General features: G+C 32.8%; 91 protein-coding genes, 1 tRNA gene and 1 pseudogene (1 of these 93 running past the window's edge). 46 read left to right on the top strand and 47 right to left on the bottom strand.

Annotated features, from left to right (window positions below; translation table 11 throughout):
• Both GBO31_RS03520 and GBO31_RS03515 read right to left on the bottom strand, forming a co-directional pair.
• Nucleotides 1–262 carry the beginning of a transketolase family protein gene (locus GBO31_RS03520; RefSeq protein ID WP_219006934.1) on the bottom strand. 692 nt of this gene lie to the left of the window's left edge, so 262 of the gene's 954 nt are visible here — the first part of the coding sequence; the start codon lies at nucleotides 260–262; its stop codon lies beyond the left edge, outside the window.
• Nucleotides 263–313: 51 nt separating this feature from the next.
• A complete protein-coding gene (locus GBO31_RS03515; protein WP_219006933.1) occupies nucleotides 314–1159 on the bottom strand; it encodes a transketolase in 846 nt (281 codons plus the stop codon).
• A 177-nt stretch (nucleotides 1160–1336) separates the two neighbouring features.
• Here GBO31_RS03515 and tgt point away from each other — a divergent pair, with 177 nt between their 5' ends.
• The 11 genes from tgt (at nucleotide 1337) to GBO31_RS03460 (ending at nucleotide 12878) form a co-directional block, all read left to right on the top strand.
• Complete coding sequence (gene tgt / locus GBO31_RS03510) at nucleotides 1337–2467, top strand: tRNA guanosine(34) transglycosylase Tgt (protein WP_219006932.1); 1131 nt, start codon at nucleotides 1337–1339, stop codon at nucleotides 2465–2467.
• Nucleotide 2468: 1 nt separating this feature from the next.
• Complete coding sequence (locus GBO31_RS03505; protein WP_219006931.1) at nucleotides 2469–3545, top strand: LptF/LptG family permease; 1077 nt, start codon at nucleotides 2469–2471, stop codon at nucleotides 3543–3545.
• On the top strand, nucleotides 3532–4446 hold the full coding sequence (locus tag GBO31_RS03500; RefSeq protein WP_219006930.1) for a DMT family transporter: 915 nt from the start codon (nucleotides 3532–3534) through the stop codon (nucleotides 4444–4446). Before GBO31_RS03505 ends, GBO31_RS03500 begins: the two co-directional genes overlap by 14 nt.
• Nucleotides 4447–4520: 74 nt before the next feature.
• A complete protein-coding gene (locus GBO31_RS03495; protein ID WP_219006929.1) occupies nucleotides 4521–5474 on the top strand; it encodes an acetyl-CoA carboxylase carboxyltransferase subunit alpha in 954 nt (317 codons plus the stop codon).
• A gap of 168 nt (nucleotides 5475–5642) precedes the next feature.
• The gene (gene dnaB, locus GBO31_RS03490; protein ID WP_219006928.1) at nucleotides 5643–7190 is read left to right on the top strand and encodes a replicative DNA helicase; all 1548 of its coding nucleotides are present in this window, start codon (nucleotides 5643–5645) and stop codon (nucleotides 7188–7190) included.
• A gap of 79 nt (nucleotides 7191–7269) precedes the next feature.
• Nucleotides 7270–8454, top strand: a complete 1185-nt coding sequence (locus GBO31_RS03485) for an asparagine synthetase B (protein ID WP_219006985.1) — start codon at nucleotides 7270–7272, stop codon at nucleotides 8452–8454.
• 103 nt (nucleotides 8455–8557) lie between these two features.
• A complete protein-coding gene (locus GBO31_RS03480; protein ID WP_219006927.1) occupies nucleotides 8558–9550 on the top strand; it encodes a DKNYY domain-containing protein in 993 nt (330 codons plus the stop codon).
• 71 nt (nucleotides 9551–9621) lie between these two features.
• Nucleotides 9622–10419 carry a DUF6503 family protein gene (locus GBO31_RS03475; RefSeq protein WP_219006926.1) on the top strand — a complete coding sequence of 266 codons (798 nt, stop codon included), beginning with the start codon at nucleotides 9622–9624 and terminating at the stop codon, nucleotides 10417–10419.
• Between the two features lie 393 nt (nucleotides 10420–10812).
• A complete protein-coding gene (locus GBO31_RS03470) occupies nucleotides 10813–11934 on the top strand; it encodes a pyridoxal-phosphate-dependent aminotransferase family protein (RefSeq protein WP_219006925.1) in 1122 nt (373 codons plus the stop codon).
• A gap of 122 nt (nucleotides 11935–12056) precedes the next feature.
• Complete coding sequence (locus GBO31_RS03465; RefSeq protein ID WP_219006924.1) at nucleotides 12057–12374, top strand: hypothetical protein; 318 nt, start codon at nucleotides 12057–12059, stop codon at nucleotides 12372–12374.
• 270 nt (nucleotides 12375–12644) lie between these two features.
• Nucleotides 12645–12878 carry a hypothetical protein gene (locus GBO31_RS03460; RefSeq protein ID WP_219006923.1) on the top strand — a complete coding sequence of 78 codons (234 nt, stop codon included), beginning with the start codon at nucleotides 12645–12647 and terminating at the stop codon, nucleotides 12876–12878.
• A 117-nt stretch (nucleotides 12879–12995) separates the two neighbouring features.
• Here the strand turns inward: GBO31_RS03460 and GBO31_RS03455 are convergent, their stop codons facing one another.
• From GBO31_RS03455 to GBO31_RS03445, 3 genes are all read right to left on the bottom strand, one after another.
• Nucleotides 12996–14288 (bottom strand): amidohydrolase family protein, encoded by a 1293-nt coding sequence (locus GBO31_RS03455; RefSeq protein ID WP_219006922.1) that lies wholly within the window; start codon nucleotides 14286–14288, stop codon nucleotides 12996–12998.
• Between the two features lie 14 nt (nucleotides 14289–14302).
• Complete coding sequence (locus GBO31_RS03450) at nucleotides 14303–17290, bottom strand: amidohydrolase family protein (RefSeq protein WP_219006921.1); 2988 nt, start codon at nucleotides 17288–17290, stop codon at nucleotides 14303–14305.
• A gap of 119 nt (nucleotides 17291–17409) precedes the next feature.
• Nucleotides 17410–18474, bottom strand: coding sequence for a DUF3810 domain-containing protein (locus GBO31_RS03445; protein WP_219006920.1), 1065 nt, complete (start codon nucleotides 18472–18474; stop codon nucleotides 17410–17412).
• 97 nt (nucleotides 18475–18571) lie between these two features.
• Here GBO31_RS03445 and GBO31_RS03440 point away from each other — a divergent pair, with 97 nt between their 5' ends.
• Nucleotides 18572–20032: an aminoacyl-histidine dipeptidase gene (locus GBO31_RS03440; protein WP_219006919.1), complete on the top strand. Its 1461-nt coding sequence runs from the start codon at nucleotides 18572–18574 to the stop codon at nucleotides 20030–20032.
• A 72-nt stretch (nucleotides 20033–20104) separates the two neighbouring features.
• On the opposite strand, the gene GBO31_RS03435 is transcribed toward GBO31_RS03440, so the two are convergent.
• From GBO31_RS03435 to GBO31_RS03425, 3 genes are read right to left on the bottom strand one after another with little or no spacing between them, the layout of a single operon-like run.
• The gene (locus GBO31_RS03435) at nucleotides 20105–21283 is read right to left on the bottom strand and encodes a peptidylprolyl isomerase (protein WP_219006918.1); all 1179 of its coding nucleotides are present in this window, start codon (nucleotides 21281–21283) and stop codon (nucleotides 20105–20107) included.
• Nucleotides 21284–21298: 15 nt separating this feature from the next.
• On the bottom strand, nucleotides 21299–21850 hold the full coding sequence (gene gldI, locus GBO31_RS03430; RefSeq protein ID WP_219006917.1) for a gliding motility-associated peptidyl-prolyl isomerase GldI: 552 nt from the start codon (nucleotides 21848–21850) through the stop codon (nucleotides 21299–21301).
• Nucleotides 21847–22863, bottom strand: a complete 1017-nt coding sequence (locus GBO31_RS03425; protein WP_219006916.1) for a DHH family phosphoesterase — start codon at nucleotides 22861–22863, stop codon at nucleotides 21847–21849. The genes gldI and GBO31_RS03425 overlap by 4 nt, the downstream gene beginning before the upstream one ends.
• Before the next feature lie 309 nt (nucleotides 22864–23172).
• On the opposite strand from GBO31_RS03425, the gene GBO31_RS03420 reads away from it, so the two are divergent.
• Entirely contained in the window at nucleotides 23173–23592 is a 420-nt protein-coding gene (locus GBO31_RS03420) for a nucleoside-diphosphate kinase (RefSeq protein ID WP_219006915.1), read from the top strand.
• Nucleotides 23593–23718: 126 nt separating this feature from the next.
• Here GBO31_RS03420 and GBO31_RS03415 read toward each other — a convergent pair whose 3' ends face one another.
• Nucleotides 23719–25695: a tetratricopeptide repeat-containing sensor histidine kinase gene (locus GBO31_RS03415; protein WP_219006914.1), complete on the bottom strand. Its 1977-nt coding sequence runs from the start codon at nucleotides 25693–25695 to the stop codon at nucleotides 23719–23721.
• A 389-nt stretch (nucleotides 25696–26084) separates the two neighbouring features.
• Between GBO31_RS03415 and GBO31_RS03410 the strand changes: the two genes are divergently transcribed.
• Both GBO31_RS03410 and GBO31_RS03405 read left to right on the top strand, forming a co-directional pair.
• Nucleotides 26085–26927: a hypothetical protein gene (locus GBO31_RS03410; RefSeq protein WP_219006913.1), complete on the top strand. Its 843-nt coding sequence runs from the start codon at nucleotides 26085–26087 to the stop codon at nucleotides 26925–26927.
• Between the two features lie 70 nt (nucleotides 26928–26997).
• Nucleotides 26998–27297: a hypothetical protein gene (locus tag GBO31_RS03405; protein WP_219006912.1), complete on the top strand. Its 300-nt coding sequence runs from the start codon at nucleotides 26998–27000 to the stop codon at nucleotides 27295–27297.
• Here GBO31_RS03405 and GBO31_RS03400 read toward each other — a convergent pair.
• The 3 genes from GBO31_RS03400 to GBO31_RS03390 all read right to left on the bottom strand — a co-directional run bounded on the left by GBO31_RS03400 (nucleotide 27274) and on the right by GBO31_RS03390 (nucleotide 31378).
• Entirely contained in the window at nucleotides 27274–29826 is a 2553-nt protein-coding gene (locus tag GBO31_RS03400; RefSeq protein ID WP_219006911.1) for a TonB-dependent receptor domain-containing protein, read from the bottom strand. The genes GBO31_RS03405 and GBO31_RS03400 overlap by 24 nt on opposite strands.
• 4 nt (nucleotides 29827–29830) lie before the next feature.
• Complete coding sequence (locus GBO31_RS03395) at nucleotides 29831–30742, bottom strand: FecR family protein (protein WP_219006910.1); 912 nt, start codon at nucleotides 30740–30742, stop codon at nucleotides 29831–29833.
• Between the two features lie 114 nt (nucleotides 30743–30856).
• Nucleotides 30857–31378 (bottom strand): RNA polymerase sigma factor, encoded by a 522-nt coding sequence (locus GBO31_RS03390; protein WP_219006909.1) that lies wholly within the window; start codon nucleotides 31376–31378, stop codon nucleotides 30857–30859.
• Between the two features lie 172 nt (nucleotides 31379–31550).
• Between GBO31_RS03390 and GBO31_RS03385 the strand changes: the two genes are divergently transcribed.
• From GBO31_RS03385 to GBO31_RS03370, 4 genes are all read left to right on the top strand, one after another.
• Entirely contained in the window at nucleotides 31551–32999 is a 1449-nt protein-coding gene (locus GBO31_RS03385; RefSeq protein WP_219006908.1) for a hypothetical protein, read from the top strand.
• Between the two features lie 273 nt (nucleotides 33000–33272).
• Nucleotides 33273–34697, top strand: coding sequence for a hypothetical protein (locus tag GBO31_RS03380; RefSeq protein ID WP_219006907.1), 1425 nt, complete (start codon nucleotides 33273–33275; stop codon nucleotides 34695–34697).
• A 186-nt stretch (nucleotides 34698–34883) separates the two neighbouring features.
• Nucleotides 34884–36344, top strand: a complete 1461-nt coding sequence (locus GBO31_RS03375; protein WP_219006906.1) for a hypothetical protein — start codon at nucleotides 34884–34886, stop codon at nucleotides 36342–36344.
• Nucleotides 36345–36514: 170 nt separating this feature from the next.
• Nucleotides 36515–36907, top strand: coding sequence for an acyl-CoA thioesterase (locus tag GBO31_RS03370; RefSeq protein WP_219006905.1), 393 nt, complete (start codon nucleotides 36515–36517; stop codon nucleotides 36905–36907).
• 19 nt (nucleotides 36908–36926) lie between these two features.
• On the opposite strand, the gene GBO31_RS03365 is transcribed toward GBO31_RS03370, so the two are convergent.
• From GBO31_RS03365 to recF, 3 genes are read right to left on the bottom strand one after another with little or no spacing between them, the layout of a single operon-like run.
• Nucleotides 36927–37223, bottom strand: a complete 297-nt coding sequence (locus tag GBO31_RS03365) for a DUF721 domain-containing protein (RefSeq protein WP_219006904.1) — start codon at nucleotides 37221–37223, stop codon at nucleotides 36927–36929.
• Nucleotides 37223–37636 (bottom strand): hypothetical protein, encoded by a 414-nt coding sequence (locus GBO31_RS03360; protein WP_219006903.1) that lies wholly within the window; start codon nucleotides 37634–37636, stop codon nucleotides 37223–37225. The genes GBO31_RS03365 and GBO31_RS03360 overlap by 1 nt, the downstream gene beginning before the upstream one ends.
• 19 nt (nucleotides 37637–37655) lie before the next feature.
• On the bottom strand, nucleotides 37656–38741 hold the full coding sequence (gene recF / locus GBO31_RS03355) for a DNA replication/repair protein RecF (protein ID WP_219006902.1): 1086 nt from the start codon (nucleotides 38739–38741) through the stop codon (nucleotides 37656–37658).
• Nucleotides 38742–38877: 136 nt separating this feature from the next.
• On the opposite strand from recF, the gene GBO31_RS03350 reads away from it, so the two are divergent.
• From GBO31_RS03350 to GBO31_RS03320, 7 genes are all read left to right on the top strand, one after another.
• Nucleotides 38878–39651, top strand: a complete 774-nt coding sequence (locus GBO31_RS03350) for a tetratricopeptide repeat protein (RefSeq protein WP_219006901.1) — start codon at nucleotides 38878–38880, stop codon at nucleotides 39649–39651.
• Between the two features lie 87 nt (nucleotides 39652–39738).
• Complete coding sequence (gene ribH, locus GBO31_RS03345; protein ID WP_219006900.1) at nucleotides 39739–40236, top strand: 6,7-dimethyl-8-ribityllumazine synthase; 498 nt, start codon at nucleotides 39739–39741, stop codon at nucleotides 40234–40236.
• Between the two features lie 156 nt (nucleotides 40237–40392).
• On the top strand, nucleotides 40393–40686 hold the full coding sequence (locus GBO31_RS03340) for a hypothetical protein (protein WP_219006899.1): 294 nt from the start codon (nucleotides 40393–40395) through the stop codon (nucleotides 40684–40686).
• Nucleotides 40687–42561, top strand: a complete 1875-nt coding sequence (gene mutL / locus GBO31_RS03335; RefSeq protein WP_219006898.1) for a DNA mismatch repair endonuclease MutL — start codon at nucleotides 40687–40689, stop codon at nucleotides 42559–42561. It abuts the gene before it with no gap.
• A 6-nt stretch (nucleotides 42562–42567) separates the two neighbouring features.
• The gene (locus GBO31_RS03330) at nucleotides 42568–43368 is read left to right on the top strand and encodes a rhomboid family intramembrane serine protease (RefSeq protein ID WP_219006897.1); all 801 of its coding nucleotides are present in this window, start codon (nucleotides 42568–42570) and stop codon (nucleotides 43366–43368) included.
• Nucleotides 43368–44267 carry a rhomboid family protein gene (locus GBO31_RS03325; RefSeq protein WP_219006896.1) on the top strand — a complete coding sequence of 300 codons (900 nt, stop codon included), beginning with the start codon at nucleotides 43368–43370 and terminating at the stop codon, nucleotides 44265–44267. The genes GBO31_RS03330 and GBO31_RS03325 overlap by 1 nt, the downstream gene beginning before the upstream one ends.
• Nucleotides 44268–44269: 2 nt before the next feature.
• Nucleotides 44270–45289 carry an endonuclease/exonuclease/phosphatase family protein gene (locus GBO31_RS03320; RefSeq protein WP_219006895.1) on the top strand — a complete coding sequence of 340 codons (1020 nt, stop codon included), beginning with the start codon at nucleotides 44270–44272 and terminating at the stop codon, nucleotides 45287–45289.
• A gap of 49 nt (nucleotides 45290–45338) precedes the next feature.
• Here GBO31_RS03320 and GBO31_RS03315 read toward each other — a convergent pair whose 3' ends face one another.
• From GBO31_RS03315 to GBO31_RS03215, 21 genes are all read right to left on the bottom strand, one after another.
• The gene (locus GBO31_RS03315) at nucleotides 45339–46112 is read right to left on the bottom strand and encodes a M949_RS01915 family surface polysaccharide biosynthesis protein (RefSeq protein WP_219006894.1); all 774 of its coding nucleotides are present in this window, start codon (nucleotides 46110–46112) and stop codon (nucleotides 45339–45341) included.
• A 76-nt stretch (nucleotides 46113–46188) separates the two neighbouring features.
• Nucleotides 46189–46497, bottom strand: coding sequence for a DUF6122 family protein (locus GBO31_RS03310; RefSeq protein ID WP_219006893.1), 309 nt, complete (start codon nucleotides 46495–46497; stop codon nucleotides 46189–46191).
• The gene (locus GBO31_RS03305) at nucleotides 46497–47126 is read right to left on the bottom strand and encodes a WbqC family protein (protein ID WP_246615756.1); all 630 of its coding nucleotides are present in this window, start codon (nucleotides 47124–47126) and stop codon (nucleotides 46497–46499) included. Before GBO31_RS03305 ends, GBO31_RS03310 begins: the two co-directional genes overlap by 1 nt.
• A 50-nt stretch (nucleotides 47127–47176) precedes the next feature.
• Nucleotides 47177–48748 carry a signal peptidase I gene (lepB, locus tag GBO31_RS03300; protein WP_219006892.1) on the bottom strand — a complete coding sequence of 524 codons (1572 nt, stop codon included), beginning with the start codon at nucleotides 48746–48748 and terminating at the stop codon, nucleotides 47177–47179.
• Nucleotides 48749–48811: 63 nt separating this feature from the next.
• The gene (dapB, locus tag GBO31_RS03295; protein ID WP_219006891.1) at nucleotides 48812–49510 is read right to left on the bottom strand and encodes a 4-hydroxy-tetrahydrodipicolinate reductase; all 699 of its coding nucleotides are present in this window, start codon (nucleotides 49508–49510) and stop codon (nucleotides 48812–48814) included.
• Between the two features lie 30 nt (nucleotides 49511–49540).
• Nucleotides 49541–50149: a DUF5683 domain-containing protein gene (locus tag GBO31_RS26955; RefSeq protein WP_219006890.1), complete on the bottom strand. Its 609-nt coding sequence runs from the start codon at nucleotides 50147–50149 to the stop codon at nucleotides 49541–49543.
• Nucleotides 50139–51044, bottom strand: a complete 906-nt coding sequence (locus GBO31_RS03285; RefSeq protein WP_219006889.1) for a ParB/RepB/Spo0J family partition protein — start codon at nucleotides 51042–51044, stop codon at nucleotides 50139–50141. Before GBO31_RS03285 ends, GBO31_RS26955 begins: the two co-directional genes overlap by 11 nt.
• A 6-nt stretch (nucleotides 51045–51050) precedes the next feature.
• The gene (locus GBO31_RS03280; RefSeq protein ID WP_219006888.1) at nucleotides 51051–51815 is read right to left on the bottom strand and encodes a ParA family protein; all 765 of its coding nucleotides are present in this window, start codon (nucleotides 51813–51815) and stop codon (nucleotides 51051–51053) included.
• A gap of 135 nt (nucleotides 51816–51950) precedes the next feature.
• Entirely contained in the window at nucleotides 51951–54818 is a 2868-nt protein-coding gene (locus GBO31_RS03275; RefSeq protein ID WP_219006887.1) for a M16 family metallopeptidase, read from the bottom strand.
• Nucleotides 54819–55096: 278 nt separating this feature from the next.
• Nucleotides 55097–55978, bottom strand: coding sequence for an SDR family oxidoreductase (locus GBO31_RS03270; protein WP_219006886.1), 882 nt, complete (start codon nucleotides 55976–55978; stop codon nucleotides 55097–55099).
• Between the two features lie 83 nt (nucleotides 55979–56061).
• Entirely contained in the window at nucleotides 56062–58197 is a 2136-nt protein-coding gene (scpA, locus tag GBO31_RS03265) for a methylmalonyl-CoA mutase (protein ID WP_219006885.1), read from the bottom strand.
• A gap of 1 nt (nucleotide 58198) precedes the next feature.
• A complete protein-coding gene (locus GBO31_RS03260) occupies nucleotides 58199–58579 on the bottom strand; it encodes a hypothetical protein (protein ID WP_219006884.1) in 381 nt (126 codons plus the stop codon).
• 105 nt (nucleotides 58580–58684) lie between these two features.
• Nucleotides 58685–59308, bottom strand: coding sequence for a hypothetical protein (locus GBO31_RS03255; RefSeq protein WP_219006883.1), 624 nt, complete (start codon nucleotides 59306–59308; stop codon nucleotides 58685–58687).
• Between the two features lie 93 nt (nucleotides 59309–59401).
• A complete protein-coding gene (locus GBO31_RS03250; protein ID WP_219006882.1) occupies nucleotides 59402–60769 on the bottom strand; it encodes a methylmalonyl-CoA mutase subunit beta in 1368 nt (455 codons plus the stop codon).
• Nucleotides 60762–61121: an FtsB family cell division protein gene (locus GBO31_RS03245; RefSeq protein WP_429725677.1), complete on the bottom strand. Its 360-nt coding sequence runs from the start codon at nucleotides 61119–61121 to the stop codon at nucleotides 60762–60764. Before GBO31_RS03245 ends, GBO31_RS03250 begins: the two co-directional genes overlap by 8 nt.
• Nucleotides 61122–61160: 39 nt before the next feature.
• On the bottom strand, nucleotides 61161–61769 hold the full coding sequence (gene udk / locus GBO31_RS03240) for a uridine kinase (protein WP_219006881.1): 609 nt from the start codon (nucleotides 61767–61769) through the stop codon (nucleotides 61161–61163).
• Between the two features lie 91 nt (nucleotides 61770–61860).
• The gene (locus GBO31_RS03235; protein WP_219006880.1) at nucleotides 61861–62946 is read right to left on the bottom strand and encodes an anhydro-N-acetylmuramic acid kinase; all 1086 of its coding nucleotides are present in this window, start codon (nucleotides 62944–62946) and stop codon (nucleotides 61861–61863) included.
• A gap of 44 nt (nucleotides 62947–62990) precedes the next feature.
• On the bottom strand, nucleotides 62991–63743 hold the full coding sequence (locus tag GBO31_RS03230) for a hypothetical protein (RefSeq protein ID WP_219006879.1): 753 nt from the start codon (nucleotides 63741–63743) through the stop codon (nucleotides 62991–62993).
• A gap of 205 nt (nucleotides 63744–63948) precedes the next feature.
• Nucleotides 63949–64407 carry a c-type cytochrome gene (locus tag GBO31_RS03225; protein ID WP_219006878.1) on the bottom strand — a complete coding sequence of 153 codons (459 nt, stop codon included), beginning with the start codon at nucleotides 64405–64407 and terminating at the stop codon, nucleotides 63949–63951.
• Nucleotides 64408–64436: 29 nt separating this feature from the next.
• Nucleotides 64437–65555, bottom strand: coding sequence for a PQQ-dependent sugar dehydrogenase (locus GBO31_RS03220; protein WP_219006877.1), 1119 nt, complete (start codon nucleotides 65553–65555; stop codon nucleotides 64437–64439).
• Between the two features lie 45 nt (nucleotides 65556–65600).
• Nucleotides 65601–67880 (bottom strand): TonB-dependent receptor domain-containing protein, encoded by a 2280-nt coding sequence (locus GBO31_RS03215; protein ID WP_219006876.1) that lies wholly within the window; start codon nucleotides 67878–67880, stop codon nucleotides 65601–65603.
• A 108-nt stretch (nucleotides 67881–67988) separates the two neighbouring features.
• Here GBO31_RS03215 and GBO31_RS03210 point away from each other — a divergent pair, with 108 nt between their 5' ends.
• The 7 genes from GBO31_RS03210 to pabB all read left to right on the top strand — a co-directional run bounded on the left by GBO31_RS03210 (nucleotide 67989) and on the right by pabB (nucleotide 77401).
• Nucleotides 67989–68606, top strand: a complete 618-nt coding sequence (locus tag GBO31_RS03210; RefSeq protein WP_219006875.1) for a hypothetical protein — start codon at nucleotides 67989–67991, stop codon at nucleotides 68604–68606.
• Between the two features lie 69 nt (nucleotides 68607–68675).
• Nucleotides 68676–68750 (top strand) — tRNA-Pro (locus GBO31_RS03205).
• A 715-nt stretch (nucleotides 68751–69465) separates the two neighbouring features.
• Nucleotides 69466–70284: a dolichyl-phosphate beta-glucosyltransferase gene (locus GBO31_RS03200; protein ID WP_219006874.1), complete on the top strand. Its 819-nt coding sequence runs from the start codon at nucleotides 69466–69468 to the stop codon at nucleotides 70282–70284.
• A 160-nt stretch (nucleotides 70285–70444) separates the two neighbouring features.
• On the top strand, nucleotides 70445–74416 hold the full coding sequence (locus GBO31_RS03195; protein WP_219006873.1) for a DUF6923 family protein: 3972 nt from the start codon (nucleotides 70445–70447) through the stop codon (nucleotides 74414–74416).
• A 205-nt stretch (nucleotides 74417–74621) separates the two neighbouring features.
• Nucleotides 74622–75335 (top strand): hypothetical protein, encoded by a 714-nt coding sequence (locus GBO31_RS03190; RefSeq protein WP_219006872.1) that lies wholly within the window; start codon nucleotides 74622–74624, stop codon nucleotides 75333–75335.
• 216 nt (nucleotides 75336–75551) lie between these two features.
• Nucleotides 75552–76094, top strand: a complete 543-nt coding sequence (locus GBO31_RS03185) for an NADPH-dependent FMN reductase (RefSeq protein ID WP_219006871.1) — start codon at nucleotides 75552–75554, stop codon at nucleotides 76092–76094.
• Nucleotides 76094–77401: an aminodeoxychorismate synthase component I gene (gene pabB / locus GBO31_RS03180; RefSeq protein WP_219006870.1), complete on the top strand. Its 1308-nt coding sequence runs from the start codon at nucleotides 76094–76096 to the stop codon at nucleotides 77399–77401. Before GBO31_RS03185 ends, pabB begins: the two co-directional genes overlap by 1 nt.
• A gap of 18 nt (nucleotides 77402–77419) precedes the next feature.
• Here the strand turns inward: pabB and GBO31_RS03175 are convergent, their stop codons facing one another.
• Complete coding sequence (locus GBO31_RS03175; RefSeq protein WP_219006869.1) at nucleotides 77420–78124, bottom strand: hypothetical protein; 705 nt, start codon at nucleotides 78122–78124, stop codon at nucleotides 77420–77422.
• Nucleotides 78125–78341: 217 nt separating this feature from the next.
• Between GBO31_RS03175 and tilS the strand changes: the two genes are divergently transcribed.
• The 9 genes from tilS (at nucleotide 78342) to GBO31_RS03130 (ending at nucleotide 95377) form a co-directional block, all read left to right on the top strand.
• Nucleotides 78342–79655 (top strand): tRNA lysidine(34) synthetase TilS, encoded by a 1314-nt coding sequence (gene tilS / locus GBO31_RS03170; protein WP_219006868.1) that lies wholly within the window; start codon nucleotides 78342–78344, stop codon nucleotides 79653–79655.
• On the top strand, nucleotides 79655–81640 hold the full coding sequence (locus tag GBO31_RS03165; RefSeq protein WP_219006867.1) for a protein-disulfide reductase DsbD family protein: 1986 nt from the start codon (nucleotides 79655–79657) through the stop codon (nucleotides 81638–81640). The genes tilS and GBO31_RS03165 overlap by 1 nt, the downstream gene beginning before the upstream one ends.
• Before the next feature lie 96 nt (nucleotides 81641–81736).
• Entirely contained in the window at nucleotides 81737–82381 is a 645-nt protein-coding gene (locus tag GBO31_RS03160; RefSeq protein WP_219006866.1) for a Crp/Fnr family transcriptional regulator, read from the top strand.
• A 199-nt stretch (nucleotides 82382–82580) separates the two neighbouring features.
• Complete coding sequence (locus GBO31_RS03155) at nucleotides 82581–84953, top strand: spondin domain-containing protein (protein ID WP_219006865.1); 2373 nt, start codon at nucleotides 82581–82583, stop codon at nucleotides 84951–84953.
• A gap of 172 nt (nucleotides 84954–85125) precedes the next feature.
• The gene (locus GBO31_RS03150) at nucleotides 85126–87024 is read left to right on the top strand and encodes a CocE/NonD family hydrolase (RefSeq protein WP_219006864.1); all 1899 of its coding nucleotides are present in this window, start codon (nucleotides 85126–85128) and stop codon (nucleotides 87022–87024) included.
• 29 nt (nucleotides 87025–87053) lie between these two features.
• The gene (locus tag GBO31_RS03145; RefSeq protein ID WP_219006863.1) at nucleotides 87054–88934 is read left to right on the top strand and encodes a DUF885 domain-containing protein; all 1881 of its coding nucleotides are present in this window, start codon (nucleotides 87054–87056) and stop codon (nucleotides 88932–88934) included.
• A gap of 198 nt (nucleotides 88935–89132) precedes the next feature.
• The gene (locus GBO31_RS03140) at nucleotides 89133–91106 is read left to right on the top strand and encodes a tetratricopeptide repeat-containing sensor histidine kinase (RefSeq protein ID WP_219006862.1); all 1974 of its coding nucleotides are present in this window, start codon (nucleotides 89133–89135) and stop codon (nucleotides 91104–91106) included.
• A gap of 256 nt (nucleotides 91107–91362) precedes the next feature.
• The gene (locus GBO31_RS03135) at nucleotides 91363–93300 is read left to right on the top strand and encodes a tetratricopeptide repeat-containing sensor histidine kinase (RefSeq protein WP_219006861.1); all 1938 of its coding nucleotides are present in this window, start codon (nucleotides 91363–91365) and stop codon (nucleotides 93298–93300) included.
• A gap of 73 nt (nucleotides 93301–93373) precedes the next feature.
• Complete coding sequence (locus GBO31_RS03130; RefSeq protein WP_219006860.1) at nucleotides 93374–95377, top strand: tetratricopeptide repeat-containing sensor histidine kinase; 2004 nt, start codon at nucleotides 93374–93376, stop codon at nucleotides 95375–95377.
• A 2-nt stretch (nucleotides 95378–95379) separates the two neighbouring features.
• On the opposite strand, the gene GBO31_RS03125 is transcribed toward GBO31_RS03130, so the two are convergent.
• The 10 genes from GBO31_RS03125 to GBO31_RS03080 form a co-directional block, all read right to left on the bottom strand.
• Nucleotides 95380–96675 (bottom strand): HlyD family secretion protein, encoded by a 1296-nt coding sequence (locus GBO31_RS03125; RefSeq protein ID WP_219006859.1) that lies wholly within the window; start codon nucleotides 96673–96675, stop codon nucleotides 95380–95382.
• Between the two features lie 39 nt (nucleotides 96676–96714).
• Nucleotides 96715–97080: a four helix bundle protein gene (locus tag GBO31_RS03120; protein ID WP_219006858.1), complete on the bottom strand. Its 366-nt coding sequence runs from the start codon at nucleotides 97078–97080 to the stop codon at nucleotides 96715–96717.
• Nucleotides 97081–97112: 32 nt separating this feature from the next.
• On the bottom strand, nucleotides 97113–99317 hold the full coding sequence (locus tag GBO31_RS03115) for a peptidase domain-containing ABC transporter (RefSeq protein ID WP_219006857.1): 2205 nt from the start codon (nucleotides 99315–99317) through the stop codon (nucleotides 97113–97115).
• A 357-nt stretch (nucleotides 99318–99674) separates the two neighbouring features.
• Nucleotides 99675–100964 carry a DUF6734 family protein gene (locus GBO31_RS03110; protein WP_219006856.1) on the bottom strand — a complete coding sequence of 430 codons (1290 nt, stop codon included), beginning with the start codon at nucleotides 100962–100964 and terminating at the stop codon, nucleotides 99675–99677.
• Between the two features lie 19 nt (nucleotides 100965–100983).
• Complete coding sequence (locus GBO31_RS03105; RefSeq protein ID WP_219006855.1) at nucleotides 100984–101208, bottom strand: hypothetical protein; 225 nt, start codon at nucleotides 101206–101208, stop codon at nucleotides 100984–100986.
• A gap of 471 nt (nucleotides 101209–101679) precedes the next feature.
• The gene (locus GBO31_RS03100) at nucleotides 101680–101913 is read right to left on the bottom strand and encodes a hypothetical protein (protein ID WP_219006854.1); all 234 of its coding nucleotides are present in this window, start codon (nucleotides 101911–101913) and stop codon (nucleotides 101680–101682) included.
• A 365-nt stretch (nucleotides 101914–102278) separates the two neighbouring features.
• Entirely contained in the window at nucleotides 102279–105101 is a 2823-nt protein-coding gene (locus GBO31_RS03095; RefSeq protein ID WP_219006853.1) for an alpha-amylase family glycosyl hydrolase, read from the bottom strand.
• A gap of 70 nt (nucleotides 105102–105171) precedes the next feature.
• Nucleotides 105172–106389, bottom strand: coding sequence for a SusF/SusE family outer membrane protein (locus tag GBO31_RS03090; RefSeq protein WP_219006852.1), 1218 nt, complete (start codon nucleotides 106387–106389; stop codon nucleotides 105172–105174).
• A gap of 33 nt (nucleotides 106390–106422) precedes the next feature.
• Complete coding sequence (locus tag GBO31_RS03085; RefSeq protein WP_343211284.1) at nucleotides 106423–108042, bottom strand: RagB/SusD family nutrient uptake outer membrane protein; 1620 nt, start codon at nucleotides 108040–108042, stop codon at nucleotides 106423–106425.
• A 9-nt stretch (nucleotides 108043–108051) separates the two neighbouring features.
• The gene (locus GBO31_RS03080; RefSeq protein ID WP_219006851.1) at nucleotides 108052–111006 is read right to left on the bottom strand and encodes a SusC/RagA family TonB-linked outer membrane protein; all 2955 of its coding nucleotides are present in this window, start codon (nucleotides 111004–111006) and stop codon (nucleotides 108052–108054) included.
• Nucleotides 111007–111231: 225 nt separating this feature from the next.
• Between GBO31_RS03080 and GBO31_RS03075 the strand changes: the two genes are divergently transcribed.
• The 4 genes and pseudogenes from GBO31_RS03075 to GBO31_RS03060 form a co-directional block, all read left to right on the top strand.
• Nucleotides 111232–112254, top strand: a complete 1023-nt coding sequence (locus tag GBO31_RS03075; protein ID WP_219006850.1) for a LacI family DNA-binding transcriptional regulator — start codon at nucleotides 111232–111234, stop codon at nucleotides 112252–112254.
• Nucleotides 112255–112386: 132 nt separating this feature from the next.
• Entirely contained in the window at nucleotides 112387–113736 is a 1350-nt protein-coding gene (locus tag GBO31_RS03070) for an MFS transporter (protein ID WP_219006849.1), read from the top strand.
• A 4-nt stretch (nucleotides 113737–113740) separates the two neighbouring features.
• Entirely contained in the window at nucleotides 113741–114403 is a 663-nt protein-coding gene (gene pgmB / locus GBO31_RS03065; protein ID WP_219006848.1) for a beta-phosphoglucomutase, read from the top strand.
• Between the two features lie 87 nt (nucleotides 114404–114490).
• Nucleotides 114491–115343 (top strand): annotated as a pseudogene (locus tag GBO31_RS03060) (glycoside hydrolase family 65 protein); the annotation flags it as partial.

Genomic DNA, 115343 nt, shown 5'->3' with positions numbered 1-115343 from the left:
TAGAAAAATTTGCAAAAGTTCCAGTAAAAGGAATTTTTCCTCCTATAGTTAGTCCAGCTGCAATTCCCATCATATTCGCTTCAGCAATTCCAATCTGAAAAAAACGATCGGGATTATTAGCTATAAATGCATCCATTTTTAGAGAACCAATAAGATCGGCACAAAGTGCAACAACATTCTCGTTTGTTTTTCCAAGTACTTCAAGACCTGCTCCAAAACCTGAACGGGTATCTTTTTTTCCTGTATCTATATATTTTTTCATGAATATTTTTTTAGCGTAATTTCTATAAAAAAGAAATCACTTTGATATATCTTAATAGTCTCCTAAAGTTTCAGGGTTTTGTGCTAAGCCTATTTCTAATTGCTCATCATTTGGAGCTTTCCCGTGCCAAGCATGAGTATGCATCATAAAGTCTACTCCATTACCCATCACAGTATGCATTAAGACACAAACAGGTTTACCTTTACCAGTTCTGCTTTTCGCTTCCTGTAGTCCTTCAATAACAGCAGTGATATTATTTCCTTCTTTGATTTCCATAACATCCCAGCCAAACGCTTCAAACTTAGCTCTAAGACTTCCTAAGGATAATACATCATCAGTAGATCCATCAATTTGCTGACCATTTAAGTCAATAGTAGAAATTAGATTATCTACCTTTTTTCCAGCAGCATACATAGCAGCTTCCCAAATCTGACCTTCTTGTAATTCACCATCTCCGTGAAGACTGTAAACAATATGATCATCATTGTTCAGTTTTTTAGCTTGTGCAGCTCCTATCGCTACAGACATTCCTTGACCTAAAGATCCAGATGCAATTCGGATACCAGGCAATCCTTCGTGAGTTGTCGGGTGTCCTTGTAATCTACTATCGATCAATCTAAATGTATTTAGCTCTTCTACAGGAAAATATCCGCTTCGTGCTAGTACACTATAGTATACAGGTGAAATATGTCCGTTTGATAAGAAAAAAAGATCTTCTTCTTTTCCGTCCATATCGAAACCATCTTTTCTATCAAGAATTTCTTGATAAAGAGCGACAAAAAATTCTGTACATCCAAGAGAACCTCCAGGATGTCCTGAGTTTACCTTGTGAACTTGGCGTAGAATATCTCTACGTACCTGAGTCACAAAATCTTCTAGTTGTTGTGTTTTTGGCATTGCTGTGCTAATTAGCTTTTTAATTAAGGCCCAAAAATACAGGTTTTGACTACCGTAGCAAAATGTGGATGCAGCTTTTAATTAAGATACTGTTGTTAATAACGAAAAGTTTTCGCAAAAGAGACTTTATCAAAGTAGTTTTAGTTAGTTATCTTTGCGCTCTACGAAATAGAAATTATGCAATTTGACCTTTTATCTAAAGATCCTGAAAGCAGGGCAAGAGCTGGAAAAATAACCACAGATCATGGAGTTATTGAAACTCCTATTTTTATGCCTGTAGGAACAGTAGCTACAGTGAAAGGAGTACATCAAAGAGAATTGAAAAATGATATCAATCCAGATATTATTTTAGGAAATACCTACCATTTATATTTAAGACCCCAAACTTCTATCTTGGAAAAAGCTGGTGGTTTGCATAAGTTCATGAACTGGGATAGAAATATTTTAACAGATAGTGGAGGGTATCAAGTGTATTCTTTATCTGCAAATCGTAAAATTAAAGAAGAAGGAGTCAAATTTAAATCACATATAGATGGTTCATATCATGTTTTTACACCAGAAAACGTGATGGAAATACAACGTACTATTGGAGCAGATATCATCATGGCTTTTGATGAATGTACTCCATATCCTTGCGATTACAATTATGCAAAGAAAAGTATGCATATGACACACAGATGGTTAGATCGTTGTATGCAACATCTAGAAAAAGTTCCAGTTAAATATGGGTATAATCAAACTTTTTTTCCAATCGTTCAGGGAAGTACATATAAAGATCTAAGAAGACAATCAGCAGAATATATTGCGAATGCTGGAGCTTTAGGAAATGCTATTGGAGGTTTGTCCGTGGGAGAACCTGCAGAAGAAATGTATGCAATGACCGAGGTAGTAACAGAAATATTGCCAGAAGATAAGCCTAGATATTTGATGGGAGTAGGAACACCTATAAATATCCTTGAAAATATTGCGTTGGGGATAGATATGTTTGACTGTGTGATGCCAACCCGAAATGGAAGAAATGGAATGTTATTTACGGCACATGGAACTATTAATATAAAGAATAAAAAATGGGAAGATGATTTTTCTCCTATTGATGAAATGGGAATTACCTATGTGGATACAGAGTATTCAAAAGCCTATTTAAGACATTTATTCTCAGTAAATGAAATGCTAGGAAGACAAATAGCTACTATTCACAATTTGGGATTCTATTTGTGGTTGGTTCGTGAGGCAAGAAAACATATCTTAGCGGGCGATTTTTATTCCTGGAAAAACATGATGGTGAAACAAATGGATAAAAGATTATAATTTGAAAATATTAGACTGGTACATACTTAAAAGATATTTAGGAACATTTTTCACAATGATCCTTTTGTTTATCCCTATTGGTATTATTGTAGACCTTTCAGAGAAAATTGATAATATTTTAGAGCATGAAGCGCCATTTGGAGCTGTAGTTTCTTATTATCTGGATTTCACAATATATTTTGCGAATTTGCTATTTCCATTATTTGTTTTCTTATCAGTTATTTGGTTTACTTCTAAGCTAGCGAATAAGACAGAGATTATTGCTTTTTTGAGTTCAGGAGTATCCTTTTGGCGGTTTCTAAGACCTTATATGATAGGAGCGATTCTCATCTGCTTAGGAGCATTAGCTATGGGACTTTTCTTAGCACCTAAAGCAAGTCAGGGGTTTAACGAGTTTAAATATACGTATCTAAAAAAACATAAAAAGGTCCAGGAAACAAGAAATGTATATCGACAATTAAATGATAGCATATTTTTGTATGCCAACGACTTTAAGCCTCTAAAGAAAAAAGCTACGAATTTTACATTAGAGTATTTTGATGGGAATACTTTAAAGACAAAGATTTCGGCAAGAACAATTACCTATATAGAAAAAGATAGTTTGTATGAACTACGAGATTTTGTAAAACGGACAGTTTTGGAAAATGAAGATATTATCGAAAAAGCCAGAAAAAAAGATACCGTACTACCTTTTAATATAGATGAGTTTACACCAGTAACATACGTGGCAGAAACACTAAATTATAGGGAGCTAAGTAAATTTATTGAAAAGGAAACGAAAAGAGGTTCTTCCGATATTAATAGATATAAAGTAGTGGCCTATAAAAGATGGAGTATTCCTGTTTCAGCATTTATTCTTACAGTTATAGGCGTTGCAGTTTCCTCCATGAAAAGAAGAGGAGGAATGGGAGTAAATCTTGCCGTTGGTATCTCATTAGCCTTTATCTTTATCTTCTTTGATAAAGTTTTAGGCACATTGGCAAATCAATCTGATTTTCCACCATTAGTGGCCGTATGGTTTCCAAATGTGTCTTTCGGAATATTAGCAATTTATTTATTGTATAATGCCAAACGCTAAACTTCAGAATTATCTTCATTTACATTTTATTGTATTCATATGGGGATTTACAGCAATCCTTGGAGAGTTAATTACTATTGAAGCATTACCATTGGTGTGGTACAGAATGTTAATGGCATCTGGATTTATTTACTTGTTTATTCTTTTTAGAAAAATTTCTCTTAAAATATCTAGGAAACTATTTATTGTATTGAGTGTTGCAGGTGTTGTGATAGCGTTACATTGGATTACATTTTTTGCAGCGATAAAGGCTTCGAATGTTTCAATCACATTAGCAGTGCTTTCGACAGGTGCTTTTTTTACCTCAATTTTAGAACCAATTTTTTATAAGAGAAAACTGATTTGGTACGAAGTTCTTTTCGGGTTAATGGTTATCTGTGGATTGTACATTATTTTTAATGTAGAAGGAAGTTATTTTCTAGGGATTATGTACGCCATCTGTTCTGCATTTTTATCATCAGTTTTTTCATTGATCAATGGTAAAATAGCACAGCAATATTCACCATCAATGATTTCTTTCTATGAATTGTTAACTGGTGTGGGATGTATTACTATCTACCTTTTAATAATATCATTTATTGGAGTAGAGAATGAAGGATTCTCAAAATCGTTCTTTCAGTTATCTACTTCAGATTGGATATACCTTGTTGTTTTAGCTTCAGTTTGCACAGCTTATGCTTTTATTGGTTCGGTGCAGGTCATGAAGTATTTAAGTCCTTATACAGTGATGTTAACCATTAATCTTGAGCCTGTGTATGGAATTGTATTGGCATATTTGATTTTTGGTGATTCAGAAAAAATGAACCCTGGATTTTACTACGGAGCACTTATTATATTGGGCACTGTTGTGTTAAATGGAATATTTAAAAATCTAAAAAAAATAAAAATACAAAAGTCTTAATACTAGTTTAGGAAGTATTGTTTTATATTTGTCTGCTAACCCTAGTTAAAAAAAAACAAAATGTATTCTTGATTATGGAATATTTAGAATTTGAACTCCCCATAAAAGAACTCGAAGAACAATTTCAAAAAGCATGCGCTATTGGCGAAGAGAGCGATGTAGATGTAACAGATACGTGCAAGCAAATTGAGAAGAAGTTAAATGAGACCAAAAAGGAAATTTATAAGAATTTGACTGCTTGGCAAAGAGTACAACTGTCAAGACATCCATCTAGACCTTATACATTAGACTATATCAATGCAATCTGCGGAGATTCTTTTTTAGAACTACATGGAGATCGCAATGTAAAAGATGACAAAGCAATGATCGGAGGATTAGGAAAAATCGGTGATCAGAGTTATATGTTTATTGGTCAACAAAAAGGATTTAATACTAAAACCAGGCAGTATAGAAACTTTGGGATGGCCAATCCCGAAGGATATAGAAAAGCACTACGTTTAATGAAGAGTGCAGAAAAGTTTGGTATTCCAGTAGTAAGTTTTATTGATACTCCAGGTGCTTATCCAGGTTTAGAAGCCGAAGAAAGAGGACAAGGAGAAGCAATTGCTCGCAACATATTAGAGATGACACGTCTTAAAGTTCCTATTATCGTTATTATTATTGGTGAAGGTGCTAGTGGAGGTGCATTAGGAATAGGAGTAGGAGATAAGGTGTTAATGCTGGAAAACTCTTGGTATTCTGTTATTTCACCAGAAAATTGTTCTTCTATTCTATGGAGAAGTTGGGAACAAAAAGAAATTGCAGCAGAAGCATTAAAATTAACAGCAAAAGATAGTGCTAAGCTTAAAGTAGTTGATGAAATTGTTAGAGAACCTCTTGGTGGAGCTCATAGCGATCGAGAAAATACGTTTAAAGCTGTACGAGATAAAATAGTATCGTCTTTTGAGGAAATGAAAAACTTATCACCAGAAGAATTGGTAGAAAAACGTATGGATAAATATGCCAATATGGGAGTCTTTAAAGGCTAACCCCTAATAAATCACTTGACATCTAAATCTGAAGTTTCTGACTTCAGATTTTTTTATGCTTATTAACAATATTAATAAGTTATCAACAGTTCAATTGTTGATGACTGGTGGACATTCATTACCTTTGTAAAAGGTCCATCTCTTTACAATTTTTTTACATTCGTGGTTATGGAAAAAGTACAGCAAACTCAGCAGTCTAATTACGGTCGGGGGAACGTTATACCGCTGGAAAAAGGAAAAATACCTCCTCAAGCAACTGATTTAGAGGAAGTTGTGCTTGGAGCAATGATGATAGATAAGAAAGGTGTTGATGAAATTATCGATATTTTAAATCCTGAAGTCTTTTATAGAGAGTCACATAAATACATTTTTGAAGCTGTATTTAAACTATTCGAAAACTCTGAACCAATTGACTTATTAACCGTTTCTACCCAACTTAAGAAAGATGGGAAATTGGAATTAGCAGGTGGGGAATTTTATCTTATCCAACTTACTCAAAAGGTAGCATCTTCAGCACATATCGAGTTTCATGCTCGTATTATTTTGCAGAAATATATTCAACGAAGTTTGATCAAAATATCTAACGAGATTATCGAAGAATCTTATGATGAGACCACAGATGTTTTTGATCTTTTGGATATGGCTGAATCTAGATTATATGAAGTTACGCAAGGAAATATCAAAAGATCTACAGAATCTGCTCAAAGTTTAGTAATTCAGGCTAAGAAAAAGATTCAGGAAATATCTAATAAAGAAGGGATGAGTGGTGTTCCTTCTGGTTTTGATAAATTGGATAAGCTAACTTCTGGTTGGCAGCCTAGTGATTTAATAATCGTGGCAGCGCGTCCTGGTATGGGTAAAACCGCTTTGACATTATCGATGGCCCGAAATATCTCTGTCGGAGCTAATATACCTGTAGCATTCTTTTCTCTGGAGATGTCCTCGGTACAGTTGATTACTCGTTTGATCTCATCCGAAACAGGACTTTCTTCTGAAAAATTACGTACTGGGAAACTAGAAAAGCATGAGTGGGAACAGTTAAACGTAAAGGTAAAAGACTTAGAAAAGGCTCCGCTTTTTATTGATGATACACCATCGCTTTCCATCTTTGATTTAAGAGCAAAGGCAAGACGTCTATCCTCTCAGCATGGTATCAAAATGATCATTATTGATTATTTGCAATTAATGACCGCTGGAGGAAGTGGTAAAAATGGAAATCGTGAACAGGAAATTTCTACGATTTCTCGAAACCTTAAAGCACTGGCTAAGGAATTGAATATTCCGGTAATTGCACTATCCCAGTTATCACGTGCTGTAGAAACTCGTGGAGGAAGTAAACGCCCACTATTAAGTGACCTAAGGGAATCTGGAGCGATTGAGCAGGATGCGGATATTGTGGCATTTATATTTAGACCCGAATATTATAAGATTGATGAATGGGATGATGAAGAAAGATCACCTACACAAGGTCAAGGAGAATTTATTGTTGCGAAACACCGTAATGGAGGTTTAGAAAATATTAGGTTAAAATTCATTGGTCACTTAGGTAAATTTGATAACTTAGATGATTTTAGTACTCCTTTTGAGTTTCATTCGAAAATGAATGATGGCAAAGAAGAAGATGATCCGTTTAGTACAAGTCATCTTCCAAGTGCCGACGAAGCTTTTGGGAGTAGCATAAATGATTCTAATGATGATGACGATGTTCCTTTCTAAAAGGAATTGTAAGTTTTTAATTTACAGTTTCCTTTTCTTTTTTGCTTTTCAATCATATGCTTCATATGTATTGATCCCAATGGATGCTGAAAGTCAGCAAAACCATTTGAAAGCTTATGGTATAACCTATTGGACGCTTAGTAAAGATCTAAAAGTTAAGTGGCTTCTCAATTATAGAGGTGGTTCTTTTTTATTACCAGATACAGAAGACATTAAAAAGGAATGCACCATACGCGGTGTTTCTTACGAAGTTCTGAGTAATGCTAAAACCGAGGAGATTTTAGAAGAAATAAGCAGCCCTTCCAAAAATATGGAAGCTGTTGTTTTGGAAAAAGCTCCTAAGATTGCAGTATACTCCCCAAAGGGAAACCAACCTTGGGATGATGCGGTAACTATGGTATTAACTTTTGCAGAAATTCCTTATGAAACTGTTTATGATAGAGAAGTACTAGAAGATAATTTGATTCTATATGATTGGCTTCATTTACATCATGAAGATTTTACAGGGCAATACGGTAAGTTTTATGCAACATATAGAGCACATCCATGGTATATTAAAGAAAAAGCAGCTGCAGAAAAATTAGCCGCTGATTTAGGATATGATAAAGTATCTGATGAGAAATTGGCCGTAGCCCTAAAGATAAGAGATTATGTTGTAGGTGGAGGATTCATGTTTGCAATGTGCAGTGCTACCGATAGTTTTGAGATTGCCTTGGCAGCAGAAGATGTAGACATCTGTGAACCCATGTTTGATGGAGATCCTAGCGAACCAGGTTATCAAGCAAAAATTGATTTTAATAAAACCTTTGCTTTCAAAAATTTCACTTTAGAGAGAAGTCCTAATGTATACGAATTCTCTTCTATTGATATGACTAGAAAACGACGTATCCCTAAGACAACAGATTATTTTACGTTAATGGATTTTTCGGCCAAATGGGATCCAATCCCAACAATGCTTTGTCAAAATCATACGGCGTTGGTAAAAGGTTTTATGGGGCAAACAACAGCTTATGATCCTACTGAGATTAAATCCAATGTATTGATACTTGGAGAGAATAGAACCAATAATGAAGCAAGATATATTCATGGAATTAAAGGGAAAGGTTTTTTTACGTTTTATGGAGGACATGATCCCGAGGATTATCAGCATAGAGTAGGTGACCCGAAAACAGAATTAGAATTGCATCCCAATTCTCCTGGATACCGTTTGATTCTTAACAATGTACTCTTTCCAGCAGCAAAGAAGAAAAAACAAAAAACCTGAGTATTACTTTTTGTACTTTTCTTACTAATTGAAATCACTGTTTATAGGGTTGATTTCACAAACTGTTATTGTTTAATTTTGATGTATGATAAAAAAAGTAATCATGATAATTGCAGTTGTAATCGTTACAATAGGAGCGCTTTGTATATATGGAGTGTACCGTTTTTTCAATCCCTTTGGAAAAGAGGTAAATAAGGAATTATCAGATTCATATTATTATACTAGGGATAAAGAGGGGATCATTTATAGTCCTATGGGAAATTGGTTTGAATTAGGAAAAAATGAAATGGAAGTTGATATGCAAACATTTCAGGTATTAGCCAGAGACTACGCTAAAGATAAAGATCAAGCTTATTTTAAATCCAGACCCATTAATAACCAAATAGATCTTGCATCATTTCAAGTGCAATTAGGGTACACCCCAATGGATAAAAATCATGTATATGTACTAAATGATGGTTATTATCATATTAATAAAGATGGTAAGAAAGCTTTTAAAATTTTAGAAGGGGTAGATGCTAAAACTTTTACCCAGATAAGTTTTGATTTTGCAAAGGACAAGGATTTTGTGTATCAAAATTATAAAAGAAATGATTCCCTAGATGTAACATCTTTTCAGGAAGTTAATAGTCACTTTTGCAAAGATAAAAATGGAGTGTATCACTATTCTTATGGAGATCCATTGCGTAAAATTAAAGAAGCCAATATAACTGAAATTGTTTCTCTAACGAATTATTATATTCGAGATGATAAGAACGTATATTTTTATGTGGGATATAAAAATTCAGAAAGATTTGATCAGGTGGTAGCAATTCCATTTAAAAATAGTAATGATATCGGATTCTTTGAAGATAAAGGACTTGTTAAAATAGATGACCAGATATATTATCAAAGTAACATTATTGAAAATGCTGATATAGCTACTTTTGAAGAAATTGAAGCCGGATATACCAAGGATAAGAATGCTGTTTATTTTCTTGGTAAAGTGATTGAAGGTGCGGATACCAATACCTTTAGATATAACACAAGTTCTTATACTTTTTCCGATAAGAATCATATATATGAAATAGGAAAAATTGTAAAAAGCAAAAAGTAATTTTTGATTTTTGTAAGGTTGTCATAAAAAGACGACTATTGTACACTTATAATAACCTTACACTCAAAAAAATGAAAAAAATAACTTTATTCACACTGATACTTGGTGTTTTATTTTCTTGTAAAGAAGCGCCCAAAGAAGAAAGGGTAGAAAAAGAAGTTGTAGTCGAAGAAAAAGTCGAAGAAATCATTCCTGATCGATCAGCAAACTTCCCAAAAGATATTGCAGCAATTTTTAAAGCCCATGGTGGTATCCAAGCGTTTGATACGCAGAACACATTGATTTTCGAACTTTCGAAACCTGAAGGGAATGAAAAACATACCACAGATTTAAAAACAAGACATGCACGTATCGAGACTGATAAGTTTGCATTAGGATTTGATGGAAAGGATGCTTGGATTAAACAAGATTCTACCTATTTTAAAGGAAATCCACGTTTTTATCATAATTTGATGTTTTACTTTTATGCAATGCCATTTGTTTTAGGTGATGATGGAATCTCTTATGAAAAAGTAGATGATTTAAAGGTCGAAGATAAAGTGTATCCTGGGTATAAAATCTCCTACGGAGACGGAGTAGGAGATTCTCCAAAAGATAATTACTTTATATACTATGATGCGCAATCACATCAAATGAAATATTTAGGATATACCGTAACCTTCTTTAGTAAAGAAAGTAGCGAAAAAATAAGCCTGATAGAATACTCAGATTGGAATGATGTAGATGGATTATTATTACCTAAAACTCTAAAATGGAGAGCGTATGAAGATGGAGTTGTTGGTGATATTAAAAGTGAAAGAAATTTCGTAAATGCGTCAGCTAGTAAAGAAAAGTTAGATGCGTCTATATTTAGCGAACCAAAACAATAATTGCTAGTTAATCAAGACTTAAAATGCTCCAATGCTCGCCTCGAYTTTTTTAGGCTTTTTCCTAAAGAATGCCTCTAAGGCTTGCCTGAAACTTTACTAAAGATCAAATTCTTTAGAAATAGCATTAAGAAGAACTCCGTTGGTATAAAACCAGCGGAGTTTTTTGATGATACACAGACTTTTTTTGATAAAAATTCAAAAGCGATTTTTATAATTTGATAATTTCTTGTCTCCATTTCGTAATATAATTACGAAATATTCAACATTGTTCGTTATTTTAACAAGATTGCAATATGGATGTTTGTCGGCAATTCTTAGAATTAGCTAATTTTATACTCTTTATCTAATTCGATTTACGAAAACGATATAGTAACATACGCAAAACTAATTTTTATGTACAAAGAACTTACCACAAGTAATAGGATTTTAATGGGTCCAGGACCGTCTGATGCTCATCCAAGAGTACTTAAGGCGATGTCCACACCACTTATTGGTCATTTAGATCCAGAATTTGTGACCATTATGGATGAAGTTAAAACCATGGTGCAGGATACTTTTATGACAAAAAATCAGATGACATTTGTAGTCTCCGCTCCAGGAAGTGCAGGTATGGAAACATGTTTGGTGAATTTACTAGAGCCAGGAGATGAAGCCATTATTTGTATTAATGGTGTTTTTGGAGGAAGAATGGCAGATATAGCAGAAAGATGCGGAGCGACAGTACATAAAGTAGAAGTAGCATGGGGAACGGTGATTACTCCAGAAGATATTAAAAAGGCTTTAGATATATGCAAAAAACCAAAATTAGTTGCCTTAGTACATGCAGAAACTTCTACAGGAACTTTGCAACCATTAGAGGAGATTAGTGATCTTGTGCACAATGCAGGTGGATTATTAATGGTGGATGCAGTAACTTCTTATTGCGGGATGGAATTAAAAGTAGATGATTGGAATATTGATGCGATCTATACAGGAACACAAAAAAATCTAAGTGCTCCACCAGGATTATCACCAGTGAGTTTTTCAGATAACGCATTAAAAGCTCTAGAAAATAGAAAGACAAAAGTACAAAGTTGGTTTCTAGATTTAAGTATGGTTAAAAATTATTGGGGTGGTGCCAAAAGAGCCTATCATCATACAGCACCAGTTTCTTCAGTGTATGCATTACGAGAAGCACTTAGAATTGTTTTAGCTGAAGGTTTGGAGAATCGATGGAAAAGGCATCAGGAAGTACATCAAGTATTAAAAACAAAATTGGAAAATTTAGGATTCTCTTATTTAGTAGATGAAGCCTACAGATTACCTAATTTAAATGCTGTCTTTTTACCAGACGGAAACGATGAAGCTCTTATTCGAAAAAAACTATTAAATGATTACAATATTGAAGTTGGAGGCGGTTTAGGAGCGTTTGCTGGTAAAATATGGAGGATAGGTATAATGGGTGAAAGTTGTACGCTTAATCACGTGAACATGCTCATCAGTGCATTAGAGGATATGAAAGAATTTAAAAGTTAATTTACATAGATTCAGGGAGTTGGTTTTCACTGAATACTGGGTGTTATTTAGGGTAGAGATTTACAAAATTTGTAGTAATGATTTAGTAAACAAGTTATATTAATCTCTTAATACCTTAATTTATGAGTTCTATAAGCGATGACCAAATGGTCGCGGAAATTTTAAACTTTTTTTATCCTACAAATACCATCTCAGAACACAATATTACTAATAGTTTGGGGGATTTGGCAGCGGAAATGTATGCTGAAGCACTTGAAGCTTCTGCAGCAATGCATTTGGTTCCAAGACCTAGCTATACACCATCTCTTTCTTGGTTAGTTAAAGAAGGTGTCAAAGCGTTTTGGAGATCTAAAGGAGGAGATGAAATTTATGAGTCCGTACGAGTTACAGTTGCACTCAAATATAAGAGTCAATTTAGTATGACGAAAATGGGAATTTAATAAAAAAGGCACTTTTAAAGTGCCTTTTTTATGTTTTTAGAATGATTACATGTTTAACATCTTCATTTGTTATTTTCCTTAGCTCTTCCGAGTTTGTAACTTCGAAGCAATACGGTTTAGGAACAGGCAAAAAGAACCAGTTATATTCATCTTTAGTTGTGTTTTTTATAAACTTTTAAATACATTGGCTAAAAGAAATAGTCTGATAATACTAAAAGTAAAAAAGGAATAATAAGACATATCTCATAAGCTATTAAATCACATAATTTTATGAATATCAATAATTATAAGAACTATTTAAATGATTTGGTTTTGATTCTTGTGGATAAATTGGAGGAGTTTAAAACAGAAATTGATAATTCTTCAGAAGAGGATAAGAATTATTGCAAAGGCCAGATTATGGCATATTATGATACTTTAGATATTATGAAAACACAGGCCGATCTTTTTGAAATTCAACAGGATACTCTAAAGAGTATAAACCTTGAAGATTATTTAAAATGAAATTAAATATCGAAGTTGCAAACTTCGAATAGCATTCGCAATCTACGACCAATAAACAAAGCCAGTTTCCATAATAGAAACTGGCTTTGTTTATTAATTTTTAAGTAATAATAACCTTTACTTGCTATACTTACCACTGTAACGTTTCCATAGTTTGGTTTGGTGACTTTCTAAGCTGATATCTCTTCCTTGGATAAAGGCTTTATCTAATTGGTTTGTACGCATATCTAAAGCATCACCAATACTGATAAATAAGGTAGCGTCTTTACCAACTTCTAGTGTACCCACCATATCATCGATTCCTAAAATTTTGGCGCTATTACCAGTAATTAACTGAACCGCTTTTTCCTTGTCTAATMCATGAGCAGCAACTGTTCCTGCCTGGAAAGGTAAGTTACGTGCATTAGCACGCTCCATTTGACCACTGTTTTGTAATGCTACCAATACACCTGCGTCTACCAATAACTTTGCATTTTTATAGGGCAAATCATAATCATCATCTTCATAATTTGGCGTAGAATGCGTTCTGGTCAATAGTACTGGAATGTTTTGCTGTTTTAATTGAGCAGCAACTTTATAGGCTTCATCTCCGCCTACAATCACTACTTTGAGCAGTTGTTGTTCTTTTGCAAAGCGCAATACGTCCAAAATAGCTTTTTCAGTACCTACATGTACAAATAGCGTTTGCGTACCATCAAAAACTTGTTGCATTGCTAGATGAGGTAGGTTTTCTTCACCCATATCAGATTGTATGGTTGCTTTTGCCTGATTCATAAAATCTGTAAGCGTAGTTACCTGTTCCTGATATTTCTTGTTAGGTTTAAAACCAGGGTCTTCTCCTAACCACCATCTTCCTCTGGTAAAAGGACTTGGCCAATTCATATGGATTCCATCATCTGTTTTAATAGCTGCATCTTCCCAGTTCCAAGCATCTAATTGTACGATAGAAGAAGTACCAGAAATCCATCCGCCACGTGGTGTGGTTTGCGCAATCAATACACCGTTTGGGCGCATGCTTTCTACAATCTTACTTTCGGCATTATAGGCAATAATACTTCGGATGTGTGGATTGAAACCTCCAATCTCACTGTCATCGTCGGTAGCTCTTACAGCTCCAATTTCTACCAATCCTAAAGTAGAATTAGGAGCTATAAATCCTGGATATACATGTTTTCCAGTGGCATCAATTATTTTTCCTTTGGTAGCAACGCTGCCATTGGTTCCTACATTTGTGATTTTTCCATTTTCAAAAATGATAATGCTATTCGCAATTAGTTCTCCATTCCCGATATGAGCTGTGGCTCCAGTAATAGTTATCGCTTCGGTTTGGATTTTTGCTGGAGTTTGTTGTGCAGTCACATTTCCAAATGCAACCATTAGCAACAACACTATATATGATAAATTTTTCATTTTGTAATCGGTGTTTAGTGAATGTGTTCTACGGTATCACAGTGAAAATGTTGTTTTTCCTTTTTCTTAGGCGGTTGTGTTTTTAAACCGCTATTTTTTGCTTTCAGTAACATGGTAGAAAGTTCATTGCGTTCGTCAGCAATAGATCTTCTCATGGCTTTATCTTTTTCTAAATCAAAATACGTAGCTCCTTCAATCAATGTCTTTTCTGCCTTGGCATATATAGAAAGTGGGTGATCGGTCCATAAAACTACATCTGCATCTTTTCCAACTTTGATACTTCCTACACGATCATCAATATGTAACATTTTTGCAGGATTCAAGGTCACAAACTTCCAAGCTTCTTCTTCACTCACACCTCCGTATTTTACGGATTTTGCAGCTTCCTGGTTAAGTCTTCTGGACATCTCATTGTCATCACTATTGATAGCCACTAGAACGTTTTGATTGTGCATAATGGTAGCGTTGTACGGAATCGCATCATTTACTTCATATTTATATGCCCACCAATCTGAAAAAGTAGATCCTGCTACTCCATGAGTTGCCATCTTATCAGCGAGTTTATAACCTTCTAGGATATGGGTAAAAGTGTTGATTCTAAAATTAAATTTCTCAGCTACTTTCATCAGCATATTGATTTCACTTTGTACATAGGAGTGACAGCTGATAAAACGTTTTCCGTTAAGAACTTCCAGAAGTACATCCATTTCAATATCCTTACGATAAGGTTTTCCACTATTTTTTTGTTGCTCATATCTTTTAGCACGTGTAAAATAATCGATATACAGTTGTTCTACACCCATACGAGTTTGTGGAAAACGTACTCGTTCTGCATCTCCCCAATTACTCTGTTTTACATTTTCACCAAGTGCAAACTTTATAAACTTTGGAGAGTTTTTGTAGATAAGATTTTCTGCATCTTCTCCCCATTTTAATTTGATAATCGCAGATCTACCTCCGATAGGGTTTGCGGATCCGTGTAATATCTGTATAGAAGTTACACCACCTGCAAGATTTCTATAGATATTAATATCATCTGGAGAGACTACATCTTCGATAGTTACTTCTGCTGTAGAGTTATGTCCTGCTTCATTAATGGCCGCTGCAGCAATATGAGAGTGTTCGTCTACAATACCACTAGTCAGATGCTTACCAGTGGCATCAATAACTTTGGCATTGCCGGCATTTAGATTTTTACCAATGGCTGCAATCTTTCCATTTTTGATAAGAACATCTGTTTCTTTTAGAATTCCTTCAGTTTCATTTGTCCAAACTGTTGCGTTTTTGAAGAGGATATTTTCAGATTTTGGCAATGCCTGGTTACCATATGCAATATTAGGGTAGGTAACAGGTAATACTTTTGGCGTATCCTTAGAAGCTTCCGGTTTCTTTTTGGCATCTTCCTTAGTTTCTTTAGGCTTTTGTTTTGCAGTAAAAGAGGTTTCACTACCGTTAGCTAGGATTGCTTTTCCACTCCAAAACTTTGGATTTTTATTAATAGCGCCTACGATACGTGTGTACTGTGTTTTGGTAGTATCAGCATCGGTGAAGGTCAGCGTTACCCAATCATTGGTATAGGTGATTTTACTGCCTAATTTTGTTTCCCCCAATTTTACTTCGGCTTTTGGTTTTGTAGGTTTTCCTGTAATAGAAACATTGTATGTTTTTCCCGCTAGCGATAATTCATAATTACCACTGATATCAGTAGTATTCATATCGTTTATCACACTTTTATGTCCTTGTACCCAATTCTCATAAATGATATTATCCTTAGAAAACAACTCTTGACTAGTAATTAAAAAATTGGCGTAAGCACCTTTTTTAAGGGTTCCTAAGACATTTTCTTTTCCTAAAATTTGTGCTGGTACGGTAGTCAAAGCAGCAAGTGCCGTTTTTTGATCTAATCCATGTTTCAGCGCTTTTGCCAACCTTGTTTTTAGATCAGCAATCTTTTTTAGTTTATGGGTAGTTAATGAAAACTGAACTCCATTCTTGGCTAGAACAGATGGATTAGAAGGTGCTTGATTCCAATGGCGCATATCTCCAAGACTTACTAAGTTCGCCATATATGGATCTGACACATCATATGCGTCTGGAAAATCAAGAGGAATAATATATTGAGCATTGGTAGCCTTTACCTTATCGATTCTAGCATATTCATCACCACCACCAACAATTACATATTGAATGTTGAATTCATCACCAATGTTGTCCGCTCTGAAACCATTAATTCTACTTCCAGCTTCAAAAATCTGTGGTAGATTTTTATTCTTATTCAGCGCTTCGATTGAAAGATCTTTATAATCCACATTATTAGTTGCATACCACTTTGCATCCAAGTATACTTGTCTAAGTAGTGCCATAGACCCCATTAGTGATGTAGGATATATTTGCTTGCTTTTTGTACTCTTAGAGAAAGAAAGTAATTGTGAAGAGGCATCACTTAATAATCGATCACCTTCGGTTCCATCATTATTAAGAGCAACGAGTAGACCAGTTCCTCTGATAATTCCATCTGGCATATGGGTATTGACCACTCCAAAACCTTCTTTGATAAACTCATTGGCTTTCTTTTGGTCGTATTTAAATTCTTGCAATGGATTGGTTTCTGGTCGTATATGGTCATTCCAATAATATCCTTCTCTAGAAGCATCATATTGTGGATTTCCACCAAAAGGATTGCCTTGTCCTTTAGGTTTTTTGATTCCAAAATTGGTAAAAGGATCCATAAAAGAAGCATAGATATGTTTCCCTTTTAGATCAATCACAATACTATTTTTCGGAATAGCTAAACCAGCACCTACTTGTTTGATTTTTCCTTTTTGGATAATCATCATACCATTCTTAATCTCTGATTCTGGAGAAGTATGAATAGTAGCATTTGTAAAAACGGTATAATTGGAATTTGATGTTTTTACACCATCATTTTTCGGGAAATATTCTTGAGCATGCAGAATTGATCCCATAAATATCACAAAGAGTGATAAAAATAGTTTTTTCATAGAGTTTGCGTAATAAATGAATTGGTTTAAAAGTAACCGATACTACGGAAAGACCTTACTAATTAGTATTTTTTTAACAGTTAAAGGAAGTGTATAACCTTTTTCAGACGTATTAAAAACTATAATTTGTCTTTGTAATAATTTACCAATAAGGCAACTACATAACTATAGGTGTCAATACCTTTGGGTTGATTATTAGCTTTTAAGTAACTATCATAAGTGCTTTTAAAAATAGGCTCTAAAGGATTTTGATACTGCAACCAGAATTCATTTACTTCTTGATAGTTTCTTCGGATACCAGGACGTAATTTTTCGATTAAACAAAATGCTTTCTGCTCATCACGTAAGTATAAATCATTTAGACAAAACTTTAAAGCAAAGGTGGTTCCACTATAGTTAAAATAAGGATCGTCATAATTCATGGTGGTTAAAGCAGCAAGAAAATTAGCTTCGTTTTCTTTAGCGAATCCTAGCTGATGTGCTTCTTCATGGCAACTAGTAGTTGGGGATTTATAATCCAGAATTAGTCCATTCACTTGTGCTTCATTCGTAATAGGATTCAAATAACCACTAAAGCCCATATAAGTTAATGGAACACTTAACAAGGATTTTTTAATACTCTTAGGAGAATATTTCAAGTTAGGAACTACTTCATTAATTTGCTCGTAAGCCGGAACTGTTTTTTCAAATATTTCGGCTTTGTTATAAGGCATTACAATTGATAATGAATCATTAGGTTCTAAACTTTTATGAATATTATTAGCACGTATAATTAGTTTTTCAGAAACAGCTAATAACTCTTCTTGCGTATATTGATCTTCGATACCTAGAATCTCATGCATGGGCAGGCGATAATAGTTAATTCCCCATAGCAAATGAAAAGCAGCATAAACGATAGATAGGGTAGCTCCAATATCTAAAAGAATCGTTTTCCACTGTGGTTTCCTACGAAATACTTTTTTAAACAAAAAACGAATCAAAAGAATGATCAAAATACTATATCCAATATCACCAAATGAAAAAGGCATCCAACCAAAAGTAAATCGTAGCGCCTTAGAAATATATATGTACAATCCGTTGCTATAAAATCGATCTATAAATTCAGGGAAAAGAGAAAGAATTTTAATGATGATGATCTGAACTGGTAATAATATGATGAGAAGTAATTTTGTTTTTGATTGCATGAAATAAAAATATCTGTTTGTAAATCTACAACATTTAATAGATCATTTGAATTAAGATTATCATAATGTACATTTGTCAAAAAAACACAGAATACACATGAATTCAGAAATACGAAATCTTGAGCCTAAAGAGCTTTGGAATAAATTTGCGGATCTAAATGCGGTTCCTAGGCCTTCTAAAAAGGAAGAACGCGTGATTGCTTTTATGAAAGCATTCGGCGAATCTTTAGGACTTCCTGTTGCTATAGATGAGGTTGGTAATGTTTTGATTACAAAACCTGCTACTCCAGGAATGGAAGATAGAAAAACAGTGGTGATGCAATCGCATTTGGATATGGTACACCAAAAAAATGCAGATACTACATTTGATTTTGATACACAAGGAATTGAAATGTATGTGGATGGTGATTGGGTACGTGCAAAAGGAACTACTTTAGGAGCTGATAATGGATTGGGAGTGGCCACTATTATGGCTATTTTGGAATCTAAAGAAATTGTTCATCCAAGAATTGAAGCACTATTTACTATAGATGAAGAAACAGGAATGACAGGTGCTATGGGATTGCAGCCTAATTGGCTGCAAGGTGATATTCTTTTAAATCTAGACACAGAAGAAGATGATGAAATTGGAGTAGGATGTGCTGGAGGAGTTGATGTTACTGCCGAAAGACCCTATAAAGAAGAAGCTACGCCCGAAGGAACTACTGCCTATAAAATTTCGGTAACAGGTCTTAATGGTGGCCATTCAGGAATGGATATTCATAAAGGATTAGGAAACGCTAACAAAATTATGAATAGACTGCTTTTTGACGGTTTTGAACATTTTGGATTGAGAATTCAAGAAATTAAAGGAGGAAGCTTACGAAATGCCATACCGAGAGAAAGCTTTGCTACTGTGGTTGTGGATACGATACAGGAAGAAACTTTTGAGAATGAAACATTAGCATTAATTGCCACCATAAAAAAAGAACTCACTTTAGTAGATCCAGATTTGTCTATCGATCTAGAAAAGGTTGAATTGCCTAGTAAAGTAATGGAACTGGGGGTTCAAGAAAGTGTGTTAAAATCACTTTATGCTGCTCATAATGGTGTATATACTATGAGTTTATCGATACCAGATTTGGTGGAAACTTCAAATAATATTGCAAAAGTTACTATAGGAGAAGGAACTATTAAAATCGAATGTTTAACTAGAAGCAGCGTTACCTCTTCTAAGATAGATATGGTAAATAAGCTTAAAGCTACTTTTGAATTAATTGGCTGTGAGGTAACAACCGACGGAGACTATCCTGGTTGGGCGCCAAATATGGATTCTGCTATCTTAAAAGTTTTGGATGAATTGTACCAAAAAATCAATGGAGAAAAGGCACATGTCGCTGCTTGCCATGCAGGTTTGGAATGCGGTATTTTAGGTCAGAATTATCCAGATATGGATATGATTTCTTTTGGCCCAACTATTTTAGGAGCGCACTCACCAGATGAGCGGGCTAGTATTTCTTCTGCTCAGAAATATTGGGGATTTGTCAAAGAAATATTAGCAAATATTCCTGCTAAGTAATTACAGTAAAATTGTTCTAAATAAAAAAATCCCATATCAAACGATATGGGATTTTTTTATACTTTTTATCTTTTAGTGATTGTGCCCATCACCTTTAGAGTGACCTGGAGGTGTTGCAGACTTATCAACGATACTAAGTAAATCTAGTTCGAAAATTAAGTCTGTATTAGGAGGGATTGGAGCTCTTCCACGCTCTCCGTATCCTAAATGAGAAGGAATAAAGATCACTGCTTTATCACCAACTTTCATTTGCTGAACGCCTTCTTTAAATCCAGCGATCATTTGTGCTTCTGGAGAATATGTCATTTTGATTGGAGCGTATCCCATAGGATGTTGTGCTTTTCGACTGTTTGGATTATACTTACCCATCTCTTTGTCTAACTCAATTATGTTAGTATCAAATAAATTTCCATCAGTAAAGTATCCTGCATAGTTAAGCATAACTTCATCTGAAGGTGTTGGTTTCTTGCCATCACCTTGATTTAGGAATAGTATTTCTAAACCACTTTCCAGTTTGGTAGCTTTCTTTCTTAAATCTGCATATTTAGCAGCAGCCTTGTCACTTTTTTCTTTCATAAGGCGCTCCTTTTCTAATTTCTCTTCTTCTAAAACTTTTAGCTTATCTTCAAAAGCAATTTTAGCATCAAATGCTTTCGCATCTTTACCTTTTCTTATAATATTTACTTGCTCCATTTTTACTTCAGAAACTGGCTTATCACCAGGTCTTTTTGTTTCTACAGAACCGATACTGTCCACAATTTCTTGCCCAGAAACGATTTCTCCAAAAACAGTATGCTTACCATTTAACCAAGGAGTTTCTTTTAGTGTTATAAAAAACTGACTTCCATTGGTAGCAGGCCCAGAATTTGCCATTGATAAGATTCCTTTTGATTTGTGAGTTAATGAATCTACAATCTCATCAGGAAACTTATATCCTGGATCACCAGTACCAGTACCTAATGGATCTCCTGTTTGGATCATAAAATCTTTAATAACTCTGTGGAATATAATTCCGTTGTAATATTTCTTTCCTTTGTATAGACTGTCTACCATTGTATTCGTTCCTTCTGCTAGAGATACGAAATTCGCAACTGTCATCGGAGTTGCGTCGTAGTATAATTTTGCAACTGCAGTACCTTTATTAGTGATAATTTCTGCATAAAGTCCATCGCTAAGGTCAGGATATTTTTCTTCGCAATTGGTAAAAGTGAAAGCGATAATCGCTAACAATAAAAAACTTAATTTTTTCATTTTTTTAGTTAAGGTTTAATTTTCTTTTGTTGACTGTTTTGTGATTTTGTTGAGTGTTACTCTGGATACTAACGGAATATTTGTTCCAATCTTATGATCATCACCATAATATCCATATGCTTGATAGGAAGGGAATAGAAAAACAACGGTTTCTCCTTCTTTCATGAGTTTTAATCCTTCTCTCAATCCAAAAAATAAATCTTCCTGATCGATAGCATAATTTACAGTATCTAATTCTTTTCTGCTATAAATGGTATCACCATTTAAATCTTTGATATCATAATTAAAGTTTACAATATCTCCGAACTTCGCGGTAGTATTGGATATGGTGTCTTTCGTTTCATAATAATACCAAAATCCACCATCAGAAGTGATATAATTATGTGTAGTATCTTGTTTGATAATCTTTTGAATTCGAGCTTCTTCTCTAGCACTAAGTTCTTTATTCCTATTAATGGATTCGTTTATAAAAGATCCTGAGGAAACACTAACAGGTTTTCGAGCTTCTGGCGCCTTACAAGAGAAAAACAAAGCTAAAAAGCTTAAGAAAAGAAAAAAATGTCTCATGAATTTAGGGCATTTTTATAAGACGGTAAGATACTAATAAATTTCTCAACAGTTTCGTTTAGCGATAGATTACTTTTTCCTCCAGCTGCATTATGATGCCCTCCACCTTCAAAGTGATTTCTTGAAAACTCATTSACAGAAAAATCACCCTTTGAACGAAGCGAAATTTTTATGATATTCTCGCCTTTATTTTCTATAAAAATTAGTGCAAAAATGACACCTTCTATAGATAATCCCATATTTACAAAGCCTTCTGTATCTCCTTTTTTAAAATTATGATCATCTAATTCTTTTTGAGATAACGTAATATAGGCTGTATTGTATTCTGTTAGTACTTTTAGATTCTTTAAAGCAACTCCTTGTAACTGTAATCTTGAATAACTATTGTTATCATATATATGTTCATGGATTTCCGTATTGTTGGCTCCACGATCTATTAAATCGGCTACGATTTTATGAGTAGTACTTGTGGTAGATCGAAAACGAAATGAGCCTGTATCCGTCATAATGCCTACATAAATACAAGTAGCTATATCTGCTGTAATTTTATCTACATCTCCTAGGTTTTCAATAAAGTGATATATCATTTGACAAGTGGAACTCATCATCACATCACTAAATGTATATTGAGCATAATCATCGGGTTGCTGATGATGATCAATCATAATATACATAGTATCTGTATCAGCTAATAGACGTTCCATATTTCCTGTTCTAGAAAAATGATTAAAGTCTAAAGTGAATATGATATCAGCATTTTTAATCTTATCAGTAGCCAATTCAGTATCATTGTCGTACTTAATAATCGTGGACTCGCCAGGAATCCATTTTAGAAAATTAGGATAATCATTAGGAGTAATTACTGTAGCATTATGCCCTAAACCTGATATATAATGATATAGAGCTAATGTCGATCCAATGGCATCTCCATCAGGATTTTTGTGAGGAATGATTACTATATCTTTTGAAGTACTTAAAAGTGCTTTTACTTCTTTAAATTCACTTGTGTTCATAGGTCTGCGAAGATACTCTAAATAATAATATCGTAATAATAGAATAATTACTTTTACCAATGGATTGTAGCATTTGTCAGAGAACTAGATGTAAGCAGCGAGATTCTTTAAAGATAGATTGGTAATAGCTTTAGGAGTAATATTTATGGTGTAAACGAAGGGAAAGTTCCTACTTTATAATAATATTTCTTGTTTTTGAAGCTTTTATATATACTTTTGCACAAAATTTTATAATTGGTCATTCGATCAAAATAAATTGAAATCAAAATTTCCTTTTTTAGGAAATGGGATAAAAACAAAACTTAAAAAATGGCAACAAATAGAACATTTACAATGCTTAAGCCGGATGCGGTAAGAAAAGGGTACATTGGTGCTATCCTTGAACAAATAACTGCTTCAGGTTTTAGAATTGTGGCGATGAAATTAACACAATTAACTACTGATGATGCAAAAGCTTTTTATGCTGTGCATAGTGAGCGTCCTTTCTACGGAGAATTAGTAGAGTATATGACAAGTGGTCCAATTGTAGCAGCAATTCTAGAGAAAGAAAATGCTGTTGAAGATTTTAGAACTTTAATCGGAGCTACAAATCCAGAAGAAGCTGCTGAAGGTACTATTCGTAAAAAATATGCAACTTCTATTAGTGAAAATGCTGTACATGGTAGTGACAGTGATGAGAATGCTGCTATCGAAGGAGCTTTCCATTTCTCAGGAAGAGAGCAGTTCTAAGAAATTTAGAATACCAGATATAAAAAGAGCCATTCTGAAGAATCAGAATGGCTCTTTTTATAAAATAATATAGTAAAACAGATAAGGAAGTACTCAAAATATTTAAATACCTGATTATAAACTTAACTATATTTCTTCTGCATTTATCATTTTATGTTGATTCATAACCGGAATTTCAATGGTAATAATGGTTCCTCTTTTTGCAAGAGAGTCTATATGTAAAGTTCCGGATAATTCTTGTATTCGACTTTCGATATTAGTTAACCCTATTCCTAATGGTATTTTTGAAGGATCAAACCCTTTGCCATTATCCTCAAATATAATACTTACCTGATCTTCAATAATATTGATTTGAATTCCGATCTTACTTGCATTTGCATGTTTAACAGTATTGGTGATAAGCTCCTGAAAAACTGAGAACAATTCGTTATGAAACCTCACATCCATTTGATTGATGTAGTCTTCTTGATAGGTAGATATATCTATAGTCAAATTACTGGATGTGCTGATCTTATCTATGTATTCGTCTAGTAGATCTGTAAAGTTACTATCTGCAATTTTTTTAGGAATAAGATCATGAGAAAGCACTCTTACTTCCTGATAGGTATCTTCAATTTGTTTATATACTTGCGCTAAATTGGAAGAACCATTTTTTGCTGAACTTATCTGAAGTTTAATAGCGGCCAAATTACCTCCGATTCTGTCATGGAGTGTCTGCGCAATTCTCTTTCTTTCTTTAAACTGGACATTGATAGAGTTTTGAATGAGTTTTAATCCATGGTTTTTTATCAAAGCTTCAATTTTCTGTTCTGCTAATTCTTTTTGGTTTTTATTCAATAAGTTTTGACTTTTCAACTTTTGATAGTATAATACAAACCATCCTATTAAGAGAATTAAGACAATAATAAATGCTATCAGTATGGTATACTTTTGCGATTGTTGTCTTTTTATTTCTAATTCCCTTAATTCCTGATCTTTTTTTAAAATAGATATTTCATTTTCTTTCTTAAGAGTTTCATATTGTACTTCTAGCTTTGAAAGTTCTTCATCCTTTTGAAGCTGATTAACAGAATCATTAAGCTTGTTTTTCTTTTCTGTATATTCTAATGCATTTTCATAATTCTTTTGTAGTATAGCTAGCTCTTTTAATTTTTGATATGCTAATATTTGTTGTTGAAAATATTCTCTTTCTTTAGCAATGACCAACACATCCTCGAAGTTTTTTGTAGCTTTTTTATATTGCTTTTTGGTCATTAAAACTTCAGCAATATTGAACTTGTTATTGAGTTTGATCAGCGGGTATTTATATTCTTCAGCTATTTTAAGGGACTTTTCAAAATACTCCAATGCTTTATTAGCTTCATCTATTTCTATGTAAATAGCTCCAATATTTAGTAATGCTATTGCTACACTTCTATTATTAGTTTCCTGGCTATATATATTCAGTGCTTTATTTTGATATTGGAGGGCTTTCTCAAAATTACCCATTTCCAAATGACAAATCGCTATCGAAACATACAAGTCCGGATTTGGATTCTCATCACCAATGATCATTGAATTATAAATCTCTAATGCCTTTTTAGGGTCGCCTTTCATTCTATAGGTGATTCCAAGATTTAGAAGAAGTTTTTTTTCAATTTCAGTATCATCAATCAACTTTACTGTTTCCAAACCTTTTAAAGCCCATTTTTTACTATCATCAAGCAATCCCTTATCTCGTGATGCATTTGACAATACAAGATAAAACCAGTTAGTCAATGATACTCCTAGAGAATCTTGTCTTTTCTCAGTTAGTGTAACTCCTTTTTTTGCATAAAATATTGCGGAGTCAGATACATATGAATAATAATGGTAATGACTTAGATTTTTATAAGCTAAAACTTTATGGTAATCATTTTGGGTTCTCTCTAAAACTTCATGACTAATCAAAAAGGCTTTTCTTTTATCTTCTCCTTCAGTATTCGAATAAATTCTAGCTTTTTCTAATAATTGATAATCATAATCTATGTCTTTAGATTTTTCTTTTGTATCGATCTGGGCATTCGTAATATGACAAATACTACATAAAAATATTATAAAACTAAACTTTGAAAATTGGAGCATTTTATAAAAATTAGTCAAAAAAATAATAGAATGTTCTTGTTGAGGGATAGATTACAATACTATAACAAAACTGTGATGCTTCTTTTCATCCCAAAACGAACTCTAAAAATAGAGTATTTATTGTTTTAATAGATGTTTCTTACTAAAAAATAGATATATAATGATTGATGTTATGACGCTCTATTAGACTTTTTATATAAATCCATAATGAGAACATTTGGCTAACAGTGCTCAAGACGTACTCATCGTTTTCTTTTTCTAAAAGTATTTCGGGTTAATTATTTTAATATATATGAAATATGATAACGATTTTTATTTTCACTGAATTCTGGGATTTTAAAACCTTATTTATTTTCTACTATTGCTGAAGAATTGTAAAACTTATTTCAATGAGTATTATTTCAAAAATCACACTGAATGTTCGTGCTAGTAATACTAGTACGGAATCATTAGAATTAGAGAAAGTAATTTCCTCCTCAGATCTACCAAGTACAAATTTATCAGAAAACCATCTGAAACAAATTTTGGATATCATTTTAGAACTGTTAGAGCAGACTAGAGCTAAAATTTTGGAAGAATATACCTATGTATATGAATTAGAATATAAGTTTTATGATAAGAATAATGGATTAATTACCTCTGAGAGTTCATACTCCTTTTTTGATGAAATTGTAACACATGCGATACCTTTTGATGGTATTCATGATACATTATGGCTATTTGTAGATCGATCGTATTATAAAGAAAACGATACTCGTTTTTGGAGAGATAGTGAAACACCAGCAGGAAGTACGATAGCTTCTTCTCTAGCTTTGATACAAAAAAAGTACGTTTATAAATATATAGATTTTCTTCGTACAAATGATATGGATCACGAAGTAGATCAGTATGGTGATATCAATAATATCATTGAAAAGTATGGAGTTTGCGAAGAAACACTTTGCCTAGCTATTGCTCGTACTTGTAGTGCTTGTGGGCAACATGGATCAGAACAATTTGAAGAGATGTTAAATGAAGGCTTTTTAGACTACATTCAGTCAAATTTTGATCTTTTCTTGGAAAAACTGGAAGATGAACACAAGTTTAAAGAGATTTGGTTTATGGATCTCGATTATGAAGAGTTTTGGAATCCTGGAAATATGGAAACCGATTGGATAGATACCATATTAGAACGGCTTGATGAAAACCAAACCGAAAAGTTAAGGTTGTTTTTTAAAGAGAGGTTGGCTTAGAGCCTAAGCGTAATTGCATGACTTTTGATTGAATTTTAGTAACTTAGACAATGAGTTATTGAATTAATTTATGAGTTTCTGGTTATTTATTATATCAATAGTCTTCTTAGCTTATGCCTGTTACCGGATAGTTCCAAAACTAAAAAGAACAGTAGCGTTTAGATATCAATTGACATTTATCCACCCATTTTGTGTTGTTATCATTTTATCTCTAATTGGATTATATCTTTTTTCAGGTTCTGGTCCATGGGATTCTTTCCTATATTTTGTTACAGCACTTTTTATTCTAACGGTATTAATCATTGATCTATTTGTTCAATATTTTATGTATCAAAAAAATAAAAAATTACCAGAAAACCCTGAAGCTTAGATTAGGAGTAATACCTAAGGATGTAATGTCGGCATTAATAAAACGATTGTCTAAAGAATTTGTAGTTCTAAATTCTCGGTTTAATAGATTTTCTCGGTCATATATGTTAAGTACGGAAAGTCCTAATCGGTAATTAATGTTAGAAGATGATTTTAGTTTAAAGTCATAAATCGCTGAAAAATCCAGTCGATGATAAATAGGTAAATTGTTTCCATTGATTTCTCCAAAATCTAATATGACTAGATCACCACTTTCATCAACTCCATCAACATTCGTAAAAGCTTTACCTGTATGCCATAGCCAACCGAGTGAAAACTGGAAATTGTGAATCTTATAAAAATGGGACCATTTTATAGTGTGTTCTATGTTCCAATTGCCAGGAAAGGATTCATTATTATTGATATCATCAAATTTATTCTTGGTATTGATATAAGAATAACTTACCCAAGTTTTATAATTCTTAAAACGCTTTTTTAAGAAAAAATCAACTCCATAAACTCTACTCTCTCCATTATGATATGTATTGTCAACAGGATTAATAAAACCTGCAGTTAAGGATGTAATATCATCAATTTGTTTGTAATATGTATCAATGTCAAAATACCATTTGTTTTTTTTGAAGCTGCTTCCAAAAGTAAATTGATAACTGGTGATAATTGGGAATTGTTCGGTATTTGCTAAAGTCCAAACTTGATTTTCCAGTGATAAATCGCTTACTACCGATTCTCGTATTTGGCTAACCGCTTGGCTTCGATATTCCGCAGTAGCATTTACTTCCCAGAATTTGGAAAGATTTTTTTGTACAAAAACTCTAGGCTCTACAAAAGACTTATTTAATTCTGAATAATTGTTAAATCGTATACCTGCGGATAGATAAAAGCTATTAGGCATCTCATATTTGTACTCACCATAGATACTGTGTGTGTTTAAAGATCTATTATCTTGATCTAAGATTAACTCATAAGTTGGTGTTGTAGTTACAAATGCATATCTAACGGTATTATTCGAATACTGATATCCTCCGAGAAGCTTGTGATAATCAGATAAAGAATAATTGATATCTAAAGCCGCTCCAAAATCTTTAACTGTATTCTTTTTACTCTCGGTTTCTGTAATAGTTCCAGTGTCTCTGGTTATAAAATCATAATCCAGTAGATAGCTTGTAAAATAACCGTTCGTTTTCATTGCTAATTTACGATTCCATTGATGTTTCCAGCTAATATTATATCCTTCATTTTCAGTGACCAAATGATCATTAAAAGACATAGTATTATCACTTCTTTTAAAATCAAGATCATTTTTACTGTAAATAGCATTGGCTTCAATTTTATCTACTTCTGAAAACTTAGCTATTAGATTAGCATTGTAATCCGCATAGAAAAAATCATTTTTTGCATCGTTTAATTCAATTGTTTCAGCAATGGTGGTATTTTGAAATACACGATCAGCAAATTGTTTGTAAGTAAATGTTTCAAAAATATCCGTATAAGATCTTCTTCCTGAAACTTGTAATGAAACTTTATCTTTTATGATAGGAGTATGAATCACTGCATCAGCATTAATCATATTGAAACCAGCACCTCCAGAAAAACGATCAGCTACTTTGTCTTCGGTTTTGATATCAATTACTCCTGAAATTCGATCACCATATTGAGCGCTTACTCCACTTTTGGAGAAATCGACTTCTTTTACTACATATGGATTAAAGGCTGATAGCATTCCAAAAAAATGTCCTTGATGATATGTTTTTATCCCATTCCAAAGTACTAAGTTTTGGTTTGGAGCACTACCTCGAACAAATAACCCAGATGCGGTTTCAAAAGGACTATTCACTCCTGGTGTTAATTGGATGCTTTGTAAAATATCAGGTTCCGTAAGACCTGGCAAAATCTCAATATCTTGTAAATCTATATGTACTACTCGTTTATCCTGTGTAATTCCTTTAGTAAGGTATTCCTGAATGATAACTTCATCTAATGTTTCTACAGAATTGATAAGATAGATGGTATTGCATTCTTTTTGAACAAATTCTGAAGAATTAAGCACTTTCTGACGAAATCCAGGAGCACTAATCAGTACTGGTGAATTAAAAGGAACTTCGGCATTTTCAAAATAACCCTTTTCATCAGTAGTAATATTAGTTCTTGATGCTTTTATGAATACCCTAATTTTTTCTAAAGGGGTATTGTTTTCATCATAGATATAACCACATATATTGATAACATCTTTTTTAGAATAGGTACGTATGGTTATAAAATTATTGCCAGTGATTTCAAATTTTAGTTGTGTCTGTTGCTCCAGCAGACGAATCACTTCTTCTATTTTCGTATTCGCTACTGTTGTAAAGGATACTTTCTTATGAATTAGGGTAGCATCTAAATAAGAGAATTTTACTTGAAATTGATCTTCTAAAGAAAGAAGTGCTTCTGAAAGAGGTTGATTATTGGCATTAATAATGTAAGAAGCTTTTTCTTGCGAAAAAGCTGAAACTCCACATAAAAGTATGTAAACGCAAAAAAGTCTAATCATGCTCTTACTTATCTAATACCACGGTTTTATCGTCTTGCAGTTGGTATTGCAAACCTAAGGTACTAAAAACTGTTTTAAGAGCAACATCGATATCATTATTAGGAAAAGTTCCGGTATAAATGATAGAGGTATCTATGCCTTTCGTATCGATGGTAATGTTGTATTGTTCTTCTAATTCTTTGAAAATGTATTTTACTGGCACACTTCTGAAAGAGCTAATATTATTGATCCAAGAGGGTTCTAATGCCTCAAAAGTCCAACTTACAGAAGAAGATTTTGCAATTTTTTGATATCCTTTTCCAGCAGTAAGAATCGTCTCTTCATTAGTATTCGAAACACTTACTTTTCCTTCGTAACAAACAGCTGCAAAATAATCAGACTGTGATTGTACATTAAATTCAGTTCCCAAAACTGTCACTTCTCCATTTTTTGTAGTTACAGTAAATCTGCTGCCTTTCTTTACTTTAAAATAGGCTTCCCCATCTAACGAAACTGTTCTATTGTTTTCCCAATTATCCTTATCAAAACTAGCTTCTGACTTTGCATTTAGAATCATTTCAGAGCCATCAGGCAAAGTAACAGCTAATTTTTCTCCATAAGAGCTGGTAAAGGAATCATTGGTATTAAAAAAGAAAAGACCAAATATTATGGCAATAGAGGCAGCTACAGCTGCATAAGGCCAAAGTTTAATGACAGGTTTTTTATGATTTTCTATAGAATTTGATTTGGCCGATTTAATATTACTTAATGCAGTATCTATGTCATAATCAGACAAGTCTAAGGCATCAGAACCCGCTTTAATTTTTGCGAAATGCTTATATTCTGGATGTGATTGAAACTCATCAAGTTCCTCTGGAGAGAGTTCTCCGTTAATCCATCTGGATAAGAATATATCGTCATTTTTATTATCTAACATAATCTGCCTTTATATATAAAAAACGTTCTACTTTCTATTTACCCTACCTCTTACTGTAATTTTTTTTATTTTTTTACAAAACCTCTTTGTTTCAGAGGCAAAAAAGCGTTGGATTTATATGTTACCTATCTTTTTGCGTAAACTTAATAATGCCTTATGCATTAATTTTTCAATAGCTTTTACGGATACATTTGATAACTCTGCAATTTCGCGGTACGTTTTTTTATCGATTCTACTTAATAGAAAAACTTCTCGTTGTCTTTCGGGTAAATCTGCTATAGCATTTTTTAGTTTCTCCATATATTCTTTTTCTAACATAACAAATTCTGGAGATTCATTTGTTACATCACTCTTTCGTTGTGTAATATAATTTTGATGCTTAAACTTTACCTGTTGATGGCGCGCAATACTAATTCCAAGATTGGTCGCTACAGTATATATATAACTCTTAGCTTTATCTAAAGGTACTTTTGCACAATTGCTCCATAATTTGATAAAGGAATCCTGTACAATATCTTCTGCCTGATCAAGATCTCCAAATTTATAATACAGATAGCTTCTCAAAAGTTTTGCGTGACTTTTGAAAAAATTATCAAATGCTTGTTCATCACAAGTAGAGTTTTTACTATCAGACATTTGGGGATCTATTTGGTGTCAAAACTAGATTTTTTTCTGGTATCAAAAAAAAGAAATTATAAAAAAAATAAAAAAAGGGGGGTGGGGTAGTTTTAGCATCTGGCGTTTTACTACTGTTATAACATACAAACATCTCAATTGAGTTTTACTTAATCTTAATTAAAAAATTAAAATGAAAAATCTTAGAATTTTTAGCTTACTTATGTTAGGGCTTATGATTGCTTTTTCTTCTTGTGAACAAGAAGATGACGATCAGAACACTGAATGTCCACAGTTATCTTTTGGACAGGATGGGAAAAAATTAGTTGCTGATTTTGAAGGAATGGAAGATCTTGATACATACGAATGGTTTGTAGATGGAGAACTGGTAGAGACCGAAAGTCAGCAAAATGAAAGAGATAATACACTAGATCTTTCTTCGTACAATCCAGGAACTTATAATGTTTGTATAAAGGCAGAAACACCTGATTGTCCTGAAGGAACAGAGTTCTGTAAGGAAATAACCATCGAAGAAGAGATGGAAGGATGTCCAGATCTAAAGTTCACCAGAGATGGAGACTATTTATATGCAGATTTTGAAGGTATCGAAACCTTAGAATTTTATGCATGGAGAGTAACAGGAGAAAATCTGGATAATGAAGAAATCATTGAAAACGAAGGAACCAATAATCAAGGAGATAATAAGTTTTCTCTAGCAAACTTAGCAGAAGGAACTTACACGGTTTGTTTAATTTCAGAAAGTCCAACTTGTACTAGTACAGAATATTGTGAAGATATTACAATTGATGGTGATGGACAAGGAGGATCATGCCCAGATCTTTCGTTGAGCTCTGAGGGAAGTATTGTAATTGCTAACATTAGTGGAACAAATGATGTTGAAGCATTTAATTGGTTTGTAAATAATCAGCCTTTAGCAGCTTCCGATCTACAAATTCAAGGAAGCACGGTAACGTTAGATCTTAGCGACTATAATCCTGGGACTTACGAAGTATGTGTGAAGTTTGAGTCCAATGATTGTGCTCAAGGAATAGAAGCTTGTGTTTCAGTTCAGGTAACAGAAGATAATAATGGAGGAGGAGATGACGGTTGTCCAGATCTTTCTTTTATCGAAGAAGGAACGATTATGTTTGCAAGTTTTTCAGGAATTAACCAGTTAGATGTGTATGAGTGGTTTGTAGATGGTGTTTTAGTAGAAACTGAAGATTTACAAAGCCAAGATAGGGATGATCAACTTGATTTATCTTCATACAACCCAGGAACGTATAGAGTTTGTATCAAAGCAGAGACTAATGAGTGTCCTAATGGTACAGAATTCTGTAGAGATGTAGTAATTCCAGAGCCTACACCTGTAGACTGTTCTGTTTTTAAATTAGAATATTTTTCAACGAATACAGCAGAATTCGTAAATGCTAATGGTGTAATTCTATTTGGTTTAGATAATGCTTCTGTAGTTTGGGAAATCGACGGGAACCAAGTTACACCTACAACAGCCACAGGACATTTCTTAATCCTACAAGATCACCTTACACAAACAGGAAGATATGAGATTTGTTATAAAGCAGAATCTTCTGAATGTGGAAGCTTACAAGACTGTATAGAAATAGATTTCCAAGGGCTTTAAGCTAAATAAAATTAAGATAGGTTTATTAAGTTCGGTCAGTTGAATTAGTAATTACTTATCTTTAAAAGAGACTGTATTTTTGCAGTCTCTTTTTTTTGTTTAAAGCCTTGTAAATTAAGGGTTAAATTTGTTTTGTTAGCATATTAAATGTCAGATTTTAAGTTTTTTTTTGTAGTAGGGGTAGGGTATCGTTTTCTTACCGCGTTTCATTATTGTAAAGCATTTAAAAAGCTTCTAAACAATTAATTATAAATAACCCCTAAAATTACAACAATGAAAAAACTTAGTATTTGGTGTGTAGTGATTTTTACATTACTCGTAGGATTTATCTCATGTGAAGAAATTGAAGAATTAGAAAATTGTCCTGACGTGACAATTAATGTAGATAATGTAGCAGGAAGTGCAGTGTATCGTTTTGCTGCTCAATTAAATGGAATAGAAGATGTGAGACTCACTTGGTCGATTGATGGGGAAGAGATTGCTACAGGTAATTTAGACGATATCGCAAGTCAGATTTTTGAATATCAATTTGAAGAAGGAACATATACGGTATGTGTTAGCGTAGCTAGTGAAACTTGCCCTATTGAAGTATGTAAGGAAATTGTAGTAGATATTGATGAAACAAATCCTTGTCCTGATTTGTTCTTTGAAACAAGACAATTGGATAGACCAAATCACTATAAGTTTATTGCTGATTTTCCTGGAATTGAAGAAACAAGATATGAGTGGTTTATCAATGGAGAAGTAGTAGAAACAGATAATCAAAATGCAGATAACTATTTGTTCTGGGAATTCTCAGAAGCTGGAACATATGAAGTATGTATCAAAACAGAAACGCCTGATTGTCCGGAAGGGACTTCTTATTGTAAAGTAATTGAAGTAGAAGAAGTGGATGGAAATTGTCCAGAGCTATTTTTCCTTGCAGAACAAGATGGAGATAATCCAGCATATTACTTTCAGGTAGAATTCCCGAATGCCGATCAAGTAGAATGGTTAGGATGGTTCATTAATGGAGAATTAGTTGAAGATTCAAATAATGGAGATAATAATAGATTTTATTATCAATTCGAACCAGGAAGATATGAAGTGTGTTTAAAAACAGAAACACCAGATTGTCCACAAGGAACTTCATATTGTAAAGTTATTGAAATAGAAGGGGCTACGGCTTGTCCAGAACTATTTTTTGAAGCAGAACAAGATGGTGATAATCCTGCTTACTATTTCTATCCTAGTGCATTTGAAGGTATCGATGATGTTACTTTAGAATGGTCTGTAAATGGAGATTTTGTAGGGACTAGTACGGGACATAATGAACCTTTCTACTATCAGTTTGCTCCAGGATCTTATGAGGTTTGTCTATCTGTAGAAACACCAGATTGCCCACAAGGAGTTACTTTTTGTAAAGTAATTGAAATAGAAGAAACAGGAACTAGTTGTCCAGAATTATACTTCAATATAGAACAAGAGGGAGACACTCCAGGATATAATTTCTGGGCAGAGTTTGAAGGAATGAATGATATTTCTTACGAATGGACAATTAATGGAGATGTTGTAGATAGTGAAATCTTGGATAGTAATGAAAGAGATGATTATTTATATTATCAGTTTGGTGCAGGAACATATGAGATATGTATTATAGCAGAAACACCAGATTGCCCTAATGGAGTTATATTTTGTAAAACATTAGTGGTAGAATAAATTAAGTTGGTTAGGTTAGATTAATTAGGTTAATTCCCTGGAAGCATTGCCATTCTTCCAGGGAATTTTGTTTATACCAGCGAGATGTATTAGATTGTGAACCTAATAGGTTTGGAAAAATTATTTTATTTTAGGGTAGGGTAGACTGATTCTCAGGCGTTTTAGTTTATATAAAAGCAATATATTTTGAAATATTTCAACACTCACTTACGAACATTTGTATTACTGCTATCTGTATTATTTAGTAGTTGTGTAAATGATGATTCATTTTTTCCTGAGGAAAATACAGACAATGTTACCTCGAGTCCTGCTCTAGTAACTGTTCTTAATAATTTTGGTTCTGACAATGCTTTTATCTCTGAAAATGAGCAGTGCTTTAGATTTGTATATCCAATAACTTTAGGATACAATACAGATTCGACTATTAGAATAGATAATTATGAAGGATTGGTTGATGTAATTTCAAGTCAAGGTCCGAATTTTAATGTTACAGGGTTACAGTTTCCTATAAATATAATTTTTAGAAATACAGATACTGAAATTACAATTAACGATGAATCTTCTTTTCTTAATATTTTAGAACAATGTGAGTTTAATTCGATTCGAGATGAGTTTGATGAATTTTTTAACGGGTGTTTTAAGTTTGAATATCCAGTAACTTTGTTGGATAATAATGGAGTCGAAACGGAGTTATCTTCAGACGAGATGTTTCAATCATTTTATCAGAGTCAAGGTACATTATACCAACCTAATTTTAAATTTCCAATAAACCTTTTGGTAGGAGCAAATCTTGAAACTACTACTATAGATACGTACTTTGGTTTTTATAGAATTATAGCTTTTTGTGAGACTCGTTGTCCGCAATTAGATTTTACTTCGGAGCTTACCGATATGTTTAATTTGGGTTATAGATTTGAAGCAGATTTTCCGGAAATAGAAACTATCGGCACATATGAATGGTTTATTGATGGGCAATTTATAGAAAGTGATGGTCCAAGTGTTCAAGGAGATAATTTATTATTACGTGATTTTGATGCACCAGGAACTTATGTAGTTTGTATCAAAGCAGAAACACCAGAATGCCCTGAAGGTATAGAGGTTTGTAAAAGTATTGTTGTCGCTGAGTCCTGTCCGAATTTAGATTTCAGTTTCGAACAGCAACAAGGTACTTTGCAATATACTTTTACAGCAAGTTTTTCTGGAATAGAAGAACTCTCATATGAATGGTTTGTTGATAATGAAATAACCGAAGAAGATGGAGGTCCTAATGGCGATAATGTTTATATAACAGAACTAACTCCTGGAGTACATCAGGTTTGTATAAAAACAACTACGCCTTCATGTCCTAATGGAACAGAAGAATGTAAAGAAATTGTAGTTGAACCTATCTGTCCAAATTTATTTTTTAGTTTCGAACAAGAAGGAAACACTAATGGTTACAATTTTATTGCAGATTTTCAGGATATTGGTACTATAAATTATCAATGGGAGATCGATGGGCAAATTCAGGAACAAGATGGAGGACAAACGGGAGATAATATGTTCTTTTTTCAGTTTGATCCAGGAAGCTATTTGGTATGTATTAGAGCAGTAACGGATACGTGCCCTGAAGGAACACAGTTTTGTGAAGAAATAGTGGTGCAGTAGCTGTTTATTATAGCTAGAAGCTATTTTAAAACCGTAAAAAAGTAATCCAAAAATTTAGAATACCATAGTATTCTTATATTCAATTTTCGAAATAGATAATTCTTTGTGTGATAGTGTCTCAGAGCCCATAAATAGGGACTATTTATCTAACTTTGTAAAAAAGTAAAGGAATGAGATATCATACAAGAAAGGTCGTCAAACCAGGCGATTTAAATCCAAATAATACCCTGTTTGGAGGAAGGCTATTGGAATGGATTGATGAAGAAGCTGCCTTATACGCAGTTATTCAATTGGAGAGTAATAGAGTGGTTACTAAATACATGTCCGAAATTAATTTTGTAAGTTCAGCAGTACAAGGAGATATTGTTGAAATTGGAATGGATGTTGTTAAATTTGGGCGTTCTTCTTTAGTGCTAAAGTGTGAAGTAAGAAACAAGTTAACTCGCAAGACCATCATACAAGTAGATAATATTACGATGGTGTATTTAGATGAAAATGGAAAACCTGCTCCACATGGAAAAACAAAAATTGAATATGTAAGAGATCGATTAGCAGTACACTAATTTCTCACTAATTTTTCAATTATCTAAGTACGAGTTTCTTAATAAGTGGGCGTCCAAGAGCTTCATTCAAATTTGAAATAATTTTTTCTTTTCCGTAGCTCAATTCTTCCCTTAGAACAGAAGAAGTCAGTTCTATATACAAAGTTTCGCGATCTAGTTTTATCTGATTGGTATATTTTGTAATAGCAGGACCCATGATTTGTTCCCAAATATCACGTACTTCAACTTTGTCTAAACCTTTTTGAAGCTTATTTTCGCTAACAAACTCTTTTAGTACATCACTAATGCTAAGATGATCATTCTGTCTTCTGGCCATTATAATTCAATCTTTGTATACGATTTATAAAAATAACGATTTCCTGATTCGTTTTGGATAATCATCTGATTTTCTTTTGCCAAAATTAGTGCTTCCTTCCAAGTCGACAAAGGCGTTTTGTAATACATCCAAATACTATCATTTTCTATGGATATAGTAAAGAATTCACTGTCTTTAGTTGAGATAAAATTACCACTTAGTTGAGGTTGTAGCTTTTTGCGGATCCCTTTTTTATCTGTTACCTCAAAAAAATCAATGGTTTGATTAAAGTTATACTGTTTTTCTATTCCTTCTACGGTAATAACCTTTTCAATTTCCCAGTATCCAGAAATAAAAGATATAGTTTCTTCAGGATCTTGTTTCGCACAAGAAACGAATACTAGGATAAATAGGTATAAACTGTTTTTGAACATTGACTTTTCTAATTTGAGATTACGCTTCTAGCTTTATAATTTTGTAGGATTGTGATATTTTTTTTACCACATTTTCTGTACGATCAGCATGAGTGTCACTAATAAATAGCTGACCAAAATTTTGATCATCAACTAATTGTATAATATGTTCTACACGTTTTTCGTCCAACTTATCAAAGATATCATCTAAGAGAAGTAGAGGATTAACTTTACTTTGCTTTTTGATAAAATCAAATTGCGCTAGCTTCAATGCAATTAAAAATGATTTTTGTTGTCCTTGACTTCCAAATTTTTTTATCGGATGTCCTTCTATTTCAAAAATCAAATCATCTTTATGAACGCCTACACTGGTATATTGCAACATTCTGTCTTTTGCTAGTTGTTGTTCTAAAAGTGTAAGTAAATCATGTTCTGCTAATTTACTTTGATATCGCAAAGAAACCGATTCTTTTCCAGAACTTATAGCTTCATATCTATTAATGAATATAGGAATAAACGTTTCTAAAAAAGTAGTTCTCTTTTGATAAATAACACTGCCTAATTCATGTAATTGTTGATTATATATCTCTAGCGTTGTGGGGTCAAACGTATTATTAGCAGCAAAATATTTCAAAAGGGAATTTCGTTGAGAAACTACTTTAGAATATTTAAGTAAAATAGATAGGTATTCTTTATCACTTTGAGATATCACCCCATCAATAAATTTCCGTCGCGTATCACTTCCTTCAGTAATTAGGTCTCGATCTGCTGGAGATATAATGACTAAAGGTAAAAAGCCTATGTGTTCACTGAAAGTATCATACGCTTTTCCGTTTCGCTTGATAACTTTCTTTTGCCCCCTTTTTGCACTAACAATTACTTTTTCTTCTCGATCTGTTTTTTCATACAAACCTTCTACAACAAAAAAATCAGTACCATGCTTTATATTTTGACTTGTTATGGGATTAAAATAACTTTTGCCAAATGACAAATGATATATTGCATCGAGGATATTCGTTTTTCCAACTCCATTATGTCCAACTAAGCAATTAATCTTAGCATCAAAATCGAAATTAATGGATTCAAAATTTTTATAATTAATTAAAGAAAGAGATTTTAGGATCATAAACTACTGATCGTCAGCAAGTAGTGACTTTTTTGAAATTCTCAAATAAGAAGTGCAAAATATTAAAAAATAACAAATATTTTCGCTTTTAATTATGAATAAAAATTTTATTTTTGCCCTTCATTAAATAATATTTATGGCAACTTATAAGAAACGAGGATACAAACCAAAAAATAAAGCAGAAGAGGTAGAGCAAATAGAAGACAATTCTACAACTGCTGAAGTATTCAATACGCTTGACGAAGGTGCTTCCCGAACTGAAGAATGGGTTGCTGCCAATCAAAAATATATATTTATCATTGTTGGGGCTATCGCTGTTGTAGTATTAGGATACTTAGGGTATCAAAAATATATACAAGAGCCAAAGGAAATAGAAGCTTCTAATGAAATGTTTAAAGCTCAGCAATATTTTGATAATGCAGTAACTGGTAATACAACAGTAAGTGACTCTTTATATACATTAGCCTTAAACGGTGGAGAAGGTAAATATGGTTTTCTAGAAATTATAGAAAACTATGGTGGTACAAAAGCTGCAAATCTTGCGAATTACTATGCTGGTTTTTCATATCTTAATATGAAAAAATATCAAGAAGCAATTGATCATCTAGATAAGTTTAAGAGTGATGATGAAATGTTAGGTCCTTTAGCATTAGGAGGAATTGGAGATGCATTTGCACAATTAGATCAAATGGGTGAAGCATTWTCTTATTATGAAAAAGCGGCGAATGCTAAGACCAATGAATTTACAACTCCTAAGTTTTTATTAAAATCTGCAATTACTGCAATCTCTTTAGGGAAGCCTGATGTTGCAATCCCTTATTTAGAAAGAATTAAAGAGGAGTTTTCTAAGAGTGTAGAAGCAAATCAAGCAGATGTACACTTGGGAAGAGCTCAAGGAATGCTAAAGTAAGTAGGTCATAGTTTTTAGTTGATAGGCTTCCTTATATTGTAAAGTATACAAGCTATTAACTAATAACAATAAACCATTAACAAAACAATGGCTACAGAAAATAAAAATTTATCACAATACGATAAAGCTACAATCCCAAACGCGAAAAACTTTCGGTTTGGGATTGTTGTTTCAGAATGGAACAATACAATTACCGAAGGCCTTTTTCAAGGAGCTTTTGATGCACTGATCGATTGTGGTGCTATCAAAGAGAATATCGTTAGATGGAATGTGCCAGGTAGTTTCGAGCTTATTTATGGATGTAAAAAAATGCAGCAGTCTTATGATATGTTGGATGCAGTGATAGCAATTGGAAGTGTTATTCAAGGAGAAACAAAACATTTTGATTTTGTTTGTGAAGGGGTGACTCAAGGGATTAAAGATCTTAATATTCAGAGTGATATTCCGGTTATATTTTGCGTTTTAACTGATAATAATATGCAACAGTCTATTGATCGATCTGGTGGTAAACATGGTAATAAAGGTACCGAAGCTGCTATAGCTGCTATCAAGATGGCTCAGCTACGTAAAGAAKCTAAATTTTAAGCTCAATACCTCATAGACGATTTTAATATTCTTTTCTAAATTTAAAAACGGCATTATACTTGCTGATAATTATTCAATGTTATTGTAATGCTAAAAGCTTTAGATTACTATGCATTTTAAGTATATTTGGATAATATAAAAAGAAAGGAGTAACACGTGAAATTAAGTATCCCTAAAAGAAAAGTAAATCGTAGATATAACTACACTCCAAGATATTATAAAGGAAAGAGTGAAGGTAATATTTATGATTTTGAAAATAGAATTACTAAATATCGCGATACCAGAAACGCTATAGACTTTGGTTCTCAATGGAGTGAAGATAGAAAAGCCAGTAGAAATCGAGGGAATAGAGAATTCAATAAAAGAGTTATTCTTATAGCTTTGGTTTTGACTTTTATCTTTTTATATATAATTGATTTTGATTTATCCATATTTACTGCAGGACAATAAATGTCAGATATTATCCAACTATTACCGGATCACGTAGCCAACCAAATAGCTGCCGGCGAAGTAGTACAACGACCAGCCTCCGTAGTCAAAGAATTATTGGAAAATGCCATTGATGCCAAGGCTACTCATATCAAACTCATCATTAAAGAAGCTGGGAAAACGCTTATTCAGGTGATTGATGATGGTATAGGAATGAGTGTTACCGATGCTAGATTAAGTTTTGAAAGACATGCTACTTCCAAAATAAAAAATGCCGAAGATCTTTTTCAGTTAAATACCAAAGGTTTTAGAGGAGAAGCATTAGCTTCTATTGCAGCAATTGCACATGTCGAACTAAAAACAAAACAAGAAAAAGACGAAGTAGGAACTGAAATAAAAATCGAAGGTAGTGATGTTATTTCTCAAGAGGTATGCGTCACACCAAAAGGTACTTCTATAAGTGTAAAGAACTTGTTTTATAATATTCCTGCACGCAGGAATTTCTTGAAATCAAATTCGGTAGAATTACGTCATATCATCGATGAATTTCATAGAGTTGCTATGGTTCATGAAGATATCAAATTCGATATGTATCATAATGGGAGCGAGATCTTTAGTTTACCTGTTGCAAATCATCGTCAACGAATAGTACATATTTTTGGAGCCAAAACAAATGAAAAATTAGTTCCGATTGATGAGGAAACAGATTTAGTGAAAATTATTGGTTTTGTTTGTAAGCCTGAATTTGCAAAACGTACCAGAGGTGAACAATTTTTCTTTGTGAACAATCGGTTTATCAAAAGTGCTTATTTGAATCATGGAGTAAATTCTGCTTTCGAAGGTTTATTGAAAGAGAAAACACATCCTAGTTATTTTATATATCTCACTGTAGATCCAAAATCTATTGATATTAATATTCATCCGACAAAGACCGAAATAAAATTTGATGATGAACATGCATTGTATGCTATGCTACGTTCTACGATTAAACATAGTTTAGGGCAGTTTAATGTTGCGCCAATATTGGATTTCAATAGAGATGCATCTATGGATACTCCTTATGAGTATAAAAGCAAAATGGTGAAAACGCCAACTATAGAGGTAGATCGAAGTTTCAATCCTTTTAAAGAAGATAAAAAGGACAATATTCCTTCCACGTCTAAGAATTATACCGATTTTAAAAAGGAATCTGCTGGAAGTTGGGAAAATCTGTATGCAGGTTTAGATACTTCAGAAATATCTTCTAAACCTATAGAAAATGACTTTTCTTCTATAGAGTTTGAAAGTTCTGAAGTTACAGGTTCTTTATTTACAGCTGATCAGGAAGCTGAACTTGAACATCACACTACATATCAACTTAGAAGGAAATATATAATTACTACTATAAAGAGTGGTATGGTCATTATACACCAAAATAGAGCACATCATAGAGTGCTTTATGAAGAAGTGTTACGAAATATAACCATGGCCAGTGCAGTAAGTCAGCAGTTATTATTTCCTTTGAAATTATCTTTTTCTAGCCAAGAGATTCGAATTTTAAAAGAAGTACAGGAACATCTAGAAAATACAGGTTTTGTATTTGGTGATATCACCGATACGGATGTATCGATCTCTGGAATACCAACAGCAACCACAGAAAGTGAAGTTTCGGTATTGTTAGAAAAGTTAATAAATGATATAGAACAAGAAGTTCCAGATAGTGGTTTTTCATTAACGGATCTTCTGGCAAGATCTATTTCGGGTAGTATTGCCGTGAAAACAGGAATTGACCTAGCAAAAGAGCAGCAGCAACATATTGTGAATAGTCTTTTTGCTTGCACAGAACCTACGATTACACCAGATAATAAGCCAACTTTCATCACGTTAACAGTAGATGATATAGATAAAAAATTTTAAGAGTATATGAGGGGAATATCACCAGCGGTAAAACATATATTGATCATTAATGTGATTTTTTGGATAGGGACACTATCAATTGCAAGAGGAACTCTTTTTGAGAATCTTTTTGCTTATCATTTTGTTACCAGTGATTTGTTTAAACCTTGGCAGATTTTTACGCATATGTTTATGCATGCGGGATATGTTGATACTCCTGGTGGAGGAGAAACAATATATTTTCAACATATTTTATTCAATATGTTTGGGTTGTGGATGTTTGGGACTCCTGTAGAACGATTTCTGGGAACAAAAAGATTTGTGTTTTTTTATATTTCTGCAGGTCTAGGAGCACTTTTTATTCATGCCGGATGGGATTACTTTCAGTTTCAAACAGAGCTGTCAAAGCTAATCAGTGTAGGGTTTGATAAGGAGTCAATTTTGCAAATTTTAAATGAAGGTCGTTTAAAACATCCTGAATATAGTAAATGGGTTGCAGTTTTGGGAGATGATGGATTTCAGACGTTAGGAAGAAATTTCTTTGGAACTTTAGTAGGGGCATCTGGTGCTTTGATGGGAGTTTTAGTAGCATTTGGTGTTTTGTTTCCTGAAACTCCTTTAATGTTATTGTTCCTGCCGATACCTATTAAAGCAAAATATTTTATTCCCGGAATTCTCTTAATAGATTTGTTTTCAATGTTATCAGGGTACTCACTGTTTAGTCCTTCAAACACAGCGTATTTGGCACATTTAGGTGGTGCTTTATTTGGGTTTTTGATGGTTTGGTATTGGAAAAAGAATTCGTTTAATCAAAATCGTTGGAATTGATGTCACAGATAGACGATTTAAAACTAAAATTTAGGACTGCTAATATTGTAGTTAAATTAATAGTAATTAATGCCATACTATTTTTGTTTGCTAGATTGGGAGCTTGGGTCATCGGTACTCAACCATCTGCACTTATGGAATGGTTTGTTTTACCTGCAAAATTAGAATCCTTAATCCTTCAAGTTTGGGGACTATTAACTTACAGTTTTTTACATTTTGATTTCATGCATATTTTTTGGAATATGTTTGTTTTGTACTTATTTGGTCAGTTTGTTCTTAACTTATTTACCGAGAAAAGATTTCTTACTATATATTTAGTAGGAGCAATATCTGGAGGTTTACTATTCGTCTTGGCTTATAATGTAATTCCTGTTTTACAAGGACAATTAGCATATCTTATTGGAGCATCTGCAGCTGTTAGAGCTATTATGATATTTATCGCTGCTTACATTCCAAATACTGAAGTTAGATTGATTTTTGTTAATGTAAAACTATGGCATATTGGAGTTTTTGTTGTTTTAATGGATTTAATACAATTGTCAGGCCAGTCTCCTGAAACGGGTAATGCAGGTGGATTGATAGCTCATTTGGGAGGTGCTTTATATGGTTATTTGTATGCAGTGCAACTTAAAAAAGGCAATGATATTGGAAGTGGTTTCGAAAAATTTATGGATGCTGTAGTGTCTATGTTTAAGCCCAAAAAGAAAAGTCCATTAAAAACTGTACATAAAGCTAAAAAGCCTAAAAACACAAAGACGAAAGGAACAAATTCATCATCAAAAGTTAAAAACCCTAATCAGGCTGAAATTGATGCTATACTTGATAAAATAAGTAAAAGCGGTTATGATAGCCTGACTAAACAAGAAAAAGATTTCTTGTTTAAAGCGGGGAAAGATTAGTTATGAGAAAGGTAGTTAATAAGATTATATTCTTTATTAATTCTTTGGTAGCGTTTGCTCTACTGATGTCTTATTTACTTCCTTACGTTTCTCCACAAACATTCCCTTTATTATCTGTGCTGAGTCTTGCAGTACCTATTTTAATAGTAGTGAATGTATTGTTCTTTTTATATTGGGCAATTTTGTTCAAACGTAAGATGCTTTTGTCATTAATAGTTTTGTTATTAGGGATTTCACATGTTACCTCTTTATATCGATTAAGAGGGAAAACTTTGGAAGAAAAAAGCGAGAACTCACTTTCATTACTAACCTATAATGTACACGTATTTAATAGGTTTAAATGGATAGATTCAGAAGAAATACCCAAAGATATTTCTGCGTTTATAAAAAAAGAGGATCCAGATATTTTTTGCGTACAAGAATTTTATAACAATCCCGATATAGATTTTAAACAATATCCCTACAAATATGATTATTTTCATCATCGTAGTCAAGAACTAGCGTTGGTCATATTTTCTAAGTATCCTTTTGTAAAAAAAGGATCTTTAAACTTCGAGAATACTGCTAATAATGTAATTTTTGCGGATGTAGTTACTCATAGTGATACTGTAAGGGTTTATAATGTTCATTTGCAGTCTCATGGTATTAGCTCCAAGACAGATGATCTTACAAAAGCAGATTCTCAGAAGTTATTAAAACGTATACAAACATCGTTTAAAAAACAACAAAGTCAAGTAGAACAGCTGGTGGACCATCTTAAATCCTCTCCATACAGAAACATAGTGATGGGGGATTTTAATAATACTGCGTATTCTTATATATACGATAAAATTAAATCAGAAGACCTGCAAGATACTTTTAAAGAGGCTGGAAGAGGATTCGGTAAAACTTTTAATTTTGAACTATTTCCAGCTAGAATTGATTTTATTTTAGTGCCTGATGATGCTGAAGTAATGGATTTTAAAAGTTACAACGTAGAACTTTCTGATCATTATCCAATTTACTCCGTAATCGAGCTTTAAACGATGTATTGTAATTTATTTTGAAGATACATGAGATTATTCTGTCTTATCAATTCTCTAAACGTACAGCCTTGTTTTCCATACTTTTTTCCCAATCATCTGCAAATACTGCATGTCCGTTTTTAGACATTGCTCTCATAGTTTCTTTTACAGCTTCTTGTATCGATTTTGGGAAAGTGTAAAACTTCTTATTAATTTTTGTGAGTCTTCCATCAGGGATTTCGCTGTTCTGATGTTTTATGGTTATTCTACTTTTATTATGATATGCAATAATTCTTATTCTACCATCAACATAATTGTTTTGAGTAGTGGTACCATAAACAATTATAGGGTCTACCGATCCATCTCCATCAAAATCAAATAATTGCGAATATTGATTCCAGAACCCAATAGAGGACTCCCAGTCACCATCGATTTCTCCTTTGATAGTAGATCGTTTTTTAAATTTGTTTTTGTCCACTCTAACGCTCATTCCGTAGACGTTATCATATAAAGTGTCTTTTTCTTCGCTTATTCCATTTCTATGGTCTGTTAACAATAGGTAGTATACTCCAGATTTGTCATTATAAGCATATACCTGATATACATCATTAGAAATACCTAATTGAATTTGTCTATTATCGTCAAATATGGTATTCATTTCCTTTTTAGAGAGTTTTCTGACTAGAAAAGTGTCTATTGGAATAGAAATGTGCTTTTGGATTGGAAGAGCGTCTGCCGCTTCTGTAGCATTAGTATTAGGGGAATCTTTATCAGCTTCTTTTTTCTTATCTCCACAAGAAAGAATAAAGAGTATTGTAACAACTAGTAAAAATTTATTCATAGGTAAAATGGGGGTTAAAAAATATTGATAACAATTATTCTGTATTAAAATTAAAAAATATTTTCTAATTAACCCATTATATCATCTGACAATCAACCCAGTCGGTAACAATGTGCCATAGCAAAGCTATCGCTATAACTCTTGTTCTTTTAGGGAAGAGTAAAATAAAATACGCTATAATTGCATAGATACTATGTAAAAAATGATATCCAACACTACATCGATTAGGATCAAAAATTGGATCTGCCGCTAAATGATCTAGGTCGATAAGCATGGCGCTTAAGAAAACAATGTAAGCTGTTTTCCATTTTTTTGGAAAAAATAAAACAGCAATACCTAGTGGTATTAAAAAATGAAATCCATAGTGTATAATAGGACGATACATCAAAAAATCATTTGATTCTCTAGGTAAGAAATAGCATTTGTTCCTTCATTGAATAGCAAATCCAAAATAGAGAGATTTGGGATAAATCCGTGTTTATCTGAAAATACTTGGATATATGAAGAAAGTGGATGCTTTTCTTCTTTTTTTGCATTTATCAAGATTCTTTTATCATTTATGTCTTGATATTCTTTATGAAAAGTTTCGGTTTTAGTATGAGGAATATCCAATTGTAAACAATCATGAATTGCCTCCATACATTCATAATTGAAATCTAGCAGATAATCTTTTCTTTTTTCAAAAAGAGGCACAAGTTCATCTTCATAATACTCAAAAAATGGAGAGGTTCGATAGGCTGATTGTATGGATTTCCAATGCAGTGATTGCCATTGAAATTCATTTTCTATTCGAACATCTCTATATAGTTGTTTCCCGTTATTTTCTTTTCCGGTATGCTTAATGGGTATGGTTAACAGTAGTTTTCCATTAGCTCCATAGATATAGGCTCTATTGCGATATGTTTGCTTTTGGTAATTATCGTGGTTTTCAAAAATAATAGTATCACTTTTTACGATGGCTACATATTGTGCAATCGATCCAAAATACATCGGATGGAGTAGGGTAGGTTTCAATGTATTAATTTCGTTTTTTTCTGATCAATTATAATATCATTAATCTGATATTACTCTGCTTTTTTTCTTTTTCTATATTGACTAAAACCAATCCAACCTACTAATGCAATTAGGAAATAATAGAAATAAGAAACGGGTTCGCCACTTCCTCCTACTGTTGTGAATAATCTTTCCCATCGTATTTTATTGAAAAAACCTTTGGCATTCGTATCATAACTCATCCATATGAATACTGGTTTTCCAACCACGTGATTAGCGGGAACATATCCCCATGTTCTACTGTCTTCACTATTGTGGCGATTATCACCCATCATCCAATAGTAGTCTTGTTTGAACGTGTAACTTTCTATAGGATTTCCATTGAGTAATACTTGGGAGTCTTTTACAGATAGCTTATTATCAATTCCCATTTCTGAACCTTCATAGACTTCAATAATTCTTCGATATAGAGAAAAGCTTTTTAAGTCCATTTTGACAGTTTTTCCTTCTTCAGGTATATAAATAGGGCCAAAATTATCATTATTCCAATTTACCTTGCCATTATTAGGAAAGATGTTAGGGTCTTTTTCTCCTTTAGGCTGTATTCTTCTTTTTAGCTCAGAAACTCCAGGTTTGTTTTTAAACTTCTCTGCATTTTCCTTAGTTAGAAATACAAAAGGTCTTTTTAGTTCTGGGTCAAAACCAATTTCTCCAGGTTTAATCCTATAACGATCATATAATACATCTTGCGTAAAATCACCGCCTTTTTTCTTGAAAGTATATGTAAACTGAATATCTGCTCTGTCTGGCAATTCTGTTTGTAGACCATTTATATGTACATAGCCATCTACTACAGATAGAGAATCACCTGGCACACCTACACATCGTTTTACGTAATTAGATTTTTTATCAATTGGTTTGTATACATGGATTCCTGATGGATCTCTAAAGAAACGAACAGTATCTACTGGCCAGCTAAAGACGACAATGTCATTACGTTTGATATTTTGGAAACCGGGCAATCTGAAATAAGGATATTGAATGTCGCTGTTATAAGATTTTGTTTTTACTAATGGTATCGTATCATGTACCATTGGAAACGAAACAGAAGTCATAGGTGTTCTAGCACCATAATGAAACTTACTAACAAATAAAAAGTCTCCTACTAATAATGTTCTTTCTAAAGAACCAGTAGGTATTGTATAAGGTTGCATAAAATAGGTGTGTACCAAAGTAGCTGCAACTACCGCAAAAAGAATAGAGCTAATCCATTCTCCTGTTCCGGTTTTAGGCTTAAGATCCCTTTCTGGAATGTGATTTACATCAAGCATATAGTTTACATAATAGATGTAAAAACCTAATGTAACGATGACAAGTATTGTATCAGATGTGCTATTTTTTCCAAAACTCCTAATGGTTTCGACCCAAATTACTGGAAGCATGATTACATTAATCACAGGAATAAATAGAAGAATCACCCACCACCAAGGACGGTTGATTATTTTCATTAATACAACGGCATTATAAACTGGTACTGCTGCTTCCCATGCTTTTCTTCCAGCTTTAACATATAATTTCCAAGTTCCAAGAAAATGTATCACCTGTATAGCAAGGAAAAAAATAAACCATTCTGATAGTGTCATTCTATATATTTTTTTAGTATAAGTATTGGTAACCTGAAAAGTGTTACACTTTTTGTCATTTTGTTATAATCCTAGAACATCTTTCATTCCGTAAATACCTGTTTTACCTACCAACCACTCTGCTGCTATAACAGCGCCAAGTGCAAATCCTTGTCTATTGTGAGCAGTATGTTTAATTTCTATATCATCCACCGGTGATGTATAGGTTACCGTATGGGTTCCAGGAACATTTTCTATTCTTTTTGCGTTAATAGGAATCGTTTGAGTATCTCCTTGATCTAATTGCCAAGCCGTTTTAGTACTATTCTCTATAATACCTTCTGCTAGTGTTATTGCTGTGCCACTAGGTGCATCAAGCTTTTGGGTATGATGAATTTCTTCCATATGAATATCATATCCTTCAATAGGATTCATCATTTGAGCAAGCTTTTTATTTAATTCGAAAAAAAGATTTACTCCAAGACTATAGTTAGAAGCATAAATAAAACCTCCTTTTTTTTCTTTGCATAGTTCGATAATCTGGTCATAATGATCTAACCAACCTGTTGTTCCAGATACAATCGGAACACCAGCATTGAAACATTTTGTAATGTTATTGACCGCTGCTGAAGGAATACTAAAATCGATAGCAATATCTGCTACCGAAACATCATATTCTTTATCATCTTTATCTACAGTAAGTACAATTTTGTGACCTCTTTCTGTTGCAATTTTTTCTATGGTTTTACCCATTTTACCGTATCCTAACAGAGCAATATTCATATTTTTTGGTGGTTGTATGCTAATAAAAATTTAAAAACTATAATTCAATGACATTCCATAATTAGGTTTGGCATCAAACTCATTAAAGTTTATTTTGGGTTTAAAAGTTAAATCTTTTGAGACGTTAAACTGTTGCAAATGGGCCGTAACATTGGCGTCGATAATATTTAAGACGTATAAACCGGCTGTAATCAATAAAGCTAATTCTTGATCTCTTCGAAATCTTCGTTGCAGATCAATTAATTGTTCATCTGTGAAATTCGGAAATTCTAATCTACTAGGATCGATACCAGCTAATCTGCCTTTATAAGCATCTCTTAAATCATTGTATGTTCTATTGTTATCCAGATAGAAGTAAATTCCTGCTCCTAATGCTCCATATACAATAGGTATCTTCCAATATTTACCAGTGTACGCTTGACCTAATCCTGGTACTATTGCAGAATAAAACGCAGCTCTTGCTGGAGCAAGAGGTTCATATGGTCTAAGTTTTTTATTTCTTTTCCTCTTTTTTTTGACAGCAACTTCTTCGGTAACAACTTTTAGTTCATTATTTTGTTTTTCCTCTTCTTCTTGGGCAAAAACGATATGAACACAAAAGCATAATAATAGAGCGATATAAATGGATTTAGCTTTCACTATCTATAAGTTTCTTTAGGCGTTTAAAATCTTCTTCAGAAGAAAATGGGATAATTAACTTCCCTCGTCCATTACTGGAAACTTTTACGTCTATTTTGGCTCCAAAATATTCAGAGAAATCTTTGATTCCTTTTAATATATATTGAGGAGCTTTAGTTTCTGTTTTCTCAGCAGTTGGTTTTTCTTCTTTATTATTTAAAGACCTAACTAATTTCTCAGTGTTACGCACTGATAAAGAATCTCCGATAATTTTCTCGTAAATATCTAACTGTTGTTGTTTGCTGTCAACATTTATTAATGCTCTTCCATGTCCCATTGAAATAAAACCATCTCTGATTCCAGTTTGTACAATAGGGTCTAGTTTTAGTAACCTCAAATAATTAGCAATGGTAGATCTCTTTTTACCTACACGATCACTTAACTGTTCTTGCGTTAATTTGATTTCATCGATTAGTCGCTGATAGGATAATGCAATTTCTATAGGATCTAAATCCTGACGCTGAATATTCTCAACCAATGCCATCGTCAAAGATTCCTGATCATCGGCAATACGGATATATGCTGGAATCGTTTTTAAACCTACTAATTTAGAAGCTCGAAAACGTCTTTCACCACTAACTAGCTGATATTTGTCAAAATCTAATTTACGAACAGTTATTGGTTGAATTACACCAATTTCTTTAATAGAAGTTGCAAGTTCTTGAAGTGTTTCGTCATTGAAGCTTGTACGTGGTTGAAATGGATTTACTTCAATACTCTCCAGATCTAGTTCAATAATATTTCCAACAACCTTATCTGCATTTTTATCTTCTGCTGATTTTATATCGTTTTCTGGGTCTTTCAGTAAAGCTGATAACCCTCTTCCTAAAGCTTGCTTTTTTGTTGCCTTCGCCATAAATCCTTAACTATTTTTCTTGATAATCTCGTGCGCCAAACTTAAATAATTACTAGCTCCTTTACTAGCGGCGTCGTAATTAATTATACTCTCTCCATAACTAGGCGCTTCACTTAAACGTATATTTCTCTGAATGATTGTTTTAAAAACCATTTCATTGAAATGCTTCTGAACTTCTTCAACTACCTGATTCGATAAACGTAATCTAGAATCATACATGGTTAACAGTAACCCTTCAATGTCTAGTTGTTGGTTATGAATTTTTTGAACACTTTTAATAGTGTTTAATAATTTACCTAATCCCTCCAGCGCAAAATACTCACATTGAATCGGAATAATTACAGAATCTGAAGCTGTTAGCGCATTCAAGGTTAAAAGCCCCAGAGAAGGTGCACAGTCAATTAAAATATAATCGTATTCAGATTTCAGATCACTAATTGCATTTTTCAACATGTATTCCCGCGAATCCTTATCCACCAACTCAATTTCTATTGCTACCAGATCTATATGAGCTGGTATAATATCTACATTAGGAGAAGAAGTTTCTAATATGGCTTCTTTCGGTTGGATAGTATGTTCTAGGATTTGATACGTTCCTTTTTCGATACTTTCTACATCCAACCCTAATCCAGAAGTAGCGTTCGCTTGTGGATCAGCGTCTATTAGTAATACTTTTTTCTCTAATACTCCTAGAGAAGCTGCTAAATTTACAGAGGTGGTTGTTTTACCAACACCACCCTTTTGATTGGCAATTGCTATTATTTTACCCATAGGGGGAGATTTGGATTTTAAGCGATAAAAATACAATTAATTATACATTATAAAAATGAAAAATGTTAACAGTCTTTAATAAAAAAAGCCCATCAGTTGTAACTTATGGGCTTTGACAATATTAATAGGTTAAATTTATTCTTTTTCTGGCATTAGGATTCCAAGAATATAGCCGCTATCGACATACTTTTTTGCGATATCCTGAATGTTTTTTACAGATAGTTTTTCAACAGCTTCTGTATAACTTTCTTTACTCTTCATAGGAATCTGATTATAATCGGCGTTTTGTAAATTACTTAACCAAAAAGAATTTTGTTTGCTTTTTTCCTTGTAGTCTAATAATCTAGATTCTTTAATTTTGTTTAAATCTTTTTCCGTTGGTCCATTTGCAATAATTGTTTTTAATTCAGCAATTGCAGCATCTGTAAGTTTTTTTACATTTTCAGGTCCGCAAGGGAAACCTATTGAGAAACGATAGCCGCTATAACCACCAGATGGTCCTATTTTGTACATACCGCCTCGAGCGCCAACACCATAAACTCCACCTTCTTCTTCTCTTAACTTTTCGATTAATTTAATGGATAAAATCTCTCCTAAAGCCTCTATTTGAAGCGCTTCATTGGTGTCATAAGTCGTTTCACCTCTCCAAATAATACTAACAGAGCTTTTAGGGTCTTTACCTTTATAAATTGTTTTTTCATGAGAACCAGACAATGGTCTGAAGTCATCTGTTTTATAGTTTTCACCTTTTCCAGTATCCGGTAAACTTGCGATATACTTTTGAGCATATGCCTTCAATTTTTCTTCGTCAATATTTCCAACAAAATAAAAATTAAAGTCTCCAGCTCCTGCAAATCGCTCCTTGAACTTTTGATGTGCAAGATCATAGTTTACGGCATCTAATTTTTCAGCCGTTGGAAATCCGGTATATCTCGGATTTTTGCCAAACTGAAACTTGTTAAACTCCTCTCTAAAATAGTTTTGAGGATTCGATAAGTAATTTGCTAAAAAACCTTTTGTTTTGGCTTGATCTGATCTAAAGGCTTTTTCATCTTTATTTACATCTGTAAAATACAGGTGTACTTGCTGGAATAAAATTTCCAAATCTTTTGGTGTAGTAAAACCATTAAACCCTTCGGACATGCTATTAATGTATGGTCTAACACTGGCAATCTTACCGGCCATTACTTTATTCATATCATTTAATGATAATCCTCCTAAACCAGTTTGTGCAATACCTCCTAATCCAAAAGAAACCTGTTTAAAATCTTCTAAAGAGAATAGTGAACTGCCTCCATAACTAAAAGCAGAAAATAATATCTCATCATTTTTAAAGTCTGTCTTTTTGTAAGTTATTTTTGCTCCATTGCTTAGTTTTAAAGTAGTAATTCCTAATTTATCATCTTTTTCTTCAGAAACTATTTTTCCTGGAGAAGGAATTTTTTCTAGTAGGTTTTCTCTAACTTTTTCATCTTTATAATCCTCTAAAGGGCTATTTTTAACCTCTTCTAGAAGGCCTAATATTTCATCTTTAGTTACCAGTTTTAACCCTTCTTTTTCAGGACCAGTCATAACGACAGCTCGATTGTCTTCATGAAGAAAATCTTTGATCAATACATTTACTTCTTCTAAGGTAATTCCTGGTAATTGCGACATGGTGAATTGGTATTCCCATTCGATTCCTGGAATTGGTTCTTGTTCTAAATAATTGTTTATATATTCTCCAAGGATTCGAGAAGATTCTCTTTTATCCTTATCCTTAAATTGTTTTTCCCAATTTGCAGTAATTTCTTTTTTAGCACGTTTTAGCTCACTTGCTTTAAAACCATATTGTTGTACTCTTTTATTTTCCTGAAGAATAACCTTTAAAGCATTTAATTGTCCAGTTTCCGAAGTTAACGCAAATGATTGATATGCATCTCGATTACGGGCAAAAGTACCACTGTGGCTACTTCCTGCAAATACAAAAGGTGGGTTTGGTTTATTTCGTAATTCGTTTAAACGATTATTCATCATTTGGGTAAATAATCTTTCTACGAGAGAATTCCTATAATCTATAGTGGTTTGCATAGGTTTAGATACCTCACGGTCTTTATAAATTAACCTAACTATAGAGTTAGAAGCTTCTTTGTCTGATGCAATAGCGATTAATGTCTCGGTATGATTGGGAGTATCAAATGCTTCTCGTTTTTTAGGATTTTCAGGCATTTTAATACGACCAAAATGTTCTTTAATCTTTTGTTCTAAAGTGGCAACGTCCAGATCTCCAACAGCAACTACTGCCATTAGATCCGGGCGATACCAATCTTTATAAAAACTTCGAATATCATCGTATTTGAAATTTTCAATGACTTCCTTTTTACCAATTGGCAAACGTTCTGAATATTTGGAATTATACGCTATAATAGGTAGGTATTTTTGTAACATACGTTCATTAGCGCCTTTCCCGATTCTATATTCTTCTAATACAACACCTCTTTCTCCATCAATTCCTTCTTCAGTAAGTTCGGCATTGTGCGCCCAGTCTTCTAGAATTTGAAAACCTTTTTCTAACTTTTCCGGATCATCACTTGGAATAGGCAAGATATATACTGTTTGATCAAAACTGGTATATGCATTGAGATCTGCACCAAATTTAACTCCAATTGTTTGTAGATAATCTACTAAATCATTTTTCTTGAAGTTTTTAGTACCATTAAAGTTCATGTGTTCCATGAAATGTGCTAATCCTAATTGTTTTTCAGTTTCTAAAATAGATCCTGCATTTACAACGAGTCGTAATTCTACTTTGTCTTCTGGTTTTCCGTTGTTTCTTATGTAATACGTTAAACCGTTTTCTAATTTACCAACCTTTATATTAGGATCAATAGGTATTTTGGTATCGCTATTAAGTTGAGTTGAAGTTTTGAGCTCTTTGTTTGCAGTGGTCTGTGCGGTTCCTAAGAGAGGTAAATACCATAAAAAAACTCCTAAGAATGCATTAAAGATTTTTTTTCTAGTCATCGATGATTTGTAAAATGTGAATTAATTTTTTTTTTGGAACTGTCTAAAAATAACAAAACTTTTATAACTCAACTATTTTTTTAGTTGAATCTTTGTTTTTAAAGCTAATCATTAAGTGTTCAAAATATTCGCTGAAGGGAGCTTTATAGTTTTAAGATTAAACCGGTTCTACAGGTAAGTGTCATTATCAATTGATTTGTTACCCTAATTTTCAAAAATAAAAACTGGATATCGTTTTGCGATACCCAGTTTATCAATAATTTCAAACATTTAGTGTTTTATTTGTTCTTTTTCGCTCTTATGGCCGCTTCTAGCATATCCCACATTTGTTCAGGAACCTGATCAAGTAAATTAAATTGTCCTGCTCCTTTTAACCATTCTCCACCATCCAAAGTTATTACTTCTCCATTTACATAAGCAGAAAAATCTGAAACCAGATACGCGGCAAGGTTTGCTAATTCTTGATGTTCTCCTAAACGTTGTAAAGGTACTTTTTTAGATAAATCAAACTTATCTTTCATATCACCTGGTAATAAGCGATCCCAAGCACCTTTTGTAGGGAATGGTCCTGGTGCAATTGCATTAAATCGCATTCCATATTTTGCCCATTCTACAGCCAGTGATCTTGTCATAGCCAATACACCAGCTTTGGCAGTTGCGCTAGGTACTACATAAGCGGATCCTGTCCAAGCATAGGTAGTCACAATATTTAATACATTAGTGTTTTGATATTTTGTATCGATCCAATGTTTACCAAATGCAAGTGTACAGTTTTTAGTTCCTTTTAATACGATATCAATGATAGTGTCAAAGGCATTTGCTGATAGACGTTCGGTAGGAGAGATGAAATTTCCTGCTGCATTATTCAACAAAATGTCAACTGTTCCAAATGCTTCCAGAACTTGATTTTTCATGTTTTCCACTTGATCATAATGTCTTACATCACATTGTAATGGTAAACAAGTCCCACCAGTTTCTGCTTCGAGCTCTTTTGCTGTACCTTGTAATTTTTCAAGATTACGTGATGTAATAGCTACTTTAGCTCCAAGTTCCATGAAGTATTTGGTCATTGATTTTCCAAGACCACTACCACCACCGGTAACAACAATATTTTTTCCTTCTAGTGCTCCATCACGAAGCATTTTATCAGTATAGCTCATATATTTTTGAATTATTGTATCATTATTTTGCTGAAAGTTACGATTTATATTTAAAATATTATGCTTGCATAGTATTTTTAGCGTTATTCAAAGGTTGAAATAAGTATATCTAGTATAGTAATTGCGGCATCACTAATTTTGGTTCCGGGTCCAAAAATAGCCACAGCACCTTCTTGAAACAGGAAGTCATAGTCGTCTGGAGGAATAACGCCTCCTACAATTACCATGATATCTTCGCGACCAAGGTTCTTCAATTCAGATATAATTTGCGGAACCAGTGTTTTATGACCACCTGCAAGAGAAGATACTCCGACGATATGAACATCATTTTCCACTGCTTGTTTAGCTGCTTCAATTGGGGTTTGAAATAAAGGACCGATATCCACATCAAAACCAACGTCTGCGTAACTCGTAGCTACAACTTTAGCTCCACGATCATGACCATCTTGTCCCATTTTGGCAATCATAATTCTTGGTCTTCGTCCTTCTAACTCAGAAAACTGATCTGCTAATTTTCTTGCTTTGTTGAAAGATTCATCATCTTTTATTTCCTTTGCATACACTCCTGTAAACGATTTTATTTCTGCTTTGTATCTTCCAAATTCTTTTTCTAAAGCGTCACTGATTTCTCCTAAGGTAGCTCTTAATCGAGCAGCATTTACGGCTAAAGCTAATAAATTTTGATTATGATCTTTAGCTGCTTCAGTCAATTTAATTAAGGCTTCCTGTACAGCTTTTTCATCTCTAACACTTTTGACTTTTTTAAGTCCTTCTATTTGCTGATTTCTCACAGCATTGTTATCCACTTTTAAAGTAGCAATATGTTCTTCTTCTTCCAGTTGATATTTATTTACTCCTACAATGACATCTTGTTGACTATCAATCTTTGCTTGTTTACGAGCTGCAGCTTCTTCAATGCGCATTTTCGGAATTCCAGCTTCAATAGCTTTAGTCATACCACCTAATTCTTCTACTTCTTCTATAAGTTTCCATGCTTTTTCAGCAATGTCATTGGTTAAAGATTCCACATAATAACTTCCTGCCCATGGATCTACAGTTCTGTTAATTTGAGTTTCTTCCTGTAGAAATATTTGGGTGTTTCTTGCAATTCTGGCAGAAAAGTCTGTTGGCAATGCGATAGCTTCGTCTAAAGCATTTGTATGTAGACTTTGTGTTCCTCCAAAGGCCGCAGCACTAGCTTCTATACAGGTTCTAGCAACATTGTTAAAAGGATCTTGAGCAGTAAGGCTCCATCCACTAGTTTGACAATGAGTACGAAGCATTAATGATTTTGGGTTTTTAGGATTGAATTGTTCGATTAGTTTGGCCCAAAGCATTCTAGCTGCTCTCATTTTGGCAATTTCCATAAAATGATTCATTCCTATTGCCCAAAAGAAAGATAGTCTAGGAGCAAAAGAATCCACATCTAATCCTGCTTCAATTCYTTTTCTAATATATTCTAATCCATCTGCTAAAGTATATGCTAATTCAATATCACAAGTAGCTCCAGCTTCTTGCATATGGTATCCTGAAATACTAATAGGATTAAATTTAGGCATGTTTTTGGAACAATACTTAAAAATATCACTGATAATTCTCATGGATGGAGTGGGAGGGTAGATATATGTGTTTCTAACCATAAACTCCTTCAGGATATCATTTTGAATAGTTCCTGATAATAATTTTTGTTCTACTCCTTGTTCCTCTGCAGCAACAATATAGAATGCCATAATAGGAAGTACAGCTCCGTTCATGGTCATAGAGACCGACATTTTATCTAACGGAATTTGATCAAAAAGAACCTTCATGTCTTCCACGGTATCGATGGCAACACCTGCCATTCCAACATCACCAAAAACTCTTTCGTGATCACTGTCGTATCCTCTATGAGTCGCCAAATCAAATGCCACGGATAATCCCTTTTGTCCAGCAGCTAAATTTCTACGATAAAATGCATTACTTTCTTCTGCAGTAGAAAATCCAGCGTATTGCCTAATCGTCCAAGGTCTTCTTACATACATAGTAGAATAAGGACCTCGTAGATATGGAGGAATACCTGCTACAAAATTAAGATGTTCAAGATTTTCAATGTCATCTTTAGCATATATTGGCTTTATCTCAACTCCTTCAGCAGTTGTGAATCTAACGTCATCAGTTGTTGAATTAGTAATAGTATTTTTTTTATCTATAGTAATATGTTGAATATTCTTTCTTTCCATATTAAAATTTCATTTTTTCAATATATTCATCAAAATTTACTTCAAACGGAGTAGTAAGATCGATAATAAGTGTCTGCTTATTGGCTATTGTTGTATAAAAAGTACTAAAAATTTGAAAGTTTTCTTTACAATTATCAATTTGATAAATTGATCGAAACATTCTAGCGGTTTGATTTTCAATAGGTATTGCTGTTTGTTTTTTTAAGCTTTCGAGATGAAATACTTTTATAAGTCTTTTTTTTACTGAGTAATAAATTCCTTTAAAACCTTTTAATTTATTAGGATTCGAATTTTCTATCCAATTTCGTACTGCTTGTATTATTGTATTACAAGAAGCAAAAATTAACAATATATGTATTAGAAAATACCGCCTTGATTTCATTAAAGGGAGCCATTAATAAAAATGTAAAATTACGGTTTTATTAACGATCTTTTTTGAAAAAAGTGAAATTTATTATAGGATTACAAACGAATCTGTCAAAGAAAATTAACCAAATGCTTTTTCGATTACCATTAGTATAGAGTAATAGATATCAAAGGCAATGAACTTCTTTATTTCGTCCGCATTGAACTTATCATCTGGAATATAATAGATCCTTTGTGCAATTAATGAAGTACTTACGTTAGCATCTTCTTCTAAAGTTCTGATGATATTTTGAAAGTCATCACTATCACTACTGTTTTTGAGACATTGAATTAAACCACCTCTATAATTAAATATGAGAATTTCTTCTTCTCCTTTTTTAGAAGGGTGGGTATAAGGAGATGCCTTTTTGGTTGCTTCATGATTTTCGTATTCACTTAACTTTACCCAAATAGAATTTGGATCACTCGATTTTTTCTTAAAAACTCGGGCTAATTGAATAGAATTATTAGAAGGTAATTTTCTTAAGTCTAGTGATAAACTCGCTACTTCTGCAAGAAACGTCCTATATGTTTTGATAGAATCATTTCCAAATTGATAATGTTGGAATAAATCTTTTTCAAAAGAATTAAAGGCTTTGGAGTAGAGACCACTGGCATCCACACTTAAACAATTGATATTGCTTTGCGAACGACCGACTATAGCGAATAATAAAAATGCTATTATAGCGATTCTAGATCTAATCATTTGGGGCATCGATTAAGATTTAGTTTTGTTAATTGTTTGTCAGTTTAGTGTTAAAATTAACGTAAGTTAACAATAAATTATTAATTATTAGCGTTATATCATGTTTTTCTCAATTTTTTCACACAATCTTCTGCTTATAACTGGGTTTATTAAAGTTTTTCTTATGTTTTTTTCTGGGAACACTTCTTTTTGAAATGTAGGTAATATTTCTTCTGGGTTTTTATACATGTTCGCACCCGTTAGTGTTATTTCCTCTTTGTCAAAAAGTTCCTGTTCCTTATCTGCACTTTCTTTTATTTTCTTCTGAATTGTTCCATTTTTTAACTGTTGCAAATAACCACCACCAGTTTCAATATTCTTGAACAAATTCAGAGCTTTTTCAGCTAGTTGATTTGTTAAACTTTCGATATAATAAGAACCGGAAGCCGGATTACTAACAATATCAAAATAACTTTCATTCTTCAAAATCAACAACTGATTTATCGCAATTCTCGTTCCAAAATCATTTTCTAGGTTATAAATGTCATCATACCGTAAATTAGAAACCGTATCAGCTCCTCCTAAGATAGCACTCATGCACTCAGTAGTAGTGCGAAGCATATTGACATTATAATCTAAAATTGTTTTATTTCTGTGTGAAGGATGCGCGAATATATAACATTTTTTTAACATATTATATTCACCCGATAAAGAATCCCATAAAATCCTTAAAGCCTTTAATTTGGCTATTTCAAAAAAGTAATTTCCTCCTACGGAAACCTTAAAGAGAATAGGGGTATTTATAAATGGATTATCATTTTTGTCTTTAAAATAATTTAAATACTCATTCGCATGTGCTAAACCGTATGCTAATTGTTGAATCATAGAAGCGCCAGCATTTTGAAGTATACTGAGATCAACGCTAATCACACTTTTTAGTGAGGAGCTTTTCGAAATTGATTTTTCTAAGGAAAGAAAGTCTTCATTTAGATTGTTGTACCAATTTCCAGTTTTTGCTAAATTCCCTATAATGTCTGTAAGTATATAAGCTGAAAGTTTTAAGCTAGTTGCAATTGTATTTAGCTCTTCAATATAGGAAACAGATAAAAAAGTCGTTTCTATATACAAGAATGTTTCTGAGGGAATATCCGTGAGTAGCTCACGTAAATTAACATTTTCAGATTGAATAGCGAAATGAATACTCTCTGCTCCTTTTTGTATAGCCTTTAATGCATTTTGGTTTCCGGAGATGGCATTATTGACATCGATTTTTTGAGAGTTTTTCCAAGAGGAAGGGTGTAGATTATTAATTTCTATTGAATCAATATCCTCTTCATTATAAAAAGGTTTGATATCAATACCTTCATATGATTTATAGATCAAAGCCTCGTTATAATCAGCTCCTTTTAAGTCAAATTGGATTTTTTGTTTCCATTCTTTTGCGGAAACTTCATCAAACTTTTCGAATAAAGTTTTAGTCATCTTTCTTTTTTTTAGGGATACTATCTTCGTATTCAATGATATAGATTTCTTCGTTATCTTTTTTCATAAAATACTCTTCTCTTGCAAATTTTTCAAGCTCCGTACTGTCTTTAAGAATTTTAATATCCTTTTGATCTTTAATGATTTCCTTTTTATAATACTTCTTATTTCCTTTTAATTCTTTAATTTCTTGGTCCAATTCTCGATGTGTTAACCAAGAATTTGCGTCTAAAAACAATATCCAGATTACAAATACCAGAATAATTAGCACATATTTATTGAAAAATATGGCAAATACCGGTATCAAGGCAGGTGTATTCCTAAGCTTTTCGAAATATTGCTTTAGCTTCAATTTAGATTAAATAATTTATTAGTTATAAAGGTACAAAAGTTAATTCAAGCGTTCTTTTACAATTGTGCGTACAATATCTATGGCAACATTATTATAATTATTATTTGGAATGATAAGATCCGCAAATTCTTTGGTAGGATCGATAAACTGCTGATGCATTGGTTTTAGTGTGTTTTGATATCTATCTAAAACTTCATTCATATCACGACCTCTTTCTGCGATATCTCTTTTCAAACGTCTTATCAAACGCTCATCACTATCTGTCTGAACATATATTTTAATATCAAACATCTCGCGGATTTTAGGGTTGGTAAGAATCAAGATACCTTCAACAATAATTACTTTACTAGGTTTTGTAAGAACAGTGTCTTTAGTTCTATTATGTTCTACAAAAGAATAGACAGGTTGTTCAATAGTTTCTCCTTTTCTTAAAGCTGTAAGGTGTTCTCCTAATAATTCAAAGTCAATAGATTGAGGGTGATCAAAGTTGATTTTAGTACGTTCTTCATATCTAAGGTGACTAGTGTCCTTATAATAGGAATCCTGAGAAATCACACAAACTTCGTTTTCAGGGAGTTCATTTACTATTTGTTTTACAACGGTTGTTTTTCCGCAGCCAGTTCCTCCTGCAATACCAATAATTAACATTCCCAATATTTTTTTGACAAATTTAGAAATAGTTATTGAGTTATTATAAGTTTAACCTACAGAGTTTTTTTGAATTAATTCAGACTTGATTTTAAGAGGGATTGTATATCACGCCAGAAGAAGAATCCTTGGTGGCTCCGGTAACAGACTTCAAGCAATTCATCTCATTTCGTTCTCGTAGCACACCCATAAAAGCAAATATTAGTGCTTCTTTATAGTCTATAATGTCTTTAGAAGGAATGATTACTTTGCAAAATGTACCAATTTTATTCTCTAGAATTTCTAATAAGAAATTGTTTTTGGCACCACCACCAGTAACAAGAAGTGAAGTTTTTTGTTTGCGAGTTTGTTCTATAGAATTGGAAATTTGCTCTGCGATATGATGTGTAGCAGTATGCAATAGATTTTCAACACTATCTTCGGTATTTTTTAATATGGGAAGAATTTTTTCCTGAAACCATTCAAATCCAAGTGACTTCGGGTATGCAGATTTATAATAATCTAATTGATTAAGCGTGTTTAATAATTCATGATTTAAAGATCCACTTTTTGCTAACCTACCTCCATCATCATATTCAAGTTGTATAGATGCACAGATATGATTTAATAACATGTTTGCAGGAGCAATATCATAAGCAATTCTTTCTTGATTGATATCATAAGATATATTGGCAATGCCTCCTAAATTAAGACAGAAATCATACTGTTTAAATAATAATCTATCTCCAACGGGCACTAAAGGCGCACCTTGACCACCAAGTGCTACATCATTAGTTCTAAAATCACAGATTACCCTTTTCTTACACTGATTCGCAATATGTTGCCCTGACCCTATTTGATATGTTAATCCCATTTCTGGTTGATGAAAGACAGTATGTCCATGACTGGAAATAAAATCTACCTTGATGGGGTAGTCGTTCATAAATGTTTTAATCTGTTTCSCTAACCAAGTACCATATTCATTATGAAAAGCTAAAAGTTCTACGGGATTTAAATTTATTGAGTTTTTAAGTTTTTGTTTTAGTTCTTTAGTATAAGAGATATCCAAAGTTTTTTCAATAGAAAAAGTCCATCCATTTTTATCTAGTTTGAAATGGCAATATGCTATATCAAGACCATCTAATGAGGTTCCAGACATTAACCCAATTACTTTATATTTTTTAGGAATCGAAGACATTTAAGAATGCAAAATAGAATATTTATGGTAATATTTTATTTTACTTAGTTGTATTTATTTACATATTGAAGATTTAATTCTTCTGTGTTGATTTCTAAAATAGCCTTTTGATAATAGAAATCAATTATTTCACTTTCTAAATATCTTTTGATTTCATCTACACTTTTTTTTCTAAAAATAGAAAATATATATCCAGCTTCTGTTTTCTTAAATTCTGTGATGAGATCATCGGGATTCTCTACCACATTAATTCCTTTATAAGCATCAAATTTTTCTTTCATCCATCTGTGGCAGGCTAATCTGATGAGACTTTTTTGACGTTCACCACTTAGATATTCTATTTCTTCCGTATTATCAGCGTCTGCTTTTTTGACTTTATCTACTGAGGTTTTAGCTTTGATGAATTGCCTTTCTAGTTTAAAGTCAATTCGTTTCATATCTCTTTTAAGTTTTTCGGCTACATCATACAGAGCTCCGTTATACATGATAACGAACTCTTCATAGTCATATAAGGCATCAAGAAATATGATAGCCTTTTTTTTATACACTCTTGGAAATGCTTGACTTTTAGCTTCTTTAAAAAGTTCGTTAAGCCCTGTTTGTATTTCTTCAGGTATTCCTGAGAATTTGGGGCCATTTTTAATAGTTCGAAGTTGTTCTGTGATTTGTAAACGAGTTCCTTTAAATACTTGTGATTTGTATTTAAACCGATATCGATTTGGAGAAAGATCTTCTAAATCCTGATTATAAGCGGTCATGCTTATAAAAAGTATTATAAAAAATAAAGAAGGTCTCATCTAATCTTTTTTAATCATTTTCTTTCAGAGATGAATATCTAAAGTAATATTTGTTATCAATCTTATTTAGTGATTCATCATTTCAATGTATAAAAGCTTAATTTAATGCTTTTATATATTACAAAGATAGTAACGTTAACTTAATTAAGTTTGTTATCTTTTTATATTGAAATAGAAGAAAAGGATCCGAATAAATAATTTCGGATTATTTTTTGATAGCTGCAACTTCCTGTACGGTAACCATTTTATTCTGTTTGTTTCCCCAGCTATTCATGATATAGTTCATTACATCAGCAATTTCTTCATCTTCTAATCCTAAGGATGTCATGGCACTATTATAGGACTCACCATTTACTTTAATAGGTCCATTTAAACCATATTTTATAGAATGGATGCTCTCTGTCCTTTTGTTTATTAACCAATCAGATCCCGCAAGAGGTGGAAATACTTTTGGAGTACCTTTTCCATCAGGAAGATGGCATTGCATGCAGAAGTCGGTATAAATTTCTTCACCTCTAGTAATACTCTTTGAAAGATCTGTTTCTTGATCAGCTATAATTAAATCATAGTTTCCAGTATTTCTATGTTGTTTTGCAAAAATTGAGATGCAACATACCAATGCGATTATTTCTAGAATTATGATTTGTTTGATTCGTTTTTTCATTTTACTAATATATATCTTATAAAATTAGATTAATTAGGTATAATTTTTATGATTCCTTTGTTTTCTACAGCCACATATATATAACCATCAGGACCTTGGCGTACATTTCGAACACGGCCGATACCATCTACTATTTTTTTTCTTCCGATTACTTTATTATTATCTAATTCAACAAGTTCTAAGTACTGAAATTTAAGGGATCCAACTAATAGATCATTTTTCCAATCTGGATATTTATCACTTGTTACAAAATCCATACCGCTTGGTGCAATGGATGGAACCCAATAATATATGGGTTGTTCCATACCTTCTTTATGTGTCATATCTGTAATAGAAGAACCACTATAGTTAATCCCGTAGGTAATGACTGGCCATCCGTAATTAATACCTTTTTTAATGATATTGATTTCATCACCTCCGCGAGGTCCATGTTCGTGTACCCATATTTTTCCTGTAGAAGGATGAATTGCCATTCCCTGAGGATTTCTATGTCCATAAGAAAATATTGCTTTTTTTGATGAAGTGTCATTTATAAAAGGATTGTCTTTCGGAATACTTCCGTCATCTTGTAGTCTGTAGATTTTTCCACCATCTTTAGTGATATCCTGAGGATTCCCATCTCGATTTCCTCTATCTCCAATACTAAAGTAAACATAACCATCATTATCGAACTCTATTCTGGAACCAAAATGATGTCCTCGTGTGGTATTGGGAGATCCTTTATATAAAGGTTCTATAGAGGTCAATTGGTTATTTTTCAGTTGAGCCCTAATTAGTGCTGTATGACCACCTTTTTCCGATCCTTCTTTTGAGGAATATGTGATGTACAACCATCCGTTTTCACTGTATTTAGGATGTAATTCTATATCCAATAATCCTCCTTGGTTTCGATTATATACTGCGGGTACATTTTCAACATTTGTTTTTACCCCATCTTTATAATGAATTAGCTCACCTTTTTTTTCTGTAATTAGCATGCTACCATCTGGTAACCAAACCATACCCCAAGGAATTTGTAAGTCAGGAACCACAACTTCGGTAGTATAATTTTTAGGATCAGAATCAATTGGAATATCGTTTTTCTTTTCCTGAGCGCAGGAGAGAAGAGCCGATAATATTACTGTTTTAAATAAAAGAAAATGTTTCATTAGAATGAGTTGCGTTTACATTAGAAAAGTACAAATAATTTTTTGCTATAATCTATATTTTATGTTAATGCCACCATACATATTAAATGGTAATCCTGGATAAAAATATCTCGGAGCAGTACCTCCAAATCCACGGGCATTGATTTGTAATTGAGCAATGTAATTAGTATCAAATATATTATTAGCTCCTAAAAAGATATCGTAAACTATATGAGCACCAATCTCATTTCTATATCCAATTTTGCCATGAAGTAATTCGTAGCTATCGCTATAGACGGTATTATCATCATTTGCTGGCATGGTGCCTACTTGTTGGAAATTAAGGTTTCCGTACAGTCCTTTTTGAGTTACGTAATCTAGCCCTACATTAATTATATGTGATGGTACTCCGGTTAGATCATTTCCTGAAAAATCATTATCGAGATCTACAAAATCATCGAATTTGTAGTCATTTAGTGTTCCATTTAGTATTAGAAGCAGCTGTTTGTTTTCTGATGTAAGTAATTGATAATTCAGTATTCCTTCTATTCCGTTATGTTCTGTTCTACCAGCATTAATAGCAAAGAAATTATCTTCTTCTGTTCTTCTGGAAACTAATAAGTCTTTAACACGCAACGAATAGATTGAAAATGATCCATATAATTTGTTATTTAGCAATTGGTAACGAGTTCCTATTTCATAATTCCAACCTACTTCTGGTTTTATATCGGGATTAAAGTCACCATCTGGTAATAGGGTTTCAGCACTTGTAGGTGTAGAAAATCCATGAGCAATATTTCCAAAAAGAATGAAGCTATTATTTAAAGTATAGTTGGCTCCCAATTTTGGTGATATAATGGGATCGAAATCAAATTTTCCCGAACTATCTCCATTTTGTAAAAAATTGTCATCTATATCGAAAAAGGTTTGATTTAAATGAACACCAAGATTGATTTTTAGTCGATTCGTTAGTTGAAGATTAGATTCTATAAATAGATTGTAATAATTTCTTCTTTCATCTAGGTCTGAAAGTTGCTCTCCGAATACACTACCTGTACCAACTGGAAAGTCTTCGTATAGGTTATCAAATGTTTTACTATTGTAATAATCCAAAAATAACTCACCACCAATGTTCCAGTTCCATTGTTTGTTAGCAATGTCAGAATTACCTATAATTCGTGTTCGAAGCCCAAATGTATTTGATCTTTCCTTTAATATATTAAAAGGTCTTGGTTCAAAATTGTTCCTAAACGAAGTGAAAATACTCGTGTGATGAGAAATAGAGTTATTGTAATCATGTGTCCATGTTGCTCCAAAAATTCCATAAGCAACATCTTCAAAAGCTTCTGATCTTCCCCATGTAAAGGCTGCTTGTCTTGGGGTATTGTTAAAATCTTCTTGATTCAATGAGCTTGGGATACCTGCTTTTAAATCAATATAACTTGCAATTAGAGAAAAGCTATTATTTTTTCCTGCTTGTAATGTTGATGTAACTGTTAGCGTATTCCGGTTATAAGTATTGTTATCACGATATCCATCGGAATTATTGTTACTATATATAATATTAGTATTAGTAGTTTTTCCGCCAAATTTAACTTTGGCCACATTCCTTATTAATCCATAACTTCCTACTGAAGAAGAAATAGAGGATTCTAAAGGAGAATTTAAAGAAAAATCGGGACGCAATAAAATGGTACCTCCCAATCCCACTCCATAACTACTGGATGACGGACCTTTATGAATATCGATTCTAGAAATAGCTCCTAACTCTAAATCTTCGATAGATGATTCTCCATTACCGTCAGTTAATGGAATATCACCAAAATAGGTTCTAATATTAGCAGTACCAAATAGATTTCTGGCACCAATTCCTCTAATTGTAATTCTATTTGTATTTAAGGTTGCATGTTGCATGAATACTCCAGGCACTTTGTTAAGTACAGGATGTAGTTCAATTGTATTAGCTCGATTAATGTTTTGTTTAGTTATAATAGCTACAGCATCTGTTGCAGCTCTTTGCTCTGTAGGGATGGAGAGACTATTAATAAGTACCTCTTGTAATTGATTGATTTCAGAAGAAAGCAGTACTGTAATTATTTCATTTTTGGTAATTGTAATTTGTTTATTCTTATAACCAGCATGTGAGAATTCGATAATTCTATGACAAGTTATATCGAATTTACCTTGGTCATCAGATCTAAAAGTTTCTCCTGTTTTTAGATCCAAAATTGTAGTATTACTAATTGGAGTTAGTGATGTTTCATCTCTAATTATACCTGAAATGTTAAATTGAGCTTGAAGGAAACCAGTAAATAGAATAAGAAGCGGTACAAGTATGTTTTTCAAAAGACAAAGTTTTGATCAAATATCGGAAACAAATTATGTAGGGGTTCTTAAAAATAACTTATAATTGCACGAGAATCAAAAAACGTAAATCAAAAAACAGATTATTAAATGCACAGAAAAGTATTATTCCTATTACTAATAGTAATATCAACAACAACTTCATTTGGACAGCGAATTAAAATAGATAAAAAGAAACTTGCTTTTTTAAAAGAAGAAACTAAGGTGGCCGTAAAACTTACATTTCCTGAAGACCTTATTATATATAGTTTACATCCTGAAAAAGAGTTTATAGAGAATATGAAAAAGAAATATGATCGAAAAGATAATGGTAATGGCGATAAGTGGTACCAAACATATCAAATAGCCAAAAAAGAAACTTGGAGAGATGCCTTTCTTACAGGATTAAATGAAAGAGTTGAAAAATATAGTGATTTGAAGTTTGTAGCCACTGAGGAAGAAACAGACTATACATTAATTGTTGAAGCCGATTGGATATATACAGGATATGGAGGGTCTGCGAGTGTAGGACGAGAAGAAGGGAAACTCGAAACGACATTGCGATTTGTAAAAACGTCAGATCAGAACACTGAAATATACGCGACTCAAGCTCCAAAGGTTATAGGGAATTATGCTTATGGAGAATTTGGAGATATCGAACGAATAAGAGAATGCTATAATAAGCTTGGGTATCTACTATCACTACAGTTAAAGCGATTATTGAAATAAAACTAAAAAAATAGTAGGTTTTAATAAAAGAGTTTATTTATATTTGCACCCGCAAAAGGGTAACCTTATCGGGGTGTAGCGTAGCCCGGTTATCGCGCCGCGTTTGGGACGCGGAGGTCGCAGGTTCGAATCCTGCCACCCCGACAAAATCCAACTACAGCATGTAGTTGGATTTTTTTATGCTACGATATAAGTAAATGTATTTGGTAATCTATCTTTAAAAAGATATCATCTTCAATAAATAAATACTGTATAGTCATTTTTTTATATTCCTTTTTTCGTATCTGAAGCTTTAATGTTCTGGTATAAAAACCCTTAATGTGTTATGCAGGTTTTTATTTATTCAAAAACGTATGAATTAGAAGGTCATTATTAGGTAATAATTTTCAGAAATAGTATGATTTTTTCCTTTTGTGAGTAGAAAAAAGTAAAAAAGTGGATTTTTCCCTCAATTAAATTGTGTTTTAATGGGGCTTTTTCCCCTTAATTTTTAAAAATTATAAATTTTATTACTAGTATATTTCAATATCGTTGTGATGTGAAAACTTTTTTTTCGTGTTAAAGCGTGTTAAAAAAACCGTTAAATGCATAAAAATCCGATGAAATGCACATTTTTTTAACATAGCGTAAAACAATTGCGGTTTTACCGTATTCTACTAACTTAAGTTTGAAGTACTTTTACAATGTGCTGGTAATCAGAGCTCAATACTAGCAAAAAAGTGATTTAATCTTCAGGAAAGCCCCAGAAGAAATTATGAACCACAGAGAACTTTATATCAATATAAACAACAACTGTTCTCTTAGCTTTATGAATCTTATTTAAACAAAGATTTATAGAGTATATCAAAACTAAAATACGATGATTAAAAGAACTGGAATTATTATCCCAGCTTACAATGAGTACAACAGGCTGGAAACAGAAAAATTTAGCAACTTTTTAAACAAAAACAACAACTATTATTTATGCTTTGTGAACGATGGTAGCACAGACAAGACTTCAGAGATGCTACATCAACTTAAAGAAACAAACGAAGAGAAAATTTACGTAATTGATTTAGAAGAAAATCAGGGAAAAGCTACGGCAGTTCAAACAGGAGCGAACTTTTTAAATTCTTTATCATTTATCGATAATGTAGCATTTTTAGATGCAGATTTATCTACTTCATTAGAAGAATTAGACAATTTAACCCAAAAATTGAATAAACATAATAATTTAACAATGGTTTTCGGCTCTAGAAAGGCCGAAAAATCAGACGGAATTGAAAGAAGTTTTGTTAGAAATTTATTATCTAATTTTGTGGGTTTTTTCATACAGTTTATTCTACAATTACCTATTAAAGATACCCAATGTGGTGCTAAAGTTTTTAAGAAGGAAATCATTGGGAATATCTACAACAAAAAATTTATTAGCAGATGGTTATTTGATATCGAGATCTTTCTAAGGTTAAAAAAACAAGTCGGTGTTAAAAACCTTTTAAATTCGATTAGTGAAGAACCTCTTGATAATTGGGTAGAAGTTGAAGGATCTAAGATAACCTTAAAAGATTCTATTTTAATCCCAATGAACTTAATGTTGATATGGATGAATTACTTCAGCCTTAAGACAACCAAAAAGCCAATGGAGGCTGTTACAGAACCAACATTTATCCCTCAACCTCAAATGTCTATGGCTAAATAACTACTTTATTTCCAAAAATTACTGATGGGTTTGGAATAAACCTTTAGTAAACCAATAACAATATATTCTTATAAACTAATAAATATTTTATCCATCGATGAAGTTGGTACATAGTATGTACGATATACTAAGAAATCGATGATATAATCCCCTATTTTCCATGAAAAAAATATTACTATTTATATTATCATTTGTTGCGATGAACTTCGCTTATGGTCAGCAACCTTTTGACTGTAATGAAGCAAAATTTTACCAAGTAATCTCAGGATCTCTGAGATCATATGATCCTGTTACAGGAACCTATTCGGATCCTTTACATACTACTCCAAGCTATAACGCTGGAGGATATAATACTGTAGATGATTTCTTATATGCTATACGAAGTAGCGATAGGCATCTATTAAGAATTGGAACAGATCAAGTTGTTGATCTTGGAGCAGTAGCACCTAATGGAGGAGTTGATTTTGGAGGTGGTTATGCAGCAGATGTCGATGACCAAGGTAATTTGTGGGTTTTTCAGAATAATCAAGGAAGACAATCTTTCCATAAAATCGTAAATCTTCAAAGTTATGATGGATCTTCTGCACCAACTTTCGAGATTGTAGTAGCAAATCAGGCATCACCTAATACATGTGCAGATATCGTTTTTATCAATGGAAACCTATATGGAGGTAGTAGAGGTGATGTATATAAATGGGACTTATCTACTTCAACACCTGTTTTTAGTTCTAAAGATGTAACTGATTTACCTAATGATACATTTGGAGCTTGTTATACAGATACAAGCAATAGATTATACGTGTCTAGTAATAAAGGAGGTTTACATTTGGTGAATGACTATGAAGGAGCAGCACCATATGCAACTTTACTTAATAATACAGATGTAACCAATCAAAATGATGGATTTAAATGTGCTGCTGGAGTTTCTCCAATTGATGCGGATGGTGACGAAGTACTAGATCCATTTGATAAGGATACTGATGGTGATGGTATCCCTGATTTAGTAGAAGGTGGAGGAATTGATCCTTATGGAGATGATGACGGAGATGGTATTTTTAATTACTTAGATGAAGATTTTGGTAGTACTTGTAACGGTGGTGTTTCGGTAGCATTTGATATAGACAGAGATGGTATTCCAAATGTATTGGATTTGGATAGTGACAATGACGGGATCTATGATATTGTTGAAGCAGGTTTAGGAAGTTATGATACAAATGGTGATGGATTATTTAATAATGAAGATACAGGTTTTCAAGATTCTGATTTAGATGGAATTGCAGATATCGTAGATGTAGATCAAACTGGCGTTATTTTTTATCCAGATGATGCAGATGGAGACTTAATTTATGATCCATTTGATATAGACTCTGATCAAGATGGGATTATTGATCTTATAGAAGGTCAGGATAGTCAAAACTTTATAAGTTTATCAGGTTTGGATCAGGATAGAGACGGTATTGATGATGCGTTTGATCCTGATCAGGGAGGAACTCCTCAAGGATACCAGAATACAGATAATACGGATACTCCTGATTTCCTAGATACAGATTCTAACAATGATGGAATATTAGATACGGTTGACGCTTATGATACAAACAATGATGGAATAGCTAATACACTACCTGCGAATAGTGATACGGATCAGGATGGATTAGATGATAATTTCGATATTACAGATACAGTTTTTGATTCTTCAAACGGAGGCCAAAATTCTAGTAGTTTCCCAATCGCTAGTATCGTAGAAAGATATCAATACCAAGGTACTTACGATGTGTTTGGAGTTCCAGACTATTTAGTAGCAGATATTAATGTAGATGCTGATATTTTAACCAAAATAGATAATGCCTTACCAGAGGGGAATTCAGTAGCTGAGAGAAATCCAAATTATATTTATGGAGGGTATGACACTGATATCATTGTAGAGCAATCAACCAATGTAGCTATAACTTTCATAAGCGAAAATACAGGCTATAATAACGTTTTAGGATATTATACGTATGATATTAATAGCCCTTTAACAGAAGCGCCTGATCCAGAAGATATTACGGTGATCGTACCTAATACTTCTGCAACCGGAAGTGGTGGTGGATTAGCTAGTGGAAATACTGTGGATTTAGGAACTTTTTCAGCCAATACAGGTATTGGATGGGTGATATTAGCAGATGCTTGGAATACAGATGTAGTAAATGAAGGATTATGGCAATTGTATTCTCAATCAGAGTTTAATCCTTCATGTGACGAGTCATTAAGACCACAAAATGTACTATTAAAAGATGACGAAAAAGAGGTTGTAATCCTAGGCTTTGAAGACGTAAGAAGAGACTATCCAGCATCAGATAATGACTTTAATGATTTGTTATTCTGTATTACAGTAGGTCAATATTCATCAATCAGAACAAATAATATTCCTGACTTAGAAGAAGAAGGAGAAGTTTCTTCAGGGAATGATGGAGGTCTTGAAAGTAATGGAGATCTAGCCAGTTTAATAGCCAAAAGAAATTTTACAAGATCAAAAACGAACAGAGTTTACAATAAAAAGGAATTACAGAAAAAGTTTAAGAAAGGACGTTCTTATAAGATAGCTAAAAGTGATGTAGACTTAAGTGTTTATTTTCCTGAAACAGGAGCAACAGGTGTTGAAAGTTCTTATGTGTCTACTCCAGATGATTTAATTGGGATTACAAATGCATCTTCAGTATTTTCTATTGATTACTATATTGATGAAAGTAGAGTAGGAGTAGGTTTAGCAACAGCTACAAAAGGTTCTATCTATGACCATTCTAAAATAATTTGTGATCGACTTAATGGTTCAATTTTAGAAGATATCAGAACGATAAGTGTTCGAGACTTTGAATTAGTGAATACTAAAATACGAAGAGCTACTGGTGAATTAGAACAAGCATTACATTTTTCAGTTCGTTTGGATGAATTTCAGAATGAGTTATATAGCCTTTGGAATATAGATCAATACCCTTCAGGAGATTATTTAAACTTCCAAATCTGGGGAGGTTCAATCCCACAAGTAGTGAATATTGCAAATACTATTATAGATAGACTAAGAGAAGAGAAGGGCTTAGGAAAAACATTCATTTCTGCAGATATTCCTGAGGTATTTGTTCAACAAGGATCTTATAAAGATGGAAAAATAGTATTAGATATTATCAACAAAAATCAGGTTACCACGTTTGATTTCAGAGGAAATAGAAGAGCAACAGAATTGTCTGAAGAAGAATTAATGATAACTTCAGTATCCTTATCAGGAGCTTATAATGAAAGAGTAACCATAGATACCGGACATTTGTTTGATATTGGATTTGAAATTACTGTAAATGATAAATCAGATGCTTTATACTTAGCAGATGGTCCTTGGGGATTAGACTATGATCCAAATGGAGCTAGTGTTAGCCAATTTAACATTGCTCAAGCTGATAGTACAGAAGATACTGAAAACTACGCTGTAGAAAGAGGTATTTCAGTTACAGGAGAAGTGAAAGAGACCATGAATATCTTCAGAAATATTCTAGGTGGAGATCGCACACTAAATGTAACATCTTATAATGCATTACAATTTGAGATGAATGTCGATAACAATATTGAAGTAGTTTTAGTAACTAAGGATCTTATTGATTGGAATGATAGATTGAGATATACAATCAATGCAGGCGATGCAAACGGTACACATACTATTGCTTTCTCTGATTTTGTAAATGGACAAGGAAATAGTGTAGAGGTAACAGATTTAAGAAGTGTAGTGTTCTCCGTACAAGGAAATTATCAAAACTTCGAGTCGTTTGAGATAAATATTACAAATGTAGCCTTTACGAATGCAGAAGTATTAGGTGTTGAAGAACATGAGATTCAGGAAGAAGTTGAAGTAGCTAATAGCGTTATGAACTATCCAAATCCATTCCGCACAACAACATCGATTAAACTTCCTGAGACATTAACAGGTAAAGTTAAAATATCAGTTATAGATGTACTTGGAAAAGTAGTGCAAGAAGAACAAGAAGTTCAGGTAAATGCAGGCAACACGATAACTTTTAGACCTAAGAATTTAAGTCCAGGAGTATATAGATATATTATTATCGGAGACCAATCAACTAGATATGTCGGCAGTTTTATGATTTACTGATAAAAATTATATTCATCGTATTTTTTTACCGCGAAGATTACCTGTTTTAAGTTGCCATAAACTTAGAATGGGTAATCTTTTTTGATGTATAAAAATAGTTCCATTACTACGCAAGGACGAAAAAGTAATATAAAATGTTTACTATAGCGTTCCTATGTTAACTAACAATTGAGATATATCATGAATACATTCAAAAATAGAAATGATGAGTAAAATTAAATTTTTAATGGTTGCAGTTTTGATTTGTTTCTCCCTATTCATAAACGCGCAAGAAGGAAACAATACTAATGATAGTAGCATATGGTATTCATATACTACAGAAGGAGAAATGATAAGTTGTGAACTCTTAGAAGATAAAATAGTTTATAGATCACCGTTCAATTCAGATGATGCTAAAAATGTTTCTACCTTATGGATTCGGAAAAAACTTGATAAAGATCATTTTGTCGTATATAATAAACTTAGGAAACCACAATATGCGATCCTACATATCGCACAATCCAATGCTAATGTTTTGAAAATAACCACAGTTTTGAAAGGAGATTCAATCGAATCTTTAGAAAAAGATTTTCAAGGTAATAAATTGCCCGCATGGATAGGTTTATTTGAAAAAGATTGGTATTCTGAAAAATATATCAAACAACTTAAAAACTCACCAGGATTAGATGAGTTAAAAAGAGCAGATCTATTAACCGCCATGCAATGGAGAAAACCACTGTCTTCTCAAATACAAGAATACCTTAAAGATACTCAAGGAAAGCGTCAATTTATGATCTATAGATTTGTAAATGAATTTCGTAATAGAAAGTTAGTTGAATTAGGCTATAATCCTTACAAGAGAGTATCTTATAATTTTAAAAAACAGTTCGAAGGTGATGAAGAAATTTTAAATTTATTATTTGAAGAAATTAAATTTTAAATGATCATCTTTATTAGAAATAGCCTTCAGTTTTATTATGTAGAAGTAGTAAAAAGACTTGTGTTTTCTAGGTTTTGTAACCCTATTGTTTTTGACTATTTTTGAACCAAAACATAAATCATCAATGAAATAAGCTATATCGATTAGATTGATATCTACCAATGTAATTATATAGTGATTCCATCTGATAATTAAAGAAATAGTAAAATATAACAGATGAAAAATATTCTCGCATTTGCTGGTTCTAACAGCAGTACTTCTATTAATCAAAAGCTTATAGAGTATGTATCTTCCGAAATTACGGAACACAAAATTAAAATATTAAAATTGGTTAATTATCCTGTACCTATGTATAGCGAAGATGAAGAAAAAGAGAATGGATTTCCTGGAATGGCGCTTGGTCTAAAACAAGAGATTTCTGAAGCAGACGCATTGATTATATCCGTCAATGAACATAATGGTAGCTTAAGTGCTTTTTTTAAAAATACTGTCGATTGGCTATCTAGAATAGATCGTAATTTTTTAGCAGGAAAAAAGATATTATTAATGAGTACATCACCAGGACAACGAGGTGGTTTAACCGCTTTAGAATATGCGAAAAATGTATTTCCCAGATTTGGTGGTGAGATTGTAGAAAGTTTTAGTTTTCCTTCATTCCATGCTAATTTTTCTGCAGAAGATAATACTGTTAAGGATGAAACACTTTTGTTGGGATTGAAAGAAGTTCTGAGTACTTTTGCGCATCAGATTAATAATTAGTGCGAACTACCAAAACATATATTTTAGATAATCCATCTCAGTTTAAGGTTAAACTATTACAATGGGCTCAGCAGTTTGATGAAATTATCTGGTTAGATTCCAATGATTATAAGCAGAAATATGCTAGTTATGATGCTATTTTAGCAGTAGATGCCTTTACTTCAATACAAACCGATTATTATTCTTGTTTTGATAAATTAAAAGAATATCAAGAGCAAACTAAGGATTGGATCTTTGGTTATTTATCTTATGATCTGAAAAATGATACTGAGAATTTAGTATCCAAGAATTTTGACAGGTTGGACTTTCCTGACTTATATTTTTTTCAACCTAAAAAAATATTTTTCTTAAAAGGTAATGTTTTAAGGATTGAGTATTTGAGGATGGTAGATGATGAAATAGAAGAGGATCAAAAACTAATAGACACATTTTCTACTACAATTAAAGTTTCTGATGAGGATAATCCATGCGGAAAGATCAAAATTAGTTTAAGAATTACTAAGGATGTATATCGCCAAAAGATAGAACAGATGCTTCAGCATATACATCGAGGAGATATTTATGAAGCAAACTTTTGTCAGGAATTTTTTGCAGAAAATAGTTGTATTGCTCCCTTAGAAACATATCATCATTTGAATCAAATTTCTGAACCGCCCTTTGCAACATTTTTTAGAAGAAATCAGCAATATTTGCTTTCTGCCTCTCCAGAAAGGTATCTGAAAAAAGAAGGAAATAGAATCATTTCGCAACCCATCAAGGGTACTGCAAAAAGAGCAAAAGATATCGAAAAAGACAGGCGATTGATTAAGACATTAGAGAATGACCCAAAAGAGCGTTCAGAGAATGTTATGATTGTCGATCTAGTTAGGAATGACCTTTCCAGAACTGCACTAAAAGGTTCGGTAAAAGTCGAAGAGTTGTGTAAAATTTATACATTTCCGCAGGTACATCAAATGATATCTACTGTAGTTTCTAATGTTGAAGTTAATACTTCTCCAGTGGATGTGATTAGAACAACATTTCCAATGGGAAGCATGACAGGTGCGCCAAAGATCTCTGCGATGAAAATTATTGAAGAGTTAGAAGAATCCAAAAGAGGACTCTATAGTGGTGCGGTTGGGTACTTTACACCAGAAAATGATTTTGATTTTAATGTAGTCATACGAAGTATTCTGTATAATGAAGAGAATCAGTATATTTCTTATACTGTGGGTGGTGCAATTACAGCAAAATCTGATCCAGATAAAGAATATGAAGAATGCTTACTAAAAGCGAAAGCAATGCGTGAAGTATTAGAAGGTGTGTAGTAAGTGGTTTCTGGATAATTAAATAAGATTTTTTCTAAAACTCTTTCTTACATCAATAATGATTTCTTTCACTTCGTTAGCACTAATATCCTTAATTTTTGCGATTTCTTCAAAATTAAGTTTCCCAAAAACAAACAAATCAATAATCTTAGAAGTTTCTAAAGGTAACCAACTATAAAATTTACCTAACAATTTTTGTTTTTTGTTATCAGATGATTCCTCAGATTCAATTAGTTTTAAAATGGCAGAATCTGCATCATCATAAATAAATAGTTGCTTGTTTTCAGGATTTTGATGATATGAAATATCGTTTAAATCCTCATTCATGATCAGTCCACTATCACCTTCAGAAGTATAATGCTCTTCTAATTTGCTTAATTCTTCTTTTAAAAAAGAGTTGGTACTAATACAGCGTTGATGCCAACCTTCTTTACTATATAACTCATCAATTAGATGATCGGCAATTCTGAATAATTTTAACTCTAAAGAAAGCTTATCCATGGCAATGTCCAGATGATCATCATTGTAAAGCTTTACAATAGCATCATCGATGAGTCCATTAGAACAATACATATTTCTGGGCAGGATGCCAGTACTTTCTGCAATATATATGCGATGTTTTACATATGGATGAAGATGAGGTACCACAGATAATATTTTTTTACCAAACTCCTTCGATTGAGCATCTTCATAATATTCGGGTATTTCATCTATCCTATTCATGATTTGTGTATTTAAGAGTTCCTTAAAAATAGTAAAAAGTAATGGTAAAATATGTTAAAACTCTGAATTTCAGTAGTTAAAGAAGTGTTTTTGAATGGTTGCTTAACATTTTCAAAATCGTATATTTGATATGAGTTAAAAGATGAGTTTTTTTGAAATCTCTAAAACATTTCTTTTAAAATACACTATCTAAGGTCAACAATAACCCAATAAATTCTTGAAGCAAAAATTCAAAGATCATATCAAAAATCGATTACCTTTTCTACAAAAAAAGAAATTGCTTATTGCCAGTAGTGGAGGACTAGATAGTATGGTACTAACCCATTTATGCTATTTAAATAATTATGAAATAGGGATTGCACATTGCAATTTTAAATTAAGAGGCACCGAAAGTGATAAGGATGAGATTTTTGTCTCTAAAGTAGCAGAAGAATTGGACGTCCCTTTCTTTGTAACCAATTTTGAGACAAACTCATATGCAAAAGAAAATAAGCTTTCCATCCAGATGGCGGCGAGAGGTTTGAGATACAAATGGTTTGAAGAAATATTGATAAACCAAAAATATGATTACGTATTAACAGCTCATCATAAAGATGATAATCTTGAGACTTTTTTGATAAATCTTTCCAGAGGAACAGGAATTGACGGACTTACAGGTATTCCAGAAATCAATGGTATTTACATGAGACCATTACTACCATTTTCTCGAAATCAAATTCATGAATTTGCTATTAAAAATAATATCGATTGGAGAGAAGATAGTAGTAATAGTGATACAAAATACCTACGAAATAAATTACGACATCAGGTTATTCCAGAGTTAACTTCTATAAATCCAAATTTTTTGAACAATTTCGAGAATACTTTGGATTATTTAAAACATGCACAAGCTTTTATCAGAAGTCAAGTTTATCTTATTCGAAAAGAAGTGTTTGAATATGGAGAATTGGATACGATAAAAATTGCCATACATAAGCTTCAAAAGTATAATGATCCTAAAAAATATTTATACTTCCTACTAAAAGAATATGGTTTTACCGCCTGGGACGATATTGTTAAAATGTTAAATGCGCAATCAGGGAAGCAGATTTTTTCGTCTACACATCGATTGGTTAAAAATCGAGAGTACCTATTGCTTTGTCCTATTGTAGAAGATGTTCCTGATCGTATCTATCACATACCAGAAGAAGAAAATATGATAATGATTCCTTCAGGAATGATACATTTAAAAGAAGTTTCCGATCTTTCGAACACTGATTTTAAAACGATTTATGTAGATAAAGAAACGTTAAAGTACCCTTTGATTGTAAGAAAATGGAAAGAAGGCGACTATTTTTACCCTTTGGGTATGAAAGGTAAAAAGAAGTTGAGTAAGTATTTTAAAGACGAAAAATTATCTTTACTAGCCAAAGAAAGAGTCTGGTTATTATGTTCTGGAGAAGATATTATATGGATTATCAACTATAGAGCAGATAACAGATTTAAGATAAGCCCTAAAACGAAACAATTACTAAAAGTAACGATTACCTAATGAGGAATATTCTATTACTATTTACGACACTATTATTTTCAACAACACTATTTTCTCAGATTTTTGAACCTATCAAGTGGAAAAGTAGTGTAGAAGAAGAATCTGAAAATGTTTATGTATTACAGTTTGAAGCTACTTTAGATAAAGGATGGCATATCTACTCACAAAAAGAGGTGGAAACTGATGATATAGCTCCAACTGCTACAGAGTTTACATTTTATAATGAAGAAAAGAAATATGAATTAATAGGAGAAACTACAGAACCAGAAGGTATACAGAAATATGATAAAGTGTTTGAGATGGAGATCAAATACTTTGAAGAAAAAGTATTGTTTACTCAAAAAATAAAACGCTTGGATCCTTCATTAGAAACAGTCAAAGCTGAGGTGTTTTTTGGTATATGTGATGATGAAAGATGTTTAGCACCTGATGTGGTAGAGTTTAATTTGAGTTTATCAGGACAAACTACAGATACAAAAACGGAAACAAGAAATACTGAAAATAGTTCTGAAGTATCTAGTATAGTAGCAAGTACTAATACTATAGAAGGAACAGAAGAACAAAAAGGATTATGGGCAACATTTATTTTAGCCTTTTTGTCAGGTTTTGCAGCACTTCTAACACCATGTGTATTTCCAATGATTCCTATGACAGTAAGTTTTTTTACAAAACAAAGTAAAACTAGAGCTACTGGAATTAGAAATGCTGTTTTTTACGGAATTTTTATTATCGTAATCTATGTAGGATTGGGATCGGTAGTTACTGCAATTTTTGGAGCAGATGCTTTAAATGCATTATCTACAAATGTCTGGTTTAATCTGATCTTCTTTGTATTATTGATTGTTTTTGGTTTATCCTTTTTAGGAGCTTTCGAGATAATGTTACCAAATTCATGGGCTAATAAAGTAGATCGACAAGCTGATAAAGGAGGATTTTTAGGTATATTTTTTATGGCTTTAGCCTTAGCTATAGTTTCATTTAGTTGTACAGGTCCAATTGTAGGAACTTTATTAGTGCAAGCAGCATCACAAGGTGGAATGGCTCCAATCATTGGAATGCTAGGATTTTCATTAGCAATTGCGCTGCCTTTTGCTCTTTTTGCTATGTTTCCAGGCTGGTTAAATTCACTTCCTAAAAGTGGTGGTTGGCTAAATACAGTAAAGGTTTTTCTTGGTTTCTTAGAAATAGCTTTTGCCTTTAAGTTTTTATCAAATGTAGATTTGGTATTACAATTAGAACTATTACAAAGAGAAGTCTTTTTAGCCATTTGGATTGCGGTTTTTGGTACATTAGCATTATATCTATTAGGAAAAATTAAACTTCCTCATGATTCGCCTACAGAACATATTTCCGTTGGCCGACTATCAATTGCACTTTTAACATTGGCATTTACTATATATTTAATTCCTGGATTATGGGGAGCTCCACTGAAAATAGTTAGTGGGTTTCCGCCACCGCAAACATATAGTGAATCTCCAAGAGGTTTTGGAGGTACTACCAATGCAGGAGTATCCACTTCTGAATTGCCGGAAGGAGCAAAGTATGGAGAGCATGATATTATTTCATTTACTGATTACGAAAAAGGTTTAGCGTATGCTAAAAAAGTGAACAAACCTGTACTAATTGATTTTACAGGATATGCTTGTGTAAATTGTAGAAAAATGGAAGAGTATGTTTGGTCAAAACCATCAGTTTTAAAAACGTTAAAGAACGATGTCGTATTGATTTCCTTATACGTGGACTATAAGAAAGAACTTCCAAAATCAGAACAATATGTTTCTGAAACTACAGGCAAAAAAATTAAGACTGTAGGAAATAAATGGAGTGATTTCCAAATTACAAGATATAAGGCGAATGCCCAACCTTATTATGTTTTAGTCAACAAAAGTGAAGAAAATCTAGCAAAGCCAATTGGATACACTCCCGATGAAAATGAATACTTAAAATGGTTAAAAGATGGCATTGCTAATTTTGCAAAAAAATAGATTTCTTATAGTGTTATAAATAATTATTATAGGAAGATTGTAAGGATACTGTTAGTTATCGACTTTATTGTAGAACAAAGTGTAACTAACAGGTCTATGGAAAATATCAACTTATCTCAGTGTTTCCCTTTTATTGAAAAAGAGCTTGAAGAGCAAATCATGTCCTATGGACATTTTAAAAGTATCCCAAAAGGAGAGTATGTTGTTCGGCAGGGAAGTTATCTTAATTTTTTGCCCATCATCTTAGATGGTTTGATAAAGATGTACGCGGAAGAAGATGAAGTTGAATTTCTGTTATATTATATACATCCTAATCACTGTTGTATTTTAAGTTTTAATCATTTGTTTAAACAAGAAGCAGTTCGTTTTTCTGCAAAAACAGAAGAAGATACTACCGTTCTTTGTATTCCTATGAATAAGGTAAAAGAATGGTTTGTACAGTACCCTTCATTTACGCAAATTATTTTAAAAGATTTTCAACGTAATTATGAAGATCTCTTACATACAACAAAACAGGTAGTATGTTATAAGATAGAAGAACGCCTGATAAACTATCTAAACGAAAAAGCAAAGTTTCAGAATTGTAATATGATACTAATGTCTCATAAAGAAATTGCTGCTGATTTAGGAACTTCGAGAGAAGTAGTCTCTAGAATAACAAAAAAATTGCAGGCTCAAAATATGTTAGTTCAACATAAACGACATATAGAATTGACAAAAGGGATTTATTGTCAAAACTAAAAGATAGTCCTACAAAATGCCAGCACTAAAACATCGCTATTAAGCGATGTTTTAGTGCTGGCATTTTGTTTTGTAATCATTTGATTTTCAATTATTTAAATAACATTTATTTAACAGTTAACAGTGACTTTTATCACCGTTATCGACTTTGGTGTGATTATATATTTGCTTCAGAATGATGAACAAAAAAATTTATATCATGAAAAGAAATTTTATCTATTTAATTATTGGTTTATTTACTTTCATCTCTTGTAGTGAAGACGATGATATTATTCTTCCTCCAGATGGAGGAACTGATGACGAGAACATTCAGGTGGTTTTTAATGAGATTAGTTATCAGGGTACAGACTTGATCGAAATCTTTAATCAAGGCAGTCAAGAAGCGGATTTAAGTGACTATTGGTTATGTCTTGGCCCTGGAACTTATGAAAGAATTGGAGCTCTAACTCCGGAAAGCGGTTCTATTACTATTCCTGCTGGCGGATATTTGGTTTTATCGTATGATCTTCCAGATAATTCAGGAGGTTTAGGATTGTATTCTTCTAATGAATTCACAGAAGCAGATGCATTGGTAGACTTTGTACAATACGGTGAAGGAGGAACAGCCAGAGAAAATGTCGCTGTAGCAGCGGGTATTTGGACAGCAGGAGACTTTATACCTACAATCTCTAATGCTGATAATAGTATTGTATTTGATGGAGAAGGTAATGGTTCTGCAAATTGGGCGGAAACTTCTACTGTAACTTTTGGAGCAGAAAATGTATTAACAATGCCAGATAATGGTGTACGCTCCATAGTGATTAATGAAGTGAATTATGCAGAAGACAAATTGATAGAGTTGTGGAATAATGGAACAGTAGCCGTAGATATCTCTTCCTATTGGCTATGTTTAGGACCAGGACAATATCTTCAGATGCAAAATGCTACAATCACTAGTGGAGATACAAACCTAGATCCAGGAGAATTTGTTGTCGTAAATTGGGACGAATTAACAAATAGTGAAGGATTAGGTTTATACGCTAATAATTCTTTCACAAATCCTGATGCGATTATGGATTTTGTGCAATGGGGAGCAGCAGGAAGTGCTAGAGAAAATGTTGCAGTAACTGCTGGTATCTGGACAGCTGGAGATTTTGTACCAGAAGTGAGATTACCTAGTTATAGTATTGCTTATGATGGAGAAGGAGATGCAGCGAGTGATTGGGAAGAAAGAGTAAATCCTACATTTGGGTTGGGAAATGCTACCGTTATTGAAACAACTACATTTTCAGTAACAATTACGAATACAATTAATTATTTGAATGTACATACCTTTACAACTCCTGTAGGATCATCTACTCCAGGACCTTTAACTACTAATGGAGCGCAATATCAGGTGTCATTCCAGGCAGTTCCTGGAACAAAGTTTACACCTGTTACCATGATGGGGAATAGTAATGATTGGTTCTTGGCACCAACAGATCTTAATGGAATAGATTTATTCCCGAATGGACAAGCCTTAAATGGTGTTGATATTGCTAGTCAATTATCTTTATATGATTTGGGAACTGAAGCGGATAATGATCCAGCAACTTTTCCTCCAGCAGGAGCTAATGTAGGGCCAGCTGATGCAAATCCATTAGTTCGATTGGTTGACGGTAGAGATACTGGAGATATTTATATGACAGCCATTCTGGATTATACAAATGGAGATGGTAATTCTGCTGGAACCTTTACATTAACTATTACCGCTATTAATACACCAAATCCTGCTATGGATCCAAGTTCGGATAACGGTTTTGTGATAACACCAGGAATAGTTGTTTTGCATGCACAACCAGAACCATTATTTACTATCGGAGAAGAAGATAGAGGAGTTGGGTTAGAAGGAATTGCTGAAGATGGTATGCCAGGTGCACTGTACAACTGGTTTACAGAGACAGGTTCTCAAGGAACACCTTTACGACTTTCTTCATCGTTAACTCCATTTTCACCAGCTTTTATATATGCATTTAATACAGATAGAGATCCTTGGTTTGTACAAGGAGAGGCGACAAATGCGGAAAATGGTTTAGAAGAGATCGCAGAAGATGGAGATAGATCAATTGCTTACAATTACATGAAAGATTTTGGAATTCCAGTAGCATTAAGTAATGAAATGGGACCAATTATGCCAGGTGGATCACAAACTTTTACAATAGAAGTGCCAAGAGGACAAGATTATAAATTTGGTTTCGGGACTATGTTTGTAAAGTCAAATGATTGGGTAGTAAGTTATAACAACGCAGGATTGCCATTATTCTTAGAAGATGGAGTGACACCATATTCGGGAACAGATTTAAGTACTAAAACCTATTTATATGATGCGGGTACAGAAGAAGATCAACCTGTAGGTTTTGGAATGGATCAAGTAATGAATCAATCTGGACCTAATACTGGTAATGAAGATGCAAATACTATTGTTAGAAGAGTATCTGATTTGGAAGATGTACAATTTGGAAAAGGGGTGATTAGTAGCCCTCCAGGAGTAACATGGTTAGGAGATTCGCGAGGAGGATATAATATCATAGAGATTAATATCCAGCCACAATAAAAAACTAAGAACACTGTATTTGGGGATAAAGTAAGTTCTTAGTAGATGAGCCTTCAGTAATAACTGGAGGCTCATTGGTTTATATGAATAAATTGATTGTTAAAATCTCCTTAAAAAGGAGTTTGCCAGCATTCCAATTTTTTATCTTCCACCTTCAACTAAACTCAAGCATATGCGGTCAACTAGAATACCATTTTTATTTCTTCTAAGCGTTTTATTTTTTGTCACATCTTGTACACAACAAACAGATTCAAAAGCTGATAAAAGTAATAAGGACGAAACTGTCACTAAAAAAGAAGATCAATATCAAGTAAAAGATAATTACACTAAAAAAGAAGTAGATATTGTGATGAGAGATGGTACCAAACTTCATACTACCATCTATTCTCCGAAAGATACTAGTAAGAAATATCCAATTTTAATGCAAAGAACTCCTTATAGTTCTAGACCTTATGGAGAAGATGGATTTAGATCTAAAATAGGTCCTAATGAGTTTTTAATGAAAGAAGGTAATATTATTGTTTACCAGGATGTTCGAGGAAGGTGGATGAGTGAAGGAGTTTATGATAATATGAGAGCTTATATCCCAAATAAAAAAGATAAAGAATTTGATGAAGCTAGCGATACTTATGATACTATCGAATGGCTAGTCAATAACGTCGAAAATAATAATGGAAAAGTAGGTATATGGGGAATTTCGTATCCTGGTTTTTACGCTACTTATTCGTTATTGGATGCCCATCCAGCACTAAAAGCAGTATCTCCACAGGCGTGTATTGGAGATTTCTTTTTTGACGATTTTCATCATAATGGAGCATATTTATTAAGTTATTGGAGAGCAACAGCAGTTTTTGGATATGAAAAAACAGAACCAGTAAAGGAAAGTTGGTATACGTTTCCAGAACTTAATTCAAAAGATCAGTATCAATTTTTTCTAGATGCTGGACCTTTGAGCACACTGGATCAATATTATAAAGAAGATAATGTTTTCTGGACACAGCTTAAAGAACATCCAAATTATGATGAGTTCTGGCAAAAAAGAGGAATCATCCAACATCTAAAAGATATAAAACCAGCCGTGATGGTGGTAGGAGGATTATTTGACGCTGAAGATTTGTATGGTCCTTTCGAAACGTATGAAAAAATCGAAAATAACAGTGATAATTATAACATTATGGTATTTGGTCCTTGGAGTCATGGAGATTGGGCCAGAAATAAAAAGCGCCAAGCAATAGGAAACGTATATTTTGGTGATGACTTATCTTTAAATTTTCAACAAAATGTAGAAACAAAATTCTTTAATCATTTTCTTAAAGGAGCAGGAGATGCTAAATCAGGCTTAGCAGAAATTCAGATTTTTGATACTGGAAAAAAAGAATGGAATACATTCGATAGCTGGCCACCTAAAAATGCAGAAAAGAAAACTTTTTACCTAAATAATAATGCTTTAACAGCAGATAAGGGAGATGGTGATTTGGCATTTGTAAGTGATCCTAAAAAACCAGTTCCATACACAGAGGATATAAAGATGGTTTTTACTCCTAGGAAATATATGACAGATGATCAGCGTTTTGCTGCAAGAAGACCAGATGTATTAGTATATGAAACGCCTGTGCTTACAGAAGATATGACATTATCAGGTGAAATCTTGGCTAAATTAAAAGTTGCAACAACAGGAACATCAGCTGATTGGGTGGTAAAATTAGTAGATGTATATCCTCCAGATGCTGAGGATACTGAAGAAACCCAAGCGTATCTGAAAATGTCTAACTATCATATGATGGTGAGAAGTGAAGTATTACGTGGAAGATTTAGAAACAGTTTTAGTAAACCTGAAGCTTTTACTCCTAATACAAAGACGGATGTAACGATTAAATTACAAGATGTACATCACACATTTTTGAAAGGACACAAAGTGCAGATCCAAATTCAAAGCACTTGGTTTCCATTTATCGATTTAAACCCTCAAACATTTGTACCTAATATATTTAAGGCAAAATCATCAGATTTTAAAAAGCAGACGCATACGGTTTACAATGATTCTGAGATAGAATTTTCTGTGTTAAAATAAACTACCAAACCATTTAAATCCCCAAGAAAATGAGTAGAACAAAAATCACCTCGATCACTTCGATATTTTTTTCCTTCTTATTTGTAATTGTTGGTTGTAAAAATAAAAGTAAAGAGATCATACCAGAAATTTCAGATGAACAAAAGATAGAAAAACATTCTAAAAAACTAAATGATTGGTTTGAAACACAATTTCAAGAAGAAATTGATGACTCTCCTATGATGCAGACATATTTAGGAGTAAAAACTGATGATTATGGAAAATGGGATGATATCTCCTCTAAAAAACTTGTGCATGATATGGACAAGTCAAAAAAGAGGTTACGATATTTGAAGGACTCTGTAGATATAGAGTATTTGAATAAGGCAACTAGTTTGAGTTATCGTTTAATGATACAGGATCTCGAAAATAGCATACAAGATTTTCAGTACAGGTTTTATGATTATCCAGTGAATCAAATGTATGGAATGCAGGCTGAAATACCTGCATTTTTGATCAATATGCATCAAATAGAAAACAAAAGTGATGCAGAAGCTTACATTTCCAGATTGAAAGGAATAGATGAGTTGTTTACGCAGCAAATAGAGAATATCAAGATTAGAGAAAAGAATGGTATTGTTCCTCCAAAGTTTGTTTTTCCTAAGGTATTGAATGATTGTCGTAATTTGATTACAGGTAAACCATTTGATGAATCAAATAATGAGAGCACGTTATTGGCTGATTTTAAAGAAAAAATAGAAAAAATTGAGATTTCTGAAGAAGACAAAATTGCTTTAATTACTCAAGCTGAAAATGCATTAAGGGAAGATGTAAAAACTGCTTATGATAAATTGATCCACTTGTTAGAAGATCAGCAGCAAAGAGCTACTGTTGATGATGGTGCCTGGAAATTTCCAAAAGGAACCGCATTCTATAATAACGCCCTAATGAGAACTACCACTACAGATATGTCAGCAGATGAAATTCATCAATTGGGATTAGATGAAGTAGCAAGAATCCATAAGGAAATGAAAGATATTATGACAGAGCTCAAATATGAAGGTTCTTTACAAGACTTTTTTAAGTTCATGAAAGAGGATGAAAAATTTTATTATCCAAATGATAAAGAAGGAAGAGCTAAATATTTAAAAAGAGCAACAGGTTTAATCAATAATATGAAATCAAGATTGGATGAGCTTTTTATTACAAAACCTAAAGCTGATATTGTTGTGAAAGCTGTAGAACCCTTTAGAGAAAAAAGTGCAGGAAAAGCTTTTTACCAACAAGGAACTCCTGACGGATCTAGGCCAGGTACTTATTACGCTAATTTGTATGATATGGAAGCGATGCCAATATATCAAATGGAAGCGCTTGCCTATCATGAAGGTATTCCAGGGCACCATATGCAAATTTCTATTGCCCAAGAATTAGAGGATATCCCTAAGTTTAGAAAATTTGGAGGATATACTGCTTATATTGAAGGTTGGGGCTTGTATAATGAGTTTTTGCCAAAAGAAATAGGCTTATATAATGATCCGTATTCTGATTTCGGTAGATTGGCTATGGAATTATGGAGAGCTTGTCGATTGGTTGTGGATACAGGAATACACGCGAAAAAATGGACACGAGAAGAAGGAATAAAGTATTATACCGATAATACACCAAATGCAGAAAGCGATGCTGTGAAAATGGTGGAACGTCATATTGTAATGCCTGGACAAGCTACTGCCTACAAGATAGGAATGAATAAAATTCTAGAATTACGAGAAAAAGCTAGAACTAAATTAGGAAATGAAGTATTTGATATTAGAGAGTTTCATGATATTATTTTAACTAATGGAGCTGTACCACTTACAATATTAGAAGAATTAGTGGATGAATGGATAGAGTCTAAGACGGATGTTCAGAAACTCCCAGAAAGTTTACAATAAGACGCGTATATTAATAATAAGATAAAAACAGCCTTTCGTAAGTTGAAAGGCTGTTTTTGTATAGAATAAATCATATTTTACGGTAAAACAATAAAAATTTGTAAGAATAAAACTACAATATTTTGATTTTATATGCTTTTTTGTGTACTTTGAGGATTAAATTATATTTTTTGTCTGATTCGTCCAAAATTCAAGACTATGCAGAAAATTCGTTTATCCATCGTTATAATACTTCTCCAAGGGTACACTTTTGCCCAAGAGAATGGTTATGTTCCCTCTCACAATTTTGAGCATATAATCGATACGTTACAATTTAGAGAAGAAATTGATTCTCTTAATAAGCTGATTAAAGATAAGAAGATTGATGAGGCGGTAAAGTTTTCTCAAGGTCTAATTGAAAAAGGTAAAGAATTAAATTATGATAATGGTCTTGGGGAATTATTTTTAATTCAAGGTCGGTTATTCAAAAGAACTAAAAAATATCTAAAAGCTATAAGAAGCTATGAAAATGCAGAAAATAGTTTTAGAAAAAGCAATAATATAAAAGGCTTGGCAGATGTTTTCAATACTAGATCTGTGCTAGAAAGTCATCGTGGTAATGTTGAAAAAAGTGTAGACTACTTGTTAGAGGCAAAAATGTATAATGAAAAATTAAGAGATAGTGCTGGTTTGGCTATTATATATAATAATCTAGCAAGTCATTATGCTGGTTTAGATAATCTAGAGGAGTCTGAAAGGTATTTTGATAAAGCGATTATGACCAGAAAAAAAATAGGGATGCTTCATAATATTGGAATGGTTATGAATAATCTTGCATTCATTTATTTGCAAAATGGTAAACCTAAAAAAGCTAGAGCCATGCTGCCAGAGGCATTAGCAATTAATATGAAAGACAGTATTAATGCTTCTATCGCGCATACATATAGTATTATGGCAGAAGTAGAACTATATGAGAAAGATTATGAAAAATCGAAAGAATATTATGAAACATCATTATCAATCTCAAAGGATACGAATTTTGATCTTCTTACCGTAGATAATAAACAGCAACTCGGATACCTAGCAATGTTGTTGAAGAATTATAAAGAAGCAGAAAAGTTATTGACAGCAGCTAGAAAGGAATCTAAAGACCATGGAATGGTACAGTTGTTAATGAAAAATTATCAATTTTCTTCAAAATTAGATTCTGCACGAGGAAATCTCGCAGGAGCTTTGGCTTGGCAAAAAGAACACCAAAAACTCTCGAATAAGAGAATGATAGAACTGTCCACAAAGAAGATGGAAAGAGCAGAGACAAGGTATAAAGCCGAACTTGAAAATTTAAGAATGATTGATGCCCAAGAAAAAAGAGAACAACAGACTAAAACAGAATTATTTAAGTATAGGATGTTTACTTTTCTTACACTTGGTGTTTTGATAGGAATATCGATTATTTTAGTAATTATAATAAGAAATAGAAGAGAAAGAAAAAGACTTATTAAAAAATTAAATGAATCTAATCAGGTGAAAAATAAGTTATTCTCCATAATCTCTCATGATTTAAAGAATGAAGTTTCTGGTTTAGATAATATTTTAAAATTACTAAATGAAAATACAATTTCTAAGATTGAGTTTGACGAGATACTTCCTTTACTTGCCAATCGTACGCATCAAACATCGATTATGCTGAATAACTTGTTAAATTGGTCAAAATCACAAATGAAGGCGCTAAATGCAAAACCAATATCTTTTGATATTACGGAAGTCATATCTAATAAATTTGCATTCTTTAGACCTAAAGCTGCGAAGAAAAATATTAAACTTATTAATAACTTAGATACTACTAAGATTTTTGCAGATAAGGATATGGTAAGTATAGTAGCTCAAAACCTTATTGCAAATGCGATAAAGTTTTGTAATCCTGGCGATTCTATAGCATTAGTTTCAAGAGAAAAAGAGGATCATTACGAGATATGTTTTGAAGATACCGGAGTTGGAATAGATCCAGATAACCTTAAAAAATTGTTTTCTGAAGATACATTTACAACAAATGGTACTCAGAATGAAACAGGAACTGGTCTTGGACTTAGAATTTGCAAAGAACTTATAGAACTTAATAAAGGAAATATTAAAGTAGAAAGTACTTTAGGAAAAGGAAGTACGTTTTCCATATCGCTTCCCAAAGTTGCATAATATGCAATAAACTAAGAAAATACAGAAATCACATGCCTTTTTTTAAACCTTTTGTACATCAGTTGATTATAAATATTGGCTGATTTATATATAGATGTTAATTTTAATAAAATAAATGTAAGAATAGGATTACTATATTTTGTATTTTGATATATTTTTGTGTATTTTGTTGAAAATAATACGCATTTCATCTGATTTAAGCCCCAAAGTAAATAGTATGAATAAAGCAATCGTCACCGTATTAATTTTCTCAGTCATGAGTTCTTTTTGCTATTCGCAAACCGAACTCACTGGAATTGATCTTACCCAAATTAAGACACTAAAAGATTCTTTGTTATTTAATAGTAAAGTAAATAAGCTACAGCAATTTGTAGACGAGGATCGCTTTGATATAGCGGAACCTTTAGCTGATCAATTAATCGAAATAGCAAATGACATCGAATATACCCAAGGATTAGGCTTTGTATACAGATTAAAAGGAGTCATAGATAATGACCTGAATAAGTATCTAGAGTCTGATGAAAACTTTGAAAAAGCTACACGTTATTTTAAAAAAGTAGAAGATAAAAATGGATTGGCTATGGTCTGTAATGATAGATATATTATAGAGCGTAACAAGGGTAATATAGAACTGGCAGCAGATCACTTGTTGGATGCTAAATTGCTTAGAGAGCAATTAAAAGATAGTATTGGACTTGCCGCTGCTTATAATAACCTAGCGATTATTTATAAGGAATTGAATGATATTCCAAATGCCGAGAAATTTTATCTGAAATCAATGCATCTGAGTAAAAGACTGAAAACTAAAGGTGTTGGTTTAACAATTAATAATTTGGCCTTGTTGTATACAGAAGGAGGAAAGTTAAAAGAAGCTCAGAAGCTATTAGAAGAAGCTATCGTGGTCAATAAGGCGGAAAATGATACACGACATACGGCGCAATCCTATAGTATCATGGCAAAAGTGGCCATGTATAATAAAGAATATGAAAAAGCTAAAAGATTTTACGATACTACCCAATGTGTAGGTACGCAAGCTAATTTTAAGATCATCGTGATGAATGCCAAGCAACAATTAGGAATCATTGCTTTGGAGCAAAATGAGTATAAAAAAGCAGAAGAATACTTGAAAGTGGCAAGAGAAGATCTTATCAAGTCAAATGTTACTTCATTAATACTTAAAAACTATAAGTATTCATTTAAGCTTGATTCTACAAGAGGTAATTTGCTGGGAGCAATTGGATGGCAAAAAAAATATCAAGAGCTTTCTGATAAGCGTATGAATGATTTAACAACAAAGAAAGTTGAAAATACTAAATCAAGATACGAAGCACAGCTAGAACAACTTAAATTAATAGACGAAAAGGAAAAAAGAGAACAAAAAACAAAAGAAGAATTATTTAGGTATCGACTTCTGGCATTTATCAGTTTAGCCGTAATTGCTGTGATTTTAGTGTTTATGTTTTTAATTATAAAAACTAGAAAAGAAAGAAAAAGATATATTCAGGAACTTAATGAATCAAATCAGGTTAAGAACAAGCTTTTTTCTATTATTTCGCACGATTTGAAAAATGAAATCCATGGTTTAGAAAGTAGTTTGAATTTGATGAAAGAAGATATAATTTCTGCAGAAGAATTTAAAGAGATAGTACCCTTGTTAGCTAATAGAACCCATCAAACTTCAATTCTTTTAAACAACCTTTTAAACTGGTCTAAATCTCAAATGAAAGAGTTGAACCCTAAACCAGTAAAATTTGATATAACAGAGGTGATAAGTAATAAATTCACCTTTTTTAGACCAAAAGCGGAGAAAAAGGATATTCAACTGATTAATAAATTAGATCAGACTATGATATTTGCCGATAAGGATATGTTTGGAATCGTAGCACAAAATTTGATCGCGAATGCTATTAAATTTTGCAATCCTGGTGATTCTATTGCCTTGGTTTCTAGGGAGAAAGAAGACCATTATGAGATTTGTTTTGAAGATACTGGAGTAGGAATAGATCCAGCTAATCTCAATAAATTATTTGCCGAAGATACATTTACTACTAATGGAACAGAGAATGAAACAGGAACCGGTCTTGGTTTAAGAATATGTAAGGAACTTATAGAACTTAATAAAGGGAGAATACAGGTAGAAAGTATTTTAGGAAAAGGAAGTACATTCTGCGTGCAATTACCAAAAGCAGCATAGTCAAAAATTATTTAAGGTTAGAGGGATAATCTAAAAGGGGCTGATATGTTTACACAATATTTAGAATACTATATTGAATACATTTTGCCGACATATTATTTACTTAGCTATCTTTTTAAGTAGTTGCCTATCTGTTATTTACGGTCAAAATAGTGTTAATAACATATGGGCTCAAGAAACTATAGAAGGAACCGAACAATTGCTGAAAGCACAACAGTTTCTGGATCATTTAATCGCTGCTAAAAAAAATGATAGTGCGCTTTTTCTTTCAAAAAAAATTATTGTAGCTGCTAGAAAATATAAAGATTCATTAATATTAAGTGATGCTTTTATAAGTCAAGGAGAAGCTTACAGTGAACAAAATGAATATTTCTATGCTGGCCAAAGTTATAAAGAGGCAATAAAGATTTTAAAAAAGTTAAAAGATAAAAAGCGTCTTGCCGTTGCCTACAAAAACCTTTATTTTCTGGAATATTATAGCGATAATTTAACCGCAGCTGCAGAGTATTTATTAGAATCTCAAACATATTATAAAGAGATTAGTGATAAAAATGGTATTGCGCGAGTGAATAATTATTTGGGAGATCTATATTCTAAATTAGAAGATTTTGAATTAGCAGAACAATACTACAAGAAGGCTATAGAACAAATGAAAAATATAAAAGGCGAAAAAGGAATTGGTCTTTTTATGAACAATTTATCCTATCTGTATATTAATCATAAAATGCCTCGAAAAGCAAAAGAAATTGTTGATGTTGCTTTAGATATAAATAGAAATGATAGTTTACCCGTATATACGATCTATTCGTATTATATCCTTGCTAAAATTGCATTGCATCAAAAAGAATATAGAATTTCGGAAAAATATTACGATACAGTATTGAATATAGGAGCTAAAACTAAAAATTTTGCCCTCACAATTCCCTTGATAATTTCTAAACAGCAAATGGCAAAAATAGCTTTAGAAACTAAACAATATCAAAAATCAGCAGACCTCTTACAGCATGCCAGAGAAGAGTTTTTAGCTTTAAAGGATATAGATCCTACAGAGCATTTAATTGCAAATTATAAAATCGCAGCTAAGTTAGATTCCGTACAAGGCAATATCTACAAGGTACTTGCCTGGCAGAAAAGATCTCAAGAACTTTCGGAGAAGAAAAGGGTGAAAATTTCGGCAGAAAAAATTCAAAGAGCAGAGAAGAGGCATCAAGCAGAAATTGAGCACCTAAAAATGATAGATGAAAATGAAAGAAAAGAAAGAGAGAGTGAAGTAAAATTATTTAGATATAAAACGTTTACCGTAGCTTCTATTGCTATTTTAATTGCAGTTTTGGCGTTTTTGATGATGATTTTTAAAACTAGAAAAGATCGGAAAAATCTAATTTTAGAACTGAATCAATCAAATGAGACAAAAAATAAGTTATTCTCTATTATTTCTCATGATCTAAAAAATGAAATTTTAGGGTTGGATGGTAGTCTGAACCTTTTAAAAGATAATGCAATTTCTAATCAAGAATTTAAAGAAATAATTCCACTATTAGCTAATAGAACCCACCAAACCTCAATTCTTCTGAATAACCTTTTGAATTGGTCTAAGTCCCAAATGAAAGAGCTGAATGCAAAACCGGTAAGTTTTGATATCAATGAGGTGATAACTGATAAATTCTCCTTTTTTGAGCCAAAAGCTGAAAAGAAAGACATTCAATTAATAAATAAATTAGCTCCCACAATTATCTTTGCCGATAAAGATATGTTTGGGATTGTAGCACAGAATCTGATCGCAAATGCAATTAAATTTTGTAATCCTGGCGATTCCATAGCTTTAGTAGCTAAAGAAAAAGAAGATTATTATGAGATATGTTTCGAGGATACAGGAGTAGGTATCGATCCAGCCAATCTCAATAAATTATTTGCCGAAGATACCTTTACAACAAAAGGAACAGAAAATGAAACGGGTACAGGTCTTGGACTTAAAATATGCAAAGAACTTATAGAATTGAATCAAGGTAAAATTCAAGTTGAAAGTATCTTGGGTAAAGGAAGTGTATTTTGTATTACGCTACCTAAAGCAGCCTAAACTTATTTATCCATTAAACTTCTAAACTGATAGAAGAAACGTTCTATAAGACGTAAATCTTCTGTAATGATTTCAACCGAACCTCTCATTTCCTGTTGGAAAGGTATCACTTTGTTGTAGGTAGTAATTAATTTCTTAGGCAGTTTTACACGTATAAGGTATAATCCATCTTTATCAGGTAACATAGAAATATAACTTACTTCACCTTGTAACATTCCAAATTCATCATCAGGAAAATTTTCAAGCTTAATATTCGCTTTTTGACCAATTTTTATTTTTCCAGAATTTTGAGTCGGTGCTTTAATTCTAGCAACATAAGATAAAGACTCCTGTATAGGAATCACAATAAAAACAACATCTCCAGCAGTAACATTTTCATTTTCAAATTGATAGTTTGAAAATGAAACTCGTCCTTCTATATCCGATTGTAGTAAATAACGAAGTTCCCAATCTTTGATACTCTTTTTCAATTGATCAAAGGATTGAATTACTTTATTACGAAGACTTATTTCTTCACGCTGTTGATTAAATTCTGTCCCTTTAGATGTTTTTTGTGCATTACTAATTTGCTCTTTTATTTGAGAAAGTTGAGTGTCGTAATTTTTATAATTATTTTCGAATTGAGAATATTCAATCTTTGCTTGTTCATATTCTTGTTGAGAAATTCTTCCTTTATCAAATAACTCTTGTTGCCTATCAAAATCCTTCTTTCTAAAATTTAGGGCGCCACCTTCTAATCTTTTTTGACTTAATATACTTTCTCGTCTTCTGGTAAGTTCTGTTAAAGACACTTGATTGGCTAAATTTTCATCAGAAAAAGGTTGTAATTTTTTATTTAAAATATATTCGATGTAACTATTTTCAAATGTTGCGTAGCTTGTTTGGATATCTCCTAATTCTAATATTGGCATTTTTTCATAAGGAAATTCAATCTGACGATTATTAATGGTAATAGTGTCAATCACTCGTTTCAGACTAAAGACATCAAGATAATTGGCAGTGTTTCTAAGAATAGCTAAAGGAGTTCCCTCTGGTACTGTATCTCCTTCTTTTACAAAGATAGCTTGTATTTTTTCGCTTACATTAGCTTGTTCCTTTTGCAAAGGTACATCTGTTGTGATAATAGCTTGTGCAGGAATCGTATCAGGATATTTTAGCATCCAAGAAAGAAACAATAAAAGTAATATTAATACTAAAATTAATAAGTTACCCCATCGAATCATCCAATGTGGTACACGAGTTAAAATTTCCTGAACTTCTTCACTCCTTAACTGTATGTCGTCTAAATTATCTGGCATTTTTTTATAACTATGTAATTATAAATTGCAAATTATCAATTACGAATTACGAATTTTTAATTTGGTGGTTTTTTGAATAGAACCAATAATTCTAAGTAATTCTTCACATTTTTCGATTAAACTTTTACTTTCATCATTACTAATGTAATGACTATCTCTAAGTAGTCTTAACCAATAATGGGTTTCTCGAGCTTCTTTGTAAGAAATAGACAATTTGGATAAAAAATCTTTAGCACTTTGACCTCCAATTGCCTCTTCAATATTTGCTCCTATAGAAGTTCCACTTCGTAAAACCTGTTTTGATAAAATATATTCATGTTGTTCTTTTGTTAATTTTTGAAATAAGCGAATACATAATAAGGCAAATTCATAACTCTTTTTTTGAACAATATTGTCTTTTTTCATTTAGATTATAATTCGTAATTCTTAATTCAAAATTATTTACCGAGTTCTAATTGATTCTTAACCAAATTATAATAGCTTCCTTTTTCTTTAATTAAAGATTCATGATTTCCAACTTCAATTATTTCTCCTTTATCCAATACTACAATTTGATCAGCATTTTTAACGGTGCTTAATCGATGTGCGATAACCATAACTGTTTTGTCTTTAAAAAAGGTGTCTAGTTTTTCCATGATTACCTTTTCATTGTTGGCATCTAATGCAGAAGTAGCTTCATCAAAGAACAGGAATTTTGGATTCTTATAAACTGCACGAGCGATGAATAATCTTTGTTTTTGACCAGTACTAAGACCAACACCTTCCATTCCTATTTTTGTGTTGTAAGATAATGGTAAGGACTCTACAAATTCCTTAATATTCGCCACATCCACTGCATGTGCTAATTTTTTCTTATCCACATAGTCTTCGCCAACCGCAATATTATTAGCAATAGTGTCATTAAAGATATATCCTTCTTGCATTACAACTCCAAACTGATCTCTCCATGCCTTTTGAGATACGTGTTGTAAATCATGAGAACCGATAAAAATTTGACCTTCATCGGGATCGTAAAACTTCAAAAGTAGCTTCATTAGCGTAGTTTTACCACTACCACTGACACCTACAACTGCCGTAATTTTATTTGCTGGAATAGAAAGATTTAAGTTTTGTAATACCGGTTTGTCTGATCCTACATATCTAAAACTAAGATTATTGATTTCAAACCCTGAATTTTGAGGTACTTCTCTTATTTTTTCATCTCCTGATTTCTCTTCATCTTCTTTGTTATGAATTTCTCCTAAACGTTCTAAGGAAATTTGAGCGTCTTGCAACTCTCTTAAGAAATTAATTAATTGAGTAATAGGAGCATTTAATTGCCCAACGATCGAGGTGATGGCAAGCATCATACCCAATGTAATATCTCCATCAATAACTAGTACCGCCGAAAGAATAGTGATTAGTATATTTTTTAGTTCATTAATAAAAGCAGAACCGACACTTTGATATTGTTCTAGCGCTAAGTTCTCAATAGATATTTTGAAAAGCTTGGCTTGCACAAATTCCCAATTCCATCGCTTTCTTTTCTCAGCATTATGCAATTTTATTTCCTGCATCCCATTTACCAATTCAATAACCTTACTTTGTTCTTCACTGATCTGAGAGAAACGCTTGTAGTCTAATTTTTTACGTTTTTTAAAGAAAATAAGTATCCAGGCAAAATAGATGGCACTACCAACTGCAAAAACGGAGAATATAGAAAAGCTATAGTAGATAAGAACAATACTAAAAACGATTAAATTTACCATGGAGAACAACACATTTAATGATGACATGGTAAGTATTTGTTCTATTCTTTTATGATCATTTATTCTTTGTAATAAATCTCCAGTCATTTTTACATCAAAATAGGAGATAGGAAGATTCATTAATTTGATAAAGAAATCAGATATAAGCGAGATATTAATTCTGGTACTTAAATGCAATAAAATCCAACTTCTTAGTACATCAATTAATGTACGCCCTATAAATAAGGATAGTTGTGCTATTAGAACCAAGTATACGAAATTAATATCTTCATTTTTAATACCTACATCAACAATACTCTGTGTAAGGAAAGGAGTTATCAATTGCAGTAAACTTCCTGCTGTTAGTCCTAAAATAAGTTGAAAAATGAACTTTTTGTATTTAAAGAGATACTTTGAAATAAATTTGAATCCAAATTCTTCGTCTTCCTCATCCACATTATCACTATAAAACTTAGGAGTAGGTTCTACTAATAATGCAACACCTTCTTCTGTAGTTTCATTTGCATTGTTACCAATCCAAGCTTTAATAAATTCTTCTTGTGTATATGTAATCAGTCCATGTGCAGGATCTGACACATAAATTTTCATGCCTTTCTTTTTAGTCGTTTTTACTTTATAAACTACTACATAATGTACTTTGTTCCAATGTACTATACAAGGTAAAGGAACCTCTAATAATTGATTCAAAGATAGCTTTACACCCAAAGACCTAAATCCTATGCTCTCTACGGCTTCGCTTAAACCCAATAATGAACTTCCTTCTCTAGTAGTTTCACTAAGAGATCTTAGTTTTTGAGTGTTCAATACTTTTCCGTAATGTTTGGCGATAATTTTTATACAAGTAGGTCCACAATCTTTAGATTCGGCTTGTTTGTAAAAAGGAAATTTTGGCATTAAAAGTCTTAATTATGAGTGATGAGTTGTTCTACAAAGAAAAGTAAATCTTTTCGATTTTACTATCAAACTCATCCTTGTTGCTTAATTGTCTATATATATTAGTTTATTTAGTAGGTGTTTTGTTACCCTTTAAAAATTACTTTTTGTATCATCAGATCTATCTAAAAATGGTTCTTTAAACGATTTTTAGGTCGTAAATATTTGTAATTAAGTTGTTTACAAAAGATGAGGTTTTAGGTGTAAAAAGTTTTATTATTCTGAAATCTTTATTCTGATGTTTTTCATAATGTAAATCCTAAAAATGAAGATATTCAAATATTATAGATATGTTATGTGCCTTTAAAAGGTATTTACTTATTTCACGGACTCGTAGAATAGCAAAATTTCATTAAACATACATCGATCCATTACCATTGAAAATAAACGTTCTTCTAATTGTTCTTTGCTCATTTGAGAGGATATAGATTCATTAGCATATGCTTCGGATGCAGCATTTTTTATCGAATTTGCTTCTTCAAAATAGAAAAGAAAAAAGTCCCAATCTTCTACAATGAAAGATGTGTCTTTTAACTCTTGTGGAGAATTATAATACAGCACTACCTCATTATTTTCATTTTCCCGACAAGTTATATTTGGGTTTAGGATGAATTTAGTGTTCATTTTTTCATTCCAGGAAGTATTTTTTAACCAATCAAAATGTTTTTTTAGATATTGGAAACGTTTTTCAGTTACACCTTTAAAATCATTATCGGATAATCCATTCTTATCTAATGATTCTTTCAAGTTATAATATTCGTCATGAAATTCGTACCGTAGTCTTGCTTCAATTTGTTCCTGAACTACAGGAGATTTTTTTCCATGTCCTACGGTATGAATATAATATTCTTTTTCTGGAATTAGTTGAAAGCGCATTACTTTAGAGAAAGAAGGACTCATCTCTTTATAAAGAGCATTCGTACTTAAGTTGTTTTCAAGAGCTAGGTTCATGCCCAACATTTGCTCATATATCATATTAAAGATTCCTTGATCTACCTTGCTTAAATGAAGAAGATTATCATTCACGAATGGGAATACTTGTTTTGCCAGTTCTTTAAAAAAAGAAGTGTTATTTCCACCAATCACACCTGCATTAAATGCATTAATATTTCCATTTTTTAGATATTCTTTGATTAATGTTTCAGGAACATTTATAAACTCACGTAAAATCACTTCTAAGACTTCTTTGTATCTCGGAAAATTAAACTCTACATTTTGGAAAAATAAATCTTTGCTAATGAATGATTCAGGAAAACGTTTCCATATAAAAACATCAGTATCAGCATGGATAAAGGGTTTATCTTGTAAGGAATATGATAAGATCTTACCTAAAGCCCATAGGCCTGAAGGGTAATCATGCAATTGCTCTAAATCTTTATAAACTGCTGTATATGGTATGCCTAATTTTTCTTTTAATAATTCATTTCCATATTTATCCGTATACATAATTACATTTCCATAATGTTTTTTGAAAGTTAAACAACTCAATAAAGCGCTGTAAAAGAACAGGTTGGTGCTAGACCAACCTGCCTTAAACCTTGCACTTTCGTCATCGTTTTGTTCTAAAAAAGGTTTAGTCCAAAAACTTTGAATGATTTTTATACTCATAAGTGCTTAAGATATTGACTTAATATGAAAGACATTTCCCATATCTACCTCCGCCAATTGATCCCATATAAGCAGGAGCAAAGTCGCAAGTTAAGTCAGGTAAAGGATACCATCCATGTACACATCTAGGTAAATTACAAGTAGGAAGGTCATATCCGCCATATCCTCCAGAGATTGATTTGCTTTCAACTCTGCTAAGAAGTCGAACATCTTTGATTTTTCCTAAAATTTCCGATTTTTTCATTTTTAAATGATTTTAAATTAATAATGATTTGATAGTATACTATACTTATATAATACGTGTAAAGAGAAAAATGTTACGGGGAGAAAATTTACTAAAACGTTGTAGTGTTAATAAGTTGCGAAATATGTTGTTGTTTTAACATAATTTCAATCAAGAAATAAGGTTTTGGGGTAGTATTTTGTTAGATTGAGATTCTGATGTCCGCTCAAAATTTGAGAAAAAGGGAAATTATGAGTCTCTATAATTTATAATTAGTTTAAGATTTTTATGAATTGAAGCCTTTGTGTTATGATTATATTCCGCTATTTAATTTGATAATGAATCTTTTATGTTCTTTAAAATAAGTAGCTCAACTATGATTTCTAAAAAAAAGCAGGTTAGTGAGATACTAACCTACTTTAAATCCAGTACTTGTTTCATTGTTTCCCATAAAAAAAACTTAGAAGCAAAAACTTAGAATTATTTCCTAGATCATAAGATCTCACAATATTCTGTCGAATTGAAATGAGTTTGCCCAAAAAATACTTTGCCATTTGCATAAGAACAATTAGGAAGTGATACATTATAATAGGTGTTTTTACATAAAGGTAAACCACATAATGGACCAACGCCATTTCCATTGCCATATCCTCCAGAAATTGTTTTACTTTCTTCTTTGTTTAATAATCTAGCATCTTTAATTTTAGATAAAAACTTTTTTTTCATGATTTTACTTGTTAAAAATTAATAATTATTGATCATAGTATACTACTACTATCCAGTGTAAAAAGAGTAGGGAATGTTACTATAAGAAATTTTACTACAACGTTGTAGTGTTAATAAGTTGTGAGAATTATTGGTTTTTAACAGTATTTTGAATAAAATWACAATTAGTAATGTATTGGTTTGTTAGATTAGAATTTTATTGTTTTCAGGTTTATTTTGGAACTTCCTAAAGAAGAGAAGGAGCATTTTAATGGCTACAGCATATAATTGATTTCGATATTTTGTTTTACAATCTATTTTAGAAGCGATAAAAAAAGGAGCACTTTTTCAGCACTCCTTTTAAAATACATGCGGTTTTCCGCTTTTTAGCGCAAACTCAACTTGGTGGTGGCTATTCCTTTTTCATTTTGGATTTGTACTAGATATAATCCTCTAGCAAGATCTCCTATTTCGAAACTACTTCCAGCTTCAAAATTACCTTCAAACTTCTTAGCTAGTGCTCCTGTGATATTATATACAAATACTTTTTGTACGGATTCATCAATGCTAAATGCTGTTTTTGCAGGATTAGGATATGCATTAAAACTAGTTAGATTATTAGTAATATCTGGTGTGCTTAAACTTCTTTGCTCATTTGCATATACTTTAAATTCTCCTGGTTCTAAACTGATCGTAGCATTTACATCTGTTACCTCAATACTTGCGCCTGTATCATCTAATAGATCATACCAAGTACCAGTTTCCTGAAAAGTAGGGTTCATAGAAATTGTATTTACTCCAAAGTTTCCAATAATCGTTACATATCTAATCTCATCACCAGTTGCAGCATCATCTGTAAGCTGAATTTTCTTATTCGAAGTTGATACGGATAAGGTAAAGTTATCGGTTTTAAATATCTTCTCATTCAGTTTTAATTTAATTAGCTTAGCATATATGTCATATACATCAGTTCTGTCTGAAACATTTAAGTAATCCCAACGAATAGGCTTAGGATTTGTTCTACATCCATTATCAATGGACCCATCTTCGCATCTATTGATGCTAAAACCATATCCTAGTTCTCCAAATTGCCATATCATTTTTGGACCTGGAACCGTAAAGTAAAATGCACCTGCAAGCTCAACTCTGTCCAATGCAGTTGATAATTCTGTTACGTCATACGTTGGAGCATTAGTAGCATTACCAAATTGAACGTTTTTATACATTAATCGCTCTTCATCATGACTTTCCATGTATGAAATTGCAGAAGGACCATCAAAACCTTTTACAGCATAGGATACTCCTGAAAAATTGGATTTACCATTATCATGGTAACCCATTGTAGACTCATTGTAAGGATCGGTTTGTTTGTTCCAAAGTAATATACCTTTACCTTCATTAGCTCGATAATCAGCCCATTCCTTTTCCTCGGCAATGCCTCCTAAATGTTCAAAAATGACATAAAAATTAGGATCAACATCCCATTGATAATCAGCATATTCTTTTAGAATATCAACTCTATCTTGCTGAAAGGAATTAGTACAAGCATCGTTAGAGGCTGTGCAGTTTTGAGTAAACCCTTTGGTTAGATCCCATCTGAAACCATCAACGTTATATTCTTCAATCCAATACTCAACAGTTCTTTTTACATAATCTTGCGTAGCCTGTTTACTATGATCAAAATCATTAAACACACTAAAAGAATGCGTTGCTGTCTGGTTGAAGAAGGGGCTATCTGCACTTGCTTGCCCTCCATAACCTCCACCAGATGTATTCCACATTCTATAATATGGATTTTGACCTGTTGCATGGTTATACACCACATCTAAAATTACAGCAATTCCTCTGGCATGACATTCATCAACAAATTGTTTAAAAGCAGTTGGAGTACCATAATATTTGTCCAAAGCCATATGGAAAGAAGGATTGTAACCCCAACTAATATTTCCATCAAATTCTGATACAGGTAGTAACTCAATCGCATTTACACCTAAATCCTCTAAATAATCTAATCTTGCTTTTACAGCATCAAAAGAATGTAGGTTGTCAAAGTCACGGATTAATAATTCGTAGATTACTAGATCCGTAACTGCTGGTCTTTGGAAGTTGGTAGTTTGCCATACATAATCAGCTTCTCCAGTTTTGAACCAAGAAACAGCATCATTTGTTTTCCCTGTAGGATAATCTGGTAAATTAGGGAAAGTTGTATCATCAATAAAACCATCGTTAAACTCAGATAATATTAAAGTAGAGTAGGGATCTGCTACAGAAATAGAAGCGTCAACAACATACTGATATAATATATCTGCATTATTAGGCAAATTATCAATAGTAATCCAGAATTTATCTTGTGCACTATCTTTATTTAGTAAATAGGTATTGTCAAGACTCCAGTCATTACCGTTAAAATTACCTTTAAGATGTACATAATCTTTTCCAGGAGCAAATAGTACGAAAGTCGCTGAAGTTCCATCTAAGTTTAATCCATCTTGCATACCTGCTGGTACAGGTGCTTCAGTAACCACAGGAGTAGTAATAGCAGAAAATGTTTCTGATAATGAATTTGTTGTTCCTGTTTCTGTTGCTACTAATTCGAAATCAACACCTTCGGTGATCGTATAATTAGTAGTGTAATTTGTAATTCCAGCTTGTGTGTCTACCGATGCTCCGTTAGCAAATAATTCAAAATCCGCACTGACTGTAGAGGTAGCTGAAATAGCTAAATCACTACCATTATCAATGATGCTAACAGCATCTGTAGGTGTATTTAAAGTAAGTTGAAATATACCTACATTGACAACATTATCTTGTGTTTTATTATCTCCAGTTCCATCTTGAGCTTTTGCTAGCATTCCTATACGATCAATTCCTGTAGCTCCGTAAAAAGTGGTAGGAGTTAAAGTGATAGAGTAGGTGCCATCCCCATTATCAGTAAAAACTTGTGGAGTTGTTGCGTTTGAGGAATCGGTCCAATCTCCATTATTTGGAGAATTAATAGCAGCTGTTGCGGTTGGGCTATCGAAATACCAAGCCCATAAATAAAGATCAGTATTTCCCCAAAGGCTAAGATCAATTCCTGAAACTGTAATTGTAATCTCATCATCTTCATTAAATGCTGCCGGATCAATTGTGAAGGTAGCATTTTGTTGTTGCGCATGACTTAAGGTCAATCCCAAAAAGAATATGAGTAATAAAGTAAATTTTTTCATGACTATATGTTTTGTATTTATAATACAAAAAGGCTGTTATTAAACAGCCTTTTTGATTATTTATGATATGTTATTCTACTATTGGAATAAGAACATAACTTCCGTTAAGATCATTAAACCAAATGTCATATACACCTTCTCTAGAAACTGGAATATTTGGTCCACCCATGGTACCAAAACCAGTAAGCTCAGTGTTATTTCCCCAATTTACAGCCCAATCATCATCTGCTCTAAATTTGATCTCACCAACTTCAAGAGTTATTCCATTAACATACCAGATATGAGGATCAAAAGTTGATTGAGTTAAATCCATATCACTTTGCCATCCATCAGGAGTTCCATCACCATCATCATCAGCACTATTAGTAGCATTACCGATAACACCAATAGTAGCATATGTTGGAGAAGTACTCGCATCAAAAGGATCAAATGTATAAGATAAGTTCTCTGGATCAACAGAAACCGTTAACGTATAATATCCAGTTGTTGGAACTACAAAAGAACCTGGGTCTCCACCAAGAATATCACTACTAGTAAAAGATCCTCCGTCTAACCCCCATTGTGGTTGCCACTGACCTTTAGTCTCAAGTAACTTAAATTCATTAGCTACAAAATATCCAGTAAAGCTATAAGCATTTTCGTTTCCTGGATCTCTAGTTAATGGAGTATTATTATTGTTATTATTCCAGTCAGCTGCTGTTGCATTTCCAACTAAAAATAATTCTCTTAATAATACGATAGGCTCTTCACCAGTAGGCTCTGGTAAGAATACATTTAGTGGTAAAACATCAGAAGTTGTAGAAGGACCATCAGCTGTAGTACCTACAGAAGCTACTATTCTAAAGAACAATTCTCCTGCGTTGTTTGGTACTGGGTTACCATCACCATCAAGAACAGGATTTCCGTCTCCATCCACTTGAGATGTTTCTGGGTCATTATCTATTCCTGCAATTGCTGCAAGGTCAAATAATTGTTTTACCGTTATTGAGATATCATTCGCAGAAGTAGTTCCAAGAGATTCAAAAGTGTCAAATGAAGACATAGCAGCCCCTTGAAGTTCATAACTTATTGCTGTTTCAACTCCAAAATCTGGAGATTGCCATACAAATCTTTCTGCAGTATTATCTAAGGTTTCAGCTGTTAAAACATATTCTGAAGAAAAAGAATTTACAAAAGTTATTGCTTCAACAGGATCTTGTGCTGTAAATACAAGAGCGTCATCATCGGTACAAGCATTGAAGGTAACAATACCTACAAGTGCAAGAATTAATATTAGTACTTTTTTCATTTTGCTTTTATTTTTAAGAATTGAGTTTAATGATTAATAACCAGGGTTCTGGCCTAGATTTTGGTTAGCAGCTCTTGCCGCGTCAGGAACAGGGAATAGGTCTCTAAATGCTGGTATAGAAATACCATTTAAAGAATTTCCTTTAAGTGCCCAGTTATAGCTTCCTCCAGAGAAAAGTCCAAAACGTATTAAGTCTTGTCGTCTGTGTCCTTCCCAATATAATTCTCTTGCTCTCTCATCAATGATAAAATCAAGATCAACATCACCTAAAGAAACTGTTCCTGCATTACTTCTATTTCTAAGGTCATTGATATAACCTAAAGCAGTGTTTTCATCACCTCCTCCTCCACGAAGATTTGCTTCTGCATACATCAGGTAAAAATCAGCTAACCTGAAAAGAGGGAAATCAACATCTGAGAATGTATTATTAGTGTCCGTTCCAGTATCACCTCCCGTGGTTACGTTAGTATATTTTTCTAAAACGAAACCTGTTCCAGGATCTGTAACATTGGTAATCTCTGCGATTCTGTCTTCTTTTAAGATTGTGTTTCTTTCGTCGTTTGTAAAATCAGCAGCATCAAATTTCTCAGAAAACTGAGGTGATATTCTGATAGCGCCACCCCAACCTCCGGCAGATACACCTAGGTTTTCTCCATTTTGTTCAATACTTCCTACAGCACCATTGGTCATTACAGTTGTTGGACCGAAATTTTGTACGAATTGCCCATCCGCGATCAGCGGGAAAATAATTTCATTGGCCGCTTGATTCGTATCATTGTCTCCTCTAAAAAGATCTTTATAATTATTAGCTAAGGTGTATCCTCCATTAATAATTCTTTCACAATAAGTGATACAATCACTGTATCTATTGCTTCCAATATATACTTCTGCATTTAAATACATTTTGGCAAGGATTGCCCAAGCTACTCCTTTATCTGCTCTTCCATACTGGTTTTGTCTAGGATCTGCAAGTTCAGATTCAATAGCCAGTAATTCAGTCTCTATAAAATCGAACAATTCTTGACGATCCATTTCAGGTCCTTGAGTATTACCAACAACATCGTTTTCCGTATATAAAGGAGCTCTTCCATAAGAATCCATTAGATGATAATAAGCTAATGATCTAATTAATCTAGCTTCAGCTCTATAAGCTGCGATTTCTGTTCTCAATTCTCCGCTAACTCCTCTAGAGTTCAATTTATCATCAGTAGTTTGACGTAAAAACTCATTTGATAATGCAACAGAATACATAGCTCTACTAAAGAATCCACGAAGAATTGTATTAGCTCCTGTCCAAGTAGAAGTTTGTAAATCATCTATAAATCCACTTTCATCATTGATATATGTCCATACAATTTCATCAGTACTAAATATTTGCATATTCATAATACCACGACCATATTGACTCGTACCAGCATCCAACCCTCCGATGTTAGAAGAGGTAGGGCCTGTTAATCCTGTAAGAGAAAAGTTTCCATACACTCCGGCGATAGCTTGCTCGTAAGCTCCAGGTTCAGAGTAGAATTCTTCATCAATAAAAACCCTGTCATCCCTTGGATCTTGATCTAAATCACTTGTACAAGAATTTAAAGCTATGATTCCCATCACTAGCATTAAATACTTGAAATAATTAGTTTTTATATTCATTTTCATAACAATTAATTAAAATTTTACATTAGCTCCCATTAGGAATGTTCTTGCGCGAGGGAAGATAGTTTGATCAATCCCTGAAAAGATTTCAGGATCTAATCCTGAATATTCAGTCAATATAAATACGTTTTGTACACCACCCCATAATCGTATTGAAGAAGTATCTCCAAAGAATTTATTAAAGGTGTATCCTAAAGTTACATTATCCATCTTTAGGAAGGAAGCATTTTCTACGTAAATATCTGATTGGAAGGTGTCTCCAAAAACATTAAAATTGGTGTCTAGTACTGATGTATTTATATTTGCTAGTGTACCGTTGTTATTAATAGCATTGAATGTCGCTAAATTCTCTACTGCATTAAACACATAGTTTCCAAGACTCGCTCTAAGGTTAAATGAGAAATCAAATCCTTTATAAGTCATATTCGATTGGAATCCCATGGTTACATCAGCATCACGATTTCGGTAAATGTATCTATCATCACTGTTGATAATATTATCACCATTTAAATCGGCATAAGCACCTTCTATAGGAGCACCATTCTCATCATATAATTGTTTGAATACTAAGAAAGAAAAAGGAGCAAACCCTTCTCTGTGTAATTGAACGTTACCACCTGTACCACCTACAGATGCACCAACTAATTGGTCTTCACCACCTACAAGTTTTTGAACTTCTTGGTCAATCATTGCAGCATTATAATTGATATTCCATGAAAAGTTTTCATTTCTTACAATGTCTGCATTAAGATTTAGTTCTATACCTTCTGTTAATAGCTCTCCAAGATTCTGCTGTCCAATGTTTCCAAAGTTGGCACCATCAGGTAAACTACCACTAATAAAAAGATCTTCTGTTTCTCTACGGTAAACATCTACAGATCCATTAATTCGGTCGCTAAATAATCCAAAGTCTAGACCTATGTTATATTGGGTAGCAACTTCCCATTTTAATTCCTCGTTTCTTAAAGATGGATTTGCAACTGTAATAGAAGCATCTCCGAAAATATATTGAGAAGTATTTTGACTCAATTGATATTGTGCGATATATGGTAATTTATTAAATTGTCCAGCTCCAATATTTTCCTGTCCAGTAACACCGTATCCTAAACGAAGTTTTAAGTTACTCAAGGTTTGAGAATCTGCTAAGAAGTTTTCATCAGAGATATTCCATGCAAATGCTGCTGATGGAAAATTACCCCATCGATTATCTTCACTAAATCTTGATGTTCCATCTCTTCTATAGGATAAAGTCAATAAATACTTATCGTTTAAAGAGAAATTCGCTCTACCGAAAAATGCGACTAATACTAAATCCGGATCAAAAGCTCTGATTGCCTGATTAGATTCGTTATCACCTCTAAGCTCTCCTGTATTAGAATCTTCTACTCTAAAGTTTTGATAAGAATATCCACCAGTTATGTCTAAATTGAAACCTCCGAAATCTTTCTTATAATTCAAATATGAATCAAATAAGGTGTTTCGTCTATAACTTTCAAATTCAGTTAGAGAACCATCTAAACTACCATCAGCTAATAATTGTCCACTACTATTCTGTCTAGATAATTCATTAAAACCATCACCATTCTGTTCATCAAAACCTACATTTACAGTAGCTGTTAATTCTGGTAAAAACCAAAAAGAGTAATCTACTTTGAAGTTTCCAAAGTAACGATCCACCTCACTACGATTGTTTCTTTGTAAAAGTGATGCCACAGGGTTAGAAACAGCTAATATATCGTTAAAAGATCCGTCAGGGTTGATGCTGTCATATTCGAAAAAACCTCCAAAAGGGGAGTTAGGGTCTCTAACAGGTTGAGTAGGATCAAATGCAAGAGCTGCACCTTCAACACCATTGGCAAATCTTCTTTTTTCAAAAGTAGCGTTTGCATTTAAGTTTATCTTAAGACTTCCATTTAAAAAAGTTGGATTAAGTACTAATGCGGCAGTACTTCTTTCAAATTCACTAGTTAAACGTAATCCACCTTGATCAAGATGACCTAATGATAATCTAACAGGTAGCACATCAAATAAAGAACCTCTTATAGAAATATTATTGTCTGTAGATACCGCATTTCTATATATTTCTTTTTGCCAATCAGTATTAGCATTTCCTAATAAAGTAGGGTCAATATTGCTGTTCACTAGAGCTTGTTCTCTTACTAAATCTCTAAATTCATTAGCAGAAAAAACGTCTATCGTATTGGGAATTGTATAAATACCCGATTGAAAATTATAATCTACCTGAAACCCCTTACTACCTTTGATTGTTTCGATAATGATAACCCCTGCTGATGCTCTGTTACCATAAATTGCAGCTGCAGATGCATCTTTTAATACGGTAAAAGATTTAATATTGTTAGGGTTTATAGAGGAAAGAATAGATTGTGAGCCACCTACTACATTATTATTAACAGGTAAACCGTCAATAACAATTAATGGATCATTGGAAGCAGCAAGAGAACCACCACCACGAATTCTAATAGCCGCACCCGAACCTGGAGCTCCACCAGCATTAATATTAACACCAGCCACACGACCATTTAACAGATTTTCTGGAGATACAATGTTTCCTTTATTAAAATCATCAGCTGTTACAGTGCTAACAGATCCTGTTAAATCCTTTTTTCTAGCAGCACCGTATCCAATTACAACTACTTGTTCTAGTTCAGCAGCGTCTTCTTGTAAAGTAACATCGATTCTGCTAGTTCCTGAATACGTAAATTCCTGAGCAATAAAACCTACATAAGAGAATTCAATGATGTCTCCATCGTTTACATTGTTTAATACGTAATTACCGTCAAAATCTGACGATGTTCCGTTTGTTGTTCCCTTTACTATAATATTTACACCGGGAATCGGTTGACCATTTCCAGCGTCAGTAACAGTACCCGTAACTGTCGACTGTGCAAAAAAGCTCATTGGTATCAACCACAATAAAAACAATGCGCTTTTAGTAAATGTTTTCATATAATATTAAATTAGTTTTTAATTGTTTTTAGCCTTATATTTTCACTTTCTGAGAACCAATGTATGTAAAATCTGTGTTAAATTTCGGGTACGGTGTAGCCGTAACCTTACGAAAACGTTTGCGTGTGGATAACTTTTAAAATTCTGTTAAAATTTTAAGGGTAATTATGATCATATCGCATATTTTCGCAACAAAATTTAACTTTTAATAAAAATTCAAGGGAAATGAAGCAAAAAGTTACGTTAAAACAAATAGCAAAAGAGCTCGATGTATCCATCTCTACGGTGTCAAAAGCATTAAAAGATAGCGTAGAAATTAGTCTTGATACTCGACAAAAGGTAAAAGCTTTCGCTAAGTTGTATAATTACAAACCTAACAACATTGCATTAAGCCTTAAAAACAGAAAAACCAAGACGATAGGAGTGATCATTCCGGAAATTGTTCATCATTTTTTTACTACTGTAATTGGTGGTGTAGAGAAGGTTGCCAACGAAAAGGGGTATAATGTAATCATATGTTCTTCAAATAACTCCTTTGATAAAGAGGTCATCAATTTAGAAATGTTAGCAAGCGGTAGTGCAGATGGGTTTATTTTATCTGTTGCTAAAGAGACACAGCAAAAGAAAGATTACCATCATATCGAAGAAACAATGAGTCAGGGAATGCCAGTTGTACTTTTTGATCGAATTATTGATGAACTTGTTTGTGATAAAGTAATTATTGATGATGGAAAAGGAGCACAAACAGCTACAAATCATTTACTTTCTCTTGGATGTAAAAAGATAGCAATACTAACTACAGTTGATTATATAAGCGTTGGAAAACTTAGAACAAATGGTTATCTGAGAGCATTAAGAGCTTATGATATAACAGCTAGAGAGGATTATATTTTAAAAATAGAAGATATTGATAATTGCGAATCAGAGATATCTAGTTTCCTTAAGGATAAAGATGTAGATGCTATTTTTGCGGTGAATGAATTGTTTGCTGTTACGGCTGCAAGAGTTCTAAACGAAGAGGGGAAAAAAGTACCTGATGATGTTTCTATAGTTGGTTTTACCGATGGTATTTTATCTAAACATTTTATCCCAAGTTTAACTACTATTAGTCAGCATGGAGAAGAGATGGGAATAAGAGCAGCAAAGCTACTTATAGATAAGCTTGAAGGAGAAGAGGATGTGCCAGAAGAATACAAGACAGTGATTATTGATACAAGCTTAATCCAAAGACAATCAACAAAAAAATAACACACTAAAATTATTTTATTTAAAATAATATAATATATTTGACCCCTATCAGAACTTATATTTTCACTTTCTACTAGCATAAGTTTTGATAAGTGTACGCGCTTATCATAGTAATTATTAAAGATTTACTTAATGAACAAGCGTAAGCTAAGTTTCTGGGAAATATGGAATATGAGTTTCGGTTTCTTGGGAATACAAATGGGTTTTGCTTTACAAAATGCAAACGCCAGTAGAATACTTCAAATTTTTGGAGCCGACGTACATGAATTATCATGGTTTTGGGTGGTTGCACCTTTGACTGGTCTAATTGTACAACCCATAATTGGATATTATAGTGATAAAACATGGACTCGTTTAGGTCGAAGAAGACCCTTTTTTCTTACTGGAGCTATTCTAGCTTCGATAGGGTTATTATTAATGCCTAATGCGGACATGTTTACTGCGTTTTTGCCTTCTTTGTGGGTTGGAGCTGGTATGTTAATGATTATGGATGCATCATTTAATGTTGCTATGGAACCTTTTAGAGCTTTAGTAGCGGATAATCTTCCATCGGATCAAAGAACACTTGGCTTTAGTGTGCAAACCATTTTAATAGGAATTGGGGCTGTAATCGGTTCATGGTTACCTTATGTAATGGCAAATTGGTTTGGTATTTCTAATGAAGCAGAGATAGGGGAAGTTCCATTACATTTGTTATTATCTTTTATTATTGGGGCGATCGTATTAATAGGTAGTATACTGTTGACAGTTTTTACTACTAAAGAATATTCTCCAGAGGAGTTAGCGGCATTTGAAAACGATGAAGAAGATTTAGAGGAAGAAAAATCTTCTTTAATGAATATTTTTTCAGATTTTAGAAAAATGCCATTAACAATGAAACAGTTAAGTGGAGTTCAATTTTTTTCTTGGTTTGGTCTTTTTGGAATGTGGGTTTTTTCGACACCAGCTATAGCCCATCATATTTATGGTTTGCCACTCAGTGACCATAGCAGTGAAGCTTATCAAAATGCTGGAGATTGGGTTGGTGTATTATTTGGAGTCTATAATGCTATTTCAGCAATATTTGCATTCTTTTTGCCTTACATAGCATTAAAAATAGGTAGGAAGTTAACCCATGCAGTATCTTTAGTGATTGGTGGTTTGGGTCTTATTTCTATTTATTTAGCACCAAATGAAGACTGGTTAATATTGTCTATGATAGGTATAGGAATTGCATGGGCAAGTATCTTAGCCATGCCTTATGCAATATTAGCTGGATCTATTCCTGCGAAAAAGATGGGGGTTTATATGGGGATATTTAATTTCTTTATAGTACTTCCTCAAATTATCAATGCAATTATAGGGGGACCGGTAGTTAAGTATTTTTATGGAGGAAATCCTATTTATGCTCTGGTAATAAGTGGTTTGTCTTTTATTGTGGCAGCTATATTAGTTGCAAGAGTTAAAGATGTTGATGATACTTTAATTAATACAAAAAATTAAAAGAATGACTAAAAAAGCATTCATATTTGATCTAGATGGTGTCATAGTAGACACCGCAAAATACCATTTTCTGGCATGGCAAAATTTAGCCAATACCCTCGGTATATCTTTTTCTGAAGAACAGAATGAACAATTGAAAGGAGTTAGCCGAATAAGATCCTTAGAAAAAATTTTGGAATGGGGAAATAAAACAATTTCGGAAGAAGAGTTTACCACGTTAATGGCTAAAAAGAATGAAGAATATCTGAATTACATTGAAACCATGGATACTTCGGAAATTCTGCCTGATGTTCCTAGAGTTTTAGAATATCTTTTAACCGAAGATCAAGCTATTGCTCTGGGTTCTGCCAGTAAAAATGCAAGAGTTATTCTTGATAAAGTGTTATTAAAAGAAAAGTTTCATGCCATTGTTGACGGAACTGATGTTACCAAAGCAAAACCTGATCCAGAAGTGTTTTTAATAGGTGCACAAAAACTAGGGGTTGCTCCTAAGGATTGTGTGGTTTTTGAAGATTCTGTTGCGGGAATTCAAGCGGCAAATATTGCTAATATGATCAGTATTGGTATTGGAGATCCAGAGGTTTTACATGAAGCGGATTATGTATTTAGTGATTTTACCGAAATAAAAGAAGAATTCATTAACCAATTAGTTACAACCGAAAAATAATGAGAATAATTTGAAGAGTTTTCAGGAGTATTGTAAAAACTTCTTTAGAGATTCTTCAAGCAACTAAAATTTAAAAAAAGAGAACCGATGAATCAGGATTATATTAAACCAGATAACTGGTCGATAATTGAAGAAGGATTTGATGTAGAAAGAGTTAAATCCTCAGAGAGTCTTTTTAGTATTGGTAACGGTGCTATGGGGCAGCGTGCAAATTTTGAAGAGACGTATACAGGCCCTACTTTTCAGGGGAGTTATATTGCAGGAGTGTATTATCCTGATAAAACCAAAGTTGGTTGGTGGAAAAATGGATATCCAGAGTATTTTGCTAAAGTATTAAATGCGCCTAATTGGATTGGAATCAATGTAGAAATCAATGGAGAAAAATTAGATCTTCATAGATGCAAAACAGTATCTGATTTTCGAAGAGAATTAAATATGAAAGAAGGTTGGTATCAGCGTTCTTTCAAAGCAGTACTTAGAAATAATACAGAAGTATCTATTAAGTCTACTCGTTTTTTAAGTTTAGATTTGGATGAAGTTGGTGCAATTAAGTATGAAGTTTCTCCTTTAAATAAGGATGCAGAGATTAGTTTTACTCCGTATTTAGATGCTGGAATTACCAATGAAGATACTAATTGGGATGATAAATTTTGGGATACTTATGAAGTTTCTCATAAAGGAAATGCAGCATTTATATCTTCCAAAACTATGAAAACTGAATTCCATGTTTGTACTGGAATGTTAAATCAATTGTTTTTGGATGGAGAATTGCAGGAAGTATACCCGTCTGTAGAGACAAATAAAACGTATGCAAGTTTAACGTATGATGTTGCTGTAGGAAAAGGAAAAACAGCGATTTTACATAAGTTTGGTGGATATACAGTTTCTTTAAATCATAAACAAGAAGATATCGCCTCTGCAAGTGCAGCTGTTCTTAAGC

Origin of the sequence: Aquimarina litoralis (assembly GCF_019295435.1) — a bacterium.
In the GTDB taxonomy this organism is placed as follows: Bacteria; Bacteroidota; Bacteroidia; order Flavobacteriales; family Flavobacteriaceae; genus Aquimarina; species Aquimarina litoralis_A.
Note: the sequence above shows the minus strand (reverse complement) of the source record. Positions and strands in the feature narration are given on the sequence as shown.

Coding starts and splice junctions, on each gene's coding strand:
- GBO31_RS03450 (WP_219006921.1), bottom strand. CDS start 17,290: ATGAAAAAACTATTTTTATCACTCTTTGTGATATTTATGGGATCAATT.
- dapB (WP_219006891.1), bottom strand. CDS start 49,510: ATGAATATTGCTCTGTTAGGATACGGTAAAATGGGTAAAACCATAGAA.
- GBO31_RS03100 (WP_219006854.1), bottom strand. CDS start 101,913: ATGAAAAAAAAGTTTTTATCTAAAATTAAAGATGCTAGATTATTAAAC.
- GBO31_RS03095 (WP_219006853.1), bottom strand. CDS start 105,101: ATGAAAAAATTTACTTTATTACTCATATTCTTTTTGGGATTGACCTTA.
- GBO31_RS03270 (WP_219006886.1), bottom strand. CDS start 55,978: ATGAGCTATACTGATAAAATGCTTCGTGATGGAGCACTAGAAGGAAAA.
- GBO31_RS03200 (WP_219006874.1), top strand. CDS start 69,466: ATGATTAAAAGAACTGGAATTATTATCCCAGCTTACAATGAGTACAAC.
- GBO31_RS03275 (WP_219006887.1), bottom strand. CDS start 54,818: ATGACTAGAAAAAAAATCTTTAATGCATTCTTAGGAGTTTTTTTATGG.
- GBO31_RS03155 (WP_219006865.1), top strand. CDS start 82,581: ATGAAAAGAAATTTTATCTATTTAATTATTGGTTTATTTACTTTCATC.
- GBO31_RS03330 (WP_219006897.1), top strand. CDS start 42,568: ATGAGGGGAATATCACCAGCGGTAAAACATATATTGATCATTAATGTG.
- GBO31_RS03160 (WP_219006866.1), top strand. CDS start 81,737: ATGGAAAATATCAACTTATCTCAGTGTTTCCCTTTTATTGAAAAAGAG.
- gldI (WP_219006917.1), bottom strand. CDS start 21,850: ATGAGACATTTTTTTCTTTTCTTAAGCTTTTTAGCTTTGTTTTTCTCT.
- GBO31_RS03075 (WP_219006850.1), top strand. CDS start 111,232: ATGAAGCAAAAAGTTACGTTAAAACAAATAGCAAAAGAGCTCGATGTA.
- GBO31_RS03140 (WP_219006862.1), top strand. CDS start 89,133: ATGCAGAAAATTCGTTTATCCATCGTTATAATACTTCTCCAAGGGTAC.
- GBO31_RS03255 (WP_219006883.1), bottom strand. CDS start 59,308: ATGATTAGATCTAGAATCGCTATAATAGCATTTTTATTATTCGCTATA.
- tgt (WP_219006932.1), top strand. CDS start 1,337: ATGCAATTTGACCTTTTATCTAAAGATCCTGAAAGCAGGGCAAGAGCT.
- GBO31_RS03445 (WP_219006920.1), bottom strand. CDS start 18,474: ATGCAATCAAAAACAAAATTACTTCTCATCATATTATTACCAGTTCAG.
- GBO31_RS03400 (WP_219006911.1), bottom strand. CDS start 29,826: ATGATTAGACTTTTTTGCGTTTACATACTTTTATGTGGAGTTTCAGCT.
- GBO31_RS03385 (WP_219006908.1), top strand. CDS start 31,551: ATGAAAAATCTTAGAATTTTTAGCTTACTTATGTTAGGGCTTATGATT.
- GBO31_RS03165 (WP_219006867.1), top strand. CDS start 79,655: ATGAGGAATATTCTATTACTATTTACGACACTATTATTTTCAACAACA.
- GBO31_RS03220 (WP_219006877.1), bottom strand. CDS start 65,555: ATGAAACATTTTCTTTTATTTAAAACAGTAATATTATCGGCTCTTCTC.
- GBO31_RS03120 (WP_219006858.1), bottom strand. CDS start 97,080: ATGAAAAAAGACAATATTGTTCAAAAAAAGAGTTATGAATTTGCCTTA.
- GBO31_RS03395 (WP_219006910.1), bottom strand. CDS start 30,742: ATGTTAGATAATAAAAATGACGATATATTCTTATCCAGATGGATTAAC.
- GBO31_RS03185 (WP_219006871.1), top strand. CDS start 75,552: ATGAAAAATATTCTCGCATTTGCTGGTTCTAACAGCAGTACTTCTATT.
- GBO31_RS03470 (WP_219006925.1), top strand. CDS start 10,813: ATGTACAAAGAACTTACCACAAGTAATAGGATTTTAATGGGTCCAGGA.
- GBO31_RS03285 (WP_219006889.1), bottom strand. CDS start 51,044: ATGGCGAAGGCAACAAAAAAGCAAGCTTTAGGAAGAGGGTTATCAGCT.
- GBO31_RS03250 (WP_219006882.1), bottom strand. CDS start 60,769: ATGACTAAAACTTTATTCGAAAAGTTTGATGAAGTTTCCGCAAAAGAA.
- GBO31_RS03415 (WP_219006914.1), bottom strand. CDS start 25,695: ATGCTCCAATTTTCAAAGTTTAGTTTTATAATATTTTTATGTAGTATT.
- GBO31_RS03105 (WP_219006855.1), bottom strand. CDS start 101,208: ATGAAAAAATCGGAAATTTTAGGAAAAATCAAAGATGTTCGACTTCTT.
- GBO31_RS03460 (WP_219006923.1), top strand. CDS start 12,645: ATGAATATCAATAATTATAAGAACTATTTAAATGATTTGGTTTTGATT.
- GBO31_RS03125 (WP_219006859.1), bottom strand. CDS start 96,675: ATGCCAGATAATTTAGACGACATACAGTTAAGGAGTGAAGAAGTTCAG.
- GBO31_RS03225 (WP_219006878.1), bottom strand. CDS start 64,407: ATGAAAAAACGAATCAAACAAATCATAATTCTAGAAATAATCGCATTG.
- GBO31_RS03135 (WP_219006861.1), top strand. CDS start 91,363: ATGAGTTCTTTTTGCTATTCGCAAACCGAACTCACTGGAATTGATCTT.
- mutL (WP_219006898.1), top strand. CDS start 40,687: ATGTCAGATATTATCCAACTATTACCGGATCACGTAGCCAACCAAATA.
- GBO31_RS03365 (WP_219006904.1), bottom strand. CDS start 37,223: ATGGCCAGAAGACAGAATGATCATCTTAGCATTAGTGATGTACTAAAA.
- GBO31_RS03210 (WP_219006875.1), top strand. CDS start 67,989: ATGCACAGAAAAGTATTATTCCTATTACTAATAGTAATATCAACAACA.
- GBO31_RS03195 (WP_219006873.1), top strand. CDS start 70,445: ATGAAAAAAATATTACTATTTATATTATCATTTGTTGCGATGAACTTC.
- GBO31_RS03175 (WP_219006869.1), bottom strand. CDS start 78,124: ATGAATAGGATAGATGAAATACCCGAATATTATGAAGATGCTCAATCG.
- GBO31_RS03410 (WP_219006913.1), top strand. CDS start 26,085: ATGAGTATTATTTCAAAAATCACACTGAATGTTCGTGCTAGTAATACT.
- GBO31_RS03090 (WP_219006852.1), bottom strand. CDS start 106,389: ATGAAAAAAGTACTAATATTAATTCTTGCACTTGTAGGTATTGTTACC.
- GBO31_RS03420 (WP_219006915.1), top strand. CDS start 23,173: ATGGCAACAAATAGAACATTTACAATGCTTAAGCCGGATGCGGTAAGA.
- GBO31_RS03500 (WP_219006930.1), top strand. CDS start 3,532: ATGCCAAACGCTAAACTTCAGAATTATCTTCATTTACATTTTATTGTA.
- GBO31_RS03475 (WP_219006926.1), top strand. CDS start 9,622: ATGAAAAAAATAACTTTATTCACACTGATACTTGGTGTTTTATTTTCT.
- GBO31_RS03080 (WP_219006851.1), bottom strand. CDS start 111,006: ATGAAAACATTTACTAAAAGCGCATTGTTTTTATTGTGGTTGATACCA.
- GBO31_RS03115 (WP_219006857.1), bottom strand. CDS start 99,317: ATGCCAAAATTTCCTTTTTACAAACAAGCCGAATCTAAAGATTGTGGA.
- pgmB (WP_219006848.1), top strand. CDS start 113,741: ATGACTAAAAAAGCATTCATATTTGATCTAGATGGTGTCATAGTAGAC.
- GBO31_RS03480 (WP_219006927.1), top strand. CDS start 8,558: ATGATAATTGCAGTTGTAATCGTTACAATAGGAGCGCTTTGTATATAT.
- lepB (WP_219006892.1), bottom strand. CDS start 48,748: ATGACACTATCAGAATGGTTTATTTTTTTCCTTGCTATACAGGTGATA.
- GBO31_RS03260 (WP_219006884.1), bottom strand. CDS start 58,579: ATGAAATCAAGGCGGTATTTTCTAATACATATATTGTTAATTTTTGCT.
- GBO31_RS03515 (WP_219006933.1), bottom strand. CDS start 1,159: ATGCCAAAAACACAACAACTAGAAGATTTTGTGACTCAGGTACGTAGA.
- GBO31_RS03145 (WP_219006863.1), top strand. CDS start 87,054: ATGAGTAGAACAAAAATCACCTCGATCACTTCGATATTTTTTTCCTTC.
- GBO31_RS03070 (WP_219006849.1), top strand. CDS start 112,387: ATGAACAAGCGTAAGCTAAGTTTCTGGGAAATATGGAATATGAGTTTC.
- GBO31_RS03390 (WP_219006909.1), bottom strand. CDS start 31,378: ATGTCTGATAGTAAAAACTCTACTTGTGATGAACAAGCATTTGATAAT.
- GBO31_RS03405 (WP_219006912.1), top strand. CDS start 26,998: ATGAGTTTCTGGTTATTTATTATATCAATAGTCTTCTTAGCTTATGCC.
- GBO31_RS03150 (WP_219006864.1), top strand. CDS start 85,126: ATGCGGTCAACTAGAATACCATTTTTATTTCTTCTAAGCGTTTTATTT.
- recF (WP_219006902.1), bottom strand. CDS start 38,741: ATGATCCTAAAATCTCTTTCTTTAATTAATTATAAAAATTTTGAATCC.
- udk (WP_219006881.1), bottom strand. CDS start 61,769: ATGTTAATTATTGGTATTGCAGGAGGAACTGGCTGCGGAAAAACAACC.
- GBO31_RS03360 (WP_219006903.1), bottom strand. CDS start 37,636: ATGTTCAAAAACAGTTTATACCTATTTATCCTAGTATTCGTTTCTTGT.
- GBO31_RS03315 (WP_219006894.1), bottom strand. CDS start 46,112: ATGAATAAATTTTTACTAGTTGTTACAATACTCTTTATTCTTTCTTGT.
- GBO31_RS03465 (WP_219006924.1), top strand. CDS start 12,057: ATGAGTTCTATAAGCGATGACCAAATGGTCGCGGAAATTTTAAACTTT.
- GBO31_RS03230 (WP_219006879.1), bottom strand. CDS start 63,743: ATGAGACCTTCTTTATTTTTTATAATACTTTTTATAAGCATGACCGCT.
- GBO31_RS03485 (WP_219006985.1), top strand. CDS start 7,270: ATGGATGCTGAAAGTCAGCAAAACCATTTGAAAGCTTATGGTATAACC.
- dnaB (WP_219006928.1), top strand. CDS start 5,643: ATGGAAAAAGTACAGCAAACTCAGCAGTCTAATTACGGTCGGGGGAAC.
- GBO31_RS03435 (WP_219006918.1), bottom strand. CDS start 21,283: ATGAAAAAATTAAGTTTTTTATTGTTAGCGATTATCGCTTTCACTTTT.
- GBO31_RS03280 (WP_219006888.1), bottom strand. CDS start 51,815: ATGGGTAAAATAATAGCAATTGCCAATCAAAAGGGTGGTGTTGGTAAA.
- GBO31_RS03310 (WP_219006893.1), bottom strand. CDS start 46,497: ATGTATCGTCCTATTATACACTATGGATTTCATTTTTTAATACCACTA.
- GBO31_RS03325 (WP_219006896.1), top strand. CDS start 43,368: ATGTCACAGATAGACGATTTAAAACTAAAATTTAGGACTGCTAATATT.
- GBO31_RS03495 (WP_219006929.1), top strand. CDS start 4,521: ATGGAATATTTAGAATTTGAACTCCCCATAAAAGAACTCGAAGAACAA.
- GBO31_RS03085 (WP_343211284.1), bottom strand. CDS start 108,042: ATGAAAATGAATATAAAAACTAATTATTTCAAGTATTTAATGCTAGTG.
- GBO31_RS03320 (WP_219006895.1), top strand. CDS start 44,270: ATGAGAAAGGTAGTTAATAAGATTATATTCTTTATTAATTCTTTGGTA.
- GBO31_RS03110 (WP_219006856.1), bottom strand. CDS start 100,964: ATGAGTATAAAAATCATTCAAAGTTTTTGGACTAAACCTTTTTTAGAA.
- GBO31_RS03380 (WP_219006907.1), top strand. CDS start 33,273: ATGAAAAAACTTAGTATTTGGTGTGTAGTGATTTTTACATTACTCGTA.
- GBO31_RS03370 (WP_219006905.1), top strand. CDS start 36,515: ATGAGATATCATACAAGAAAGGTCGTCAAACCAGGCGATTTAAATCCA.
- GBO31_RS03440 (WP_219006919.1), top strand. CDS start 18,572: ATGAATTCAGAAATACGAAATCTTGAGCCTAAAGAGCTTTGGAATAAA.
- GBO31_RS03190 (WP_219006872.1), top strand. CDS start 74,622: ATGAGTAAAATTAAATTTTTAATGGTTGCAGTTTTGATTTGTTTCTCC.